General features: G+C 67.6%; 111 protein-coding genes, 1 tRNA gene and 1 pseudogene (1 of these 113 cut by a window edge). 59 read left to right on the plus strand and 54 right to left on the minus strand.

Annotation, left to right across the window (positions count from 1 at the left end):
* Window positions 1-62: 62 nt before the first annotated feature.
* Window positions 63-809, plus strand: a complete 747-nt coding sequence (locus AC5FRV_RS08290; RefSeq protein WP_493560873.1) for a DUF5806 family protein — start codon at window positions 63-65, stop codon at window positions 807-809.
* 51 nt (window positions 810-860) lie between these two features.
* Here AC5FRV_RS08290 and AC5FRV_RS08295 read toward each other — a convergent pair whose 3' ends face one another.
* Window positions 861-1,067: a DUF2061 domain-containing protein gene (locus AC5FRV_RS08295; RefSeq protein ID WP_493560623.1), complete on the minus strand. Its 207-nt coding sequence runs from the start codon at window positions 1,065-1,067 to the stop codon at window positions 861-863.
* Between the two features lie 186 nt (window positions 1,068-1,253).
* On the opposite strand from AC5FRV_RS08295, the gene AC5FRV_RS08300 reads away from it, so the two are divergent.
* On the plus strand, window positions 1,254-1,631 hold the full coding sequence (locus AC5FRV_RS08300; protein ID WP_493560624.1) for a hypothetical protein: 378 nt from the start codon (window positions 1,254-1,256) through the stop codon (window positions 1,629-1,631).
* A 34-nt stretch (window positions 1,632-1,665) separates the two neighbouring features.
* Here AC5FRV_RS08300 and AC5FRV_RS08305 read toward each other — a convergent pair whose 3' ends face one another.
* The 3 genes from AC5FRV_RS08305 to AC5FRV_RS08315 form a co-directional block, all read right to left on the minus strand.
* Window positions 1,666-1,914 carry a DUF7127 family protein gene (locus AC5FRV_RS08305; RefSeq protein ID WP_493560625.1) on the minus strand — a complete coding sequence of 83 codons (249 nt, stop codon included), beginning with the start codon at window positions 1,912-1,914 and terminating at the stop codon, window positions 1,666-1,668.
* A 126-nt stretch (window positions 1,915-2,040) separates the two neighbouring features.
* Window positions 2,041-2,646 carry a DUF998 domain-containing protein gene (locus tag AC5FRV_RS08310; protein WP_493560626.1) on the minus strand — a complete coding sequence of 202 codons (606 nt, stop codon included), beginning with the start codon at window positions 2,644-2,646 and terminating at the stop codon, window positions 2,041-2,043.
* 69 nt (window positions 2,647-2,715) lie between these two features.
* Window positions 2,716-4,011, minus strand: a complete 1,296-nt coding sequence (locus AC5FRV_RS08315; RefSeq protein ID WP_493560627.1) for an eIF2B alpha/beta/delta subunit family protein — start codon at window positions 4,009-4,011, stop codon at window positions 2,716-2,718.
* Window positions 4,012-4,699: 688 nt separating this feature from the next.
* On the opposite strand from AC5FRV_RS08315, the gene AC5FRV_RS08320 reads away from it, so the two are divergent.
* The 3 genes from AC5FRV_RS08320 to AC5FRV_RS08330 all read left to right on the plus strand — a co-directional run bounded on the left by AC5FRV_RS08320 (window position 4,700) and on the right by AC5FRV_RS08330 (window position 7,126).
* Window positions 4,700-5,188, plus strand: a complete 489-nt coding sequence (locus tag AC5FRV_RS08320; protein WP_493560628.1) for a metallophosphoesterase family protein — start codon at window positions 4,700-4,702, stop codon at window positions 5,186-5,188.
* Between the two features lie 120 nt (window positions 5,189-5,308).
* Window positions 5,309-6,154, plus strand: a complete 846-nt coding sequence (locus AC5FRV_RS08325; RefSeq protein ID WP_493560629.1) for a coenzyme F420-0:L-glutamate ligase — start codon at window positions 5,309-5,311, stop codon at window positions 6,152-6,154.
* A gap of 3 nt (window positions 6,155-6,157) precedes the next feature.
* Entirely contained in the window at window positions 6,158-7,126 is a 969-nt protein-coding gene (locus AC5FRV_RS08330; protein ID WP_493560630.1) for a 5,10-methylenetetrahydromethanopterin reductase, read from the plus strand.
* Here the strand turns inward: AC5FRV_RS08330 and AC5FRV_RS08335 are convergent.
* Window positions 7,092-7,313: a DUF8024 family protein gene (locus tag AC5FRV_RS08335; protein WP_493560631.1), complete on the minus strand. Its 222-nt coding sequence runs from the start codon at window positions 7,311-7,313 to the stop codon at window positions 7,092-7,094. The two genes, AC5FRV_RS08330 and AC5FRV_RS08335, sit on opposite strands and share 35 nt — an antisense overlap.
* Before the next feature lie 76 nt (window positions 7,314-7,389).
* Here AC5FRV_RS08335 and AC5FRV_RS08340 point away from each other — a divergent pair, with 76 nt between their 5' ends.
* From AC5FRV_RS08340 to AC5FRV_RS08365, 6 genes are all read left to right on the plus strand, one after another.
* Window positions 7,390-7,731 carry a DUF7573 domain-containing protein gene (locus AC5FRV_RS08340; RefSeq protein WP_493560632.1) on the plus strand — a complete coding sequence of 114 codons (342 nt, stop codon included), beginning with the start codon at window positions 7,390-7,392 and terminating at the stop codon, window positions 7,729-7,731.
* Window positions 7,732-7,923: 192 nt separating this feature from the next.
* On the plus strand, window positions 7,924-8,883 hold the full coding sequence (locus AC5FRV_RS08345; protein WP_493560874.1) for an AAA family ATPase: 960 nt from the start codon (window positions 7,924-7,926) through the stop codon (window positions 8,881-8,883).
* Window positions 8,880-9,869, plus strand: a complete 990-nt coding sequence (locus AC5FRV_RS08350) for a DUF58 domain-containing protein (RefSeq protein ID WP_493560633.1) — start codon at window positions 8,880-8,882, stop codon at window positions 9,867-9,869. The genes AC5FRV_RS08345 and AC5FRV_RS08350 overlap by 4 nt, the downstream gene beginning before the upstream one ends.
* On the plus strand, window positions 9,866-12,073 hold the full coding sequence (locus AC5FRV_RS08355) for a transglutaminase TgpA family protein (RefSeq protein WP_493560634.1): 2,208 nt from the start codon (window positions 9,866-9,868) through the stop codon (window positions 12,071-12,073). Before AC5FRV_RS08350 ends, AC5FRV_RS08355 begins: the two co-directional genes overlap by 4 nt.
* 165 nt (window positions 12,074-12,238) lie before the next feature.
* Window positions 12,239-12,532, plus strand: coding sequence for a stress response translation initiation inhibitor YciH (gene yciH / locus AC5FRV_RS08360; RefSeq protein ID WP_089819433.1), 294 nt, complete (start codon window positions 12,239-12,241; stop codon window positions 12,530-12,532).
* Between the two features lie 168 nt (window positions 12,533-12,700).
* Window positions 12,701-14,470 (plus strand): asparagine synthase-related protein, encoded by a 1,770-nt coding sequence (locus AC5FRV_RS08365; protein ID WP_493560635.1) that lies wholly within the window; start codon window positions 12,701-12,703, stop codon window positions 14,468-14,470.
* Between the two features lie 170 nt (window positions 14,471-14,640).
* On the opposite strand, the gene engB is transcribed toward AC5FRV_RS08365, so the two are convergent.
* Window positions 14,641-15,258 carry a GTP-binding protein EngB gene (gene engB, locus AC5FRV_RS08370; protein ID WP_493560636.1) on the minus strand — a complete coding sequence of 206 codons (618 nt, stop codon included), beginning with the start codon at window positions 15,256-15,258 and terminating at the stop codon, window positions 14,641-14,643.
* 168 nt (window positions 15,259-15,426) lie between these two features.
* Here engB and AC5FRV_RS08375 point away from each other — a divergent pair, with 168 nt between their 5' ends.
* Window positions 15,427-16,572 carry a Gfo/Idh/MocA family protein gene (locus AC5FRV_RS08375; protein WP_493560637.1) on the plus strand — a complete coding sequence of 382 codons (1,146 nt, stop codon included), beginning with the start codon at window positions 15,427-15,429 and terminating at the stop codon, window positions 16,570-16,572.
* Between the two features lie 88 nt (window positions 16,573-16,660).
* The gene (locus AC5FRV_RS08380) at window positions 16,661-17,941 is read left to right on the plus strand and encodes a TIGR00341 family protein (protein ID WP_493560638.1); all 1,281 of its coding nucleotides are present in this window, start codon (window positions 16,661-16,663) and stop codon (window positions 17,939-17,941) included.
* Between the two features lie 19 nt (window positions 17,942-17,960).
* On the opposite strand, the gene AC5FRV_RS08385 is transcribed toward AC5FRV_RS08380, so the two are convergent.
* Together AC5FRV_RS08385 and AC5FRV_RS08390 are read right to left on the minus strand one after the other, a co-directional pair.
* Entirely contained in the window at window positions 17,961-18,152 is a 192-nt protein-coding gene (locus AC5FRV_RS08385) for a DUF8066 domain-containing protein (RefSeq protein ID WP_493560639.1), read from the minus strand.
* A 123-nt stretch (window positions 18,153-18,275) separates the two neighbouring features.
* Window positions 18,276-19,262: an NOG1 family protein gene (locus AC5FRV_RS08390; RefSeq protein ID WP_493560640.1), complete on the minus strand. Its 987-nt coding sequence runs from the start codon at window positions 19,260-19,262 to the stop codon at window positions 18,276-18,278.
* Window positions 19,263-19,436: 174 nt separating this feature from the next.
* Between AC5FRV_RS08390 and AC5FRV_RS08395 the strand changes: the two genes are divergently transcribed.
* Entirely contained in the window at window positions 19,437-19,754 is a 318-nt protein-coding gene (locus AC5FRV_RS08395; protein ID WP_493560641.1) for an ASCH domain-containing protein, read from the plus strand.
* A 95-nt stretch (window positions 19,755-19,849) separates the two neighbouring features.
* The gene (locus AC5FRV_RS08400; protein WP_493560642.1) at window positions 19,850-20,251 is read left to right on the plus strand and encodes a DUF5518 domain-containing protein; all 402 of its coding nucleotides are present in this window, start codon (window positions 19,850-19,852) and stop codon (window positions 20,249-20,251) included.
* 32 nt (window positions 20,252-20,283) lie between these two features.
* On the opposite strand, the gene AC5FRV_RS08405 is transcribed toward AC5FRV_RS08400, so the two are convergent.
* The 4 genes from AC5FRV_RS08405 to pdxT form a co-directional block, all read right to left on the minus strand.
* Window positions 20,284-20,517 carry a hypothetical protein gene (locus tag AC5FRV_RS08405; protein WP_493560643.1) on the minus strand — a complete coding sequence of 78 codons (234 nt, stop codon included), beginning with the start codon at window positions 20,515-20,517 and terminating at the stop codon, window positions 20,284-20,286.
* Window positions 20,518-20,559: 42 nt separating this feature from the next.
* Window positions 20,560-20,847 carry a phosphoribosyl-ATP diphosphatase gene (gene hisE / locus AC5FRV_RS08410; RefSeq protein WP_493560644.1) on the minus strand — a complete coding sequence of 96 codons (288 nt, stop codon included), beginning with the start codon at window positions 20,845-20,847 and terminating at the stop codon, window positions 20,560-20,562.
* A gap of 64 nt (window positions 20,848-20,911) precedes the next feature.
* Window positions 20,912-21,037 carry a hypothetical protein gene (locus AC5FRV_RS08415; protein ID WP_493560645.1) on the minus strand — a complete coding sequence of 42 codons (126 nt, stop codon included), beginning with the start codon at window positions 21,035-21,037 and terminating at the stop codon, window positions 20,912-20,914.
* The gene (gene pdxT / locus AC5FRV_RS08420; protein WP_493560646.1) at window positions 21,034-21,627 is read right to left on the minus strand and encodes a pyridoxal 5'-phosphate synthase glutaminase subunit PdxT; all 594 of its coding nucleotides are present in this window, start codon (window positions 21,625-21,627) and stop codon (window positions 21,034-21,036) included. Before pdxT ends, AC5FRV_RS08415 begins: the two co-directional genes overlap by 4 nt.
* 774 nt (window positions 21,628-22,401) lie before the next feature.
* On the opposite strand from pdxT, the gene AC5FRV_RS08425 reads away from it, so the two are divergent.
* Entirely contained in the window at window positions 22,402-23,427 is a 1,026-nt protein-coding gene (locus tag AC5FRV_RS08425; protein WP_493560647.1) for a PrsW family intramembrane metalloprotease, read from the plus strand.
* On the opposite strand, the gene AC5FRV_RS08430 is transcribed toward AC5FRV_RS08425, so the two are convergent.
* Window positions 23,424-24,050: a riboflavin synthase gene (locus AC5FRV_RS08430; protein ID WP_493560648.1), complete on the minus strand. Its 627-nt coding sequence runs from the start codon at window positions 24,048-24,050 to the stop codon at window positions 23,424-23,426. The genes AC5FRV_RS08425 and AC5FRV_RS08430 overlap by 4 nt on opposite strands.
* 101 nt (window positions 24,051-24,151) lie before the next feature.
* On the opposite strand from AC5FRV_RS08430, the gene AC5FRV_RS08435 reads away from it, so the two are divergent.
* Window positions 24,152-24,391 carry a DUF7533 family protein gene (locus tag AC5FRV_RS08435; protein ID WP_493560649.1) on the plus strand — a complete coding sequence of 80 codons (240 nt, stop codon included), beginning with the start codon at window positions 24,152-24,154 and terminating at the stop codon, window positions 24,389-24,391.
* 22 nt (window positions 24,392-24,413) lie between these two features.
* On the opposite strand, the gene AC5FRV_RS08440 is transcribed toward AC5FRV_RS08435, so the two are convergent.
* From AC5FRV_RS08440 to AC5FRV_RS08455, 4 genes are all read right to left on the minus strand, one after another.
* On the minus strand, window positions 24,414-26,255 hold the full coding sequence (locus AC5FRV_RS08440) for a UvrD-helicase domain-containing protein (RefSeq protein WP_493560650.1): 1,842 nt from the start codon (window positions 26,253-26,255) through the stop codon (window positions 24,414-24,416).
* Window positions 26,256-26,400: 145 nt separating this feature from the next.
* Window positions 26,401-26,559: a DUF7563 family protein gene (locus AC5FRV_RS08445; RefSeq protein ID WP_449271698.1), complete on the minus strand. Its 159-nt coding sequence runs from the start codon at window positions 26,557-26,559 to the stop codon at window positions 26,401-26,403.
* Window positions 26,560-26,639: 80 nt separating this feature from the next.
* Complete coding sequence (locus AC5FRV_RS08450) at window positions 26,640-26,939, minus strand: DUF7521 family protein (protein WP_089819462.1); 300 nt, start codon at window positions 26,937-26,939, stop codon at window positions 26,640-26,642.
* Between the two features lie 269 nt (window positions 26,940-27,208).
* On the minus strand, window positions 27,209-27,559 hold the full coding sequence (locus AC5FRV_RS08455; protein ID WP_089819464.1) for an ArsR/SmtB family transcription factor: 351 nt from the start codon (window positions 27,557-27,559) through the stop codon (window positions 27,209-27,211).
* A 197-nt stretch (window positions 27,560-27,756) separates the two neighbouring features.
* Here AC5FRV_RS08455 and AC5FRV_RS08460 point away from each other — a divergent pair, with 197 nt between their 5' ends.
* Window positions 27,757-28,191, plus strand: a complete 435-nt coding sequence (locus AC5FRV_RS08460) for a PadR family transcriptional regulator (protein ID WP_493560651.1) — start codon at window positions 27,757-27,759, stop codon at window positions 28,189-28,191.
* 239 nt (window positions 28,192-28,430) lie between these two features.
* On the opposite strand, the gene AC5FRV_RS08465 is transcribed toward AC5FRV_RS08460, so the two are convergent.
* Both AC5FRV_RS08465 and AC5FRV_RS08470 read right to left on the minus strand, forming a co-directional pair.
* Entirely contained in the window at window positions 28,431-28,610 is a 180-nt protein-coding gene (locus AC5FRV_RS08465) for an HVO_0416 family zinc finger protein (RefSeq protein ID WP_089815626.1), read from the minus strand.
* Window positions 28,611-29,093: 483 nt separating this feature from the next.
* Complete coding sequence (locus AC5FRV_RS08470) at window positions 29,094-29,579, minus strand: hypothetical protein (RefSeq protein ID WP_493560652.1); 486 nt, start codon at window positions 29,577-29,579, stop codon at window positions 29,094-29,096.
* Window positions 29,580-29,807: 228 nt separating this feature from the next.
* Between AC5FRV_RS08470 and AC5FRV_RS08475 the strand changes: the two genes are divergently transcribed.
* Complete coding sequence (locus tag AC5FRV_RS08475; protein ID WP_493560653.1) at window positions 29,808-30,275, plus strand: NUDIX hydrolase; 468 nt, start codon at window positions 29,808-29,810, stop codon at window positions 30,273-30,275.
* A gap of 65 nt (window positions 30,276-30,340) precedes the next feature.
* Here the strand turns inward: AC5FRV_RS08475 and AC5FRV_RS08480 are convergent, their stop codons facing one another.
* Entirely contained in the window at window positions 30,341-31,096 is a 756-nt protein-coding gene (locus AC5FRV_RS08480) for a DUF7847 domain-containing protein (RefSeq protein WP_493560654.1), read from the minus strand.
* Window positions 31,097-31,238: 142 nt separating this feature from the next.
* Complete coding sequence (locus AC5FRV_RS08485) at window positions 31,239-31,616, minus strand: DUF7522 family protein (RefSeq protein ID WP_493560655.1); 378 nt, start codon at window positions 31,614-31,616, stop codon at window positions 31,239-31,241.
* Window positions 31,617-31,721: 105 nt separating this feature from the next.
* Between AC5FRV_RS08485 and AC5FRV_RS08490 the strand changes: the two genes are divergently transcribed.
* Window positions 31,722-32,414, plus strand: coding sequence for an SOS response-associated peptidase (locus AC5FRV_RS08490; RefSeq protein WP_493560656.1), 693 nt, complete (start codon window positions 31,722-31,724; stop codon window positions 32,412-32,414).
* Window positions 32,415-32,698: 284 nt separating this feature from the next.
* Here AC5FRV_RS08490 and AC5FRV_RS08495 read toward each other — a convergent pair whose 3' ends face one another.
* The 3 genes from AC5FRV_RS08495 to AC5FRV_RS08505 form a co-directional block, all read right to left on the minus strand.
* Window positions 32,699-33,154, minus strand: coding sequence for a response regulator (locus AC5FRV_RS08495; RefSeq protein ID WP_493560657.1), 456 nt, complete (start codon window positions 33,152-33,154; stop codon window positions 32,699-32,701).
* Between the two features lie 119 nt (window positions 33,155-33,273).
* Window positions 33,274-33,891: a hypothetical protein gene (locus AC5FRV_RS08500; RefSeq protein WP_493560658.1), complete on the minus strand. Its 618-nt coding sequence runs from the start codon at window positions 33,889-33,891 to the stop codon at window positions 33,274-33,276.
* Between the two features lie 102 nt (window positions 33,892-33,993).
* Window positions 33,994-34,737, minus strand: a complete 744-nt coding sequence (locus AC5FRV_RS08505; RefSeq protein ID WP_493560659.1) for a PspA/IM30 family protein — start codon at window positions 34,735-34,737, stop codon at window positions 33,994-33,996.
* Between the two features lie 199 nt (window positions 34,738-34,936).
* Between AC5FRV_RS08505 and AC5FRV_RS08510 the strand changes: the two genes are divergently transcribed.
* From AC5FRV_RS08510 to bioD, 8 genes are all read left to right on the plus strand, one after another.
* A complete protein-coding gene (locus tag AC5FRV_RS08510) occupies window positions 34,937-35,689 on the plus strand; it encodes a DUF5781 family protein (RefSeq protein WP_493560660.1) in 753 nt (250 codons plus the stop codon).
* Window positions 35,690-35,830: 141 nt separating this feature from the next.
* Window positions 35,831-36,211 carry a hypothetical protein gene (locus AC5FRV_RS08515; RefSeq protein ID WP_493560661.1) on the plus strand — a complete coding sequence of 127 codons (381 nt, stop codon included), beginning with the start codon at window positions 35,831-35,833 and terminating at the stop codon, window positions 36,209-36,211.
* 81 nt (window positions 36,212-36,292) lie between these two features.
* A complete protein-coding gene (locus AC5FRV_RS08520; protein WP_493560662.1) occupies window positions 36,293-37,813 on the plus strand; it encodes a molybdopterin-dependent oxidoreductase in 1,521 nt (506 codons plus the stop codon).
* An 80-nt stretch (window positions 37,814-37,893) separates the two neighbouring features.
* A complete protein-coding gene (locus tag AC5FRV_RS08525) occupies window positions 37,894-38,169 on the plus strand; it encodes an ArsR/SmtB family transcription factor (RefSeq protein ID WP_493560663.1) in 276 nt (91 codons plus the stop codon).
* A gap of 1 nt (window position 38,170) precedes the next feature.
* Window positions 38,171-38,467, plus strand: a complete 297-nt coding sequence (locus AC5FRV_RS08530) for a DUF8036 family membrane protein (protein WP_493560664.1) — start codon at window positions 38,171-38,173, stop codon at window positions 38,465-38,467.
* Between the two features lie 330 nt (window positions 38,468-38,797).
* Window positions 38,798-39,895 carry a (S)-8-amino-7-oxononanoate synthase BioU gene (gene bioU / locus AC5FRV_RS08535; RefSeq protein ID WP_493560665.1) on the plus strand — a complete coding sequence of 366 codons (1,098 nt, stop codon included), beginning with the start codon at window positions 38,798-38,800 and terminating at the stop codon, window positions 39,893-39,895.
* A 1-nt stretch (window position 39,896) separates the two neighbouring features.
* Window positions 39,897-41,183, plus strand: coding sequence for an aminotransferase class I/II-fold pyridoxal phosphate-dependent enzyme (locus AC5FRV_RS08540; RefSeq protein WP_493560666.1), 1,287 nt, complete (start codon window positions 39,897-39,899; stop codon window positions 41,181-41,183).
* Window positions 41,180-41,851: a dethiobiotin synthase gene (gene bioD / locus AC5FRV_RS08545; protein WP_493560667.1), complete on the plus strand. Its 672-nt coding sequence runs from the start codon at window positions 41,180-41,182 to the stop codon at window positions 41,849-41,851. The genes AC5FRV_RS08540 and bioD overlap by 4 nt, the downstream gene beginning before the upstream one ends.
* A 23-nt stretch (window positions 41,852-41,874) precedes the next feature.
* Here the strand turns inward: bioD and AC5FRV_RS08550 are convergent, their stop codons facing one another.
* The 5 genes from AC5FRV_RS08550 to AC5FRV_RS08570 form a co-directional block, all read right to left on the minus strand.
* Window positions 41,875-42,591, minus strand: coding sequence for an energy-coupling factor transporter transmembrane component T family protein (locus tag AC5FRV_RS08550; RefSeq protein WP_493560668.1), 717 nt, complete (start codon window positions 42,589-42,591; stop codon window positions 41,875-41,877).
* Window positions 42,585-43,289: an energy-coupling factor ABC transporter ATP-binding protein gene (locus AC5FRV_RS08555; protein ID WP_493560669.1), complete on the minus strand. Its 705-nt coding sequence runs from the start codon at window positions 43,287-43,289 to the stop codon at window positions 42,585-42,587. Before AC5FRV_RS08555 ends, AC5FRV_RS08550 begins: the two co-directional genes overlap by 7 nt.
* Window positions 43,286-43,885: a biotin transporter BioY gene (locus tag AC5FRV_RS08560; RefSeq protein WP_493560670.1), complete on the minus strand. Its 600-nt coding sequence runs from the start codon at window positions 43,883-43,885 to the stop codon at window positions 43,286-43,288. Before AC5FRV_RS08560 ends, AC5FRV_RS08555 begins: the two co-directional genes overlap by 4 nt.
* Window positions 43,886-44,002: 117 nt before the next feature.
* Window positions 44,003-44,629, minus strand: a complete 627-nt coding sequence (locus AC5FRV_RS08565) for a 30S ribosomal protein S7 (protein ID WP_493560671.1) — start codon at window positions 44,627-44,629, stop codon at window positions 44,003-44,005.
* Between the two features lie 3 nt (window positions 44,630-44,632).
* Window positions 44,633-45,061, minus strand: coding sequence for a 30S ribosomal protein S12 (locus AC5FRV_RS08570; RefSeq protein ID WP_089815653.1), 429 nt, complete (start codon window positions 45,059-45,061; stop codon window positions 44,633-44,635).
* Window positions 45,062-45,259: 198 nt separating this feature from the next.
* Here AC5FRV_RS08570 and AC5FRV_RS08575 point away from each other — a divergent pair, with 198 nt between their 5' ends.
* A complete protein-coding gene (locus AC5FRV_RS08575) occupies window positions 45,260-48,193 on the plus strand; it encodes a methyl-accepting chemotaxis protein (RefSeq protein WP_493560672.1) in 2,934 nt (977 codons plus the stop codon).
* A gap of 78 nt (window positions 48,194-48,271) precedes the next feature.
* Here the strand turns inward: AC5FRV_RS08575 and AC5FRV_RS08580 are convergent, their stop codons facing one another.
* The 6 genes from AC5FRV_RS08580 to AC5FRV_RS08605 are packed head-to-tail and all read right to left on the minus strand — an operon-like array spanning window position 48,272 to window position 56,428.
* Complete coding sequence (locus tag AC5FRV_RS08580; RefSeq protein WP_493560673.1) at window positions 48,272-48,697, minus strand: NusA-like transcription termination signal-binding factor; 426 nt, start codon at window positions 48,695-48,697, stop codon at window positions 48,272-48,274.
* Window positions 48,697-49,884 carry a DNA-directed RNA polymerase subunit A'' gene (gene rpoA2 / locus AC5FRV_RS08585; RefSeq protein ID WP_493560674.1) on the minus strand — a complete coding sequence of 396 codons (1,188 nt, stop codon included), beginning with the start codon at window positions 49,882-49,884 and terminating at the stop codon, window positions 48,697-48,699. Before rpoA2 ends, AC5FRV_RS08580 begins: the two co-directional genes overlap by 1 nt.
* A complete protein-coding gene (locus AC5FRV_RS08590) occupies window positions 49,884-52,802 on the minus strand; it encodes a DNA-directed RNA polymerase subunit A' (protein WP_493560675.1) in 2,919 nt (972 codons plus the stop codon). The genes rpoA2 and AC5FRV_RS08590 overlap by 1 nt, the downstream gene beginning before the upstream one ends.
* Before the next feature lies 1 nt (window position 52,803).
* The gene (gene rpoB / locus AC5FRV_RS08595; protein WP_493560676.1) at window positions 52,804-54,630 is read right to left on the minus strand and encodes a DNA-directed RNA polymerase subunit B; all 1,827 of its coding nucleotides are present in this window, start codon (window positions 54,628-54,630) and stop codon (window positions 52,804-52,806) included.
* Window positions 54,631-54,633: 3 nt separating this feature from the next.
* Window positions 54,634-56,199 carry a DNA-directed RNA polymerase subunit B'' gene (locus tag AC5FRV_RS08600; RefSeq protein ID WP_493560677.1) on the minus strand — a complete coding sequence of 522 codons (1,566 nt, stop codon included), beginning with the start codon at window positions 56,197-56,199 and terminating at the stop codon, window positions 54,634-54,636.
* 1 nt (window position 56,200) lies between these two features.
* Window positions 56,201-56,428 (minus strand): DNA-directed RNA polymerase subunit H, encoded by a 228-nt coding sequence (locus tag AC5FRV_RS08605; protein ID WP_493560678.1) that lies wholly within the window; start codon window positions 56,426-56,428, stop codon window positions 56,201-56,203.
* Window positions 56,429-56,884: 456 nt separating this feature from the next.
* On the opposite strand from AC5FRV_RS08605, the gene AC5FRV_RS08610 reads away from it, so the two are divergent.
* The 4 genes from AC5FRV_RS08610 to AC5FRV_RS08625 all read left to right on the plus strand — a co-directional run bounded on the left by AC5FRV_RS08610 (window position 56,885) and on the right by AC5FRV_RS08625 (window position 59,483).
* Window positions 56,885-56,957, plus strand: a tRNA-Asp gene (locus tag AC5FRV_RS08610).
* Window positions 56,958-57,205: 248 nt separating this feature from the next.
* Complete coding sequence (locus AC5FRV_RS08615) at window positions 57,206-58,105, plus strand: sensor histidine kinase (protein WP_493560679.1); 900 nt, start codon at window positions 57,206-57,208, stop codon at window positions 58,103-58,105.
* 291 nt (window positions 58,106-58,396) lie between these two features.
* A complete protein-coding gene (locus AC5FRV_RS08620) occupies window positions 58,397-59,050 on the plus strand; it encodes a hypothetical protein (RefSeq protein ID WP_089815672.1) in 654 nt (217 codons plus the stop codon).
* Window positions 59,051-59,180: 130 nt separating this feature from the next.
* Window positions 59,181-59,483 carry a helix-turn-helix domain-containing protein gene (locus tag AC5FRV_RS08625; protein ID WP_493560680.1) on the plus strand — a complete coding sequence of 101 codons (303 nt, stop codon included), beginning with the start codon at window positions 59,181-59,183 and terminating at the stop codon, window positions 59,481-59,483.
* 831 nt (window positions 59,484-60,314) lie between these two features.
* On the opposite strand, the gene crcB is transcribed toward AC5FRV_RS08625, so the two are convergent.
* Entirely contained in the window at window positions 60,315-60,701 is a 387-nt protein-coding gene (gene crcB / locus AC5FRV_RS08630) for a fluoride efflux transporter CrcB (RefSeq protein ID WP_493560681.1), read from the minus strand.
* Window positions 60,698-61,096 (minus strand): fluoride efflux transporter FluC, encoded by a 399-nt coding sequence (locus AC5FRV_RS08635; RefSeq protein WP_493560682.1) that lies wholly within the window; start codon window positions 61,094-61,096, stop codon window positions 60,698-60,700. The genes crcB and AC5FRV_RS08635 overlap by 4 nt, the downstream gene beginning before the upstream one ends.
* 141 nt (window positions 61,097-61,237) lie before the next feature.
* Between AC5FRV_RS08635 and AC5FRV_RS08640 the strand changes: the two genes are divergently transcribed.
* Window positions 61,238-61,918, plus strand: a complete 681-nt coding sequence (locus AC5FRV_RS08640) for a class I SAM-dependent methyltransferase (protein WP_493560683.1) — start codon at window positions 61,238-61,240, stop codon at window positions 61,916-61,918.
* A 5-nt stretch (window positions 61,919-61,923) separates the two neighbouring features.
* Here AC5FRV_RS08640 and AC5FRV_RS08645 read toward each other — a convergent pair whose 3' ends face one another.
* The gene (locus tag AC5FRV_RS08645) at window positions 61,924-63,153 is read right to left on the minus strand and encodes an iron-containing alcohol dehydrogenase family protein (RefSeq protein WP_493560684.1); all 1,230 of its coding nucleotides are present in this window, start codon (window positions 63,151-63,153) and stop codon (window positions 61,924-61,926) included.
* Window positions 63,154-63,281: 128 nt separating this feature from the next.
* On the opposite strand from AC5FRV_RS08645, the gene AC5FRV_RS08650 reads away from it, so the two are divergent.
* Both AC5FRV_RS08650 and AC5FRV_RS08655 read left to right on the plus strand, forming a co-directional pair.
* A complete protein-coding gene (locus tag AC5FRV_RS08650) occupies window positions 63,282-63,515 on the plus strand; it encodes a hypothetical protein (RefSeq protein ID WP_493560685.1) in 234 nt (77 codons plus the stop codon).
* On the plus strand, window positions 63,512-64,354 hold the full coding sequence (locus tag AC5FRV_RS08655) for a beta-keto acid cleavage family enzyme (protein ID WP_493560686.1): 843 nt from the start codon (window positions 63,512-63,514) through the stop codon (window positions 64,352-64,354). Before AC5FRV_RS08650 ends, AC5FRV_RS08655 begins: the two co-directional genes overlap by 4 nt.
* Before the next feature lie 28 nt (window positions 64,355-64,382).
* Here AC5FRV_RS08655 and AC5FRV_RS08660 read toward each other — a convergent pair whose 3' ends face one another.
* From AC5FRV_RS08660 to AC5FRV_RS08670, 3 genes are all read right to left on the minus strand, one after another.
* The gene (locus AC5FRV_RS08660) at window positions 64,383-65,333 is read right to left on the minus strand and encodes a VOC family protein (RefSeq protein WP_493560687.1); all 951 of its coding nucleotides are present in this window, start codon (window positions 65,331-65,333) and stop codon (window positions 64,383-64,385) included.
* On the minus strand, window positions 65,330-66,013 hold the full coding sequence (locus AC5FRV_RS08665) for an alpha/beta hydrolase (RefSeq protein ID WP_493560688.1): 684 nt from the start codon (window positions 66,011-66,013) through the stop codon (window positions 65,330-65,332). Before AC5FRV_RS08665 ends, AC5FRV_RS08660 begins: the two co-directional genes overlap by 4 nt.
* A 77-nt stretch (window positions 66,014-66,090) precedes the next feature.
* Window positions 66,091-67,161, minus strand: a complete 1,071-nt coding sequence (locus AC5FRV_RS08670; RefSeq protein WP_493560689.1) for an ATP-binding protein — start codon at window positions 67,159-67,161, stop codon at window positions 66,091-66,093.
* Window positions 67,162-67,236: 75 nt separating this feature from the next.
* Between AC5FRV_RS08670 and AC5FRV_RS08675 the strand changes: the two genes are divergently transcribed.
* Window positions 67,237-67,683 (plus strand): DUF7382 domain-containing protein, encoded by a 447-nt coding sequence (locus AC5FRV_RS08675; RefSeq protein WP_493560690.1) that lies wholly within the window; start codon window positions 67,237-67,239, stop codon window positions 67,681-67,683.
* 291 nt (window positions 67,684-67,974) lie between these two features.
* The gene (locus AC5FRV_RS08680) at window positions 67,975-69,162 is read left to right on the plus strand and encodes a tubulin/FtsZ family protein (RefSeq protein WP_493560691.1); all 1,188 of its coding nucleotides are present in this window, start codon (window positions 67,975-67,977) and stop codon (window positions 69,160-69,162) included.
* Between the two features lie 766 nt (window positions 69,163-69,928).
* Here the strand turns inward: AC5FRV_RS08680 and AC5FRV_RS08685 are convergent.
* A complete protein-coding gene (locus AC5FRV_RS08685; protein WP_493560692.1) occupies window positions 69,929-70,669 on the minus strand; it encodes a protein-L-isoaspartate O-methyltransferase family protein in 741 nt (246 codons plus the stop codon).
* 190 nt (window positions 70,670-70,859) lie between these two features.
* Between AC5FRV_RS08685 and AC5FRV_RS08690 the strand changes: the two genes are divergently transcribed.
* Entirely contained in the window at window positions 70,860-71,375 is a 516-nt protein-coding gene (locus AC5FRV_RS08690; RefSeq protein ID WP_493560693.1) for a hypothetical protein, read from the plus strand.
* Between the two features lie 89 nt (window positions 71,376-71,464).
* Window positions 71,465-71,977: a hypothetical protein gene (locus tag AC5FRV_RS08695; protein ID WP_493560694.1), complete on the plus strand. Its 513-nt coding sequence runs from the start codon at window positions 71,465-71,467 to the stop codon at window positions 71,975-71,977.
* A 4-nt stretch (window positions 71,978-71,981) separates the two neighbouring features.
* Here the strand turns inward: AC5FRV_RS08695 and AC5FRV_RS08700 are convergent, their stop codons facing one another.
* The 4 genes from AC5FRV_RS08700 to AC5FRV_RS08715 form a co-directional block, all read right to left on the minus strand.
* Window positions 71,982-72,611: a protein-L-isoaspartate(D-aspartate) O-methyltransferase gene (locus tag AC5FRV_RS08700; protein ID WP_493560695.1), complete on the minus strand. Its 630-nt coding sequence runs from the start codon at window positions 72,609-72,611 to the stop codon at window positions 71,982-71,984.
* Window positions 72,612-72,707: 96 nt separating this feature from the next.
* Window positions 72,708-73,364 carry an HVO_0476 family zinc finger protein gene (locus AC5FRV_RS08705; protein WP_493560696.1) on the minus strand — a complete coding sequence of 219 codons (657 nt, stop codon included), beginning with the start codon at window positions 73,362-73,364 and terminating at the stop codon, window positions 72,708-72,710.
* An 86-nt stretch (window positions 73,365-73,450) separates the two neighbouring features.
* The gene (locus AC5FRV_RS08710) at window positions 73,451-75,487 is read right to left on the minus strand and encodes a PKD domain-containing protein (RefSeq protein ID WP_493560697.1); all 2,037 of its coding nucleotides are present in this window, start codon (window positions 75,485-75,487) and stop codon (window positions 73,451-73,453) included.
* Window positions 75,488-75,884: 397 nt separating this feature from the next.
* Entirely contained in the window at window positions 75,885-76,835 is a 951-nt protein-coding gene (locus AC5FRV_RS08715; RefSeq protein WP_493560698.1) for an aminopeptidase, read from the minus strand.
* 174 nt (window positions 76,836-77,009) lie between these two features.
* Between AC5FRV_RS08715 and AC5FRV_RS08720 the strand changes: the two genes are divergently transcribed.
* Window positions 77,010-78,083, plus strand: a complete 1,074-nt coding sequence (locus AC5FRV_RS08720; protein ID WP_493560699.1) for a type II glyceraldehyde-3-phosphate dehydrogenase — start codon at window positions 77,010-77,012, stop codon at window positions 78,081-78,083.
* A 43-nt stretch (window positions 78,084-78,126) separates the two neighbouring features.
* On the opposite strand, the gene AC5FRV_RS08725 is transcribed toward AC5FRV_RS08720, so the two are convergent.
* Complete coding sequence (locus AC5FRV_RS08725) at window positions 78,127-78,618, minus strand: metallophosphoesterase (protein WP_493560700.1); 492 nt, start codon at window positions 78,616-78,618, stop codon at window positions 78,127-78,129.
* Window positions 78,619-78,727: 109 nt separating this feature from the next.
* On the opposite strand from AC5FRV_RS08725, the gene AC5FRV_RS08730 reads away from it, so the two are divergent.
* The 11 genes from AC5FRV_RS08730 to AC5FRV_RS08780 all read left to right on the plus strand — a co-directional run bounded on the left by AC5FRV_RS08730 (window position 78,728) and on the right by AC5FRV_RS08780 (window position 91,738).
* The gene (locus tag AC5FRV_RS08730) at window positions 78,728-80,623 is read left to right on the plus strand and encodes an ABC transporter ATP-binding protein (protein WP_493560701.1); all 1,896 of its coding nucleotides are present in this window, start codon (window positions 78,728-78,730) and stop codon (window positions 80,621-80,623) included.
* Entirely contained in the window at window positions 80,620-82,611 is a 1,992-nt protein-coding gene (locus AC5FRV_RS08735) for an ABC transporter ATP-binding protein (RefSeq protein WP_493560702.1), read from the plus strand. Before AC5FRV_RS08730 ends, AC5FRV_RS08735 begins: the two co-directional genes overlap by 4 nt.
* A 95-nt stretch (window positions 82,612-82,706) precedes the next feature.
* Window positions 82,707-83,549: an NAD-dependent epimerase/dehydratase family protein gene (locus AC5FRV_RS08740; protein WP_493560703.1), complete on the plus strand. Its 843-nt coding sequence runs from the start codon at window positions 82,707-82,709 to the stop codon at window positions 83,547-83,549.
* A 115-nt stretch (window positions 83,550-83,664) separates the two neighbouring features.
* On the plus strand, window positions 83,665-84,954 hold the full coding sequence (locus AC5FRV_RS08745; protein WP_493560875.1) for an MFS transporter: 1,290 nt from the start codon (window positions 83,665-83,667) through the stop codon (window positions 84,952-84,954).
* Window positions 84,955-85,063: 109 nt separating this feature from the next.
* Window positions 85,064-85,243 carry a hypothetical protein gene (locus AC5FRV_RS08750; protein ID WP_493560704.1) on the plus strand — a complete coding sequence of 60 codons (180 nt, stop codon included), beginning with the start codon at window positions 85,064-85,066 and terminating at the stop codon, window positions 85,241-85,243.
* Between the two features lie 192 nt (window positions 85,244-85,435).
* On the plus strand, window positions 85,436-85,564 hold the full coding sequence (locus tag AC5FRV_RS08755) for a hypothetical protein (RefSeq protein WP_493560705.1): 129 nt from the start codon (window positions 85,436-85,438) through the stop codon (window positions 85,562-85,564).
* A gap of 460 nt (window positions 85,565-86,024) precedes the next feature.
* Complete coding sequence (locus tag AC5FRV_RS08760) at window positions 86,025-87,386, plus strand: DUF6895 family protein (RefSeq protein ID WP_493560706.1); 1,362 nt, start codon at window positions 86,025-86,027, stop codon at window positions 87,384-87,386.
* A 23-nt stretch (window positions 87,387-87,409) separates the two neighbouring features.
* Window positions 87,410-88,285 carry an ABC transporter ATP-binding protein gene (locus AC5FRV_RS08765; RefSeq protein ID WP_493560707.1) on the plus strand — a complete coding sequence of 292 codons (876 nt, stop codon included), beginning with the start codon at window positions 87,410-87,412 and terminating at the stop codon, window positions 88,283-88,285.
* Window positions 88,272-89,861: an ABC transporter permease gene (locus AC5FRV_RS08770; RefSeq protein WP_493560708.1), complete on the plus strand. Its 1,590-nt coding sequence runs from the start codon at window positions 88,272-88,274 to the stop codon at window positions 89,859-89,861. The genes AC5FRV_RS08765 and AC5FRV_RS08770 overlap by 14 nt, the downstream gene beginning before the upstream one ends.
* A gap of 90 nt (window positions 89,862-89,951) precedes the next feature.
* Window positions 89,952-90,968 carry an ABC transporter ATP-binding protein gene (locus AC5FRV_RS08775; protein WP_493560709.1) on the plus strand — a complete coding sequence of 339 codons (1,017 nt, stop codon included), beginning with the start codon at window positions 89,952-89,954 and terminating at the stop codon, window positions 90,966-90,968.
* On the plus strand, window positions 90,965-91,738 hold the full coding sequence (locus AC5FRV_RS08780; protein ID WP_493560710.1) for an ABC transporter permease: 774 nt from the start codon (window positions 90,965-90,967) through the stop codon (window positions 91,736-91,738). Before AC5FRV_RS08775 ends, AC5FRV_RS08780 begins: the two co-directional genes overlap by 4 nt.
* 3 nt (window positions 91,739-91,741) lie before the next feature.
* On the opposite strand, the gene AC5FRV_RS08785 is transcribed toward AC5FRV_RS08780, so the two are convergent.
* On the minus strand, window positions 91,742-92,953 hold the full coding sequence (locus AC5FRV_RS08785) for a phosphoglycerate kinase (protein ID WP_493560711.1): 1,212 nt from the start codon (window positions 92,951-92,953) through the stop codon (window positions 91,742-91,744).
* A 385-nt stretch (window positions 92,954-93,338) separates the two neighbouring features.
* On the opposite strand from AC5FRV_RS08785, the gene AC5FRV_RS08790 reads away from it, so the two are divergent.
* Window positions 93,339-94,013 carry a hypothetical protein gene (locus AC5FRV_RS08790; protein ID WP_493560712.1) on the plus strand — a complete coding sequence of 225 codons (675 nt, stop codon included), beginning with the start codon at window positions 93,339-93,341 and terminating at the stop codon, window positions 94,011-94,013.
* 128 nt (window positions 94,014-94,141) lie between these two features.
* Window positions 94,142-95,391, plus strand: a pseudogene (locus tag AC5FRV_RS08795) (hypothetical protein).
* A 608-nt stretch (window positions 95,392-95,999) separates the two neighbouring features.
* Here AC5FRV_RS08795 and gap read toward each other — a convergent pair.
* Window positions 96,000-97,010, minus strand: coding sequence for a type I glyceraldehyde-3-phosphate dehydrogenase (gene gap / locus AC5FRV_RS08800; protein ID WP_493560713.1), 1,011 nt, complete (start codon window positions 97,008-97,010; stop codon window positions 96,000-96,002).
* Window positions 97,011-97,300: 290 nt separating this feature from the next.
* Between gap and AC5FRV_RS08805 the strand changes: the two genes are divergently transcribed.
* Together AC5FRV_RS08805 and AC5FRV_RS08810 are read left to right on the plus strand one after the other, a co-directional pair.
* Entirely contained in the window at window positions 97,301-97,690 is a 390-nt protein-coding gene (locus AC5FRV_RS08805) for an Hsp20/alpha crystallin family protein (protein ID WP_493560714.1), read from the plus strand.
* A 272-nt stretch (window positions 97,691-97,962) separates the two neighbouring features.
* On the plus strand, window positions 97,963-99,345 hold the full coding sequence (locus AC5FRV_RS08810; RefSeq protein ID WP_493560715.1) for a hemolysin family protein: 1,383 nt from the start codon (window positions 97,963-97,965) through the stop codon (window positions 99,343-99,345).
* Between the two features lie 485 nt (window positions 99,346-99,830).
* Here the strand turns inward: AC5FRV_RS08810 and AC5FRV_RS08815 are convergent, their stop codons facing one another.
* The 3 genes from AC5FRV_RS08815 to AC5FRV_RS08825 are packed head-to-tail and all read right to left on the minus strand — an operon-like array spanning window position 99,831 to window position 103,168.
* Window positions 99,831-100,913: a sugar ABC transporter permease gene (locus AC5FRV_RS08815; protein WP_493560716.1), complete on the minus strand. Its 1,083-nt coding sequence runs from the start codon at window positions 100,911-100,913 to the stop codon at window positions 99,831-99,833.
* Window positions 100,910-101,875, minus strand: coding sequence for a carbohydrate ABC transporter permease (locus AC5FRV_RS08820; RefSeq protein ID WP_493560717.1), 966 nt, complete (start codon window positions 101,873-101,875; stop codon window positions 100,910-100,912). The genes AC5FRV_RS08815 and AC5FRV_RS08820 overlap by 4 nt, the downstream gene beginning before the upstream one ends.
* Before the next feature lie 9 nt (window positions 101,876-101,884).
* Entirely contained in the window at window positions 101,885-103,168 is a 1,284-nt protein-coding gene (locus AC5FRV_RS08825; RefSeq protein WP_493560718.1) for an extracellular solute-binding protein, read from the minus strand.
* A gap of 243 nt (window positions 103,169-103,411) precedes the next feature.
* Between AC5FRV_RS08825 and AC5FRV_RS08830 the strand changes: the two genes are divergently transcribed.
* Window positions 103,412-104,560, plus strand: a complete 1,149-nt coding sequence (locus AC5FRV_RS08830) for an ABC transporter ATP-binding protein (protein ID WP_493560719.1) — start codon at window positions 103,412-103,414, stop codon at window positions 104,558-104,560.
* A gap of 58 nt (window positions 104,561-104,618) precedes the next feature.
* Here the strand turns inward: AC5FRV_RS08830 and AC5FRV_RS08835 are convergent, their stop codons facing one another.
* Together AC5FRV_RS08835 and AC5FRV_RS08840 are read right to left on the minus strand one after the other, a co-directional pair.
* A complete protein-coding gene (locus AC5FRV_RS08835) occupies window positions 104,619-105,020 on the minus strand; it encodes a carboxymuconolactone decarboxylase family protein (protein ID WP_493560720.1) in 402 nt (133 codons plus the stop codon).
* Window positions 105,021-105,229: 209 nt separating this feature from the next.
* Entirely contained in the window at window positions 105,230-107,254 is a 2,025-nt protein-coding gene (locus tag AC5FRV_RS08840) for a DUF7997 domain-containing protein (RefSeq protein ID WP_493560721.1), read from the minus strand.
* Window positions 107,255-107,357: 103 nt separating this feature from the next.
* On the opposite strand from AC5FRV_RS08840, the gene AC5FRV_RS08845 reads away from it, so the two are divergent.
* Both AC5FRV_RS08845 and AC5FRV_RS08850 read left to right on the plus strand, forming a co-directional pair.
* Window positions 107,358-109,415 (plus strand): alpha-amylase family glycosyl hydrolase, encoded by a 2,058-nt coding sequence (locus AC5FRV_RS08845; protein ID WP_493560722.1) that lies wholly within the window; start codon window positions 107,358-107,360, stop codon window positions 109,413-109,415.
* A gap of 272 nt (window positions 109,416-109,687) precedes the next feature.
* Window positions 109,688-110,311 carry the 5' portion of a TrmB family transcriptional regulator gene (locus tag AC5FRV_RS08850; RefSeq protein ID WP_493560723.1) on the plus strand. The gene runs 429 nt beyond the window's last position, so 624 of the gene's 1,053 nt are visible here — the first part of the coding sequence; the start codon lies at window positions 109,688-109,690; its stop codon lies off the right edge, out of view.

Below are 110,311 nucleotides of genomic sequence, written 5' to 3' on the forward strand. Positions count from 1 at the left end.
GCGACGGTGACGACGCCGGTCCGGCGCCCGGCGACGGCGACAGCTTCCGTCGCGACGAACCGTTGTCGGTCGACGACGACCAGGCCGAGGACGACGGGGTCGACGAGTCGGCCGCCGTCCAGGCCGCCCAGGAACTCGTCGAGAGCGAGCGGGCCGGCGAGACGGCCGACGATCAGGAAACGGCGGACGCCACCGACGAGGCCGGCGACGCAGATTCGAGCGAAGCCGAGGCGGCCCAGGAACCGGGCGACGCCGACGGGGTCGAGGAGATGGCCGAGGACGTCCCGGCGGACGTCAGGAAGTACGACCGGTTCAAGAAGATCGACGGCGGGACCTACGACCGGGCCAACGAGTTCCTGCGGGACCGCACGTACATCACCGCGCGCGAGTGGGCCATGGCGCGCCTCTGTGCGGACTTCCGGACCGAGACGGGGGTCGAGATGACCAAGATCGGCGAGAACCTCCCGGAACTGGTGCCGTTCATGACGGACACCTACACGCCCCAGGCGGTCAACCAGGCCCGGGCCGCCTTCGAGGAAAAGGTGCGAAAGGCCGGCGCCACCTTCCTCTACGGCGCGATGTGCGACTTCTTCACCGCCGAGGAACTCGACGACGTGATGTACGAGGCCACGGAGGTCGCGAAGTTCCTGCTGGAGGTCGAGGGCGTCGAACTGAGCGTCGAGGAGGAACTCGCCGCCGAGGACCACATCTCCGAGGTCATGCGCGACGTCCGCGAGCACTCCGCCGCGCTCCGCCACGACGAGGTCACCTGTCCCGAGTGCGGCCACGAGATCCACGCCGACGACTAGACTGGCGATTTGATCGTCGACGTCGTCGTTCCTCCGACGGACTGCGGTCCGTTACTGTTCTTGCAATCCCCACTGGACGTTGCTCCACACCCGCTCCCAGACGTAGTACAGCGCCGTCTTCGCGACCGCGGCGGAGAGTCCGATCTTCGCGGACGACCCCAGCTGGCCCGTGTACGCGAAGGCGATCAGGAACACCACGGAGGTGGCGAACAGTCGGTAGGACGCGGCCTTGACTATCGACCGTCGATGGGTCTCCACGGGGGATCACCTCGAACCTCGCTGCGGGTTCGGGTCGGTCGCGGAGCCGTCCGATACCATGGGTGGGCGGCGACGAGGTGACATTCGACGAACACTACTGCCGGGTGCGTGAAAAATCCAATTACATTTAATTAGGCCATGGTGGGTAACGCCACGGTTATGGGCCGACCGGCCGAGCACGCGGCTATGGACGCCGAACGAAAGGCGGTCGTCGTCGACGTCGGCCTCGGTGTGCTGTGCGTCGCGATGGGACTACTGTACGCGAGCCGAGGGGCGCTGCCGTACTGGTGGCTCACGGCCGTCATCGCGCTCCTGACTGCGGCGCTCGCGTGGGCCGACGACCACGGCGTCGTCGGCGGGTGGACGACGGTGGCCGTCGTCGCCGCCTTCGGCGTCGCCGTCCTCGCGCTCGGACTCGTCGCCGGGCCGGCGGTCGTCTCGGCCGTCCTCCCGGCGGTACTCGCTGGCATCGGCGCTGGCATCGTCCCCTACCGGCTCTACTACGGCGTCGTCAGACCGCTGCCGGCGGGACGCGTCGCTGACGTGGGCGAACGCGCGCTGTGAAGGAGGGGTGGGCCTCGCGGCCCGAACTCTCGCCCTATCGATCGGACCGGATGATCAGCATTCCGTCGTTCGTCGTGACCTCCGTCGCTTCCTCGGGCACGTCGAACTCGTACTGCTGGTCGTCGGCCACGACGATGGCGGTGTCGCCGACGACGTCGACGCTGGCGTGGGCGTCGGCGCCGAAGTCGACCGTGAGTTCCGCCGTCTCCTCGAACTCGCGGTGGGTGATCGACACGTCGTCGTGCTCGGCGGCCGCCGTCCGTAGCTGGTGGGGCGCGTCCATCTGGACGGTTGGGACGGCGCGTGCCTAAGTGCTGTGCCGCGACCGGATCGTTGCACCGAATCGTCCCCCGTCGGTCGCTCGCCTTGCCGGTCGATCACCCCGCCGGTCAATCACCTCGCCGGTCGGTTACGGCTCGTGTTCGCCCGTCCCCAGGAGGTACCCGCCGAAGGCCGTCACCCAGAGCTGCGTCGGATAGGTGATCCAGCGTTCGAGGCCACCGATGCCGAGCGCGGTCGACCCGCCGAGCGCGACGAACAGGGCGAGGGCGATCAGGGCGACGACGCCCAGGCCGGCCGAGAGGTAGCTGAACGGCCGTCGAACGACGAGCGCGGCCGCGATGGCCGACAGTCCGCCGCCGGCGAAGGCGAGGAAGGCGGCGGCGAAGTGCGGTGCTGGCTGATCCGCCGGGAAGATCCCGACGCCGGCGACGCCGAGGCCGGTGAGGGCGACGATGGCGGTTAGCCAGCGGCGGTCGTACACCCGGTCGATTCCGTCGGCGGCGACCAGCGTGAGCAGCCCCGAGAGGATCATGGCGCCGTTGAAAATCGTGGCCGACGGCTGGACGAGTCCCGCCGGTCCGATCGACGCCCCGAGCGCGCTGATGGTCTCTTCGGCGGTGCTGTACCCCGGATAGAGCGCCTCGGCGGTGACGATCCCCAGCGTCGAGACGATGCCCACGCCCACGAGCGACAGACCCGCTATCGTCCGGCCACGGTCGACGTCCCCGTTCATCGGTCTCCATGGAGGTTCCGCGGCCACCCACAAATAGCGACGGGAAGACCGAACACCGGGGCCTGCGCCTCACCCCCAGTCCGCGCACTCGCGGTGGCGCTCCGCGACCCGGGCGACGGCCTCGGCGTCGAGGGCGCCGTCCTCGGTGATCACCGCCTCGACTACGTCGGCGGGCGTCACGTCGAACGTGGGGTTCGCCACCGCCAGGGCCGCGTCACCGTCGTACACCTCGGCGGCGTCCCGTTCCTCCAGGTCGACGGCGTCGTCGGTCGCCACCTTGTCGCTCGCGGCGACGACGTAGGAGGGGCAATGGTCGGGCGCGGCGAGCACCGCTGCCCGGGTGCCCACCTTGTTGACGACGCGGCCGTCGGGGAGCACGCGGTCCGCGCCGACGACGAGCGCCTCGGCGTTCCAGGCGTCGAGTTCGAAGGGGAACGCGGCGTCCGTCGTGAGCGTCACCTCGCAGTCGCCGGCCAGCGCCTCGGCGACCCCGACGCCCTCGCGGCCCGGTCGCGACTCCGCCAGGAGCACGGCGTCGGGCTCCGCCGCTCGAATCGCCGTGAGGACGGTGCCCGAGCGGGAGAGCGTGGCGACGCGGTCCGGGAGGCGGTCGGCGGCGTTCGCGGCGGCCGCCTCGTCGGCCGACAGCGCCCGGTCGATGCCGTCGCTCGCTGCCGCCTCGACCGCCGCCGGGGTCCGGTCCTCGCTCGCGGCCGCCATCGCCCGGTTCACGCGGTTGGCGACGACCGCCATCGACGGGCGTGCGTCGCAAAGTCGACGCGCAAGGTCGGCGACCCCCTCCCAGTCGTCGCCGTCGGCCTCCCGGCGCTCGTGTTCACCAGGGGGTCGGCCAGTCGCTGCTATGGCAGCCTCGTCCCGGAGCACCTCCAGCGCCCGTATCGAGAGCGAGGCCGACCCGTGCTCGCGGTCGTCGCGCACGGTCGCGACGCGCGGTCGTACCCGGTCGTACGAGGTCCAGAGAGCGGGAACGGTCTCTCGACGGAGAATCGCGGTCGGCGACGTCCACTCGTACTCGGCCGTCTCCTCGTTCGTCTCGACGGCCCGCGACCCGCAGTCGAACAGGAACGGGTGGACGAGCCAGCTGTCGTCGCGGTCCGGGTCGTCGACGGGGAACGGGTCGCCAGCGCGGACGAGGGAGACGTCCTCGGCCGCGATACCGGTTTCCTCCGCTATCTCGTCGCGGGCGGCCGTCTCGGGGGAGCGGTCTCGCCCCTCGTCGTCGGCGACGTGGCCGGCGACGCCGCCCCACCGCCCCTGATAGGACCCGACCGCGTCGCTCCGCCGGAAGAGGAGCACGTCGCCGTCGTTCCGGAGGAAGACGGTGACGACGGGCGTTTCGGACATGGTTCTGTGTTCGGCGTGTCCGGCAATGAATCTCCGGGACGTGATTCGATGGTGGTGTTCAGTCCTTCCGTTGTCGATGCGTACAACTGTGAGTTGAACGGGTGATTCTTCTGGCTGGCGCTGGAAGAACCGAGACTCCCAACAGCCAGAAAGCCCTCGGCGCGCTCGGGTCGCGGGGACCACCCTGCGCTCCTCACTCCGTTCCGGTGCTTTGGGGTCCCGGCTTCCCCGACCGCGCCTCGCCCTTTCAGTCCTCCAGGACGGCACCCCCGCCCTGCCCTTCCCCTGGTCGGCCGACGAGACGGCCTCCCGGCCGACCGCCGCGCGGTTGCGGAGCGGTCAGGACGCGTGATTCGGCGCGGACGCGCCGAATCCGGGGAGGAGTGGGGAGTCAATCGCGAGCGCGTTTCATCGCGCGAGCGAGGCTGGGCCTGGAGGACTGAAAGGGCGAGGCGCGCTCGGGGAAGCACGGACCCGCAAGCACCCACGGCGCGCAGCGTGGTCCGCGCGAGTTGAGCGCGCCGAGGGCTTTCGAGTTCTTTGACTTCGTGCTATGTGCGACGATTTCGACTCCCCCAGATCGCTACGTAGTTGATCTGTACCGATCACTCGCCGAGAAACCGATAGCCGTCCGAATATCCGTTCAGGAGTGCAGGCCCTTTTATCGACACGACCGATACAGTGTCCCATGAACGTCGCCATCGTCAGCGACACGCACGTCCCCTCCAGAGCCCAGCGGATCCCCGACGAATTTCGCGAACTGATCGATGAGGCGGACCACGTCATCCACGCCGGCGACTTCGACGCGGAGAGTACAATCGCCGACGTCCGGGAGATGGCCACCGCACTCACTGCAGTGCGGGGGAACACGGACCCACACGTGGGGCTCCCGGCCGTCGCGTCGGTCGAACTCGGTGGGGTGGCGTTCGTCGTCACCCACGGCACCGGGTCGGTGCGCGGCTACGAGGACCGCGTCGCGAACGCGGCCAGACAACACGGCGACGATGGCGCCATCGCCGTTTCGGGGCACACTCACGAGGTGACGGACGCGACCCACCGGGGCGTCCGCATCCTGAACCCCGGGAGCGCGACGGGCGCCTCACCCGCGACGCGGGCGACGATGATGACTGCCGACGTCGCAGACGGCGCCATCGACGTGACTGTCCACGAACTATAGGCGGCCGGTTTTTCGCCTGGCCTGCCCACACCTCGTCGCCACTGTCGGCAGGCGTTGCCACCGCTGGCGTCGCTTTCCCCTATCGGGGCCCTTTTTCCCGCCGCATCCCGGAAGAGGCGTATGGAACTGTTCGCGGTCGAGGGGTTACCCGAGGTCCGCCCCGGCGACGACCTGGCGGCCATGATCGGCGAGCGGGTCGACCTGCGGCCCGACGACGTCGTCTGCGTGGCCAGCACGGTCGTCTCCAAGGCCGAGGGCCGCCAGGCCGACCTGGCCGACTTCCCGGCCGGCGAGCGAGCGGAGGAGATCGCGGCCCGCATCGCCGACCTCGCCGGCGAGGAGAAGGACCCCCGGTTCGCCCAGGCCGTCCTCGAAGAGAGCGAGGAACTGGTGCTCGACTCCCCCTTCCTGCTGGCCGTCACGCGCTTCGGCCACACGACCGTCAACGCGGGCATCGACCGCTCGAACGTCCCCGACGCCGACCTGCTGTTGCTCCCCGAAGACCCCACGGCGAGCGCCGAGCGAATCCGAGCGGGACTCGCCGACGCGGTCGACGTCACCGACGACGCGCTCGGCGTCGCCGCCGACGGGAGCGACGAGGGCGACGACAATCCCGCGGACGACTCACCCGCCGTCGTCGTCACCGACACCTCGGGGCGCCCGTTCCGCCAGGGCCAGCGCGGCGTCGCGCTGGGCTGGGCCGGCATCCCAGCCGCTCGTGACTGGCGCGGCGAGCACGACAGGGACGGCCGCGAGATGGGCGTCACCGTCCAGGCGGTCGTCGACGAACTCGCCGGCGCCGCGAACCTCGTGACCGGCGAAGGGGACGGCGGCACCCCGGTCGCCGTCGTGCGAGACTTCGCGTTCGGCGACCACGCGGGCCACGACGACCTCTACCGCGACCCCGACCAGGACCTGGTGCGCCAGGCGTTGCGCGAGTGGACCTACGAAGCTAACAATACCTGACCAATGTACGCCATCGAACTCACCCCCGAACGTCCAGTCCCGGCGCTGACCGACGACGCCGTCGCCGCCGAGGCCGCCGGCTTCGACGCGGTCTTCGCCGCCCACCACTACAACAATCGCGACCAGTTTATGGCGCTGTCGTCGATGGCGCAAGCGACCGAGTCCATCGCCGTCGGGCCGGGCATCGCCAATCCGTACGAGACCCACCCGGTGACGCTGGCCTCGCGAGTCGCGACGCTGGACGAAGTGTCCGACGGTCGCGCCATCTTCGGCGTCGGTCCGGGAGACGCCTCGACGCTGCGGAACCTGGGCTACGACCACGACCGGCCGCTCCGGCGCGTGCTGGAGACCTTCGAGGTCGCCCGGCGACTGTGGCGGGGCGAGCGCGTCGACCACGACGGCACCTTCGAGGCACACGACGCCGGCCTGAACTACGAGGTCGGCGAGATTCCGGTGTACGTCGGCGCCCAGGGTCCCCACATGACGCGGATGGGCGCCAAGCGGGCCGACGGCGTCCTGTACAACGGCGCCCACCCGAAGGACCTGGAATGGGCCGAAGCGCAGGTGGAAAAGGGAGTAGAAGCAGGCGACGGGGACCGGAGCGCGGTCGACCTGGCGGCCTACGCCAGCGTGTCGGTCGCCGAGGAAGAGTCGGCGGCCCGCGACGCCGCCCGGATGCCAGTCGCGTTCATCACTGCCGGCGCGCCGGGGCCGGTGCTGGACCGGCACGGCCTGGATCAGGACCTGGCCGACGCCATCGGGCAGTCCATCTCCGCCGGCGAGTTCCGCGAGGCGGGCGGGCAGGTGAGTGACGCGATGATAGACGCGTTCTGTATCGCCGGCACGCCGGAAACAGTGGCCGAGCGCACCGCGGCGCTCCTGGAGTACGCGGACAGCGTCGTCTTCGCGTCGCCGCTGGGCCCGGACGTGAGCGAGGCTATCGACCTGCTTGCGGCGGCCCGCCAGCGCTGACGTCGGGAACGACCGCGTCGACGGCCGCACCCAGCGCCAGGTAGCCGAAGACGCCGAACGTGGCGAGGAACAGGACCGACCCGACGGCCATGAGCACGGCCGAGAGCGGGTCGTGCATGGCGACTTCCGCGAACGCGTCCGGCATCGCCAGGATGCTGTCGATCAGGTCCGTGAGCAGTGATTGCATAGTCGGGGGTTCGGAAGACGGGCACTTGGCTTTCTCGGTCGCTATCCTGAAGGGGAACGAGCGTCGACCAGTGACCATGCCCGACGACGCCTCGCTGGAGGACTTTCTCGACGCCGACGACCAGGAGGCCGAATCGAACGACGACCGCGAGACGGCAACTTCGGACGTCTCAGCGCCCGATGCCGTGGAGAGTGTTGACGGCGCGGATAGTCCGGACGGCGAGAGCGATGCTACCGAGAGCGACGACGAGGCGGTTCCTGCGGTAGACGACGAAGCGACCGAACAGCCCACCGACCCGGCGGTCGCGACCTACGACTGGACGCCCGGCGGCGCCGCCTGTGCGGCCTGCGGCGAGACCGCCGAGCGCCGCTGGCGCGACGAGCCTGGCTTCGTCTGCGAGGATTGCAAGGAGTGGTGACTCGTTCGGCGACATCACACGTAGCGCTCGTGTGACGTCCGCACACGACCGTGGGTGGCGGTAGCACCCAGCAGAGTTACATGCACGCACGCCCTAGGACCCCCCACGTTTGGTCGTACGCGCAGGCCGAGACGGGTGGTGCCAGGGAACCGACGGTGGCACGGCCCGGGCGCGTCCCGCCCGATGGCAACCATGACAGACACGGACACCTCTCAGGGCCGGCAGACGGAGCCGGCCCTCCGCGAAGCCAACCGCGTCGTGACGCAGGTAATCGAGAACGTCGAGGAGGTCATCGTCGGCCACCACGCGGAGATCGAGCACGTCCTCACGGCGATGCTCGGTCGGGGCCACGTCCTGCTGGAGGACGTCCCCGGCGTCGGGAAGACGATGCTCGCCCGGGCCATCGCCGCCTCCTTCGAGGGGACGTTCAAGCGCGTCCAGTTCACCCCCGACCTGCTCCCGACGGACGTCACGGGCGTCAACGTCTACAACCAGCAGTCCGAGACCTTCGAGTTCCAGCCCGGGCCCATCTTCGGCAACGTCGTCCTGGGCGACGAGATCAACCGTGCGCCGCCGAAGACCCAGTCGGCGCTGCTCGAAGCGATGGAGGAGGGGCAGGTCACCGTCGACGGGACGACCCGGGCGGTACCGAAGCCGTTCACCGTCATCGCCACGCAGAACACGGTCGAGCAGAACCGGACCTACGACCTGCCGATGGCGGAACTCGACCGCTTCACCAAGAAGATCCACCTGGGCTACCCCGACCAGGTCGAGGAGGCGGAGATGCTCGGCCGCGTCGTCGGCCGTCACCCCATCGAGGACCTGACGTCGGTGACCACGCTCGAGGAGTTCCAGCGCGCCCGCGACACCGTCGCCGACTTCGACGTCGAACAGCCCCTGCGCGACTACGCCACCAGGCTCGCCCGCTACACGCGCGAGCACGCCCAGCTGGGCGTCAGTCCCCGGGGGTCGCTCGCGTTGCTCCGGGCCTCGCAGGGGCGGGCGCTGCTCGACGGCCGGGACTACGTCGTCCCCGACGACCTCCGCACGGAGGCGGCGTCGGTGCTGGCCCACCGGGTCCGGCCGGACAGCGCGGAGCAGACGGGCCGTGACGTCGTTCGCGCGGCGCTCGATTCGGTTCCGGTCGAATGAGACCGACGCGCCGCGGGTACGCCGCACTCGCCGTCGTCGTCGTCACCTTCTTCTTCGCGTGGGCGGGCGACCCTGACCGGGCCCGCGCGCTCAACGCCATCGCGGCGCCGGTGCTGGCCGCCGTCGTCGCTGGCGCCGTCACCGTCCACCGGGCGGGGACGCCGACCGTCGAACGGGCCGAGCCGGCCCCCGGGTTCCCCGGCGAGACCAGGACCGTCGAACTCACCGTCGACGGCGGCGCCGTCGCCACGATCACCGACTGCATCGGCGAGGGCCTCTCCGGGGCGGCCAGCTTCGACCGGACGCTCCCGGCGACCGTCGAGTACGAGGTGACCTTCGACCAGCGCGGGGTCCACCGGCTGGGGCGGACCGTCGTCCAGGTCCGCGACGTCCTCGGGCTGGTCGAGACGACCCACCGGATCAACGAGACGACGTCGGTGCTGGTGTACCCGCGCGTGTACGCCGTCGGCGACCCCGGTTCCTTCCTCCGGACGCTCGGCCCGGAGAGTGACGAACGTACCGAGTTCGACCGCCTGCGCGAGTACGTCCCCGGCGACTCGCTGCGGGACGTCCACTGGAAGTCCAGCGCCAAGCACGACGACCTGCTGGTCACGGAGTTCACCGACCCGGCGGACGAGGAGGCCGTCAGCATCGCCGCGTCGGCCGACTCCCGGTACGCCGACGACATGGCCACCGCCGCGGCGACGCTGTTCGTCGCGGCCGTTTCGGTCGGTCTCACCGTCGACCTCACGGTACCCGGCGGCTCGCTCCCGGAGGGCCACGGTGAGACCCACAAGCGACACGCGCTGGAACTGCTCGCGCGCACGGGAAGCGGGACCGTCCCCGACCACGCCTGGGAGCGCGCCGACGTCCGGATCCGCGCAGACGGGTCGGGCGTGACCGTCGCCGTCGACGAGCGGGTCTACTCGCTGGAGGACCTCACCGCGGCGCGGGAGAACCCGGCCCGAGCGGAGGTGTCGCCGTGACGCTCGTCGAACGCGTCCGCCGGAACCGGGCGGTCGCGGCTGTCGACTGGCCGCGAGCGACGGCGCTGTTCGCCGTCCTCGTCACGCTCGGGGCCGCGCTGCAGGTGATGTACCACTTCATCGACGTCGTCGGCCTCCCGCTCGCGTTCCTCGCCATCGTCGCCGTCTCGCTGGTCGCGGCGACGGCCCTGGCGCGCGTGCTGCCGGCGTGGACGGCCGTCGTCGCCGCCGTCGTCATGCTGGCGCTCGGCCTCGGCTGGTACCTGACCCAGATCACCGGCAACCCGCCGTGGGTCGCGCTGTTCGCCGACGCCCTCTCGCTGCTCGGCGGCCGGTCGCTCCTGCGCATCTCGAACGTCCGCGCGTGGGTGCTGGGCGTGACGCCCGGGCCGGTGTTCCTGACCTGGTACTTCGCGCTCCGGCGGTGGTACACCCCCGCGGTCGCCGTCGCCGGCGGGACGCTCACGTTCTTCGTGCTGACTGGCGACGCGGACGTGGTGACGACGCTGACCGGCGTCGTCGCCGGCGCGGCCGCGCTGGGGCTGGGCGACTTCGAGCGCCGCGACGAACCCATCGCGCGAGCGGAGACGGTACTCGTGGTCGCCGCGGTGATGATCGTCGTCCCCTCGGCCATCTCCGTGGTCCCGGCCACCGCGGGCGCGGCGGGTCCGCTGGCGCCGGGACTCGACCGTGCCGCGACGGTCGAGGCCAACCTGATGGACGCCGAGGAGGACCTGGCGGTCCAGGGCGCCATCAGCCTCTCGCCGCAGGTCCGCTTCACCGTGAGCAGCGACGAGGGCGACTACTGGCGCGTCGGGAGCTACGACCGCTACACCGGTGACGGCTGGGTCCGGACCGGCGGGACCAGCGAGTACCGCCACGGCCGACTCGACTCGCCGCCCGGCCCGTCGCGGACCGTCGACCAGACGTTCCGCGTCGAGACGCGCAGTAACGTCGCACCGGCCGCGTGGAAGCCGGTCCGGGTCGCCGGGCTTCCGGGCGCGAGCGTGCGGAACGACGGCAGCGTCGTCCCCGGCGAGACGCTCGAAGAAGGCGACAGCTACCGGGTCCGCAGCGAGGTGTCCGACGCCTCGCCCCGGCAACTCGACCAGGCCGGGACGAACTACCCCGGCGCCATCGAGTCACGGTACACGCAGCTACCCGACAGCACGCCCGACCGCGTCGGTGACCGGGCCGCACGGCTGACTGCCGACGCCGAGACGCCCTACCAGCGGGCCCGCGTCGTCGAACAGTGGCTCCAGAACAACAGGAACTACTCGCTGAACGTCGACCGGCCGCGCGGTGACGTCGCCGACGCGTTCCTCTTCGAGATGGACGCCGGCTACTGCACCTACTACGCGACGACGATGGTGACGATGCTGCGGAGCCAGGACGTCCCCGCCCGGTTCGTCACCGGCTACACGGCCGGCGAGCGCGTCGACGAGGACCGCCGGGTGGTCCGCGGGCTCAACGCCCACGCCTGGGTCGAGGTGTACTTCCCGAGGTACGGCTGGGTGACGTTCGACCCGACGCCGGGTGGCCCCCGCGAGGCGGTCCGTGAACGGACCGTCCAGCAGGCCCGCGAAAACGAGGTGACGGCCGTCGACACGACCGACACGGGCGGCACCGAGGAGTGGACGCCTACGGACACCCAGACGCCCGAACCGCTGACGACGGCAGCCGAGGGGTCCTCGAACGTCTCGGCGGACGCCGACAGCGATACGATCGAGTCGCCGACGCTCCCGGCGGGGATCATCACGCAGGACCTCGACGGCGTGAACGCGACGGGGGTGAACGCGACCGGGACGGGTGCAGGCGCGGGCGACGACGGCCCCCTTCCGCGGATGCCTACCCGCCAGCAGTTCGCGCTCGTCCTCGTCGCTGCCCTGGGCGCCGCCGTCGGGGTTCGCCGCAGCGGCGTTCCCGAGCGGGCCTATCGCGCCCTCTGGCTCCGCTACCAGCCCCGTTCCGACCCCGCGACCGACGTCGAACGGGCGTTCCAGCGGCTCCAGTACTACCTCGGCGAGCACCACTACCGCCCCCGATGGGACGACGAGACCGTCCGCGAGTACGTCGACGCCATCGACGCCGACCCGCGGGCCCGGCGCGTCGCGGCCATCCGCGAACGGGCGCGGTACCGGGGCGACGTGAGCGAGGCAGACGCCGACGAGGCGGTGCGCCTGGTGAACGAACTCGTCAGGTGACCGCTCCTGCCGACCACGGTGGGGAGTACCGACGACCTACCGGCGGACCGCCGTCGTAAACTCGCTCGTTCGATGGACCGACGCCCGCTACAGGCCCCGAAACTGGGCGCGCGGCGGGCAACACCAGTAAGTGTTTAATAGGTTGATTTCGTAAGGCGACCTGTAATGTCGGAAGTCTGCTCGACGTGCGGGCTCCCTGATGAACTCTGCGTCTGCGAAGACGTGGCCAAGGAGTCTCAGGAGATCACCATCCGCATCGACGAGCGCCGTTACGGGAAGGAGGTAACGATCATCGAAGGGTTCGATCCGAAAGACGTGGACATGGACAGCCTGTCCTCGGACCTCAAATCGAAGTTCGCCTGCGGCGGGACCGTCGAGGACGGCTCCATCGAGCTGCAGGGCAATCACACCGGCCGCGTGGAGGACTTCCTCCGCGACAAAGGATTCAACGTCGCCTGACCTTCCCCGAGCGGCTTTTCTGGCTGGCAGTTTCTCGCGCGTCGAGCGACGCGTCGTCACCCGCAACTGACCCACGAACCAGCGGCAGCCGCGTCCGCCCCAGGAACTACCCCGTCGTCCCGCAGTTAGCAGCTGGATAGTATTGACCCCGTCGGCCGGACCGACCGTATGGCACGGGTTGTCCGACTCCTCTTCGCGGACCCGCGGGTCGAGGTACTCGAACGCGGCTCCGACCTGTGGGTCGTCTCCGGCGTCGACCCGGACCGGCTCGCGTCGCTCGTCGACGACGCGCCGTCGGTCGCGGCCGTCCGCGAGTCTATCGACGACGTCGCCGAGGACGCCGTCGTCGTCCACGTCGCGATGGACGAGGCCGGCCCCGCGGCTGTCGACGCCTACCGGAGCGTCGTCTCCAACCGGAACTGCTACCACTGTCGAGCCGGCGACGGGACGCTGGTCCTGACCGACCAGTACCGCAACGCCATCTCGCAGGTGCCCGCCGCCGACCGGACCGTCGCCGAGACGGCCGTCGCGGACCACCTGCTGTTCCGCGCGCCGGTCGCGCCGACGACCTACCTCGACGAGATCCGGGCGCTCGAACACGGCACCTGGGTCCACTGGGATCTGGCCAGCGGCAGGCGAAAACAGGCTCGCGTCGGCACGCTCGCCGGCGACCGCGACGTCGGCGCGGACCGGCCGGCGGCACTCGGCGAGACGCTCGACGCCGTCCTCGGCAGGGGGAGCGATGGGCCGTCCGCCGTCACCAACATGCTCTCGGGCGGCGTCGACTCGACGCTGGCCGGCACCTACCTCGACGACGCCCCCGCGGTCGTGATCGAGTCGGACGCGCCCGAACTCGCCTTCGAGTGCCAGTACGCCAGCGAGGCCGTCGCGTTGCTGGACGTCGACGCCCGGACCGTCCCGCTCCGGGAGGCCGACTACCTCGACCAGCTCGCGACGAGCATGGAGCGGCTGGGCTTTCCCTCCCACTACAGTGCGACGGCCGCGATGGACGCCGTCTTCGGAACCGACGACGGCCGGCGCTACGTCAACGGCGAGGGCGCCGACGCGCTGTTCGGCCTCACCGGCGCCAAGGGGTTCCGGGCGGCGGCGCGCTTCGACGACCTGGTCCCCCGGCCCGTCGCCACGGCCCTCACCTCGCTACCTGGGTCGCTCGGCGAGTACGCCGTGACCTTCGCCCGCCAGGCCGAGCGGGCGCGACGCCGGCCCGCTCACCCGCGGTCGTTCGCCCAGCAGTTCGCCTTCTTCACCGACCCGGCGGTGGTCGCCGACTTCGTGGGCGAGGACGCCGTGAGAGAGCGCGCCCGACGCCAGTTCGAGTACGTCGTCGACCGAGTGGACGGGCTGGCCGACGACCCCTGGGACGCACAGCTCGAACTGGGCCACCTCCTGAGTTTCTTCGCCCACAACACCGTCACCCAGTGGCGCCAGCTCGCCTACGCCCACGGCAAGAGCCTGTTCGCGCCGTTCAACACCCGCTCGGTCGCCACCCTCTCCCAGTCGATTCCCGCCAGCGAACGCTACGCCGACGACAGCCTCCTCCCTCACCGGTCGACGACCAAACACGTCCCCAAACGATTGCTCGACCGCCGCCTCCCGGCCTACGACACGGACAAACCCAAGGGAGGCGGCGTCTTCCCCCGCGAACGGTTCTTCGAGTCGGGCTGTCTCGAAGACGTCTTCGACCGGTACGAGCCCCCGTCGTTCGTCCCGGACTCGATGTACGGGGACCACGTCGAGTCGTGGGGCCCGCTCACCTGGAACCTCGTGACCTGGGCCATCTGGCGCGACCACGTCCTCGAAAACGACGACCTGGGCGTGCTCGAGGGGACGACCGACGTCTGGTGCGACGGAGATGTGCAGGTCGACCGCGTGGGCGACTCCGGCGCGGAAATCCGAACGGAAGTACAGTCCGACTGAGCGGATTTACCGGAAGCGAGGCTGGTCCGTCGGCCGCGGCAAGCATACGCCGCCGAAGGCGGCGTTTCCCCCGAGTCCGAACGCAGTGAGGACTCGGCCTTTTTCGCCGACGTTTTTCAAGGAGTGGTTCGCGAGCGGAGCGAGCGAACCCGACGCAGAAAAAGGTCGTCTCAGAAGAACTTGAACAGGTCGTCGCGCTCCTGTTCGTGGAGGTGGTGGCGAATCGCCTCGTACAGCGGGTCGACGTTGCCGCGCTTGGCGCTGATGGGGGCGATGGTCTCCTGCCACTGCTGCCACGGCGGGTAGAGGCCGAGGCGTTCACAGAGGTCGTTCAGGCGCTCGTCCTCGTCGTCGATTTTGTCCATCTTGTTGACGGCGACCACCGTCGGAATATCCAGTTCACGGAGGAAGTGGAACATCTCGACGTCGTGAGGGACCTCGTCGGGGCCGGAGTGGCGGTCGATGATGTCGATGACGGCCTTGCCGTCGACGACGAGGACGCCCACCAGGATGTTGTCGGCGTAGCGCTCGACGTACTGGACGACGTCGGTCTTGATCTGCTCGCGGACCGCTTCCGGGACGCCTTTCATGAACCCGAAGCCGGGCAGATCCGTGATCACGAAGTCCTCGGCGGTCCAGTCGAAGTGGTTGGGCTTCTTCGTGACGCCGGGGCGCTGGCCGGTGTTGAACGTGTGACCGGTCACCTCGCGCATCAGCGTCGACTTGCCGACGTTCGACCGGCCGACGAAGACGACCTCGCCGTCCCGGTCCGGTCGCGTCTCGAACATACCGGGGAGAGGTGGCGAGCGCCCAAAGCCTCGGTGGTTCGCGAAGGTGGCGGCGTTAACAGCGCCCGTTGTACCCATCGGTGGCTTTAACTCGCTGATCGTGATCCATTCACGTACTCTCCGTTTCATGGCGGGTGCGGATTCGCGCCCGCGCGGGAGCACCTACCTATGGACGAAGTCACTATCGGGGTTATCGGCGCGGGCAACCGCGGCGAGACCCACAGCGAGGCGTACGCGGAGGTACCGGGCGCGACGGTGGCGGCCGTCGCCGACGTCGACGAGGACGCGGCCCAGCGGCTGGCCGAGCGCTACGACGTCCCGCAGGTCTACACCGACTTCCGGGAGATGCTCGACGACTCGGGCGTCGACGCGGTCGACGTCTGTGTCCACAACAACCTCCACCGGCCGATGGCCGTCGCCGCCTTCGAGGCCGGCAAGCACGTCTTCTGCGAGAAGCCGCTGGCCGGGAGCTACGCCGACGCGAAGGCCATCGCAGACGCCGCCGAGGCCGCTGGCAAGCACCTCGGCGTCCAGAACGAGACGCTGCTCGCGCCGGAGACCCGCGGCGCGAAGACGTTCGTCGACGAGGGGAACCTCGGCGAAATCTCCTACGCACGGTCGGTGTACTCCCGCCGCCGCGGCCGGCCGTACGTCGACGGCTACGGGACGCCGGCGTTCGTCTCGAAGGAGTCGGCCGGCGGCGGCCCGGTCGTCGACATCGGTACCTACGAGATCGGTCGGATGCTCTACCTGCTCGACAACCCCGACGTCGAGCGGGTCAACGGCAAGACCTTCGAGTTCTACCGGGACAGCTACGACGAGTCGCTCGTCGGCCCGAACACCGACGTCTACGAGGAACGGCTGGACGACTCCGGGTTCGACGTCGAGGACGCTGGCACCGGTGCGGCACGCCTCGCCGACGGCACGCGCCTGGAGATCCGCGCCGCCTGGCACATGTACCAGTCCGACGAGCGCGGCGCCGTGGTGGGGTCCACCGGCGGTATCGAACTCGACCCGCTGGAGTTCCACACCACGACGAACGACTACGAGACGACCGCCCGAATCGACGTCGACGAGTACGAGACCCGCCAGGGCCGGCTCGCGAGCGAGAGGGGCTACACGTCCGAGCGCCCGACGCAGTTCGACCACTGGATCGAGACGGTTCGTGGCGACGTCGACCCGATACCCACCGGCGACATCGCGCTGAACTCCATGCTCGTCATGGAGGGGATCTACCTCTCCGACGAACTCGGCCGCGAGGTGAGCGCCGACGAGGTCGTCGACCATTCGGAGTCGCGCTCCGTCGACCTGTAGGCTCGTCACGCGGTCGAGGATTCGCTATCTTTCCGCCCGTCTGGCCCTATCCCGGGCTTATTTCTCGTTGCCACTCTCATCCATCGGTGTGCGGCTCATCCAGGTCACGATCCCGACCGGCAAGCGGGAGGCCATCCTCGGCGCGCTCGACGACGAGGAGATCGACTACGTCGTCTCCGACGAGACGAGCGGCCGGGACTACACGGCCATCGCGTACGTCCCCTTGCCCCAGAGCGCCGTCGAACCAGTCCTCGACCGCCTCCGCGACGAGGGAATCGACGAGGAGGGGTACACGGTCGTCCTGGACGCCAACACGGTCGTCTCGCGACGCTTCCAGGAGCTCCAGGAGCGCTACGAGGAGGACGAGAGCGACGACCGGATCGCCCGGGAGGAACTCGTCGTCCGGGCGCGGGCGATGGCCCCGCCGCTGTCGGTGTACGTCATCATGACCGTCGTCAGCGCGCTCATCGCGACCGCGGGCCTGCTGTTGAACTCGCCGGCCGTCGTCGTCGGGTCGATGGTCATCGCGCCGCTGGTCGGCCCCGCGCTGTCGGCCAGCATCGGGACGGTCGTCGACGAGACCGACCTCTTCCGGCGCGGCGTCAAACTCCAGGTGCTGGGCGTGGTGCTCTCGATCCTCAGCGCCGCCGTCTTCGCCTACCTCGTCAGGTCGATCCACCTGATCCCGCCTATCAGCGACGTCACCACGATCCCGCAGGTTCGCGAGCGCATCGCCCCCGACTTCCTCTCGCTGGCCGTCGCCCTCGGCGCCGGCGTCGCCGGTGCTATCAGCCTCTCGACGGGCGTCTCGACGGCGCTGGTCGGCGTGATGATCGCGGTGGCGCTCATCCCGCCGGCCGCGACCATCGGCATCGGCATCGCCTGGGTCCAGCCCTATACCGCGCTCGGTGCCAGCGTCCTCACGCTCGTGAACATCCTCTCGATCAACCTCGCGGCGCTCGTCAGCCTCTGGTACATGGGCTACCGGCCCCACCGCTGGTTCCGCGCTGACGAGGCGCGCACCGCGACGCTCAAGCGCATCGGCGTTCTCGCCGTCTCGATCCTGGTCCTCTCGGCGTTCCTCGGCGGCGTCACGCTGGATTCCTTCCAGCAGGCCCAGACCACCAACGACGTCGAGGACGCGGCCGAACGGGTGGTTTCGAACTCTGGCGGTACGTACCTCTCGACCGACGTGGAGTTCGTGAACACGCCCGTCTTTCAGGAACCTTCGCGCGTGGTGGTCAGAGTCGGTATCGGACCTGGCCAGGAGCCCCTTCGTCTCGCATCTCGACTCGATGCGCTGTTCGACCACATCACCGGCCAGGACGTGACGACGGAGGTCCGCTACGTCACTATCGAGGGCGGGTAATCAGGGTCGACCCGTCTGATCAGTTCTCTCTGTCGTGTTCTTGCTGGTCAGCGATCCGTTGCAGGCCGTCGGCGATGGCCTCGAACGCGAGGAGAAATCGCCAGCCCAGATACAGCGCCGCGAAGGCGATGAGGGGCAGCGATCCGAGGAGTATCTGCTGAATGATGATCAGTGTGTAGAGGAGCCAGGCCATCCACAGGACGATGCCCACAGTTACCTACAGACTGGGCAGATGGGAGGGGGACCGTTCGGACATACCCGTCGCTATCTGTTCACTGCGTCAAAAGTGTATCCGGTGAGGCTACTTCCCGCTCGTCGCTTCGCTCAGCCCAACCTACTCGTCAAATGGCAGCTCTATCTCGTACCCGACGGCCTCGATAGCAGCCGCCAGCACGCCGTCGACGTTGTCCGCTTCGGTGACGCTCATGTAGTGGTCGGCCTCGACGTCGGTGGTGAGGTCGGACTTGTTGGCGATGGTGAGGACCGGGACGTCGAAGCGGGCCTCGATGGCGTCGCGGAGTTCCAGCTGGACGTCCAGGGGGTAGCCGCAGTTGCCGCTGGGGTCGAGGAAGACGAGGACGGCGTCGGCGAGGTGCTCGACGGCGCTGACGGCCTGGGACTCGATGTCGTTGCGCTCCGCCTCGGGGCGGTCGAGCAGCCCTGGCGTGTCGACGAGCTGGTAGCGGATGCGGTCGCGTTCGAGGTGCCCGACGCGGATCTGCGTCGTGGTGAAGGGGTAGCTCGCCGTCTCGTTGCGGGCGTTGGTGACGTGGTTGACGAAGGAGGACTTGCCGACGTTGGGGTAGCCGGCGACGACGATGGTCGGCTCGTCGGGGCGGATGTCGGGCAGGGTCTTCAGCGTGTCCCGGGCTTCGGAGATGGCTGCCAGGTCGTCCGAGACCTCCTCGACGACGTCGGCGATCCGGGCGAAGGCCTGCTTGCGGAGCTTTCGGGCGGTGTCGGCGTCGCTGGTCATCCGGCCCTGGTACTCGCGGTGGATGTCCTTTGCCTTGCGCGAGGCCCACTGGACCTCCGAGAGGTGTTGCTTGATGGCGTCGATGCCGCCCTCGCCATCGGTGCGGCTGACGATGATGGCGTCGGCGAGTTCGACGTAGAAGGGGTCGAGCGTCTCGATGTCCGGCCACGAGGTGACCACGTTCTGGAGGTTGTCGGAGACGATGTTCGACGCCGTCTGGAGCATCGACTGCTGGCCCTCGATGCCCGACTTCGCCTTGCCGGCGCGGGCGGCCCGGGAGAAGGCCTTGTCGATGACTTCCTCGGACGTCGGCGTCGTCGGAAGGTCCTCGAATGGATGGCTCATTACACCGCGATAGCGTCCCTGCGGGTAAAAGCGCGTCCGTTTGGGCGCTGGGGCGTTCGCGGGGTGGAACTCGCCTCGAACCGGGCGGCAACAGTAGGGCCTCGGGATGGTCGTCGGCGAGTCCAGCGCACCGTCCCGCCCACAGTTTTCAGGCTGGGGACGATAGCTCCGGGTATGAGCGAGTTCGACGCGAGCGTCCTGTTCCCCGGCGACCGCCTCAAACAGATGGTCCTCGACGGGGAGATGACCCAGATCCACAGGGGCGACGCCTACGCCGAGGAGGGGGACACCTTCGAGATCGACGGCCGGACCTTCCAGATCACGGACGTCACCCAGCGGACGCTGGGCGACCTGACCGAGGCGGACGCCCGCGCACAGGGCGCCGAGGACCTCGACGCCTACCGCGAGCGGCTGAAACGCGCCCACCAGGACTTCGAGTGGGACGACGACAGCGAAACGGTGCGCCATTCCTTCGAACCCGTCGACGGCTGAGTTCGGCGTGAACGCGAGAGCGGTGGCCGACACCGTTGCCGGCGGTCACTTCTCCAGCCGGAACCTCTTTCGCCGACGAGGGTCAATACGCTAACATGACAGACTGGCGCGCCGTCCTCTGGGGCTTCGTCGCGGGCATCGTCTTCGGACTGCTGGCGTTCGCCATCCCCGTGATCGGCCACGTGGGTGCCGGCCTGGTCGCTGGCGGCGTCGCCGGCTACCTCGCCGGCGGGGGCCTCGCCAGCGGCGCCTGGCACGGCCTGCTCGCTGGCGCGCTCGACGGCATCGTCCTCGCGCTGCTGGTCGCGCCCGTCGCGGCACTCCTCGGGGGCCTCGGCGGCGGCCCCGTCGGGAGCCTGGTCGGTGGGCTCGGCGTGATCGTCGTCGGCGTCCTCGTCGCCGCCGTCTTCGCTATCGACAGCGCAATCGGCGGTGCCCTCGGTGGACTGTTCGGCCCCGAAGAGAATCAGGCGGGCCGTGGTAGTCTTCAGGACTAGGAGGCGTAACAGACGGTTCGTAACGTGTAGTGTTACTCTGTGGCGAGTTCCACACGCAGATACTCGACCACCGTGAGTGCAGCGTAGAAGCCGATACCGAGAACCAGGGAGTGAATGATGACCTCGGTGACCAGGTCGATGAGCGAGATCGCGAATTCGAAGATGGCGATCAGGATCCCCAGGCCTGCAGCGAGTCGAAACCGTTCGTCGGTGGTGAACCACGCGTCGACCTTGGTCCGGCCAGTCGACTCCGGATTCTCAGCCATGGTCGGATATCTGACGGTGGGCCGATAAATACGCCGGTCGACTCACCGCCGTTCACGCAACGCCGCCCGCAGGTCTTCCAGATCCATGTCCTTCATCGACAGCAATACGAGCAGGTGGTAGACGATGTCGGCGCCCTCGTGGGCGATCTCCTCGCGGTCGTCGTCCTTCGCCGCGAGGATCAGTTCGGTCGACTCCTCGCCGAGCTTTTCGAGGACGGCGTTCTCGCCCTTCTCGTGGGTGAACAGCGAGGCCGTGTAGGAGTCCTCCGGCAGGTCGTCCTTGCGCTGCTCGATGACCTCGAACAGTTCGTCGAGGATCGCGTCTGTCATACTCCCGATGGTGGGCCGACGGGCCTTGAGCGCATCGCTCCGGCGGGCGCTCGTGCTGTGGGGATCAATACTCCGGGACGTCGCCGAGTTCGTCGTTGGCTTCCAGGGAGACCGTCGCCATCTCCTCGGCGATAGCGGCGTCCCGCTCGGCGCGCTTTTGGTATCCTTCGGCCATCCGTTCGCGATTCATGCGAGCACCTCCTCGAAAAAGGCCAGGTCGTGGATCCGCGGGTCGTCGGTCAGTTCGGGGTGGAAGGATGTGCCGACGATCGGGCCGTCCCTGACCGCGACGGCGCGGTCGTCCCACGTCGCCAGCACCTCGACGTCGTCGCCCACCTCGCTGATCAGCGGCGCGCGGATGAACACCGCCGGGAACGGGTCGTCCAGTCCGGTGACGTCCAGGGGGGCTTCGAAGCTGTCCTTCTGCCGGCCGAAGGCGTTGCGCTCGACGGTGACGTCCACCAGGTCGAGCGTCTCGACGCGGTCGTCCTGGGCGTCGGTCGAGGCGACGATGAGCCCCGCGCAGGTGGCCAGGACTGGCTTGCCGGCGTCGACGTGGTCGACGATTTCCCCGGCGATGCCCTCCTGATGGAGCAGTCGCGAGATGGTCGTCGACTCCCCGCCGGGCATGAGGAGGACATCGCAGTCGGGGACGATCCCCGCGTCGCGGATCTCACGAACCTCGCTGTCTTCGCCGTGGGCCGCCGCGGCGCGCTCGATGGCGTCGGCGTGCTCGGAGACGTCACCCTGGACGGCGACGACGCCCGCGGTCAGTGTCATGGACCGAGTTTGGCTACCGGCGACGAAAAAGGGCACGTTTGGCGACCTTGTTGCGTGAGTGGTCCGCATTTCGGCGACGGGACGCTTTCTGGCGCGATGACTTTCCGATCAGTGTAGGGAGTGTCTGTAACGATTTGGTGTCTCAGTGAGACTGGTGCCAATGACGACGCGAACACGTCGAAAGCCCTCGGCGCGCTCCGGTCCCGCGGACCGACTGCGCTCCTCGCTCCGCTGCGGTGCTTATCGGTCCGGGGTTCCCGGAGCCCGCCTCGCCCTTTCATTCCTCCAGGGCAGCCTCGCTCGTGCGATGAAACGCACTCACGATTGACTCCGCCACCCCTCCCCGGTCGCTCGCCGTCCGGCGAGCGACACGCGTCCTGACCGCCCCGCAACCGCTTGGCCGGGAGGCCGTCTCGTCGGCCGACCAGGGGAAGGGCAGGGCTGCGGTGCGGGCCTGGTGGATGAAAGGGCGAGGCGGGGTGGAGGAAGCACGGACCCGCAAGCACGCGAGGAACGAGCGCGCGCAGGGGGTCCGCGCGACTCCAGCGCGCCGAGGGCTTTCTAGTTGTTGTCCCTACAGTTCTGTCCAGCACTAAAATCACAGAACTACCCGTTACAGAAGCAAGGTGAGTCTAACGGAGCGTCCATCGGGACGATTCTGGGGCAAGAGCCCCCGTCTGTACTACCAGTCCAAGCTTCCACAGCTCGATCCCATCCAGCGCGTACAGCACGCAGAGACCAACCCTTAGGTAGGCCGGCGCGAAAGAGCGGCCAATGGCACGGGACGAGCGGGACCCGGTGGCGGCCCGCAGCGCGGACTCCGAGGACCTCTACGGCATCGCCGACTGGGAGGTCCGAACGGTCTTCGACCGGCTGGTCTACTGGCTCTACTACGGCTTCTACCTGACCGTCAGGGTGGGCGTCGTCCTCGCGGCGGTCGCCATCCTCGCCGCGCAGCTCGTCCTCGGCGGCCTCGGGGCGGTGGCGGACCCCGTGCTGGGCGCCCTCACGATTCTCTCGGCGGTCCCGGCGCTGGCGCTGGCGGTCTACGTCTGGCACGCCGACGTCACGACGCAGGAGCCACTCCATCTCCTGGTCGTGACGTTCGTCCTGGGCGTGCTGTTCGCCAGCTTCGCTGGCGTGCTGAACGGCGAGATCGGGGACCCGGTCCGGAACCTCGCCTCCTTCGGCGGCGCGGTCCCATTCCTCGGCTCGGTCGTGTTCTTCTACCTCGTCGTGGGTCCGGTCGAGGAGACGGTCAAGCTACTGGCAGTTCGACTGTTCGCCTTCCGGAGCGACCGGTTCGACGCCGTCGTCGACGGCGCGGTGTACGGCGCCGTCGCGGGGCTGGGCTTCGCCACCATCGAGAACGCGCTGTACATCACACAGGACGCCGACGCGGGTCTCCAGGCGGCCAGAGCGGTCACGGAGGCCGGCGGCGTCGCCGTCGTCCGGGGGCTCGCGGGCCCGGGCCACGTCATCTACTCCGCGTTCGCCGGCTACTACCTCGGCCTGGCGAAGTTCAACCGCGAGCACGCCGGCCCCATCGTCCTGAAGGGTCTCGTCATCGCGGCCGTCGTCCACGCCACCTACAACACGCTGGTCGGCATCGTCCCCGGTGCCGTGACCGCTCTGACCGGCGTCAATACGATGGTTGCGTTCTTCGGCTTCGTCGTCGTCTACGACAGCGTCTTCGGCCTGCTGTTGATCCGGAAGATCAGGGCCTACGCCCGGGCCTACCGGGCGGCGAACCCGGCACCGACGAGCTACGCGTCCGAGCGGACGGAGTTCGAATCTTAAACCATCCGCTCGACGTACTTCGCGATAACGTCGACTTCGAGGTGGACCGGGTCGCCGGGGGCCTTCGCCGAGAGCGTCGTCAGGTCGTACGTCGCGGGGATGATCGCCACCGAGAACGTCGACTCGTCCCGGTCGGCGACGGTCAGGCTAATCCCGTCGACGGTGATCGACCCCTTCTCGACGAGGTACTGGGTGAGTTCTTCCGGCAGCGAGAACGTGAACGTCCAGTCACCGTCGGACTCGTCCGACGAGGTCTCACTCGCGTCGCTCGCGAGACCTTCCCCCACCGACTCCACGGCGACCACTTCCGCCGTCGCGTCGACGTGACCCTGGACGACGTGGCCGTCGAAGCGACCGTCGGCCGGCATCGCCCGTTCGAGGTTGACGGCGTCGCCCGTCTCCAGCGAGTCGAAGAACGTCCGATCGACCGTCTCGGCGGCGAGGAAGACCGAGAACCACTCGCCCGGTTCGTACTCCTCGACGGTGAGGCAGGCGCCGCTGACGCTGATCGATTGGCCGTGAGAGAGGTCCTCGAACCCGGTCGAAATCCGGACGCGCCGCCCGCTCGCGTCGTCCTCGACGGCGAGCACCTCGCCGGTGTCCTCGACGATGCCGGTGAACATGCCCGAGCGTTGGCCGAGCCGTCACAAGAGGGTTATGGATGTCAATTCTGGGATGGTACGTGGCACACTGCTTTTGCCGCGGCGGGTTCTACCTCGCCCCAATGGCTGGTGGCATCCTCGACACGATCGGACTCGCCGGCACCGTGCTGTTCGCCGCGCCGGTCGCGCTGTACGGCGCCGACCTCCTCTTTGGGGGCGACGGCACTCAGGGGCTGATATTTCTCGGCATCGCGGCGTTGATGGTCGTCGTTCCGCGGTACCTCCGCACGCCGAAGGACGTCGCTACCGACGCGGTGTCGGGCACGGCGGGACGGCTCGTCGAGACCGAGGACGAGGAGTAGGTGGCGAAAAACAGCGGCCGTCTCAGGGCGCCGGGAGCGGCTCCTGGGCCTCGATCAGCAGGTCGTCGGGCGACTCGTCGATGGGCTCGTTCTCCAGCAGCACGTCGATGGGCAGGGTCGGCGCGCCGTCGACGAGGTTCTCCATGAGGACGAGGCGCTCACGGGCGCGGCTCATCCCGACGTAGAAGACGCGGCGTTCGTTGTCCGTCAGCGTCGGTACGGGGTCGGTGTGCTTGGTGAAATCCTCGTCGCCGGGGACCTCCTGGCCGGTCTGCTCGACGGTGGCGGCCATCTGCTCGACGACCTTCTCGGTGAGGTCGGTACCGACGAAGACGTGGTCGGCCTCGCGACCCTTGGCGGAGTGGATGGTGCCCAGGCGGACCTGGTCGGTCGCCATGCCCTCGTAGTCGCCGTGGAAGTACGCCTCGACGGAGCGCTCCTGGAAGTTCGTCACCTTCCGGAGCATGTCGGCCGCGGAGGCGGTGTTGGGCGCGAAGGGGGCGTGCTCGCGGATCACGTCGGGGGCGACCTCGATCTTCGCGAGGTCCTCCTCCGCGTGATTCTCGGCGATCTCGTCGAGTTCGTCGAAGAGGTCGTCGCGCTCGCCCGTACCGAACGCGGAGTCGGCGAGCATGTCCGCCAGGCGCCGGCCCTGCAGCGCCGTGAGGTGTTCGTCCGCCTCCAGGGCCTCGATGGCGCGGACGTACTCGGTGAGTCGGTCGGTCCACATCCGCTGGTCGGTGAGGCAGGTGAAGGGGATCCCATGGCCGATGAACTCGTCGATGAACTGGAACATCTGGTAGCGCGCGCGGAACAGCACCATGACGGTCCCCTCGTCGTCGTCGACGGTGCGACAGACCTCGCGAACGAGGTCGAGCATCGACGGACCGAGCATGGGGAGGACCTCGCCGCCCTCCTTGCGCGGGTCCAGATCCTTCTCCTGGCGCTTCTCGATGTGGCGCACTTCCCTGTTCACGACGTTGAGGATCGAGGAGGGCAGGCGGTAGGAGTTGGGGAGGATCTCGTCGACGTCGACCTCCTCTTCGAGCAGGAGGTCGGGGTCGGCGCCCTGCCAGGCGTAGACGACCTGGTCGTCGTCGCCGGCGATGAGGATCTTCTTCATGTGGGGTTTCCACTCCTCGTAGACGCCGTACTGCAGCGTCGTGATGTCCTGGAACTCGTCGATGATGAGGTAGTCGACGCTGGGGAGCAGCGAGCGCTGCCTGACCCGTTCGAGCATGTCGGCGAACCCGGTGAGGTCGTTCGTCCCCTTGTAGTTGCGCCAGCCGCGGATGGCCTCGGGGACGTCGATGCGGTCGTCGTCGCTGGGCCACGTCGGCGTGTACTTGTTCCCCGTCTGGGCGTTGTCGTCGATATCCGGCGGGAGCCGAACTTCCTCGTCGTTCCACTGGAAGGGGACGTCGTACCAGTCGGCGACGTCGCGGTTGGTCCGCTGGAGCCACTGGCTGGTGGCGATGATCTTGTTCCCGATGGTGGTCGAGCGCGCCGAGCGCCGTCGTGACCCCTCGTACTCGTCCTCGTAGTCGATACCGAACTCCTCGCAGAAGTCCTCCTTGTCGGACTCGCCGACGACGTCTCCACGCGAGAGGTTCAGGAGTTCGTAGGCCTTCGCGTGCATCGTGGAGACGTTCCCCTTCAGCGAGCGCGGCGAGATGTCGAGGCGCTCGGCGAGGCGTTCGCGAATCTCGGCCGCGGCCGCACGCGTGTACGAGACGACGAGGACGTCCCGGACGTCGACGTCCTCCTCGGTCAACAGTTCTTCGACGCGGTCGAGGAGGGCCGTCGTCTTCCCGCTCCCCGGTCCACCGAACAGGCGAACCACTTCGGGGCTCGTGTCAGTCATTGCGGACATAAACGGGGCGCTCTCCCATAAACGACGTGCTTTGCAAAAGTTGTTGACGCCGTCGGTCGTCACCCGTTTCGGATATCGGCACCACCGGACTGGCGACGTCCGGTTCGACGTTCCGACCGACGGTGTTGGGGCGATGCTACGGATGCCGCGGGGACCGAGCTTCGCGGACGTCCGCCCCGTCGCGAATCATGTCTTCACAGCGGGGACACACGCGCGGTTCGTCGACCTCTTGCGGCGTAAACACACGGACGTAGTCCTTCGTGACGAAGGATTCACAGTTTTGGCAATGGGGCATTCCCTCTCCCCGCGTGCACCCAACACCCCCTGGGTAATAAAATGTTTCCCAGAATTACACTCTACCTCGATGACCTGTTCTCACCGGTACAGCGAGACGTACAGCATGCTGAAGCCGATGATGAACGGGATGGTCTCGGAGAACTGGAAGAGGACGCGTACGATCTCCGTGGCCTCGCCCGCGCTCAACTGGGTGATGACGCTCGAGACGGCCACACCCATGCTGATGAACGCGAAACCGAGGAAGGCGTACTGGAGCCGCTCCGAGGGCCGCTTGCGGTAGGCCTGGAAGCTGATCAGCGTAATCCCGAGTGTGAGCCCGAACACAACCATCCGTAACAGGACGAGGATCCCCCGTGCCAGCTCGACGCCATCCACCATGTCGTTACGTGGTGAGTGATGTGAGTACCGTCTTAAGCCCACCGACTACTCCCGGATCGATTCACTCCCCGCGCGCGTTCAAGATAGGCGCGCGGTGGGCGGATACATATTCCCGCTCCCGGGAGACGGTCGAACGTCTAGTGGGGTTAGGCGACGCGCACTCGCTGTTCGATGTCTGAGGGCCTCGCTCCGCTCGCCACTCCGTCCTCACGGGTCGCTCTGCTCCCCGTTCGGTATCAAGATGGTTCCTCCCGTTGGTCGGAACCATCCTATTCGGGATTCAGTTCGTCCCAGAGCTGGCTGAACCGGTCGGGCAGATTCTCCTCGCGGTAGATCCGGACGCGGTACTCGTCGTCTTCGAGCGAGATGACGGTCGACTCGAAGTTCGACTCGTAGACCTTGTAGTGGTTACCGTCGTCGGCCACCAGCGTCCGGTCGGTGACGAGTTCGTACTCGTCGAGCATCTCGATGCGCCGGTACACCGTGGGGAGGGACAGGTCGCACTCCTCGGCCAGTTCCTTGGCGGACTTGGGCTCGCGGCTGATCGTCGCGAGCACGCGTCGGGCGTGCTGGTCGCCGATGGTGTCGAGGATTTCCTCGATGCTCTTCTCGTCGTCCACTACTGGCCACTTTTTCTCTCATCACATAAGCGTTTTCGAGCGGGGTTGTTTCACGGCGAGAAAACACTGCTGGGGCCTTATGGGGTTACCCTCTATAGGAACAATTGCGGATCGAATCCAAGTGAGTACACATGTCCGGGGATAACCTACGTCGCGTGGCTGCGGGAGATACAGCGGGACAGAGTCCCGACGAGCGCTTGACCCCCCTCGTCAGTGGACACGTCCCCGATCGTACGTCGACCCCAGCCGACCGCGGCGGAGAGTGGGACGAACTGCTCTCCTCGGCCGGCGAGGCCGCGGCCGACGGCGGCGCTGCCGTCGACAACGGCCTCGTCACGGAAAGCCTGGACGAGATCCTTCTCGCGATGATAGCGTCGTCGAGCACCGAGACCCACGGTACAGGACTGATGGAGGAGCTGGAACGTCAGTTCGACGTCCAGTTGAGTCCGGGAACCGTCTACCCGCGGCTACACGAACTCGAAGACGACGGCACCCTCGCCGTCCACGAGCTCGTGCAGACCAAGCAGTACTCGGTCAGCGACCGCTCCGCCGCGAAGTCGCGGATCGAGCGCGCGGTGCAACAGCACCTCGCGATGGGTATGTTCCTGCAAACCGCGCTCGACGCGATGTGACCTCACACACTGACCAACCCCCCTAGACGCTATCCCCCCCTTTCGACCCCCCTTATCGAAAGACCCCCCTTTCGACCCCCCTTATCGAAAGACCCCCCTTTCGACCCTATCTTTTCGACTGGCACGGAGTGACTAGTCGACGGTAACTGCCAGCGGCGACGCTGCGCCTCGTTCTGGAGCCGATCACGCGATCGCGTCGCTATCGACGCGGTATCGAGAAAAGTGACGACGGGTGTCGTTCAGTTGCCTGGTGCCCAGCCGCAGACCGAGCATTCGGTGGCCGCCCCCTCGTGGAGACCACCGCAGTCCGGACACTGTTTCTTGTTGTAGCTTTCCTGCCAGCCGACCGACTCGGTTTCGTGCCCGCGCTGTGAGAGGAACTCGTCTATCATGTCGTCAGTGCTCGGGGCGGTCGCCATACATGATATGGTATAGCACACCAGCATATAGGTCTACTGGTCGTGTCAATTGACACCAGGCAGCAGTCCTGCGAGGGACTGACGAGTACTGGCACGTACCTGACGCTACTCGTGATCGAGCCGGATCCAGGTCGGGATCACGGCGTGCCGACCGCACGCGTCGCGGTACGGAGTTCGGACGTCGCTACGGAGTATTCGAGCGTCTCGCGTCGCCGGACGGCGTCGCCACTATCAGGAGTAGTACCAAAAAGGAATGGTGGGTGGTGGGTGGTGGGAAGGTGGATAATGGCACCGGTGGGGCGCCATTATCGGGATAAATGCGAGGGGCGGTAATAAGAATTGGGGGTCCGAGTATCAGTGTTGATACCAGTGCCGCTGGTCGAGCGCCTGGTTCCCGTCCGGGCCGACGCTCGCGGTTCCTGGGCGATGCGACTGCCGAGACATCGGACGGCAGCGGCGCGAACGCTGGCGGAGCGACGCCGTCTACGCGTGTTTTTCGGTGTACTGTTCCAGCGCGAGTTCGATCGCTGCCGGACGCTTGCTGACGCGGCCGTCGGCCACGCGCATCAGACCGCCCGGGTTGTAGCCGTCCGCGTAGTCGAAGATGCGGTTCACGGCCGCCCGGGGGACGGTGACCGGCGTGAACTCGTCGACGGTGAAGATGCGCGAGGCGGGAGTGTCGTGCCAGACGGTGGTGGCCGCCCACGACTCGTCGTCGGTGAACGTGGTTCCGATGCGGCCGGTCCCGACGTACGTGTCGCCCTGGTAGAACAGCACGAGGTCGCCGGTGTCCATCTTCTCGAAGTAGGTCTGGTTGCTGTCGCCGTCCTGGACGCCCCAGAACCGGACCTCGTCTCCCGATGAGAGCGCGTCCGGGTGGTCGGGGTAGTCGGCGAGCGAGACCGCGGACCGGACCGTCCGGTCGAAGTCGTCCGGGTCGCAGGGAGCCACGAAGACGTTCGAACTCATACCGGTCGTTCGGACAGTCTCGTGATAAAACACCGGTTTGCGGCCGTCCGTGGGAGGCCCACCTCGTTCGGCACGCGGACGAACGCGACCCGCCTCCCACTCTGGATCACACCGGCTCCGGATCACACCGGGACCACGACGGAGTCACTCGATCCCCCTGATCCTCCTCCAATACCTAGAGGGGCATTAGTGGTCACAGTTATACGCTGGACCTCGTAATCAGTTGATATGACCGGACAGGGCGTCACCTACGTCGAGAAGGCCTGCGCCTACGTCACCAGGAACGGGTCGGAGTTGCTGGTGTTCGAGGGGCCGGAACACGACGGGCTCCAGATCCCGAAAGGGACGATCGAACCGGACGAGGGCCCGCGCGAAGCGCTGTGTCGCGAAGTCATCGAGGAGAGCGGTCTCGCCACCTTCGAGGGGATACAGCACCTGGTCACCGACGTCTGGAGCCGCCGGGCGTTCCCGCCCAAGCGGTACGTCCGCAACTTCTTCCACGTCCCCGTGCTGGGTGCCAAGGATGCGTGGACCCACACCGTCACTGGAGCGGGCGCGGAGCGCGGGAATCGCTTCGAGTTCTTCTGGGTCGACCTCCCGACGGACGCCGCGTTCGCGCTCGACCTCGACGATTACCTCCACGCGCTCGACGGCGTCGACGTCGGGGACCCGGGCGGCGGCGTCACTGCCGACTGAACGCCCGCTCGGCGTCGTTTCTGTCCGAATGCGGTCCACGTCGGCTGTCTCCGTCCACGGTCGACCTACAGTTGTTCGGTGGTTCCGGTGGTCCCGGCCTGGCCGTCGCGGAGCTGCGTGAACGCGTCTGCCAGGATCCCGAGGGTGAGGATCGAGAACGGGAGTGCGACGGTGCCCGAGACCAGCGTCCCCAGTGCCTGCCCGGCGGCGGCGCCCACGTAGAGCGACGAGACCACGGAGAGGACGCCCGAGATGGCCCCGATCACGACGACGACGATGGCGAGGAGGACGAACAGCCAGAACCAGTTCCCGCGCGTCAGATGCCAGCTGTTCCCGAGCGCGGCGACGAAGTTCTCGTCCTCGGCCGCGACGTACAGCGGCGTGAAGACGAACGCGACGTAGGCGATGATACCCGGGACGATCACGGCGAGCGTTCCGACGAAGACGATGATGCCGAAGGCGATTCCGGCCAGGACGGAGTTGATCAGGACGACGACGGCGTTCCGTGTGTAGTATTCGGCGGGGATCGAACGCGCGTGGCCACCGACGAACGTCCGGATCGCGACGATGGTGAGGTACTGGAGCGCGACCAGCGAGAGGACCGCGACGGCGGCGGCGACGCCGAGCGGGAGACCGACCGTCGGCAGGGGTATCTCCGCCGACGGCGTCCCGGACTGGCTGATCAGTTCGACGAAAGCGCTGTAGAACGCGACCTGCCACACGATGCCGAGGGCCAGGTACGCGAGGGCCAGTACTGCGCCGTTTCGATTCGCGACTCGTCGGAATCCGCCGGTCAGGGCGGAACCTACGTTCAGGGTCACACAATCCGATTCCGGTGACGTCCGTGTAGCCCTGTCGCCGAGTTTCTGGGTCAGAAGTCGAGGCGACCTGCTAACCGTGGTGGCCCGCTCCCGTGGATCCGGCGGCTTCGGTCGGCTCGCGTCGACCAGTCGCACCTGTCCGTCAGAAGTGCCGCTCGCAGATCCGGATGAACTCCTCGACGTCGATGCCCTCGCCGCGGTCGTACGTGACGAAGACGCCTTCGAACCCGTTTTTCACGAAGTGTAGCATCATCGCCTCGTCGAAGCCGTAGACGCTACACTCCAGTTCGCCGGCGTTGAACAGGTCCTGGAGGCGGTCCCGGCCCCAGCCTTCGAGGCGAAGGTCGTCGAAGATGGCGTCACGCTCCTGGTGCGAGTAGACGACGTCGACGTTCTCTCGCATGTACAGCATCTCGTAGTCCGTCTCGCAGTAGACCGCGACCGACCGGAGTGCTCCGTCCGCCGCCGTCAGGAGGTCGCCGACGAGGTCTTGCTCGTCCGGGGAGCTGCTGGTCGTCATGCCTCGGGGGTTTCGACACGACTCACTTAGTATCGCAGCCTAACTGATTACCGTCCGTTCGCCGCCGGCGGTACCCTTAGTGTCGCCGACAGCGTACCAGACGACATGTGCGGACGTACCTCGCTGTTCCTCGAACGGGCGGACCTGGAGGACCGTTTCGGCGCCGAACTCGTCACCGACGGCGGGGTGGACTACCGGCCGCGGTACAACGTCGCCCCCGGGAGCGACCTCGAGGTCGTCACGAACGAGGCCCCGGCGACCATCGACCAGTTCCAGTGGGGGCTCGTCCCGTCGTGGGCCGAGGAGCCGACCCGTGGGCTGATCAACGCCCGCTCGGAGACGGCCGCGGAGAAGCGCTCGTTCCGCGAGGCCTGGGAACGCCGGCCGTGTCTCGTCCCCTCGACGGGCTTCTACGAGTGGCAGGAACGCGACGTCGGCGGGAAGCGGCCCTACCGCATCTACCGCGACGGCGACGACCCTGCGTTCGCGATGGCCGGGCTCTGGGAGCGCTGGGAGGGCGCGGACGGGACGCTGGCGACGGTGACGATACTCACGACCGAACCGAACGATGTCGTCGCCCCCATCCACGACCGGATGCCGGTGATCCTGCCGGCAGAGGCCGAGCGGACGTGGCTCGAGGCCGGGCCCGACGAGCGGCGGGGGCTGTGCCGCCCGTATCCGGACGACGACCTCGCCGCCTACCCGGTCTCGACCGTGGTCAACGACCCGGCCAACGACCGCCCGGGCGTCGTCGAGGAGGACGCGTCTGAACAGGCCGGTCTCGGCGATTTCGGCTGACCGCTCGCTCCGAGGGCATCGACCGCCGGTCGCTGGCGCGACGACGTGTGGACGCCGGCCCTCATCAGTTTGGCTCGTTACTTATTCCGCTTCCCCGCCGAGTACAACTGCCGGTTGACCATGCGATACCACCGGCACTTCCACCCACCCCCACACGAGTCCAGCCGTCGAGCCCCCCGCTCACGGCTGGCACTTCTCTCTTCGCGACGACCGATAGCGTCGTCTCCAGTGCCGTCGGTGCCCGGAATTGCCGTCGGTGCCCGGACTGCCGGCGGGGCCACGGGTTACTTCGGCGGAAGGTGCGCGACGCCGAGCCAGAAATCCTCGATGGCACGGGCCATCGTCACGAACGCTTCCGACGTCGTCGGCTTCTCGAGATAGGCGTTCGCGTTGAGTTCGTACGATCGCGTGACGTCCGCCGCTTCGTCTGACGCGGTGAGAACGAGCACGGGGATCCGGCGCAACTCGGGCCGACTATCGAGTTCGGCGAGGATCTCGTTCCCGCTCGTTCCCGGAACGTGGAGGTCGAGGAGGATGATGTCGGGACGCGGGGCGTCCGTGTAGCCGTCGCGCTGGTGGAGGAAATCGAGCGCGTCGGCGCCGTCCCCGACGACCGAGACGGTCTCCGTGGCGTCGGTCGCCTCGAACGAATCGACGAACTGCGAGGCCGCTTCGGGATCGCTTTCGACGAGCAGGACGTCGAACGGACCGCTGTTTCCGCGTGAATTAGTTCGAGCCACGATCGCTGTACCAGTACGTGTGAATGGCTATCTATCGACGTAACTCGTTTCCCAATTATGTTAGGTCGGCGTCCGGCGGACGGCCGGCTCACAGAGATGCAAGGAGGAAGCCCACGACTTCAGTCGTGGGTTGATGACTCGCCGACGAACCCGACGAACACCATGTCGTCGGTCTTCAGTTCGTACTCGACGCCGGCGGACAGCCGGGTGTAGTCGAACGGCTCGGTGACGACGTGGAACCCGTTGGGCGTCTCTCGGCGGAGCAGGACCGTCGTGGAATCGGCGAGCGAGTCGGCGAACGCGTCGGCCTCGTCCGCCGAGACGTCGTCGAGGTCGAAGAGGAAGTTCGTCTCGTCTGCGCACGCGTCCGACTGGAGCACCGATACGAACTCGCTGTCGACCCGCTTGAACTTCCGGAGGACGTCCGTGTCGCCGTGGAAACGCATCTCCAGCCAGTCGTCGGTCCGCTCGCGGAGCCGGAAGAGCGCCGACGTGGTGTCCCGCGCGTTGACGCTGAGGTAGAGCCGGTAGCGCTCCTCGAACCGTGAGACCGCGTGGTCGAGTCGCGCGACCGTCTCGGGGAGTTCCTCGGCCTCCGCGACGATTTCACGGATCACCGGCTCCGAACTCGCGGTGAGGCCCTCGTTGTCCTTGGACCGGGCGATGGCTAGCAGGAGGTACACCCGTTCCGGGCCGAACTCGCAGTACTCCTGGAAGTCATCGATCTCGATGGGCATGGCGGGTCGACGAGTAGGCAGAATAAAGGACTCACGGGGGAGTGAGGGACGGTCTCACTGACGACCGAGTCACCGTCGTCGGCCCGTCTCTCAGCACGTTTCTCACCCCGTCGCCTCCTCGGACTCGAGTGCGCTGGATCGGTCCGGCTCCCGGCCGAGGCGGGTCTTCAGCTCGGATAGCTCCCGGTCGATCCGCTGTTCGGACGAACGGCGGTTCAGTTCGCGGTCGATGTCGTCGCCTTCGGCGAGGACGTCGTCGAGCGCGCCGCTCTCCTCCAGTTCTTCCAGAGCGGCCGCGCGGGCCTCCATCTGCTCGGTCCGCTCGGCGGCGCGCTCGACGGCGCGGTTCACGTCGGTCATCCGGCCTCCGACGCCGGAGAACGCCTCGGCGACCCGCGCCGACGCCTGGGCCGCCTCGTGACGGGCTTTCAGCGACTCCTTGCGCGTTCGGAACCCCTCGATCCGACCCCGAAGCGCGATCTGGCGCTCGACCAGCCTGTCCTGGGTCGCCTGCAGGCGCTCGATCTGTTCGCCGAGGTCGGCGATCTGTTCGCTGGAGGCGTGTTTCTTCTCGAGGGCGCGCCTGGCCAGGTCGTCGCGGTCCTGCCGGACCGCCTCGCGGACCTGCTCGTCGTGTTTCTCGACGGCACGTTGCAGGCGCTCGCGGTGCATCTCCAGGCGTTTCTTCTGGGTCGTGAGGTCGGCGATGCCGCGGTTGATCCCCTGGAGTTCGTCGCGCAACTGCTCGTAGGAGTAGTCGAGTTCCGCGGCGGGGTCCGCTGCCCGGTTCAGCAGGGCATTCAGCCACGACTGGACGGTAAAGGAGAGCCGCTGAAAGAGGGTCATCGCGACCTCTTCCGGTCGTCCGCGTCGTCTCGCCGGCCGGGGCGGTGTCGGGACATACGCACGCTACGGGCGAGACCCGGTTAATTGTGTTGCTGAGACTGAACGTCTGGGCCGGCACGGGATCCGACGGCCGGCGGTCCCTCGCACCGTGGTACACCCCCGCAAGAGTAATACGCGCACAGACCCTCCCACTAACAGAATGGACGTCCACGTGCAGGGTGGGCCCGCCGAACCCTTTCTCGGGGCTCGCGACGTCTTCGAGACCGAACAGGACCTGGAGCGCCGGGTAACCGTTCGCGTCCGCGAAGACCCCGACGAGCGAACCCGCGTGAGCCACGACGCGGAGAGCCACCTGCTCACCATCTCCCGACAGGCGGCGACGAGCGCGATGGCCAGGGAACTCGCCCTTCACGAGTTCGCACACATGGCCCGCTACGAGCAGGGACACCCCTCACACACGCAGTCGACGGAGGAGGCCATCTACCTCGCGCTGGCCGGCCGGAGCGTCGAACGCCGGAAGCTCTCGCACTGTTATCAGATCGCCAACCACATGAAGGACATCTACGCCGACGACGTCTGGCTGGGCGTCGCGCCGGCCGACAAACTGGTCACCTTCCTGGAGTCACAGCTGGCGACCGCCATCGCCGACGTGCCCCACGACCCGCCCGCCGGCCAGCGGCTCACGCCGACGTCGGACCCGGATATCACCGCCGTCAACGCCGCCTTCGCGCTGGCACTGGTCGAGCGTCACGACCTCGTCGACGACGACCACCCGATGTACGACATCGCCCGCGTCGCGGCCGACGACGCGCCCCACGTCGGCCTGTCCACGTTCAAGCGCCACTTCGCCACGCTGGCCCGGGACACCGACGAGAGCACCTACCGCAAGGCGCTCGTCGACGTGACCCGCGAGTACGCGACGGCCAGGCGCGGCGAGCAGGCGGCCGATTGACCCGTCGACGGACGCCCGGGGCGGGCCGAACTCGGAACGAATTCTAGAGACTCTCTGACCGGACTCGGGACGGTTGTTGACTCGTTCCTGAACCGTTGTTGAAAAATCTACTTTCTACCCCCGTCTCTGGGTCCGAGCGTGATGTCCGACGACACGACGCGCCGACGGTTCCTCGTCGCAACGGGTAGTACGACAGCCGCCGCGCTCGCCGGGTGCACTGGCGACGACGGCGACACAGCCACCGACGATTCGATGGACGACGATTCGATGGACGATTCGTCGAACGGGAGCGACACGATGGGAGACGGTTCGATGACCGAGGATTCGATGGAGAATGAATCCATGGAGGACGGTTCGATGACCGAGGATTCGATGGAGAATGAATCCATGGAGGACAGTTCGATGACCGAGGATTCGATGGAGACTGAATCGATGGACGACGAGTCGATGGAGACTGAATCGATGGACGACGAGTCGATGGAGACTGAACCGATGGACGACGAGTCGATGGGGGACGGATAGATGGTGCCCGAACGACCACGCACCGTTCTCACACGTTCGCCGGGCGAAGACAGTTGGCCGGCGAGCCCTGACTGAGACGCGATGGTCGACTCACCACCGCCGGAGGACCTGACGCTCGCGACGCTGGCCGGCGTGGCGGCCGTCTCTGGCTCGTACGCCGTCGCGGGCTACACCCCCGCGTTCGTCGCGGCCCCGATCGACGCGCTCGTCGTGGCCCTGACGCCGGGGAGCCTCGTCACGTTCGTGATCGAGACCGTCGGCGACGAGGGGCACCTCCTGCACGTCGGGCTCTCGCTGTTGCTCGCCGTCGGAACGTTCGCCGCTTCTTCGCTCGCCGGTCTGGCCTTCGCCGAACGAGCCGGGTCGCAGGCCGGGGGTGCTGGCGTCGGGGGGGCCCTGGCCTGGGTCTTCGCGGTTGCGATCACCCGCGAACCCGTTCTGGCGGCCGGGGCAGCGCTGCCCGTCGCCGTCGTCACCGTCGCCGGGCCGGGGCGGGGTGCGTCGGAGCCGGACCGCTCCCGTCGCCGGACGCTCGCCGCTGTCGCGGGGACGTTCGGATTCGTCGGCGCGGCCGTCGGCGTCCGACGGCTCGCGTCGGCCGACGAACAGATCGAACGCGCGCCCGGCACTGCCGACGTCGACCAGCAGTTACAGGCGGCGGAGGACCGCTCGCTCGACGTCGCGAACGACTCTCTGCCGGGCCTCGTTAGCTCCATCGACGAGTTTTACAACGTCGACATCGCCGAGTTCGACCCGACGCTCTCCGCCGAGGACTGGTCGCTGACGATCACCGGTGAACTCGCCGGGGAGGCCCGGACGATCACCTACGACGACCTCCAGGAGCTACCCGTCGAGCACCGGTTCGTGACGCTGCGATGCGTCGGCGAACAGCTCAACGGCCGGAAACTCGACACCGCGCTGTGGACCGGGACGCCGATCGAACCGCTCCTCCGCGACGTGGACCCCGACGGCGACTGCGGCTGCGCGATGCTCCGGGGGGAGGACGGCTACTTCGTCCAGTTTCCCACCGAGGTCCTGGCAGACGGGTTCCTCGCCTGGGGGATGAACGGGAAGCGATTACCCGAGGCACACGGCTATCCCGTCCGCATCCTGATCCCCGGGCACTGGGGTGAGACGAACGTGAAGTGGCTCACCGAGATCGAGGTGCTCGACGAAGAGATGGACGGCTACTGGGAGCAGCGCGGCTGGGCGGGGACCGGACCGGTGAACACGGTCGCGAAGCTCTGGGACGAAGGCGTGACGATGCTCGAGGACGGCCGGATCGAACTGGCCGGTCACGCCTACGCCGGCACTCGCGGGATCGAACGGGTCGACGTCTCGACTGACGGCGGCGAGACGTGGACGGCTGCGGAACTCTCCGCACCGCTCCGCGGCGATGCCGTCGAACAACGCTCGAAGAGCGGCCAGACGCGGTCTGGCAACGACGTCTGGCGCCAGTGGCGCCACGCGTTCGAACCGGCCGGCGCCCACGACGTGGTCGTCCGGGCTGTCGACGGGACCGGGGAGGTCCAGCCCCGCGAGGAGTCGGACCTGTCCCCGTCGGGCGCCTCTGGCTGGGTGCGACGCACCGTCGAGGCGTGACCGCGGTGGTTCGGGCCCGTGCTACCGCTCACCCGACACGAAACGACTTTACTCACACGGCTAACATCACCCGACAGCCAATGGAGAAGGCCCTGTGGTACCTGTTCGCCGGCAGTCGCGGCGGTACAAACAGGGTCCGGATCGTCCGGGAACTCGACGACAGACCCCGGAACGCGAACGAACTCGCCAAACTGCTCGACGTAGACTACAACACGGTCACCCACCACCTGGACATGCTCGAAGACCACGACGTCGTCGAACCCGGCGGGAGCGACTACGGACAACTGTACTTCATCACCGATCGGTTCGAACGCCACCGGGAGACGTTCGAGCGCATCCTGGAGGAGGTGAACTGAGATGGCGATGGGAACGACGCTCGTCGCCGCCATCGCCGTCGCCGGCGTCAACGCCGCGCTGTTGCTCGTCCTGTCCGGCGTGTGGGTCCGGAACTACCGGACGTTCCAGTCGCCCATGACGCTGGCCCTCCTGGCGTTCGGCCTCGTCCTGCTGGTGGAGAACCTCATGGCCGTCTACTTCTTCTTCAGCATGGGGTCGCTGTACGCCGACAGCCCCCTCGTTGGCGAAGCGGTGCTCGTATTGCGCGCGCTCCAGTTCCTCGCGCTGGTCTTCCTGTCCTACGTGACGATGCAGTGACCGGGACCTCGTACAGTCTGTGTCGTATCGCGGGGAGTGTCGATCGTTCGCGCCCGTCGTCGACGGGCAGTGGAGGGTGTCTGGCGTGGCCTCGGAGGAGTACTTTCGCGACCGGGGCAGCAGCGGGAACCAGGCCAGCGAAGGCACCGGGTAGCCGGGCCGAGGACGGGTGAGAACGGACCACCGGGACCCGAATCACTAAGGCACTGTCAACCGCGATCCGAAATGGGGTTTACGAGGCCGGGATCCGGTCGATCGCCCTCCGCGAATGGACCGACTGCGCCGGTTGCCGGACCGGACACGAACGACCGACACACCGATTCGACGACGATGGACGAGACCAACTTCGCCGTACTGGGAACCGGAGGTATCGGCAGACGAGCGCTCGACGTCTCGCGGGACAAACCGGACCTGACGCCGGTGGCGGCCTGTGACCGCCACGGCGTCGCCGTCGACCACGACGGCCTCGACGTCGCGGAACTGCTGGCCGCGACCGAGGGCAACGTCGCCAGCGACCCCGAGAACCGTGACGTGGCGAGCGACGGCGGTGCGGTCGCCGGCGCGGACGGAGAGCGCACCGCACCCGGAGTGACCGACGGCGTCAAGCAAACCGGCCGGGAGGCGGGCGTCGTCGCCTCCGACCAGGCCGAGGCGACGGAGTCGCCGATCGACGACGTCATTGCCGCGAGCGACCGCATCGACGGCGTCCTGATCGCGCTCCCGAACTTCGAGCACGACTTCATCCCGCGCGTGACCGACCGGTTCGCCGACGCCGGCTACTCGGGCGTGCTCGTGGACGTACTCAAACGCTCGCGAGTGATCGGAATGCTGGACGACAGGGAAGCGACCTTCGAGGACGAGGGGATGACGTTCGTCTGTGGCGCCGGCGCGACGCCGGGCTTCCTGACCGGCGCGGCCGCCATTGCTGCCCAGTCGTTCGTCGAGGTGGAGGAAGTCGAGATCTGGTGGGGCGTCGGTCTCAGGTCCGGCTACGAGGACAACCGCGGCACCGTCCGTGAGGACGTCGCGCACCTGCCGGGGTACGACATCGACGACGCGCGTGCGATGAGCGACGACGAGATCGAGGCGGTCATCGACGAGCACGACGGCGTCATCGAGTTCGAGGACATGGAACACGCCGACGACGTGCTCCTGGAGCGGGCCGGCGTCTGCGACGCCGCGGACGTGACGGTGGGTGGCATCCTCGACGTCACCTCGGACGAGAAACCGACGACCACGACCGTCAGCGTGACCGGACGGACCTTCGACGGCGAGACGGGCACGAACACGTTCCAGCTCGACGATTCGACGAGCATGGCGGCCAACGTCAACGGCCCGGCGCTGGGCTACCTGAAGGCTGGCGTCCGGCGCAACCGCGCCGGCGAGTACGGCGTCTTCGGCCCGGCCGACCTCATGCCCAGATTCTGAGATGCGGGAGGACGACAGCGGTCGCCGGGCCGGACTCGGGCCACGGGACAACTGGTCGACAGAGCGCGGGTTCGACCCCGCCGCCCGGCTCGCCGGGCGGGAGCGGCGCGGCCGGCGGCGCGACCTCGCCCCCGTCGACCGGGTCGACGCCCGGTGCCGGCTCGCGACCGATCCGAAGGGCTCCGTCCCCGAGTTCGGCGACGAGGAGTACCTGGTGTTCGCCGCGAACGACTACCTCGGGCTCTCGGGCGACGACCGCGTGCAGGCGGCCGCGGCAGAGGCGGCCAGCGACGTCGGCACCGGAACCGGGGCGAGTCGACTCGTCACGGGGGACACGCCGGTCCACCGCGCGCTCGAACGCGACGTCGCCGACTCGAAGGGGACCGAGCGGGCCCTCGTCTTCTCCTCGGGCTACGCGACCAACGTCGGTACCATCGCCGCGCTCGACCCGGACCTGATCTTCTCCGACGAATTGAACCACGCCAGCATCGTGGACGGCTGCCGGCAGGCCGACGGGGAGGTCGTCGTGTACGACCACTGCGACCCCGAGGACCTCGCGGCGAAGATGGACGCTCGCGCACGCGAGGTCGGTGACGGTGGCGACCCGAGCGACGGGACCGACGCCCCGTCCTGGCTGGTCGTCACCGACACGGTGTTCAGCATGGACGGCGACGTCGCGCCCCTCCGGGACGTCTGCGACGTCGTCGAGCGCTTCGGCGCGTGGCTGATGGTCGACGAAGCCCACGCCACCGGGCTGTACGACGACGGGGGCGGTATCGTCCAGCGAGAGGCCCTCGGCGACCGGGTCCACGTGCAGATGGGAACGCTTTCGAAGGCGCTGGCGAGCCAGGGCGGCTACGTCGCCGGCAGCGAGGCACTGGTCGAGTACCTGTGCAACGCCGCCCGGCCGTTCGTCTTCTCGACGGGGCTGGCCCCGCCCGCAGCTGGCGCGGCGCGGGAGGCCCTCCGCATCGCCCGGGAGGAGGACCGGCAGGCGGTACTGTGGGAGAACGTCGGCCGACTGCGAGACGGACTCTCGAACGCGGGCTTCGAGGTCCGCGGCGAGACCCAGATCCTGCCGGTCGTCGTCGGCGACAGCGCGGACGCGATGGCCCTCGACGCGGAACTCCGCGAACGCGGAATACTCACCCCTGGCATCAGGCCGCCGACCGTCCCCGAGGGGACCAGCCGCGTCCGCGTGGCCCCGACGGCGAGCCACACCGCGGCGGAGATAGACCGGTGCCTCGCGGCGTTCCGCGAGGCAGGAGAGGAACTCAACCTGCTATGACCCGGGATCTCGCCGTCGTCGGGACCGATACCGGCGTCGGCAAGACCGCCGTCACTGCTGGTCTGGTGGCGACGCTCCGGGCAGACAGCGTCGACGCCCGCGCGATCAAACCCTGCCAGACGGGATATCCTCCGGACGACGACGCGGCGTTCGTCGCCGACGCCTGCGGAACCGAGGAGGCGGCGACCTGTCTGCGCCGGCTGGAGCCACCGCTGGCCCCCGAAGTGGCTGCCCGGGAAGCGGACGCGGACCTCTCCTACGGGTCGATACTGCAGGACTGCCGGGCGGTCCTGTGCGAGACGGACCGGGGCGTCGTGGAGGGCATCGGCGGGTTACGGGTTCCCCTCGCCGACGGCCGTGAGGTTATCGACCTCGTGGCGGACCTCGGCTTGCCCGCCGTGGTCGTCGCCCGCTCGGGACTCGGCACCCTCAACCACACGGCGCTGACCGTCGAGGCGCTCCGCCGGCGCGGGATTCCGGTTCTCGGCGTCGTCATGAACGAGTACAAGGGGGCGTCCGTGGCAGAGCGGACGAATCCCGACGTCATCCGGGAGATGGCCGACTGCCAGGTGGCGACGCTCCCGCCGATCGATCTGTCCGACCCGTCTGCCGCCGTCGACGCCGTCGCGGAACACCTCCCGCGCTCGCTCGTCGACGACATCACATAGCGGCGCTGGCGGCCACCTGCGATTCAGAGAAACCGTTTCGCGATCGGCGCTGCCGCCAGGGCCAGGCCGGCGACGAGTACCGGGTAGTCGGCCCGGCCGAACGCCAGCGCGGGCAACGTCGGGTTCCAGGCGAAACAGCGCGCCTGCAGGGCGACAGCGAGGCGGTCTGCGCGTTCGAACGCTCGTGTCAGACCGAGCATCCCCATCCGCCGTGCCCGGTCGACAATCGACCGGTTCGACCCGGCACGGGCCTGCATGGCCTCTCGCACCGCGACGAGATCCCGGCGTAGGACCGGGACGAAGCGGAACGTCAGCGCGACGCCGACGCCGAGCAGTTGTCCGGTCCGACCCGGCACGTGTCGCTGGATGGCCGCTCGCGTCTCGCGGACCGGCGTCGACTGGACGTAGGCCGCGCCGACGAAGAAGACGAGCGCGACTCTCGCGACCTGCATCGCCGGACCGACGGCGGCCTCGGGAGTGAGCCGGAACGGCAAGACGGACACCGTCGCGAGTACGGGCCCGCCGGCCAGGATCAGGAAGACGAACCAGTAACTCCGGACGACGGCGACCGGCGAGACCCTGGCGGTGACGAGGACGACCGACGCGACGACCGAGAGCGCGAGCAGCCACCCCGGGTCCACGCTGGCGAACGCGGCGACCGCGAACCCGACCTGGAAGACCATCTTCGACCGCGGGTCCAATCGGTGGGCCAGCGTCTCGCCGGGCTCGTAGGTCAGCATGGCGGGAGGTCGACGTCCACGGCTTCGACGGCGTCGCGTACCGCCTCCGGGGGGCCGTCGGCGACGACCCGTCCCTCGTCGAGGGCGACGATCCGGTCTGCCCGGTCGAACAGGTCGCGCAGGTCGTGGGTGACGACGACGACGCTGGTCCCGTCGCTGTTGAGTGCGTCGAGGTGGTGGAGCACCGACTCGCGGGCCCTGCGGTCCAGTCCGGCGAAGGGTTCGTCGAGCACGAGGTGGGTGGGTTCCATCGCGAGCGCCCCCGCGATGGCCAGGCGAGACTGCTCGCCCCCGGAGAGTGCGTCGATCCGCTCGTCTTCACGGCCCGCCAGTTCGACCGCTTCGAGCGCCTCGCGGACGCGCCGATCGATCTCAGACCGGTCGAGACCGAGGTTCTCCGGGCCGAAGGCGACGTCTGCGCCGACCGTCGCCGCGACGAACTGGTCGCGGGGGTGCTGGAACACCATGCCGACGCTCGTCCGCGCCGCGACGGGGTTCTCGGTCACGTCGACGCCGTCGACGGTGACTCGGCCCTCGTCGGGTTCGAGGAGCGCGTTGCAGTGACGGACGAGCGTCGTCTTCCCGCTCCCGTTGGGGCCGACCACGAGGACGAACTCGCCGTCGTCGACCGTCACCGACACCGAATCGAGCGCGAGAGCGTCACCGAACCGGTGGGTCACTCCTTCGATGCCGATCATGCGGTGACGTCGGCCTGCTCCCTGGCCAGGACACCCGCCCGCACGAGGCCCAGCGTCGCGACTATCTTGATCAGGTCCCCGGGGAGGAAGATGGCTGCGCCGACAGTCGCCGCGTGGACGAGTTCGTATCCCGCGCTCACTGCCAACCAGGGAACACCGATGGCGTAGATGACGGCCAGGCCCGCGACCAGTGCGACGGCCTGGGTCCCGAGTGACACCGTCGAGAGCGGTCTGGGGTCGAGCCCCCGGTGGACGATCAGGCCGATGACCACCGCCGCGACGACCCAGGACACGATGTAGCCCCCGGTCGGACCGAGCAGGTAGGCGAGTCCGGCGCCGCCGTTAGAGAACACCGGTGCGCCGGCGACGCCGACGAGCACGTACAGCACCATCGAGAACGCGCCCCAGCGCGCGCCCAGCAGGAGTCCGGCGAAGAAGACGCCGAACACCTGGAAGGAGATGGGTGCCGGCAGGCCCGGGAGCGGGATGGAGACGTAGGCGAAGGCGGCGGTCAGCGCGGCGAGCACCGACGCCAGCGCGACGTGTTTGACCGTCGCGTCACCGACGAGATCGACCGACTCGTGTTCCTGTGACATGGCTCTCACTGGGCCGTAAACCGACAAATAACTGCTGGTTTACGGAGTTCGCAGCGCTACCGAACGACGGTGCAGGCGCTCACGAACCGGAGAACAGAGAGAAAACGCAGAGAGACGCTATCGCGCGGCGGCTGCGACGCGTTCCTTCTCGACCTTCTGGTTGACGGCGTAGGTCTGGACGTCGCCGTCGGCGGCGCCGATGAGTTGCTGGGCGAGCGCGTCCTCGGCGTCGGTCGTCGTCTTGAACGAGTCGCCGTAGACGCCCTCGGCGAGGAACTTGAGGCCCTGGTCGACGCGGCGCTGGGGCGCGACGTCGACGGCCTTGGGCACACTGATCCCACCGTACTTCAGGCGGACGGTCTCCTCGCGCGGTGCGCTGTTCTCGACGGCGGTGACGAGCACCTGGACCGGGTTCTCGTCGGTCTGGTCGGCGATAATCTCGAAGGCGTCCTCGACGATAGTCGTCGCGAGCTGCTTCTTGCCCGTGTTCTCGTCGGTCTGCATCAGGCGGTTGATGAGCCGCTCGACGATGGAGATCTCGGACTTCTGGAACTGCTTGTTGGCGTGCCGGCCCATCGTGTGGGCGATCGGCGTGACCGTGATGTAGCGCTCGGTCGAGGGGTCCTGGTAGTCGACGTTGGTGACGTCCCACTCGCCGAACAGCTTGGCGACGGCGGTCTCCTGCTCTTGTGCTTCGTCGGCGCCGGCCTCGTCGTCGGCCGGCTCGGATTCTGATTCGCTCATCTGTTATCGCACCGGCTTCTCCGCGTTCCCGCGGACGAGTTCGAGCATGGCGACGCCGTTGACCTTGTCGACCTTGTAGTTGACGCCGGAGAGGTCCCCCATCGCACGACCCTTCGCCCCGCCGATGCCGGCGATGGTGACTTCGTCGTGTTCGTCGATGAAGGAGATGGCGCCGTCACCGGGACAGAACGCGGTGACCTGCTTGCCGTTCTTGATCAGCTGGACCCGGACGCACTTCCGGATCGCGGAGTTGGGCTGTTTCGCTTCGATACCGACCTTCTCGAGCACGATCCCTCGACCCTGGGGGGCGCCCTCGAGCGGGTCCGAGGCCTTGCCCAGACCGCGCTCGCGGCGCGCGTAGTCAGAGTCGGACCACCGGTGGTTCTGGCGGTCCTTCTTGAGTTTGCGTGCGGCATATTTGCCGTTCGCCATAGTAGGCTTCGGTAACCCGCCGAGGTACTTAAGACTCCTCTTTCGACCCCGCCACGGTGCGGTGACACAGCCCACGTTCTGCCCCCGTTCTGCCCGGGAGAGTTTCTCTCCTGATAATCGGGGGCGAGGACTTTTACTGCCCGAATCGAGTCGTATCCGTACCCAACAGGCTGTTGCCGATCGCCTTTACTTTCACGAATGAGATTACAATCCCATCTCCCGGACGCTATCAGGAAGAGCTACCTGCGGAAGTTCGCCCTCGTCGTACTCGTCGTGCTCGTCGCGGTGTCGAGCCTCGGCGTGTACACCCAGCAGGCCGTCTCGGCCGAACTGACCGACCAGCGCGACGTCCAGCTCGAAACGAGTACGGTGCAGCAGGCCGACTCGATCGCGTCCTGGACCGCACGCCAGGAGGACACCACCCGGATGCTGTCGAACCACGAAGTGGTGCGAACCGGTAAGGAACCCGCCATCGCAGACGTTCTCGACAGGGAAGTGGAACGGCTCCCGGCCGACATCATCGACATCCACTACATAGACCCCTCGAAGGGAACTATCGAGCGGAGCACTGGTACCTCGATGATGGGTGCGTCCATCGAGAGCACCGGCGCCGAGTGGGAGGGCGGCGAACTGACGTTCGACGGCCCGGACGACGTCGCCACGTCGAGCGCGTACCGCCACTTCGCACTGAACCGCCTGGCCTTCGCGAGTCCGGTACCCGGCCGAGACACCGCGATCATGCTCGTCGTCGACACGGGCGCGACCGCTGCCGGGTTCCAGAACGCCATCGAGGGCGGGGAGACGCGCGTCCTCGACGGCGACGGGACGGTCACCTTCTCTCGAAACGGCAGCGAGGTTCACGAGACGGGGCCCTACGGCGACCACGCCGTGACGACGGACGCCGAGGACGGCAACGCCACCGTCCAGCGCGTCGGTGACTCCCTGGTCGCGGCCGCGGGCGTCCCCGGCACCGACTGGGTCGTCGTCAAGGAGGCACCGACGTCGTCGGCCTACGCGCTCCGCCAGCAGATCCAGACTGACCTGATCGCGCTCATCGGCGTCGCGATGGGCGGGTTCGTCGTTCTCGGCGTCATCGTCGGTCGCGACCTCACCGGCGCCCTGCCGCGACTCGCGACGCAGGCCCGCTCGCTGGCCGAAGGGGACCTGACGGCGTCGATGGACGAGACCGACCGGATCGACGAGATCGGCGACGTCAACGCCGCCTTCCGAGAGATACAGCTCTACCTCCAGACGGTTGGCTCCCAGGCGGAGGCGCTCGCCTCCCAGGAGTTCGACGCCCCCGTCCTGGACCAGGACGTCCCCGGTGCGCTGGGTGACTCCCTCGACCGGATGCGCCGGGACCTGGAGGGATTCGTCGCCGACATCGAGCAGGCCCGCGCCGACTCCGAACGGGCGCGCGAAGAGGCCGAACAGCTCGCTTCGACACTCGAAACGCAGGCCGAGTCGTTCAGCCGGACGATGGAGCGGGCCGCCGACGGCGACCTCACCCAGCGCCTCGATTCGGACCTGGACAACGAGGCCATGGCCGCCATCGCGACGGCGTTCAACGACATGCTCTCCGAACTCCAGCACACGGTCGACCAGATAGACGACTTCGCCGCGGAGGTCGACGCCTCCAGCGAGACCATCTCGGCCAGCGCCGCCGAGGTCGAGGAGGCCAGTTCGCAGGTCAGCGACACGGTCCAGGAGATCGCCGCCGACGCCGAGCGCCAGGACCGCAACGTCTCCCAGGCCGCCGGGGAGATGACCGACCTGTCGGCGACCATCGAGGAGGTCGCCTCCTCGGCCACCGAGGTCGCCAACCGGTCCCAGCGGGCCGCCGCGGCCGGCGAGGACGGCAGCGAGGCCGCCACCGCGACCGTCGCCGAGATGAACGCCATCGAGGAGACGGCCGCCGAGACCGCCGAGCAGATGGAACGCCTCGACGAGGAGATGGCCGACATCGAGGAAGTCGTCGCCTTCATCGACCAGATCGCCGACCAGACGAACATGCTCGCGCTCAACGCCTCCATCGAGGCCGCCCGCGCGGGCGAGGCCGGCCAGGGATTCGCCGTCGTCGCCGACGAGATCAAGTCCCTGGCCCAGGAGACCACCGAGGCCACCGACGACATCGCGGCGATGATCGACGAGGTCCAGGACGCCACGACCGAGGCCGTCGACGACGTCCGCGAGATGGGCGACCGCGTCGAGTCCGGCGTCGACTCCGTCGAGGAGACCGTCGACACGCTCGAAGAGATCGTCGACCAGGTCGAGGACGCCGACGCCGGCGTCCAGTCCATCGCCGACGCCACGGACGACCAGGCCGCCTCCACCGAGGAGGTCGTCGCCATGGTCGACCAGGTCGGCGACGTCAGCGAACAGACCCTCGCGCGCGCCCAGAACGCCGCCGCAGCGACCGAGCAACAGACCGCCTCCATCACCGAGGTGACCCGGAACATCCGGTCGCTCTCCGGGCGGGCGAGCGACCTGCGCGACCTCGTCGACCAGTTCGAGGTCGAGGGCGAGGCCACCGCCGCGTCGGTGGCGGACCCGGCGACCGACGGGGACGCGGGTCCAGACCCGGCGAACGAGGACTCGGCGGACGAGGACGCCCCGGCAGACGGGGGCGAGGCGGCCGAGGAAGACGACGGGTTCCCGGAGACCGAGGAAGACGAGTGGACGCCGATCGCCGAGGACGACGGTCGGCACGCGGACGACGAGTCCCCGGCGGACGCCGGTGACGACGGCGCCCCGACCGCCGAGGTCGAAGCACCGGTGGACGATGCGGTCGACGCATCGGTGGAGTCTCCGGACGACGCCGACGGCGCCACAGACGGTTCCAGCCTCGGCCGAGTCACGGACGGCGCCGCCGGCCTCGTGAGCGACGCGACTGACCGAGTTCGCCTGCCCGACCGGGCCGGAGTCTCCGACCGGATGGACGGGCTGAGGAGTCGATTGCGTGGCGCGACGGACCGCGTGGCCGGGGCGGTCGGCGGACTGACGACCCGGCGTTCCGAGCACGAGGACCCGCTGGACGACCCGCTGGCGACAGAAGGAGACGGAGCAGCGGCCGACGACGACCAGACCGTCGCGGACTTCGACGACCCGGCGCCCGCCTCGGACGACGACTAGCGCGGGTCGCTCTCTTTTCGCCGTTCGGGCTACCGAGTCGTCACTGGGGGGCTGTCGAACGCCGAAAAGAGCGACCGCCTACGTCAGTTCGATGCCGTCGACGTCGCAGTGGCGCTCGGCCAGGCGACGCGCGGCGTCGATGTTCTTCCCGCCGGTGCCGATGGCGACGCCGCGGTCCTCACTGGCCACCTCGACGTAGGCGACGGTGTCCTGGTTCCGCGAGATGGTGACGTTGTTCACCGTGGCGGGCGCCAGCGCGTTGGCGACGACCCCAGCGGCGGAAGGGGCGTCCTCGACGAGTTTGACGTCCCGGTCGAGTTCGCGCTCGACGCGCTCGACGTTGCGACCGCCGGGGCCGATGGCGTCGGCCATCTCGCCGGCCTCGACGAGGAAGACGACCAGGTCGTGGTCCTCGACGACGACGCAGTCCCGGACGCCGACGCCGGCCTCGTCCTCGAACAGCGCGAGGTGCCGGCGGGCCTCGTCCGAGCGTTCGACGACCATCAGTCCTGTTTGGCACCCATCCGCAGGTCGACGTCGCCGGTGCCGAGCTTGATCGGCTTCCCGACGATGACGTTCTCCGTGACGCCGTCGAGGGCGTCGATCTCGCCGTGGATCGCGGCGTCGAGCAGGTGGTTGACCGTCACCTCGAACGCCGCCCGCGCGAGCACGGACTGCTTGTTGCCGGAGATGCCGTGGCGACCGATGGACTCGATCTCGCCGCGGTTCGTCATGATGTCGGCGACCAGCATCAGGTGGCGGATGTTCACGTCGTCGAGCCCCTGCTCTTCGAGGGTGTGCATCGTCTCGTTGATCAGGGTCTCGCGGGCCGCCTCGATGCCGAGTTCGCTCTTGATCTCGTGGATGTTGTTACACGTCGTCCGCGAGGCGTCGACGCCCTCGATGCCGAGCACGTCGCCGAACGCGGAGCCCTCGGTGTAGAGGACGAACTCCTCGCCGTCGTCGGTCTCCTCTTTGCGGATGACGACGCGGTTGATCTCCTCGATCCCCTTGAAGACGATCTCCCGGAGTTCCTCTACCAGCTGGAGCAGGTCCCGGTAGGACGGCTCCTCGGGTCCGAACTCGATGACCGTCCCCGATCGTCGGGTTTTCACGCCGAGGTTCGACTCGATTGTCTCGGCGATCTCGTCGGCGACGTCCTCCGTGCGGGAGACCGTCGGCCACCGCTCCATCAGCGTCTCGTCGTTCAGGTCGATCTGGACGAGCATGTCGGCGACGTTCGTCGAGATGTCACCCAGCGCGAGGATGCGCGTCGCCTCGATGTTCCAGACGACCTCGTGGGCCTTCTCCCGGTCGGTCGCGTACTCGTCGTCGAGGTGGACCGTCATCATCGGGGTGTCCGGGGTCTTCCGGGCGTCCACCAGCTCGATGAGCCGGGGCAGCCCCTGCGTGACGTCGATCTCGGCGACGCCCGCGTAGTGGAACGTGTTCATCGTCATCTGCGTCCCAGGCTCCCCGATGGACTGGGCCGAGACGGTTCCCACGGGGTCGAGCGGGTCGACCCGGGTGTCGAGGTACCGTGACTCGACGGCCCTGGCGACGTCGTCGGCCTCGTCGACGGTGAGACCCCGCTGTTCGACCGTGTCGTACACCTCGTCCTTGAGGCGTCGCGGGAGGTCGGTGTCCTCCACGACGGCCTCGACGTCGTCGGATACGTCTGCTCGTGTCATCAGTCGTCACCCTCCGCCATCCACCAGTCGTCCGCGTGTTCGGACAGGTTCGTCGGCTCGGCGCGCTCGCCGAGGAACTCCTGTTTCTGTTCGGCCGACTGGAACTCCTCGTCGAGGACGCGGTCGGCGATGCCCTCGACGTCGACGCTGTTCTCCTCGTCGGAGGAGACTCGCACCGGCGAGGTACCGTCCTCGCCGAACTCGAACTGGACGATGGTGTCCGAGGTGTCCCGGACGGTGCCGTCGTACTGGGTCTCCAGTTCCGAGAGCGCGTTGATGAGCCGGCGCTGCAGGTAGCCGGACTTGGAGGTCCGGACTGCCGTGTCGACCAGCCCCTCGCGGCCACCCATCGCGTGGAAGAAGAACTCCTTGGGGTCGAGGCCGCTGCGGTAGGAGGCCTCGACGAAGCCGTGGGCGTCCGCGGAGAGGTCGTCCTGCTTGAAGTGACTCAGGGTACGATCCTCGTACCCGCGGTTGATCCGCTCGCCCCGAACCGCCTGCTGGCCGACGCAGCCGGCCATCTGGGTGAGGTTCAACAGCGATCCACGGGCGCCGGACTCGGCCATGACGACGGCCGGGTTGTCGTCCGCGAAGTGGTCCTCCGCGATGTCACCGGCGGAGTCACGTGCCTTCCCGAGCGTCTGCATGATCTTCATCTCCAGGGTCTCGTCGACGGTGCGGCCCGGGAGCGACTCGAGTTCGCCCCGGTCGTAGGTCTCGATGAGCTCCTGGACGCGCTCGTAGGCGTTGTCGATCGCTTCCTGGATGTGCTCCTCCGCGGCCTCCGGGATGGACTCGTCGTCGATCCCGATCGAGAACCCGAAGTGCATGATCGAGCGCATCGCCAGCGAGGCGACCTCGTTGATCAGGATGCGCGCCCTGGTCTTCGAGTACATCTTCGCCGTGGTGTCGACGATCTCGCCGCCGAAGCCGCCGACGGCGCTGTCGTCGATAGTCCCTTCGAGCAACTGACCGTCCTCGATGACGACGTCGTCGCCGGCCTCGCTCGTGAACTCCAGGTTCATGTCGTCGGGGAGGAGCTCCGAGAACAGGTCGCGGCCGGTCCAGTACGGCGTGCCGTCCTCGGTACCCGAGGGCTCCGGCAGTTCGTCGATCCGCGTGGCGCGAAGCAGGTCCAGGGCCTGCGTCTCGTTGAAGTGCGGGTTCTCGTGGGTGAGTAGGTACGTCCCGCTGATGTGGTCCTGGATGGCGCCGATGATGTTCTCACCGAAGCGCGGGCTGAGGATCTGCTCCTGGACGCGCATGAGGACGCGGGCCTCCGCACGGGCCTCCTCGTTCTGCAGCGCGTGCATGTTCATCTCGTCGCCGTCGAAGTCGGCGTTGTACGGCGGACAGACGACGGTGTTGAGCCGGAACGTCTTGTACGGCATCACGACCACTTCGTGGGCCATGATGGACATCCGGTGGAGCGACGGCTGGCGGTTGAAGATGATGATGTCGCCGTCGATGAGGTGCCGGCTGACCTCCCAGCCGGGCTCGACCTTCTCCGAGAGTTCCTCGCAGTTCTTCTCGGTCACCTTGAGCCGGCGGCCGTCGGGCCGCTTGACGTAGTTGGCACCGGGGTGGGCCTCGGGCCCGTTCGCCACGTAGCGCTGGGCCTCCTCGAGGTTGCGCTCGTTGACGTTCATCGTCTGGGTCATCTCGCTGGCGACCCGGTCCGGCACCCCGACCTCGTTCAGCGAGAGCGTCGGGTCCGGCGAGATGACGGTTCGCGCCGAGAAGTTGACGCGCTTCCCGGACAGCGAGCCACGGAAGCGACCTTCCTTGCCCTTCAGGCGCTGGGAGAGCGTCTTGAGCGGGCGGCCGGAGCGGTGTCGCGCCGGCGGCGTGCCCGAGATCTCGTTGTCCATGAACGTGGTGACGTGGTACTGGAGCAGTTCCCAGAGGTCCTCGATGATCAGCTGGGGCGCACCGGCCTCGCGGTTCTCCATGAACCGCTGGTTGATGCGGATGATGTCGACCAGCTTGTGGGTCAGGTCGTCCTCGGAGCGCTGGCCGTTGTCCAGCGTGATGGAGGGACGGGCGGTGACCGGCGGCACCGGCAGCACCGTCAGGATCATCCACTCGGGCCGGGAGCGTTCGGCGACCATCCCGAGCACTTCGATGTCCTCGTCCGGGATGTCCTCGAACCAGTCCCGGATGTCGCTGGGCATCAGCTTGTTCATGTCCTCCTCGGTCAGGTCGACGTCGAGGACCTTCTCGATGGCCTTGCGGTCCTCCTCGCGGGGACGGAACTCCCCGGAGATTATCTCCTGGACGCGCGAGGCGGCGATGCCGGTCTTGTCCGACAGTTCCTGGGGGGAGACCGGCTGGGAGTCCTCCTCCTCCTCGTCGCCCTCCATGGCGGCGACGATGCGCTGGGAGAACTCCGAGGACAGCACCTGCTGGACCTCGTAGTACGTGGTCGGCTTCTCGTGTTGGATGTCGTACTGGACCTCGCCGCAGAACGGACAGGTGTCCTTCTTTCGGGCCTGCCGGATGGCGGCCTTGGTGACGTCGTTGAGGTCCTCCTGCAGTTCGCGCGTGCGGGTGAGACGGTCGCGGAACTCGTCGCGCTCGTGCTCGTCAAGCACCAGGCGCGAGCAGTTGCGACAGGTGCCCCGGAGCAGGCGTCGGATGAGCTTGTTGAAGCCGACGTGGATGACCGGCGCCGCGAGTTCGATGTGGCCGAAGTGGCCGTTACACGACCCGGAGTGCTTGCCGCAGGTCTTGCACTCCAGCCCCGGGTCGATGACGCCCAGGCGCGGGTCCATCAGCCCCATGTCGATGGGGAAGCCGTCGTCGTCGTACGTGTCGGCCGTGATGACCTTCGTCGCGCTCATCTCCCGGTACTCCTCGGGGTCCATCAGGCCGAAGTTGAGGGACCCGATCGTTTTGGGTGTCTGTTGTGAACTCATCTTAGACTGCGTCCTCCAGTTCGATGCGCGGGGCGATGCCGAGCGCCTTCATCTCGTCGAGCAGGAGCTTGAACGCGTAGGACATCTCCACCTCGTGGACGTCCGTCTCCTCGTCGCAGTTCGGACAGTAGATGCGGCGTTGCTCGACGTTCTCGACGGCGGACATGCCACACTGGCCACAGACGTTGATCCACTCGCGGTCGGACTCGTCGAGGAGCCGTTCCTTGAGCGCCATCGCCGCGCCGTGACCGATGAGCACGTCCCGTTCCATCTCGCCCACGCGCAGGCCGCCCTCGCGGGCACGCCCCTCGGTGGGCTGGCGGGTCAGCACCTGCACGGGCCCGCGCGAGCGGGCGTGCAGCTTGTTCGAGACCATGTGGTAGAGCTTCTGGTAGAAAATGCTCCCCACGAAGATCTCCGCTTCGATCTTCTCGCCGGTGACGCCGGAGTACATGACTTCCTTCCCGGAGGAGTCGAAGCCGTGGTCGACCAGCGCACCGCGCAGTTCCTCCTCGTCCTCGCCGGTGAAAGCCGTCCCGTCGACGCGGCGGCCTTCGAGCGAACCGACCTTGCCGCCCAGCATCTCCAGAACGTGGCCGACCGTCATGCGCGATGGGAGCGCGTGCGGGTTCAGGACCAGGTCGGGGACGACGCCCTGTTCGGTGAAGGGCATGTCCTCCTGGGGCGCCAGGTGACCGACGACGCCTTTCTGGCCGTGCCGGCTGGCGAACTTGTCGCCGAGTTCCGGAATCCGCTCGTCACGGACGCTGACCTTGGAGAGCTTCGAGCCGTCCTCGCCCTCCATCAGCGTGACCGTGTCGACCACGCCAGATTCACCGGAGCGCATCGTCACGGACGTCTCCCGGCGCTTCTGTGGCGAGAGACCGCCCATGTCGTCGGGCTCTTCGAGGAATCGCGGCGGCGACGTCTTGCCGAGCAGGACGTCGTTCTCGCCGACGCGGGTCTCGGGGTTGACGAGGCCGTCCTCGTCGAGGTGGGTGTACGCTTCCTCGCCGCGCGCGCCTCGGACCTCGTCGTCGGGCTTCTCGAAGCGGTCCTCCTGGCCGCCGGGGTAGCGCCGTTCCTCGCCCTCGTACGTTCGGAAGAAGTGCGAGCGAGCGAGCGCGCGCTCGACGGAGCCGCGGTTCATGACGAGCGCGTCCTCGATGTTGAACCCCTCGTAGCTCATCACGGCGACGACGAAATTCTGGGCGGCCGGGCGGTCGTCGTAGCCGATCTGTTCGGTGGTCTGGGTCTTGACCATCGAGAGCTGCGGGTAGTGCAACAGGTGCTGGCGCGTGTCCGGGCGAATGCGGTAGTTCGCGGAGGGCAGCCCCAGCGACTGCTTGATCATCCCCGACCCCATCGTGATGCGGGGCGAGGCGTTGTGCTCGGGGTAGGGGATCATCCCGGCACCGATGCCGAAGATGAGCTGCGGGTCCACTTCGAGGTGGGTGTGGTCCTCGGTGAGGTCCTCTTCCTCGACGCCCACGAGGATGTCCTCTTCCTCCTCGGCGTCGATGAACTCGACCTTGCCGCGGTCGACAAGTTCCTCGAACTCCAGATCGCCGTCCTTCAGCGCCGTGACCTCCTCCTCGTCGATGAGGGGCTCGCCGTTCTCGACGACCAGGAGCGGTCGGCGGGCGCGGCCGGCGTCGGCGTTGACGATGACCTCGTCGGTGCGGTCGCGCACGGAGACGTTGACCATCTCCGAGACGTCGCCCCGGCGTCGGGCTTGCCGGATCTGTTCTGCGAGCTGTTCGGGGCTGGGATGGGTCCCAACCAGACTGCCGTTGACGTACACTTTGGCGTCGCGTCCCTGACTCATGATTTAGTCGTCTGCTGGCTGCTGTTCGATGCGGTCGATTCCGGGGATGCCCGAAACGCCCATCTCGGCGAGTTCCTGCTTCAGTTCCTGGTCGTCCTCGATGTTCTGGGAGAGCTCCATCGCCTGGGCGAAGTTCTTCACCAGTCCGCAGTTGGGCCCCTCGGGGGTCTCCGAGGGTCCGATGCGACCCCACTGGGTCGCGTGCAGGTCACGCGCCTCGAAGTGGGGCTGGCTGCGCGACAGCGGCGAGCGCAGCCGGCGCAGGTGCGAGAGGACGCCCATGTAGTTCGTCCGGTCGACGAGCTGTGAAACCCCAGAACGGCCACCGACCCAGTTCCCCGTCGCGATGGGGTGTTCGAGTCGCTCGGTCAGCACGTCCGAGCGAACCACGGTGGAGACGGAGAGCTGCCGGTTCCGCATGTTCGCGCGTTCGAGCTGGTACTTCACGTCCCGGGCCAGCTTGTTCAGCGCCGTCCGGAACAGGTCGCGCATGAGGTCGCCGCTGACCTTGAGGCGCTTGTTGGCGTAGTGGTCCTTGTCGTCGGACTCGCGGCGGTTGAGGGCGAGTTCGAAACACGCCTCGGCCATCCGGCAGAGGTAGAAGGCCTTGTTGATGCGGACGTCCTCCTCGTCGACGCCGTCCTCGTGGAGGTGCGGGAGGAGGTACCGGTCGATGACGTAGTTGGCCCGCTTGAGCTGGTAGTTCTTGCCCTGCCCGGAGGCGACGCGCTTCCCGAGGGTCTCGATGGCCTCCTCGGTGGTCTGGACGTCGGCGGCCTCCAGGTTCTCCAGCATGAACTTCACGATCTCGGGGTCGTCGCTGACGCGGTGGACGATCTCCTCGTCGGATTCGAGGCCGAGCGCGCGCACGAGCGTGACGAAGTTGATGGAACCGGAGACGCTGGGGAAGGAGACTTCGAGGATGCCGTCGCGGGTCCGCTCACAGAGCACGAGGGCGCGGTAGCCACGGCGCTGGGAGAAGGTCTTGGCGACCTGGACCTCGTCGCCGTACTTGGTGTCGTACTCCGCGAGGATCTTGTTCGGTGCCAGGTCCTCGCTGGTCATCAGGACGCGCTCGGAGCCGTTGACACAGAAGTAGCCGCCGGGGTCGGCCGGGTCCTCGCCGATGTCGATCAGCTCTTCCTCGGTGAAGCCGGCGATGTTACACTTGTCCGAGCCGACCATGATCGGCATCCGACCGATCTTGGTCTCGGTCTGGTCGACGACGCGTTCCTCTTCCTCCTCCCCGCCCTTGATGATCGCCATCTCCATGAAGACGGGCGCGGAGTAGGTGATGTTCCGCAGGCGTGCCTCCTGGGGGTAGAGCAGTTCTTCGCTCCCGTCGGCTTCTCGCACGCGCGGGGTGACGACGCGGACGTCGCCGAGTTCGACGTAGACGGGCTCCTGGCCCTCCTTGTCGCCGATGTCGGTGTCGATGGTCTCCTTCTCGTCGACGACCTCCTGCATGCCGCGGTTGAGGAAGGCGTTGAACGAGCGGAAGTGGTGTTCGGCGAGTCGTTCCCGGGAGAAGTACTCGCGCGAGATCGCGCGGTGGTCGGCGGTGTCCATCTCAGTCCACCACCAGTCGATAGACGACTGCCTGGTCGGTCGTCCGCGAGTCCCGGGTCACTCTGACGACGTCGCCCACGCTGGCCTCGTCGGGGGCCGCGGGGTCGAGTCGCTGTAGCTTCGGGAGGTCTGTTTTCTTGATGTCGTACTCCTCGAGCACGTCTTCGATCTCCTCGTCGTCGACGACGGTGTGGTCTGGGACGAGTTCGTGTTGGCTTACATCTACCATGGTTTGTGTGGCCGGTGAGTGGAGAAGGTTGCAGTCACGAGATACTACAGGTCGCTATTGACCACACCCATGTAACGCTTACGAAGTAAGTCTGCCGTGGCTATCCGACCCCGGTGGTCGGCCGAGCGTCTTACCCAGCCATAGGACTATCTCACTCATAGTAGTTTGGGTTACCCAGATTCGAGGAATTTGTGGTCCATGGCGCGTCTCTGGACTGATTTCCGCCGATACCTCCGTTCCCGCGCCGGTCGCGGGGGTGCCGACTGGACGACAGGAATCCCGATTCGACCGAGCCAGCGGCCACTGCCGATCTGCCAGGACTCTGCGGCCCGTCTGTGGTGCAGACTCTGCGACCTATCGGTCCGCCGGGCGTGTTTTCATTCCCCACGACACCGCCCCACAATGGCGCCGTTTTTGAGAAGCCTTAAGTATAACACCGGGATACCTGTGAGTGTAGCCCGGATGGTGTAGTGGCCCATCATACGACCCTGTCACGGTCGTGACGCGGGTTCAAATCCCGCTCCGGGCGTTTTCTCGAACCAAATTCGTGAGCGACCAGCTTTGCTGTGTCGCGAGTCACCGAAATTGGAGAGCGGTTGCTGTGAGCCCCCGTACGTCACAGCCCGTGCACTCGCCCACTGCTTCGTTATCACTCGATTCGAGGAATGGTTGGCATTCTAATCTATGGGAAATCGACGGACACCTGTCTAATTCCACGTGTAATTGGCATGCAACGGACGGCAAGCTTTTCAACAGTGAATATGCAATCCTGACGTAATGGGCAACCAGGGGTGGGGAACGTCGCACGGTGCCGTGAGGATCACGGCCGCGTACGTACTCCTGAGCGGGGCCTGGATACTCTTCTCTGACTGGGTGATAGGTGTGCTCTTTCAGGACGCCGCGAACCTGCGCTTCGGCCAGACGGTGAAGGGACTGGTGTTCGTCGCGCTGTCGGGACTCCTCATCTTCTGGCTCGTCCGTCGCGAGCAGCGACGACTCGCCGCGACGAACGAGAGCCTCGAACGGACGGTGGCGCACGCGACAGTGCTCCATCGGCTGTTACGGCACAATCTGCGGAACAGCTGTGACGTGATCCAGAACAACGTCGACCTGCTGCAGTCTGGACGGGGGGACCCCGCGGAGAACCACGAACGCATCCAGCGGCAGGCGGTGACCCTGTCCAACATCGCCGCGAAGTCCCAGCACCTCCGGGACGTGGTGTTCGACGACCGGACCGAATCGATGGAACAGGACCTGACGGCGGTCGTCGAGGAGGCGGTCGCGGCGGCGCGCGAGGAGTTTCCAGCGGCGACGTTCGAACTCGAGCCGTCGCCGTCCCAGCGAGTCGTCGCCCACCCACGGCTCGCCATCGCCGTCGAGGAGTTGCTCGGCAACGCCGTCGTCCACCAGGAGGACCGCGACCCGAACGTGACGGTGTCGCTGGATCGCGAGGGCGACGAAGCGGTCGTCCGCATCACCGACGACGGGCCGGGGATCCCAGACATCGAACGCGCGGTGCTGGAGGACGGCGTCGAGGACGCGCTGACGCACTCCCGCGGTATCGGCCTCTGGGTCGTGCGGTTCATCGTCACCGCGAGCGGCGGCTCGCTGTCGGTCCCGCTGTCCAACAGCGACGGGACGGTCGTCTCGATCCGGTTGCCAGTCGCCGGAGCGTGACCACTTGCCGGGGCGTGAGCGCTAGTCGGACACTCCCGATACCTGTCGAGTACTCGTCGAAGAACGGCACGTGCGGGGGAACTCCCCGCGCCCTGTCAGTGGCGTCCGTCCCACCGCGGGAGGCGGACAGGGAGTACGAGTCGGCTCCGCGGTAAAGGCTTTGTGGGAACCCGTGGCACGGGGTCGTGGGTGCCATCGCGGCGACTCCGGTCTCCGATGGCGAGACGGTGACCGGGCAGCGACCGCCTGCCCCCTGAAAACAGTTAACTGCGCCGGCACGCATTCGGTGCTATGGACGACGTGGACGGCGATTCGATGCCGCGGACCATCGTCGAGGCGTTTCTGGAGCGCGAACGCGGGACGCGCGCGCTCCTCGACGAACTGGAGAAGCTCTCCATCGAGGGCCGCCACGACGAGGTCCACGAGCGAGTTCGCAACCTGGCCGAACACGACGAAGCGGTGTTCTACACCGTCGCGTTCAGTCTCTCTGGCTCGAAGCAGTTCTTCGGCGACGTCGAGGCACAGCTCGACGTGACGGCCGCGGACCGGCTGCGCGACCTCTCGGAGACGTACGGCTCGTTGACCGACGCTTTCGCCATCGTGCGCACCGAGGTGTCCGAGGACCGCCGGAACCCCGTGACGGACCTGAGCTACACGGTCTCGTACCACCGGGGGGTCGAGTCGCCCATCGTCGGCTACCAGCCACGCTCCGGCGAACGGGAGCTGTTCGAGTCTCGCGGGACGCCCTCGGAAGTGCTGCACCTCTCGACGGACCTGGTGGAGGCGACCACGGATGCGCTCGACGTCGCGCTGGAGGAGGGGTACTCGGTCAACACCGAGGAGCTGAGCGCGCTCATCGACCGGCGGGAGGAACTCGAGTCGGCGCTGTCGCGACTCCGCGACGACCTCGACGAACTCCGCCGCAAGCCGCTCGGCGACGAGTGAGCCGGGAACAGCTGTCCGACGCTCGCTCTCGTCGCCGGCCCGCGGGCAGGGTGGTCACTCGCTCGGCGGTGATCCAACTGGGGCGTTTAAGGTGTGTCGGCCGATATCCACGATAGAGGCGCACATGGGTATGGATCGACTGGCCGACCAGGTCGAGAAAGAACGCCGGGACGTGGCGATCTTCCGGGCCGTCATCGAACACGGGCCCATCGACATCGTCAGCCTCGCAGAGGAGACGAATATCCCGGAGCACAAGGTGCGCCAGTCGGTGCGGATGCTGGAGAACGACGGGGTGGTGGAGCCGAGCCAGCAGGGCGCCGTCCCGCCGGCCGACGTCGAGGACCAGGTCGCGGCGATCAACGAGGGGGTCGACCACCTCGTCGAACGCGTCGAGGAACTGCGCTCGGTCTTTTCCGAGGACGTCGAGGACTGAGACGGCCTGGTCGGTGTATAGTCGTGTGTACAGACCAGTTGGTTCGTCGTGATCTCGATGGAAGAAACGATATCAACAACAGCCAGAAAGCCCTCGGCGCGCTCCGGTCCCGGGGCTCGCTGTCGTTCGAGAGAGCTTCGCTCTCTCGTGATGACGAAAGGCGCTGCGCGCCTTTCGAACCACGCTCCTCACTGCGTTGCGGTGCCCTCAGCGGAGCTGAGGACTACGCGAGAGCGGAGCTCTCGCGGTCGCTTACTGCGCCCGGGTTCCCGGACCACGCCTCGCCCTTTCAGTCCACCGTCAGAGCAAGCTCTGACGAGCCCTGCCTCGCTACGCTCGGCAGGACCCCAGGCCAGCACAGCACCGCAGCCTGCCCTTCCCCTTCCACGGGAGCGAAGCGAGTGTGGGCTCGAAAGACGAGGTGTGCCGAGTCTTTCGGTGGGTCGCGCGATGAAACGCGCTCCCGGCCGTGCGGTTGCGGAGCGGGCAGGAAGCGTGATTCGGCGCGTCCGCGCCGAATCCGGGGAGGGGTGGCGGTCTAATCGCGAGTGCCTCCGTGCACGAGCGGTGCTGATTCCTGGCGGACTGAAAGGGCGAGGCGGGGTCGACGAAGTCCGAACCCGCAAGCACGCGAGGAACGAGCGCGCGCAGCGGGTTCGCACGAGTCGAGCGCGCCGAGGGCTTTCGAGGTGTTTGACGTCGTGCTAACAGCGACAATCCTGGAAGCCACCGATCGCTAACTCCTTGATCTGTACGTTCCGAACCAGAATCGATGGGCGGCGGACGGCACTGGTCGACGACGCGCTCACGGCGGCCGCAAGGGGCCACGGCTTACCAGACCGCTGCGACAGCGGCGCCACCAGCTGTGACCGCGAGGAGCGCCGCGACGAGGGTCCCGACGGCGTTGACGATGGCGCGGCGGGGCCGTCCCGTCTCGGCGAGTCGGACGGTCTCGACCGCGAACGAGGAAAAGGTCGTGAAGGCGCCACAGAAGCCGACGCCGACGGCGAGCGACGTCGGACCGATCGGGTCGAGCGACGGCACCGCGACGAGCGCGCCGAGGACGAAACTTCCCAGCACGTTCACCGCGAGCGTGTCGACGGTGGTCCGCTCGACGTACGTGCCGACGAGGTAGCGAGCGACCGCGCCCCCGGCGCCGCCCAGCCCCACGAGGAAGAACGGAGTGAAGGCGAACGTGCCGAGGACGGACGGGGTCACGAGGACCACCTCGCGACGACCTGGCCCACCACGACTGCGAGGAAACCGAGGGCGTAGTTGCCGGCGACGTTGACGACGGCCAGTCGCGGCGACAGCGAGGCGGTCTCGACGGCGAACGTGCTGTAGGTCGTGAAGGAGGCGAGGAAGCCGGTCCCGACGACGAGGCGCGTCTCGGCAGAGAGCGCCGTCGCCAGGCGGGCCTCGGACAGCACCACCCCGAGCGCGAAACTGCCCACGACGTTCACCACGAGCGTGCCGAGGACGGCACTCGGCACCGAGATGGCGGCAGTCGGTAGCGAGACGGTGACGGCGTGGCGGGCGACGGCACCGAGAATGCCGCCGCCGGCGACGAGCGCGACCGGCCGGACCTGTGCCCGGACCTGCGCCTGGTTCATCGTCCCCTGCGACGAGACGCCCCTACTCGGTGGTTTCGATGTGCCGGCGCGTGTCGCACTCCACGAGGGGCGGCCGTCCGCGTGCATCCACAGCCCTATCCCGGACTGGGGAGTAGCCCGGGCCGACTGGAGGACGATTTCGTGACTCGACAGCAGCGAGACGACGAGACGGTCAAGAAGACCGTTCAACAGCACTGGAACGGGCGCGCGGAGACGTTCGACGACGTCAGCCACCACGGCGTCCACACGGCCGACCAGCGCGAGCGCTGGCTGGACGTGCTCCGCGAGTGGACGGGCTCGGACCCCCGACGAGCCCTCGACGTGGGCTGTGGGACGGGCGTCGTCACCCTATTGCTCGCGGAACTCGGCCACGACGTGGCAGGCGTCGACGTCGCGCCCGCCATGCTCGACCGGGCTCGTCAGAAAGCGTGGAGGGCTGGCCGCGCGGTCGATTTCTTCCGCGGCGACGCCGAACGTCTCCCGTTCCCGGACGACAGCTTCGAACTGGTCACCGCCCGCCACCTCGTCTGGACGCTCCCCGACCCGGAATCGGCACTCCGCGAGTGGCAACGCATCGTCGAACCCGGCGGCCAGATCGTCCTGATCGAGGGATACTGGGACCACGAGGAGCCGTGGGACGAGTACGAGGAAATCCACGGCGACCTGCCGCTGTACGACGGTCGACCGCCCGGCGAACTCCGGGAGTTCCTGGCTGGGACCGGGCTCGACGACCTCGCGCACGACCCGCTGCAGGATCCGACGCTCTGGGGGCGAGAACCGCACCACGACTACTACGTCGTGCGCGGGACCGTCCCCCGCTGACTTCCTCACCACGCCTCGTCCAGCACGCGCTCGATCTCCCCGGCCGTCGGGTCGAGGTCGGGCGGCCCGTTGGGCACGAACGAGTCGGCCAGCACGTCCTCGGCGACGTCCGGAAACTCCTCCCGGTCGGGACCGTCGACGTCCCGCAGGCGCGTCGGCAGGTCCAGCGCGTCCCGGACGGCTGCGACCTGATCGACGACCGCGGCGGCCGCGTCGTCGTCGTCTTCCGCGCCCAGTGCGTCGGCAAGCAGGTCACGCCGGCCCTCGACCTGCTCGAAGAGATAGCGGAGAACGTGGGGCGCGACGACGGCGTGAGCGTCCCCTTGTTGGACAGCGTACGTGCGCGTGAGCCCGTGCCCGAAGGCGTGGATCAGCGACAGGGTCCCGTCGCCGGGCCGGGAGATGCCGTACTGGACGAGTACGAGCCCCTTCAGGACGGGTTTCAGCACGTCGGCGTCGACGCCATCCTCGCCGAGGCGGAGCAGTCCCTCCTGCATCAATCCCAGTCCGCGGGCCGCCGTCGCGTCCGTGACCGGCGTCGCGTTGGCGGTGTACAGCGTCTCGATCCCCTTGTCGAAGCCGTTCATCGCCGAGCCCGCGAGTACCTCCCTGGGTGTGGTCGCGACCAGTGCGGGGTCGTAGACGACCGCTCGCGGCATCAGCCGCCTATCGCCGATACCGCCGCTGACCTGCTTCTCGATGAGTCTCCTGTCCTCCTCCGGTGAGGCCGTCACGCCGGCGACCATCGACAGGTCCGCACCGGCCAGCGTCGTCGGGACGGCGACGATGGGCGCGAGCGACCCGTCGGGGATCGAGACGGTCCCCGTCTCGGCGAGTTCCCGGCCGACTGCCTCCGGGTCGCGATCGTCGACGGCGAGGACGCTCGTCACCTTCGCCACGTCCAGACTGCTCCCGCCGCCGAGGCTGACGAGAACGTCGGCGTCCGCCGCTTCCATCGCTTCCATCGCGTCGTAGGCCGTCGAGAGCGTCTTCGACGGCGTCGTCTCGGCGAAGACGCCGCCCAGTCGGTCGCCCAGTCCGTCTCTCACTGGGTCGATGACTGCCGGCGTGTCTCCGACGGTCGACCCGCAGACCACCAGCGCGCGCTCGAACCCCTGGGCGTCGAGTTCCTCGCCCAATTCGGCGACCGCGTCGACGCCGTACCGCAGGACTGCGGGGTCGTACTCGAACCGGAACGAGTCGTCGCCGTCGCGATGGCTGTCGGCCGGTGACATTCTCGTCCGGCGCTACGCGCCCCAGTCACGTATGTCTACATGGACGCCCACGCAACCAGGTTACCTCTCGAAACTTGCTGTCGGCGACGCCGCCGAATCGTTAACCCGCGTCCACGCGAACTGTCCCCATGACCTGTCCGTTCCTGGACTACCGCGATTCCGCTGGCGACCGGACGTTCGACACCGACCGAGCGTACTGCACCGCCGCCGAGCGGTTCGTCCAGCCGATGCGGGCCGACGTCTGCAACGACCGGTACGACCTCGACCACGCGAGCGACTGCGAGATATTCCTCGCCCACGAGGACGAACTCGACGAAGCCGAAATCGGCAGCGAGGTGCCCACGGAGGGGCCCGACGCGTGACCTACGACGACTTCCTCGCGGGCGACCCGCTGATTATCACTGCGGCGCTGACCGGGGGCGTCCACGGGAAGGAGGCCAACCCCAACCTCCCCGAGACGCCGGCGGAAATCGGGAGGGCAGCGGCCGCCGCGGAGGACGCGGGCGCCGCCGTCGTCCACCTCCACGCCCGCCGACCGAACGGCGAGCGCTCGTTCGCTACCGAGCGATTTCAGGAGATAGACGACGCCGTCCGCCGGCACGCCGACGACGTGATCGTTCAACATTCGACCGGTGGGACGGGCGCCCCCGCCGAAAAGCGGCACCTGCCCCTTCGGACGGATCCCGCCCCAGAGATGGCCTCCCTCGACATGGGGCCGCTCAACCGCTACGACCACCTGACGAGCGAGAACACCCGCGGGATGGTCGACGCGCTCCACGCGGAGATGGTCGAGCGCGGGATCAAGCCCGAACTGGAGGTGTTCAACGACGGCCACCTCAACGAGGTCCACGGCCTGCTGGAGCGACGCGAACTCGCCGACCCGGTGTACGTGACGCTCATCTTCGGCGGCGGCACGCTGACGCCGCCCCGGCCCCGGAACCTGCGCAACGCCGTCGACAACCTCCCGGAGGGCGCGCTGTTCAACACCCTCGGCTTCGGGCGCCACCAGCTTCCCTTCGCGACGATGGGAATCCTCTTCGGGGGCCACGTCCGCGTCGGCCTGGAGGACAACGTCTACTACCGGCAGGGGGAACTCGCCGAGAGCAACGCGCAACTCGTCGAGCGCGTCGTCCGGGTGGCCGAGGAACTCGGGCGCGAGGTCGCCAGCCCCGCGCAGGCCCGCGACATTCTGGGCCTGTAGGTCACCGGCGAAGGGATTCGCCGACGACTCAGTCTCGGCCGACCGCGATATCGGGCAGCTGCGATTCGAGCATCTCGCGGTCTTCCTCGTACTGGCTCGGCAGCTGGAGCGACGACCCGAGTTCGTCCACGTCTTCGTCGACGGTGAACCCTGGCTCGGTGGTCGCCACCTCGAAGAGGATGCCGCCGGGGTCGCGCGCGTAGACGGACTGGAAGTAGCGCCGGTCCTTGATCCGGGTCGGTTCGAGCCCGGCGTCGGACAGACGCTCGCGCCACTCTGCCAGCGGGACGTCGCCCGCGCCGAAGGCGACGTGGTGGATGGTGCCGATTCCCTCCTTGCCGTACTCGGACTCGACGTCGAGGATATCGACGACGGCTGGGTCCGCGCCGTCGTCGCCGCCATCACCGGGCGCCTCGTATCGGACTCGGTCGCCCTCCTGGTCGACCAGGTCGAACCCGAACACCTCCAGCGTCGCAGCGGTGTGGTAGACGCTGCTCGACCGGAGCGTCACGCTGTGGAGGCCGCGGACCGCGTACTCGGCGGGAATCGCGTCCGTCGCCGGCGGCCGCGACGAGTCGCTCTCCACGAGTTCGACAGGGACGCCGTCGTGGTCGCGGAACCGGACGACGGCGTCGCCGAATCGGTCCGCCGGTTCGTCGACGGCCACCTCGAAGTCCGCGGACGAGAGCCGGTCGTACCAGTATTCGGCACTTCCTTCGGGGACGGTCAGTGCCACCGCACTCGGCTGGGGCTGGCCGACGCGACCCACCTCACCCCGCTGGTAGGGGAAGAAAGTCAGGAGCGTCCCCGGGTCGGCGCTTTCCGACCCGTAGTAGAGGTGGTACATGAACTCGTAGTCGAAGTTCACGGTCCGCTTGACGAACCGCAGTCCCAGAACGTCGGTGTAGCAGTCGACGTTTTCCTGGGGGTCGCCGGCGATGGCCGAGACGTGGTGGAGGCCGGAGACCGGGTCTCTCATCGGTTCGCCGACCCCCGTTCGGGCGCTCCCCGTTCTGGTGCCCCTTCGAGGAGTTCGGCGACCATCTCGCCGGCGCTCGCCAGGTCCGCGTCGCTGGCTCCGTGACCGTCCCCATCGTCGATGCGCTCGGTGACGTCGCCGCCGAGTCGCTCGAAGACGGCGGCGGTCTCGTTGAGGCGTTCGGCCGGGACCTGGGGGTCCTCCTCGGTCCCGCTGACGAGGACCGGCGTGCTGTCGAGGGTCCCGTCGTACCGGTCGCCGTCCAGTTCCGGCCCGATCAGTCCGCCGCTCGCCGCGACTACGCCGCCGTATCGCGTCGGATTTCTGGCGGCGAACTCGCTGACGAGGCAGGCCCCCTGGGAGATGCCGAACAGCAGGACCCGGTCTGTGGAAATCCCCGCGTCGTTCGCCTCGGCGACGGCGTCTGCTACGGCCTGGAGGGCCGACGACAGCCAGGGCTCGTTCGATTCGACGGGTGCGAGAAACGAGTTCGGATACCACCGGTTCCGCTCGGCCTGCGGCGCGAGAAGTGCCAGGCCGTGCCGGTAGAACTCCTCGGCGAGCCGGACGACGCCGTCGGCGGTCGCTCCGCGTCCGTGGACGAGTACCGCGGCGGCGTCGGCCGCACAAGGCGGTGCACCGGCCGTTACGAGCGGCTGGTCCTGGTGTGGCCCAGTCACGAGCGCTCGCCTCCCCGAACCGGCGATGGTGTCTGTGGAAACACGTTCGATGCTGTCCTCTAGAGCGGGCAGCACCTTCAGTCACAGCCTCCGTCGGTGATGCACTCGTTCCCCGCAGTGCGTTCCAGTTCCGACGCTCGCGGACTCTCACCGCCGTGGGGCGTCTTGCGCTCGCGAACCGTCAGCGCGTGGACGGACTCCGTCGCGTCGTCGACCACGAGGGCTTCGCCCGGTTCGGTCGGCATGCGTTCGACGAACGTCCCGTCCATGTACGCGGGGCGCGACGCCGCCAGTGCCTCCCGATCGGCCCGGTTCGTCAGCCGGTGGGCGACCAGCAGGTCGGCCTGCGAGTGGGCCACGTCGGGGAGCGCGCTCGGCCGCTGGGTCGCGGCGACGAGGCTGACGCCGGGCTGTCGTCCCCGGGTGAGGAGCTGTCTGAGCGACGGCGCCGCCACCCCGTCGAACAGGACGTGAGCCTCGTCGACCAGCAACCAGGGGAGGACGTCGAGCGTGCCCGCGACGCGCGCCCGGTAGAGTGACTCGGCGACCGCGGCGACGACGGCGTTCGTCGGTGCGCGGCCGAGTCCGGCGCAGTCCAGGACTGTCGGGCGGTCGGTAAGGTCCTGGGGCGCGAGCGCGTCGCCGCCGAAGACTCGCCACTGGGCGGCCGTGCGGAGGTGGTTCGCGGCCGCCCGACACGTCGCGGCCGCTGCGTCCGCGTCGTCGACGTACTCTTGCATCCCTGCGAGCGTCTCCCGTTCCGCGGCGGCCCGCCAGACGAGCGATCCGGGGCCGCTCTCCGGGTCCAGCCCCACCAGTCGACACCACGCGCGCGGTGCGAGCGCGTCCGCAGCGACGCGCGGTTCGACGACGCGGGCCGAGACGGGCGGCCGGTCCAGCGTCCGGAACGCTCCCATCGGGTCGACCACGACCGGTGCGACTGTCTCGGCCCGTGCAAGCGCCTCCGCGAGCACGCCGAGCGTGTAGGACTTGCCCGACCCGCGCTTGCCGACGACCAGGCCGACGTGGGGTCGGTCCAGGTCCAGTTCGACGCGCGCACCGTGGCTCCCGTCGCGGGCCCGGTAGTGCCCCAGTACGCCAGTCGGTCTGCCGTCCTCGTCTCCCCCGCCGCGTCCGATGACGACCATGGCGGGGCTGGCCCCGGCTTCCTACTTGAACCCTGGTCCGGGCCTTTATCAGTCGGGACGGGACCAGACCGGTCCATGTTCGAAGAACTGTGGCGCGACGACCGCGCCATCGAGGGACTGCCGATCCGGCTCGTGATCGCACTCGTCGTCGGCGTCGCCAGCCTGAGCGTGATGATGAACACCATCGGCGGGCTGGACGCCATGACCGTCACCGAACTCGACGTCGCGCCCGAGCCGGAGGTGATCGAGGCCGAGGAGACCGACCTCACGCTGACCGTCGTCGACCCGGACGGCGAGCCGGTCGCCGACGCCACCGTCGTCGTCTCCGGCGGCACGGCCACGCTGGACGGGGTGGTGACCGACAGAACGGGCGACGACGGGTCGGTGGACGTGGACGTCGACCCGTCGCTCGGTCCCAACCAGGACGAGGGAACCGTCGAGATAGACGTCAAACCGCCCGCGAGCGGCGGATACACCGACCGCCGGGCCAACACCGACGTCCTGGTCGTCCGGGACGACTGACCGGGCCGTGGATCCGGTAGGTCGGTCGTCGGCGTCTGACGAGCTTCGTTGCTCGCCGTCGCCGCGGTACCGAGCCGTCGCTGTTCGGTAAGCGCCGCCTGCGGGCGGGCGCGACACGTCGTGTCCACGCAGTGGTCCGCTTCGGCCGGTTCCGACCGGGGCGCTCTGGCACCGACCTTCGCGAGAACCGGCAGTGTTCGGTCGGCTAAGGTCCCGATAACGGTCGTGACAGCGCGCGTGACGGGAGGTAAGTAGCCTATAATTAATCGGCCCCCTGCCGGAGTCGCGTGCATGAATCTCGCAGTGATCGGCTTCGGCAACGCGGGCGGCAAGATCGCCGACAGGTTGCTGGCCTTCGAGCGCGAGACCGGACGCTCGCTCAGCGCCTTCGCCATGGCCGTCAACGCGGCGGCAATCGATCTCGAGAGACTGGAGGTGATTCCGGAGGAAAAGCGCCTGCTCATCGGCCAGACACACGAGCAGGTCAAGGGCCGCGGCGCCGGTGCGGACCCCGAACTCGGCGCCGAGGTGACGCGCCAGGACCTCAACGAGATCGAGCGTGCCCTCGACGGCGTCCCGCTCCACGCCGTCGACGGCTTCCTCGTCGTCGCGGGGCTCGGCGGCGGCACGGGCTCCGGTGGCGCGCCGGTCCTGGCCGAGCGTCTCGGCGAGACCTACGAGGAACCGGTGTACGGCCTCGGCGTGATGCCTGGCTCGGCCGAGGGCGGCCGGGCGTCGCTCAACGCCGCCCGCTCGCTGCAGTCGTTCACCAACGCGACGGACAACCTCATGCTGTTCGACAACGACGCCTGGCGGTCGACCGACGACTCCATCGAGGGCGGTTACCAGCGCACCAACCAGGAACTGGCCCGACGGTTCGTCACGCTGCTGGCCGCCGGGGAAATCGACGGCTCGCAGGTCTCCGAGAGCGCGATGGACTCCAGCGACATCCGCCGCACGCTGTCGACGGGCGGGGTCAGCACCATCGCCTACAGCGAGGCCACCGTCGAACAGGAGACCCGCAAGAACCAGGGCCTCCTCGGCCGCCTCTCGACCAACGGCCACGACGAGAACGAGAGCGAGAACAGCGACCTCCCGATGAAGATCCACGGCCTCGTCCGCAAGGCCGTCCAGTCCCGACTCACCTGCCCGGCGGACGTCTCCTCGGCCGAACGCGCACTCATCGTCATCTCCGGGCCGCCACGGGAGTTCTCCCAGAAGGGGATCCAGCGCGCCCGCCAGTGGCTCGAACAGGAGACCGAGTCCGTCGAGGTCCTGGCCGGCGACGACCCTCGGCAGGACGCCGACCACCTTTCGGCCTGCGTGCTCCTGTCCAACGTCACCGACGTCCCCCGCGTCGACCAGCTCCAGGAACAGGCCGTCGGCGCCCAGGACTCCATCGACGACCAGGCGGCGACCCGCGAAGACGAGATCGACGACCTGATCACCGACGACCAGAACCGCATCGACCCTGTGTAGTAGTTCGATACGTCGCTATTTGCTTCGAGTGTACTTCGAGAAGTGGCTCTTTGAGCACTGAATCCGCGTTCCTCCGTCCGCTCGCTGCTCCTGCCGATACCGCAAACAACCAGAAAGCCCTCGGCGCGCTCCAGTCCCGGGGCTTGCTGCGCACCTCACTTCGTTGCGGTGCCCTCAGCGGAGCTGAGGACTACGCGAGAGCGGAGCTCTCGCGGTCGCTTACTGCGCCCGGGTTCCCGGAGCGCGCCTCGCCCTTTCAGTCCACCGGAAGACTCACTTCGTTCGTCTTCCGAGCCCTGCTTTGCTTCGCTCAGCAGGACACCAGGTCAGCACAGCACCGCGGCCCTGCCCTTCCCCTTCCACGCGAGCGAAGCGAGTGTGGGCTCGAAAGACGAGGTGTGCCGAGTCTTTCGGTGGGTCGCGCGATAAAACGCGCTCCCGGCCGGGCGGTTGCTGAAGGAAGCGTGTCGCGCCGCCAGGCGCGACCGGGGAGGTTTGGTGGTTATAATCGCGAGCGTCCTCGTGGCGCGAGCAACGCTGTTCCTGGAGGACTGAAAGGGCGAGGCCCGCTCGACGAAGTCCGACGACGTAAGCACCGCAACGGAGTGAGGAGCGCAGCGAGTCGCACGAGTCGAGCGGGCCGAGGGCTTTCCGTTGTTTGGAGTAACGTTGTCGGCTGCTGTCAAGCGCGCCGAGGGCTTTCCTTTGGTACCGCTGTCGAGGTCGAGATCGCGACGACGAACCACAGCAGAATTAGAGAGAACTCCTAGTAGCTGTCCCAGTCGATCCACTCCTGCTCCCAGCCGGTGCGGGACTCGGCCGACCGACGGGCGCGCTCGCGGTCCTCCCGGCGGGTCCGGTTGCGCTCGGGCGTGTCGGCCTGTTCGCCTTCCAGCAGCATGGGCTGGAAGGCGACGCCGCCGAGGCGGGTGTCGACCTCGCCCGAGGAATCCACGGTCACCAGCGACTGCTCGCCGGCGCCCAGCGGCATCACCAGTCGACCGTCGTCGGCCAGCTGGCGGACGAGCGCCCGGGGCGGTTCGATGGCGGCCGCCTCCAGGAGAATTCGGTCGAAGGGGGCGTACTCGGGCAGGCCGTCGGCGCCGTCGCGGCGGTCGACGAGGACGCCGCCGTAGCCCGCCTTCGAGAGGTTCGAGCGCGCGTCCAGCACCAGTCGGCGAGCGATGTCGATGGCGTGGACGTTGGCCTCGCCGACGAGTTCGGCGACGACGGCAGCGGTGTAGCCGACGCCGACGCCGATGACGAGGACGTCGTCGCCCTCGGCGGGGTCCAGCGCCTCGACTATGCGGGCGACGGTACTCGGCGAGAGGACGCGCGTGCCGAAGCGTTCGAACGGGCGGTCGGCGTAGGCGCCGCGCTCGTCGTCGACGAACACCTCCCGCGGCACCGTCCGCATGGCCTGGGAGACGTTCGGGGAGTGGACGCAGCCCTTGCTCTCGTGTTGCAGGCTGTCGACCATGTCGTCCCGCACGACCGCGAGGTCCATACGCCGCAGTGAGAGCCCGATGCTATTCAATGAACTGGTCGGGGCGAACCCGTCGGCGTCTTTCGATCACCACCGGCAAAACCGCCGTAGAATGACCGTCGGTATCGTCGCGAGCCGGTCCCTCGTTCGAGCGGTCACGAACGACCATCGTCGCGGAAGATTGACAACTGGTTGTCCTGAATGCGCGTCTATGCAGATGACGCCGGACCCGCTGCTCGGAAGCCTGTCGGCGAATCTGGTCGGTGCGCTCGGGCTGGCCCTGGTCCTCGTCGTCGGGCCACTCGTCGCCCGGCGGAAAGCCGAAACCGCACGTCTCGCGGCGGCGAGCGGCGTCCTCGCGATGGCGGTCGGACTCGCCGTCTGGCTGGCCCCGCGGGTCGCTGCGGGAACGTTCCAGCGGTACGCCTGGTCCGGCCCAGGAATCGTGCTCGGTGTCGTCCTCTACGCCCTCGGCGCGGGCGTGCTCGCACTCCAGGTCGCCGGACCGGTCTACGGGTTCCTGCGATACGGCTTCATCCTGCCACTGGGGGCGGCCGTCGCCGCGACCGCACTGTCGACGTTTCTCTTCTTTCAGGTCGGTGGCGAAATCGGCTCGTTCGTCCTCTACGTCGTTCTCAGTCCGATGGCCGTCGGCGCGATATGCGGGGCTTTCACGCTCGAATTCGTCGCGCGGCGACTGAACGGTTCGCGGCCGCTGTCCGTCTAGAGCGGCGGGACTGACGGCCCGACGTCTCACCTTCCGGACGGTCTCTCCCGGGCGGAACGTTGACGGGAGCAGCCTGCGAACGCGACGGTATGCAGGGCTTGCCGGACCCGCTGCTCGGGAGCAGGCTCGCGAACCTGGGGGTCGCCGTCGCGGTGGCGCTCGCGCTCGTGGCCCTGCCGCTCCGATATCGCCGGTCCGACACGCCCTTCCGAATCGCGGCGTCGAGCGGGATTCTCGCCGCCGCCGTCGGGCTTACACTCTGGGCGGTCCCTCGGCTCGCTGCCGGGACGTTCCAGCAGTTCACCTGGACGAATCCCGCCGTCGCCGTGGCTCTCTACGCGGTCGGAACGGTCGTCCTCGGTGTTCAGGTCGCCGGGCCGGTGTACGGCTATCTGGAGTACGGGCTCGTCTCGCCGCTGGCCGTGGGGGTCGCTGCGACGACGCTATCGACGTTCCTCCACTTTCAGCTCGGCGGCGAGACGGAGTCGTTCGGTCTCTACGCCCTGTTCACGCCGTGGATACTCGCTGTGATTCTCGTGGTCGCGTTGCTGGAGGCGGGCGCCCGCCGGTTCGTCGTCCCTCACGTCGCCAGGGCGGAGTAGCGGGTCACTGCAACTCGACGAAGCGAACGCCGCCGTGGCGCTCCTGCTCCAGGGACCCGTCGGCGCGCTTGTGGGCGCGGACCAGCGTCTGTCGTCCCCTTCCGATGGGGGCCAGCAGGAGGCCCTCGGGCCGGACCTGATCGACGACCGCATCGGGAAACTCCGGCGCTGCGCAGGTCAGGTACGCGCGGTCGTAGGGGGCGTGGTCGGCCCACCCCTGCTTGCCGTCGCCGGCGCGGACCGAGACGCCCTGGTACCCCAGGTCGGCGAGTCGCCCGCGAGCATCATCGGCAAGGTTCTCGTGGTACTCGACGCTGTAGACGTTCTCCGCACCCACGATCTCGGCGGTGACGGCGGCGTGGTAGCCACAGCCCGTCCCGATTTCGAGGATCGTGTCACCTGGCCGCAGGTCCAGCAGGTCGGCCATGATGGCGACCATGTGGGGCGCACTGATGGTCTGGCCCTCGCCGATGGGGAGTGGGCGGTCGGCGTAGGCGTCGGCGCGCTCGTGGTCGGGGACGAAGGCGTGGCGCGGGACGGCCCCCATCGCGTCGAGCACACGCTCGTCGTCGACCGCCTCGCGCCCCGCGAGCCGGTCGACCAGGCGCCGGCGGCGCTCGGCCCAGTCAGTCATGGGTGCCGCTAGCACGGCCGAGGACAAGAGCGCGTCGGCGAGAAGCGACCGACGGCAGTGGGTCTCCCCGCCGTCAGGGTCGAGCAGCCGGTGGCGCTACCAGGCCGACCACGCCGTCGTGGACTCGTCGCGGACGTAGAGGCGCTTGACGTCCTTGGCCACCACGGAGTCCCCGCCCTGGTCGTAGCGGTCGCGGTCGTAGCCGTGGGCGTCGTCGCGGACGTGGAACCCCTCGACGGTGAACTCGTTGTCGCCGTACTCGGAGCTGCGGCCGACGATGAACTCCTCGTCGCCGGGGATGTGGAGCTTGAAGCTCTCGGTCTCGTCGTGGCGGCCGTCTTTGGGATGCATCGTCACGTTGACCGAGACGTTGCCGACGGCGCGCGTCCAGATGGTCCGGACGTCCTCGGCAGTGGCCTCGTCGACGCGCTGCTCGCCGTCGAGTTCGAGGCTGGTGATCCGCACGGTCATGATCGCCTCCTCGGTCTCCAGCAGGAACTCCTCCCCGGTCGCCAGTTCCTCCTCGGCGGGGACGTCGACCTGCGCGGAGAAGGACTCGCCCTCCTGGGAGACGACGACCTTGCGCTGGATCTCGCTGGCTTCGGGAAGCTGTGTCTTGTGGACGTGGTCACACTCGGTACAGCGAACCGTCACCTGCCCGCCCGGCTTGAGCACCTCGTGGACCGTCTCCAGGTCCGGCGAACAGGCCGGACACGGCAGGGCGACGCGTTCGCCCGGTGTAGCGTCTGTCATGCGAAGGGCTACTGGGTCCGAGCGTAAATGCGCGTCGTACTCGGCGTGCACCCCGCGCTGCTGCCGACGGTGATCAGCCGAGGGCGTCAGCCGCGAAGCAGTCGCAGGCCACCGAGTACCAACACTGTGACGCCGGCCCCGATCCCGACAGACGTGGGCACGCCGCCGTTATCGTCGGCCGCCGCCTCGGCAGCGGTAGTCACGGCTGCACGTTCGGTCGCCGAGGCGCGATTCGAGGCCGAAGTCGAGGCCGACGCGTCCTGTGTGGCGGCCACGTCCACCTCCGAGGTGGTCGTCCGAACGACTCCTCGGTCGTCCCGCACGCTGAGTGTGACCGTGTACGTGCCCGGTGACGCGAACCGGTGGGTGACGCGTTCGCCCGTCGCGTTCGTCCCGTCGCCGAACTCCCATCCGTACGCCTGTACCTGCCCGTCGGCATCTGCCGACCCCGAGGCGTCGAACTCCACCTGCGTGCCGGCCTCCGGGCTCGCGTCCGAGGCGTCGAACGCCGCCGTGGGCGGCTGGTTCGGCGTGCGGACGGTGAGTGTTCTGGTCACCGTCGCCACGTTTCCAGCCGCGTCGGTGACGGTGAGCGTGACATCGTACGACCCGGCGGTGGTGTAACTGTGCGTGGCACTCGCACCGGTGCCGACGCTTCCGTCGCCGAAGTCCCACTCGTGGCTCGCAATCTGTCCCTCTGGGTCGACGGACCCGGACCCGTCGAACGTCACTTGCTGCCCAGGTTCGACCTTGCCGCGAGAGGTGGCGAACACCGCTCTCGGGTCCCTGTCTTCGACCGTGAGCCGTGTCCGAACCGTGTCACTGAACCCGTCCGTGTCCTCGACCGTGAGCGCAACATCGTACGTCCCCGGCGTCGCGTAGCTGTGGGTGACCCGCTGCCCGCTGGCGGTCGTGCCGTCCCCGAACGACCACGTGTAGCTGTCGATGGCCCCGAACAGCGAGTACGAGTCAAGCCCGTCGAAGGCGATCGTCTGTGCCGAGCGTGGCCTATCGGGGACGGCAGTCACGTTCGCGTGAATCGCCGTATCGAGCACCGAGGTGGTGTCGACGATGCCCGGAAGGGATCCGGGGACCGCGACGGTCGGATCGCCCGTGGCCGTCGACGACTCGATGCTACCCACGTCGAAGACCTGCGTTCCGTTCTGTGACGTGCTCGACTCGTTCGTACTCGTGCCGTTGACGAACGTGAACTCTGTCCCGCCGACACCGGACAGTCGCGTGTTCACCGACACCAGCGAGGCGTTGATGCTCCGCGGTGCCGAAACGTTGGTGAACGTCTGGGTGAAATAGCCGTCTCTCTCGACGCGGACGGTACGGGACTGGTCGACCCAGAACTCGCCGACCCACGGCGTCTGTCCGACCGCCTGTCCGTCGACGTAGACGGTCGCATCGTCCGGCGTCGAGACGACGATGACCGGCTTGGTCCGTCGCTCCATCGAGAGTCGAACCGTCGACCTGTTCAGTGCGACACGCTCGCTCGCCGTCCGATAGCCGTCGGCGCGAACCTCGACGGTCGCCTCGCCGTATCGCCTCGTGTGGTCGACCGCGAACGACCCCGTCCACGGCGTCTCCCCCCGGCGTTCGCCGTCGAGATACACGTCCGCGCCGTCGACGTTCGCGGTCACCGTCACGTCCCTGCGCGTGTCATTCGCGGGCGTCTCGATTTTGAGCGGATCGTCTACGAACACGTAGTCGAGGCTCGTGACGGATTCCGACGAGAGTACGTCCGCATCGAGCAGCCGAACCGTCAGGACCGAGAACGTCGGGTCGACCGCTATCGGGTCGGTGTCGCCGCCGCCCTGTGCGAACACCTCGTCGCCCGTTATCTCGAAGATGAACGTCCCGTCCCGGTCCCGCCCGACCGGAACGCTCCGCACGGTCGACGTCCCGCCGGCGTCGAGCGCCAGCACGACCTCCATCTCGGGATTGCCGGCCCCCAATCCACCGACCTCGGGGAACTCCGTGTCCGCGTCGACCGTCACCTGGAACGACGACACGTACCCGTCGCCGTCCACGTCTACCCTATCTGAGATGGTTATCTCCGTTATCTGTGCCTCCGGGTCGTCTGCCGAGGCGATTCCGACGCTAGCGCTGACGGCCACCAGTACGACTAGGACACAGACGCCGAATGCACGCGGCGTCGACCTCATCTCCCTCCCGAAAACGGTTGGTTCGTATTTCATCATTCACACCTGACCGGTCTCGGAACCGGTCTCAGCCGGCCCCTCACCGCTCGTTCTCCACCGACACCAGTCAGCGGAGCGCTTACAGAACTCGTCTCATGCCCACCGTTGAATAACGAGACACTAGCTGTGTAGTGTCGGCGTATCCGCGTGCTAATACTTGTCCGTTGGCTGTTTCGATACCGCCATTTTCACGAGAACGCGGCGGCGAGCGGCCGTGATACGCCGATAAATAGCAACGTGGAACCGAGTGGGTTTCACGATACCCGGGACCGTCCACTTCACCCCCGCGTTCGCGTGTCGCTCGCGCTCCCACTCACTCCCGCCGCGGAAGATCGATCTCCTCACCATCTGCGAACACCGTCGGTTCCGTCAGGATGCCGTCGAGGTGGATCGGTGCGTCGGTGTCGCCGCCGATGGCGTGGTCGTCGCCGATGGCGATGTGGACGGTGCCGCCGGCCTTCTCGTCGAGCAGCACCGACCCCACGAGCTCCTCGACGGCGACGTTGGTGCCGATGCCGAGTTCGGCGAGGTTGTACGCGGCGTCGCCCACCTCCTCGGCCGCGTCCTCGATTTCTTCGCGAACCCGGTCGTCCGAGATATCAGTGACGTAGCCGTCTTCAACCTCGAACCGGAGTTCCTTGCCCTCCAGCGCGCCGTAGGGCATCATGGTCCCGTCGACGACGAACGTGCCGTTGGCGTTCTCGGGGCTGAGGAACACCTCGCCAGCGGGGAGGTTAGACATCGACCCGGCCTCGTGGACGATGCCGGTGTCGAGGCGCCACTCGCGGGCACCCGGTTCGAAGGTGATGTCCGTGCCCTGTGGCGACGTCACCCGGATCTCGTCGGCGTCCTCGACCTGGGCCAGGACGTCCCGGCAGTGCTGGGCGATGGCCTCGTAGTCGGCGTCCAGGCCCATCAGGAAGACGGCGTCGGTGATTCCTGGTAGGGTTGCGACGCGGGCGCCGGCATCCGTCGCGTCACTCCGGGCGCGCGTGTGAGTCACGCTCTTCGTGGTGGGCGCCAGCACGACGTCGGCGCTGGCCATCGCGGCGGCGACGGGTTCCGGCGGTTCCTCGCCGTGTTGCTCGCCCGGCGGGTAGCGAAGCAGGATGGCGTCGTCCGTTATCTCGCTGGCGACGGCGTACAGCGCCTCGCCGATGGCCTGGCGCTTGTCGTCGGTGACGACGGCGCAGGACTCACCGGGCTGGAGGTCCATGCACTGCTCGACGGCGGTCTCCGCGGGCTTCCTGAGCGACGAGTTCATGCCGAGGACTGGGTTCGGCGGGGGATTAGGTCTTGCGTCCGCGGTCCGAGAGGCCGCCCCATCGTCCACCTACTGTCCGGGGACGATCGGTTGTTTCCGATATACTCCGAAGCGAGTTAAATTGTTGCATCGGAGACGACAAGAAATATACCCGCTGGCCGAGAATCACGGGACATGCTCCGCGTGGGCATCAATGGATTCGGTACTATCGGGAAGCGCGTCGCCGACGCAGTCCGGGCCCAGCCGGACATGCGGGTCGCCGGCGTCGCGAAGCGGTCCCCGAACTACGAAGCCGAGGTCGCCCTGGACCGCGGCTACGCACTATACAGCGCCGCCGACGACGGCGCCACGCCGTTCGAGGACGCGGGCCTGCCCGTCGAGGGCGGCGTCCACGACCTCGTCGTCGAGAGCGACATCGTCGTCGACGCCACGCCCTCCGGCGTCGGCGCCCAGAACAAGGGCATCTACGAGGCCCACGACACCCCGGCCATCTTCCAGGGTGGCGAGTCCGCCGACGTGGCCGAGGTGAGCTTCAACGCCCGCGCGAACTACGACGATGCGGTCGGCGCCGACTCCGTCCGCGTCGTCTCCTGCAACACCACGGGGCTCTCCCGCGTCCTCGCTCCACTGGAGGAGTCCTACGGCGTGGAGAACGTCCGCGTGACCCTCGTACGGCGGGGCGGCGACCCCTCCGACACCGGCCGCGGGCCGATCAACGACACGCTGCCCGATCCGATCGGGATCCCCTCCCACCACGGCCCCGACGTCCAGACCATCTTCCCAGACGTGAACATCACGACGATGGGCCTGAAGGTCCCCTCGACGCTGATGCACACGCACGCGCTCAACGTCACCCTCGACGCCGAGCCCTCGACAGAGGAGGTGCGCGACCTGTTCGCCGGTGAATCGCGCCTCTTCCTCCTCCCCGAGCGCCTCGGCATCGACGGCGCCGGCAAGCTCAAGGAGTACACCAGCGACGCCGGCCGGCCTCGCGGCGACGTCTGGGAGAACTGCATCTGGGACGAGTCGCTGACGATGGACGGCGCCGACCTGTACCTCTTCCAGGCCATCCACCAGGAGGCCGACGTCGTCCCCGAGAACGTCGACGCCGTCCGGGCCATCGTCGACGCCGCCACCAAGGAGGAGAGCGTCGAGCGGACGAACGAGGCGCTGGGCGTCGGTTCCGGCCTCACCGACCACGCCGTCGACCACACCGACCCCATCTCCGACGCCGCCAGCGACGACTGACGGCGCTCTCGCTGTTTCTCCGTTTTTCGTCTTTCTCCACGACCTACGCCAGTTCTTCGAACTCGACCTCGCCCGTCTCGGTATCGAGGACCGCCACCGAGAACGGTTCGGGCGCGCCCGCGAACGCGATACCGCCGGGATTGATCTGGACGGTGCCCTCGAACACTTCGTAGGTCTGCTCGTGGGTGTGCCCGTGGAGGACGTAGTCGTAGTTGGCCGAGGCTACTAGCGCCTCGACGATGGCTTCGCTCGTGCCGTGGTAGACGCCGAGGTCGGTGCCGTCGAGGGTCAGTTCGGCCATCTCGCCGTGGTAGGTGCCGAACTCGTCGATGGCCGACTGGAGCGCCCACTCGCCGTCGTTGTTGCCGCGGACGGCGTGGAACGCGAAGTCCGAATCGAACGGTGTCGCCGAGAACGGCGCGACGATATCCCCGCAGTGGACCACCGTCTCGACGTCGCGTTCTTCGAACGTTTCGACCGCTGCTTCGACCAGATCCAGGTTGTCGTGCGTGTCCGCGACGATGCCGACGAGCATACGCGTCGTTCGCCCGGCCAGGGCAAGAAGGCTGGCGTCACTGGCGATTGTGGCCCTGTCACAGGGTACCGAATGATATTTACCGGGGTCGTCGGTACGACGAAAAGACATGTCGTCGACGGAAATCGTCGGGGATGGGGCGACGGAACGGGGAAATCCCCTCTGGTGGCTGTTCCGGCGCCACGGGGTCCCCCGGTGGCGCCAGTTCGCCGTCGGGATGACGCTGTCCGCCCTCGGGCGCTTCCCACAGCAGGCACCGGCGTTCCTCATCGGGATGGCGATCAACGCCATTCTCGCCGGGACGGAGGCGTTTCGGCTGCCGCTCGTTCCCAGCGAGTTGGTCCCGACGGACCAGGGGGGCCAGTTGCTCCTGACCGGCGGTCTGCTCGTCGCGGCCTACGGTCTGGAGACGCTGTTCGACTTCGTCGCACGCCACCAGATGGGTCGATTCGGCACGTACTTCCAGCACGACGTCCGCATGGACGTCTTCGACACCGTCCAGCGGCTGGAACTGGGCTTTTTCGACGACCGCGACACCGGCGACGTGATGAGCGTGCTCAACGACGACGTGGACGAACTGAACGCGTTCGTCTACGGCACGGTCAGCCGGGGTGCGGCGATGGTGTCGCTGGCCGTCGCGGCGTTCGTCTACATGCTGTGGCTGCAGTGGCAACTCGCGGTCGTCCTGCTCGTCGTGCCGGCGGTCCTGTTCGCGTTGAGCTACTGGTTCTCGGCCCACATCGAGCCCAAGCACGAGGCCATCCGCGAGCGCGTCGGCGAACTCAACGGCCGGCTGAACAACAACGTCGAGGGCGTCTCCGTCATCAAGGCCTTCGGCACCGAACGCGCCGAGCGCGAGCGCGTCGAGCGCGCCTCGCGGAACCACCTCGACGCCCAGTGGGATGCTCACCGGTCGCAGGCGACCGTCGACCCGGTGATGCGCGTCGTCTCGGACACCGGTCGCGTGCTCACGCTCGTCCTCGGCGGCTACTGGGTGATCTCCGGACAGGCTCCGCTCTTTTTCACCGGGGACCTGGCCGCCGGGACGCTCGTCTCCTTCCTCATGTACGCCGGCGCGCTCGTCACGCCGATGCAGGGGATCACCGACGTCGTCGACTCCTACCAGAACAGCAAGTCGGCGGCAACGCGGCTCCGCAAGGCCGTCGAGAACGACGCCGTCGCCGAACGCGAGGGTGCCAACGACCTCGCCGACCCCGAGGGCGCCGTCGATTACGAGGACGTCACCTTTCGGTACCCCGGCCGCGAGGAACCGACCATCGACGACGTGAGCTTCACGGTCGAACCGGGCGAGACCGTCGGCGTCGTCGGGCCGACGGGGGCAGGCAAGTCGACCCTGCTCTCGTTCCTGCTGCGATTCTACGACCCCGACGAGGGGACGATTCGCGTCGACGGGATCGACGTCCGGGACCTCACCGTCGAGAGCCTCCGGGAGTCGGTCGGGTACGTCTCACAGGACCCGTTCCTGTTCGATGGCAGCGTGCGCGAGAACGTCGCCTACGCCGAGACCGACCGCACCGACGACGCGGTCGTCGAGGCCGCGAAGCTGGCCGGCGCCCACGAGTTCGTCACCGACCTGCCCGAGGGGTACGACACCGAAGTTGGTGAACGCGGCGTCAAGCTCTCGGGCGGCCAGCGCCAGCGCATCGCCATCGCGCGGGCCATCGTCCGCGACCCCGCAATCCTGATCTTCGACGAGGCGACCAGCCACGTCGACAACGAGACCGAGGTGCTGATCCAGCGGACGCTCGATAACCTGGCCGCCGACCGGACGACGTTCCTCGTCGCCCACCGCCTCTCGACGGTCCGCGACGCCGACCGGATCCTCGTGCTCGACGACGGGCGGCTGGTCGAATCCGGTACGCACGACGACCTGCTCGCCGGCGACGGGCTGTACGCGGACCTCTGGCGCGTCCAGGTCGGCGACGTCGCGGCGCTACCGGAGTCGTTCCTCGAACGCGTTCGCCGGGAGGAGGACGTGGCATGAGCGACGAGTCCGAAGAAGTCGACGAGTCCGACGACACCGAGGAGGCCGACGAAGCGAACGAGACCCGGGAATCGAGCTACCGGGCCGATACCGACTGGCCGGTGCTGGCACTGATGCACGACCACGGCCGCCCCTACCTCCACCTCGCGGTGGCAGGTCTGCTGATCCGGCTGGTGTGGATCGTTCCCGGCCAGGCCAGCACGGCCATCCTGGGGTACGCCTACGACACGCTGTTCAGCGACGCCCGCGAGTTCGCGCCGCCGCTGGTGCCGCAGGCCTGGATACAGGAACCGATCGACCAGCTGTGGCTCGTCGCCGGTGCCATGCTCGGACTGACCGTTCTGGGGAAGGTGTTCCAGGTGCTCCGGACGCTCTCCTGGGGCGCGTTCGCGTTCAACCTCCAGCACGACGTGCGCACCGGCACCTACGACACCGTCCAGCGCCTGGAGATGGGGTTCTTCGACGACCACCAGACGGGCGAGGTGATGTCCATCCTCAACAACGACGTCAACGAGATGGAGGCGTTCTTCACGGACACCATCGACGACGCGATGACCGCCGTCTCCTTCCTCCTCGGCGTCGGCTTCTTCATGGTCCTGCTGAACTGGCAGTTCACGCTGGTGGCGCTGGCCGTCGCGCCCGTCATCGTCGCCGCCAACTACTGGTTCTCGGGCCGGATCGGCGCCGCGTACGGCGCGATCCGCGAGACGACCGGCAAGCTGAACGCCCAGCTCCAGAACAGCGTCAGCGGGATCTCCGTCGTCAAGGCCTACACCGCGGAACCCTTCGAGTACGACCGCGTCGGGAACGCCTCCCGGGCCGTCGTCGACGCCGGCCTCGAGCTGGTCGACATCAGGGCGAGACACTACCCGTCGATGCGCGCGCTCACGGGCGTCGGCGTCGTCCTGACCTTCGGTATCGGGGCGTTCTGGGTCGTCGACGGCCCGCCGGGTCCGTTCACGCTCACGTTGACGGCCGGGACCCTGCTCACGTTCCTCCTGTACACCCAGCGCATCTCCTGGCCGATGATAGAGGTGGCCGGCGTCATCGACAGCTACCAGAGTGCGAAGGCCTCGGCCGACCGGATCCTCGGCGTCCAGCGGGCGGCGGAGTCGGTCACCGAGCGACCGGACGCGACCGAACTCGACGCGGTCGACGGCGGCGTCAGCTACGACGACGTCACGTTCGCCTACCCCGAGAGCGACCGCGGCGACCCGACGAACGGCGACGGCGGCGAGAACGGCCCGGTCCTCACAGACGTCTCCTTCGACGTCGACCCGGGCGAGACGGTCGGTATCGTCGGCCCGACCGGCGCGGGGAAGTCGACGCTGCTCAAACTACTCATGCGGTTCTACGACGTGGACGAGGGGAGCGTCCAACTCGACGGCCACGACGTTCGGGACCTGACCGTCGACAGCGTCCGGGACGCCGTCGGCTACATCAGCCAGGACCCGTTCCTCTTCTCGGGGACGGTCCGGGCGAACGTGACGTACGGCACCCCGCAGACCGACGAAGCGGCGGTCTGGACTGCCCTGGAGCGAGCGGAGGCCGACGCCTTCGTCGCGGACCTGCCCGACGGCCTCGACACGACCATCGGCGAGCGCGGCGTCAGGCTCTCCGGTGGCCAGCGCCAGCGCCTCTGTCTCGCCCGGACGATGCTCCACGACCCGGACGTCCTGATCCTCGACGAGGCGACGAGCCACGTCGACAACGAGACGGAGGCGCTCATCCAGCGCAGCATCGCCTCGCTCGTCGCCGAACGCACCACCCTCGTCGTGGCCCACCGGCTCTCGACGGTCAGGGACGCCGACCGCATCGTCGTCCTCGACGACGGCGAGGTGGCGGAGGTGGGAACCCACGACGAGTTGCTCGACGCCGACGGTCTGTACGCGTCGCTCTGGCACGTCCAGGTCGGCGACGTCCAGTCGCTCCCCGCCGAGTTCGTCGACCGGGTCGAACAGCGGGCCGACGCCATCACTACCGACTGAGTGGCGTCGCCGCCGGCTGACGGGTTATCGACGCGAGCGTTCCTCACCCGTTTCGCGGCCCCACGAGTCAAGGTGGTCAGCCCCGAACAGTCTCTATGAACGTGCTCCTGACCGGCGGCGCTGGCACCGTCGGCACCGCCATCACCGATCACCTCGCCGACCGCGAGGAGTACCAGCTGACGAGCGTCGACCCGGAGCCCCATCCCGACCCGAACGTCGAGTCCGTCGAAGCCGACGTCGGCGACTACGAGGCTATCCGGCCCCACTTCGCGGACCAGGACGCCGTCGTCCACCTGGCCCACGCCCCTATCGAGGGCGGCGGCCCGTCGGACCGGTCGATCCACGCCTTCGACGGCCACCTCGCCAACCTGGAGATCCACGCCAATGCCTACGAGGCGGCCGTCGACGCTGGCGTCGACACCTTCGTCTACGCCTCCTCGAACCACGCCGTCGGGCTGTACGAGGTGGCGCACGCGCCCGAGGTCTACTACCCGGACTACGACCTCACCGTCGACCACACCGTCCAGCCACGGCCGGACTCGATGTACGGCGTCGAGAAGGTGTACGCCGAGGGGCTGGGGAGACTGGCCGCCGAGGCCCACGATATGCAGGTGTACGCGCTCCGGATCTGTGCGGTCCGGGACCCCGAGTACGACCACCCCTACGGCGACGCCGAGGCGGGGGTCGACCGCGGCGAGTTCGAGCGCGACAGCGACGCCTACGCGACCCAGGCCGCCCGGATGAAGGGGATGTGGCAGTCCCGCCGCGACCACGCCCAGATGGTCGAGCGCTGTTTCACCGACGATTCCGTCGAGTTCGACGTGTTCTACGGCGTCAGCGACAACGACCGCCGGTGGTTCGACATCGACCACGCCAGGGACGTGCTGGGGTACGAACCGGAAGACAACGGTGAAAAGTGGGATACGCCGCCAGAATAACATCGACGTCTGGTCGGAGTTGGACGCCACTGTCCCGGGACCGACGAAATAAGGTGGAGGCGACGAGAGAAGGCACACAGTGAACGCCAACGACCGCTCGATTACGGCGCTCGTCATGGTCGCCCACGCGGCGGTCCACACCTACGAGATGGCCGTCCCGCTGTTCGTCGTCGTCTGGCTGACGGAGTTCGACGTCATCTCGCTCGGCGTCGCCCAGTTCGACGTGACGACGGCGACGCTGGGCGTCGTCGTGACGCTGGGCTACGGGCTCTTCGGCCTCGGCGCGCTGCCCGGCGGGATTCTCGTCGACCGCGTCGGTTCCCGTCGGCTCATCAGCGCCTGTCTCCTGGGGATGGGGCTGTCCTACGTCCTGCTCGGCCTGGCGCCGAGCATGCTCGTCGTCGCCCTGGCCCTGATCCTCTGGGGCGTGGCGGCCAGCGTCTACCACCCGGCGGGCCTCTCGCTTATCAGCAAGGGCGTCGAGGAACGCGGGACCGGGCTGGCTTACCACGGCATCGCGGGCAACCTCGGCATCGGCCTCGGACCGCTCCTGGCCGCGATATTGCTCCTGTTCGTGGACTGGCGGACGGTCGCGCTGATCCTGGGGGTGCCCGCGCTGCTCGCGGCGGCCTACGCCGCTCGTGCGAACTTCGACGAGACGGCGGCCGTCGAGGGGGGACCCGAGGGAACGGCGGCCGACGGCGGCAGTTCGAAGGCCGACGCCGGCGTCGACTCGCTGGGTGAGTTCCTCACCGAGTCGCGACGGCTCCTGGCCGGCGGGTTCCTCCTCGTGTTCGTCGTCGTGATGTGCTCGGGGCTGTACTACCGCGGCATCCTCACCTTCCTGCCGGAACTGCTCCGCGGGCTGCCCGGGTTCGCGCCGATTCCCGTCACCGAACTGCTGCCGCCGAGCGTCGGGTCCGCGCTGGGCGTCGAAGCGGGCGACGCCCAGACCCTCTCACCGCAGGACTACTTCTACGCCGGCCTGCTGCTCGTCGGCGTCGTGGGCCAGTACGCCGGCGGGAAGCTGACCGACCGGTTCCCCGTCGAGTACGGCATCGCCGGCGCCTTCGCCGTCCTCGCGGTCCTGGCGCTGGCGTTCGTTCCCGTCGCCGGGATGGGCATCGGCCCCCTGATGGCGCTCGGTGCCGTCCTGGGAATCTTCCTCTTCGTCGTCCAGCCGCTGTACCAGGCGACCGTCGCCGAGTACACGCCCGCCGGCACGCGCGGGCTCTCCTACGGCTTCACCTACCTCGGCGTGTTCGGCGTCGGCGCGCTCGGGGGCACCATCGCCGGGGCCATCCTCGCGTTCGCCGACGTCACCGCGCTGTTCCTGGTGCTAGCGATAATCGCACTCGTCGCGTCCGGTGTGGGGCTCTTTCTCGCCCGTCGGGCGAACGGATAGCCACACGCCCGGTACGAGGTCGAACGGTGGGGAACGTGCCGGCGTACCCTCTCGACGATACGGCCGATCGTCCCATAAATTTATCACTCGAATATGATAAACTATCTTCATGGATTCGACCGAACGCGACGGCGACGGCGAGTCGGCTCCCGCGATGGGTGACCTGACCGAACGGCTGCACGTGAACATCCCGCTCACCGAGGCGTACGTCTTTCGCGGACCGAAGCTGACGCTGTTGATCAACAGACGGGCGACGTCGCCGGAATCGCGAATTCTCGACGAGGACTAGACCGTTCGTCGGCGTCGTCGCCGGTCTCCGTCGCCCACCGCAAGAACCGTCGTACCGACGACGAGCGCGCCGAATTCGAGGAACGCATTCGGATTCGGCGCGACACTCATAAATTCAATTACATCAATCAGTAATACTTATTGATTGTCATTGTTACTCACTGCATGGGTGGGCGGTCCACCCGGATACGCCATGACGAACGAACTCACCATCGGCGAACTGACGGAACTGAGCGAAGGCGGCATCGAGAAACGTGCCGATTACATCATCGGCTGGAGCAGTTTCATCATCGACTGCGAAGACGGCGTCTGCGAGAACTGATCGGCAACCGACCGCGGTGAGCGGTTCCGGCACAGTCGGCGGGCCGCTCGTCCGGTTTTCGGCCGGGAGAGGCGACGCGGCGCAAAAAAGTGACAATTGCAAATGTTTATTATATAGGACTTATATGCATTAGGCGAGTGGTAAATTCAACCACTCAGAGAAACGATGACGAGCGAACTCACCATCGGCGAACTGACGGAACTGACCGAAGACGGCACGGAGAAGCGCGCGGACTACATCGCTGGCTGGAGCGACTGGGTCCTCGCCGTCGACGAATAACTGAGCGATTCAGCGCAACGTGGGGCGCTCACGTCGAGTGAGCGACGACCCACGTTTGCGTGCGATCTGACGGTCGAATCGCTCGACGGGTCGAGGCCGCGACGCCGCCGGCAGATAAATCCAAACCGTTCGTGACAGATGAGAAGTTTTATTACTTAATTGGTATTTATTTCCGGCAGGAATGGACAGGAATATTCCGCGAATCGACCCGTTCCCCGACGAGCGCGCCGTCGAGGCGGCGCTCGCCGATCTCGTTGCGGACACGGACGCATGGCTCGACGACCACGCTGCGCAGTTCGACCCGCTCGTCTGGTCGGACGCGGAGGTCCGGTTCCTCCGTCGGAAAGCGTTCGCCGAAGCGGGGATGTACCTCCAGCGAGCGGCCTACTCGGAGACGGAACCGTCCGATCGGCTCCGGTCGCTGGTCCTCGACCACGTGAACGAAGCCGAGTACCGGCACCTCCTGGCGCGGTCGCCACAGCAAGTCGCGATGTTCGGCTATCCGGTGGCCTACGCCGACGACCAGGGCGCGTTGGACGAAGCGACCGCCGAGGCGTTCGAGCGAACGGTCTCGCGCCCGGACCTCTGGGCGAGCGAGGTGTTGCCGTTCCGGAAACTCGACCTGTTGCACCTGTGCCGGCTCTACGGGCAGGAGCCGCCGGTCGACGCCTCCCTCGAAGCCGCGGTCGGCTCGACGTGTGCGGCCAACCAGATCAATCCCGCGACGGTGTCGATGGAGGACACCTACGGACTGACCCACGTCCTGATGTACTACCAGAACTTTGGGAGCGGCCACGAACGGTTCCCGGACGAGCCGATTCCCTACCGCTATCCGGCCACGCTCCACGGCCTCCTGTTGCGGTACATGGCCGCTGACAACTGCGACCTGGTCGGCGAACTCCTGCTCTGCGGGGCCCTCGAGAAGCGCCTCCCGCGGGGCCTGGCGCGTTTCGCGCTGGCGTGGTACCTCGACCAGGTCTCCGCGGAGGGGTACGTTCCCCACCCCGGAGACAGCCTCCCCATCGGCGCCCGACGGGGCGACATCGGTGACGGCTCGCTCGACATCGACATCGGGTCGTGGGACGACGAGAGCGAGGCGTGGGCGAAACACTACCACCCAACCCTGATCGGCGCGACGCTCGGCCGGGTCCTGCTCGAACGCTGGCCCGAGATCGACGCGCTGGCGACCGACCGACAGCTCGACTACGAGTCGGAGGCGACGAACCTGCTCACGCTGGGGCGGGCGTTCGACCTGTTCGCCGACTACCAGCTCGAGGACGGGGCGAAGCTGATCCGGGAACTCGGCGGGACGGCGACCGCGGCGGTGTACGCCGACGTCGTGGACCTGGGCGTCCAGTTCATGGAGTGGCAGCGCCGGCCCGACGACCGGTTCGGCTTCTGGACCGACGAGAAGACGCTCTTCGTCGCGGCGGGCGACGACCGGGACGCCGAGCAGTTCCGGGCCGACCTCGTGGATCCGCTCTCTGAACTGTGTGAGGACGCCATCGCGGGCGTCGAACGAACGCGGGTAGAGGGCGAGTGACGCACGCCGCCACCTGACGACCAATGACTCTGACAGCCGAGAACCTCGGGAAGCGATGGAGCGGTGACGTGTGGGGTATCAGAAACGCGTCGCTCGACCTCGACGACGGTGTCGTCGGCCTCCTCGGACCGAACGGTGCGGGGAAATCCACGTTCATGCAGGTGATCGCGACGGTGACGAAGCCGACGGAGGGGCGGCTCTACTGGAACGGCGCGGACGTCGCGGCGTCGCCGAACGACGTCCGCTCGGTGCTCGGGTACTTGCCCCAGGACTTCGGCGTCTACCCGAACCTCACCGCGACGGAGTTCCTCGAGTACATGGCCGCGCTGAAGGGCCTGCCCGGTGGCGTCGCCCGCGACCGGATCGACGAACTGCTGGCGGTGACGAACCTCGAGGAGTATCGGGGGCGGAAACTGTCGGGGTACTCCGGCGGGATGCGCCAGCGCGTCGGCATCGCGCAGGCGCTGCTGAACGACCCGGACCTGCTGATCGTCGACGAACCGACCGTCGGCCTCGACCCCGCCGAACGCGTCCGCTTCCGGAACGTCATCGGCGACCTGACCGAAGACCGACTGGTCATCCTCTCGACGCACATCGTCACCGACGTCGAGTCGACAGCCACGGAACTCGTCGTGCTCGACGACGGTCGGTTGCTGACCCAGACCACGCCGGAGGCGCTGATCGACGAGGTGGACGGGATGACCTGGGAGTGGACGGTCTCCAGTGATCGCCTCACGGCGGTGAAACAGTCCCATCCGGTCACGAAGACCGTCAGGCGGGCGGGCGGCGTGCTCGTCCGGGCGGTGAGTCCCGACCGCCCCGACCCGGATGCGACGGCCGTGGAACCGACGCTCGAAGACGCATACCTGTGGACGATCGAACACGATGGCGGCGCGTAACGCCCTCCGTCAGTGCGTCGCCGTCGCCAGGGCGGACGTCCTCGACAGGGGCCGCGACAGGCGGTTCCTGGTCGTCTTGCTGGCCAGCGCCTACCTCGGTCACCTGGTCACTGTCGGCGACCTCGAGATGGCGCTCGGCGACAACGGGTTCCGTGGGGTCCACAACGCGGCCTGGCTGGGGACCAACATGGCGCTGGCCGGCAGCGCGGCCGTCGCGGTGTTCGGATTCTACTACACGAAAACCGCGATAGAACGGGACCGGCACGGCGGCCCCCGACAGCTGATCGCGTCGAGCCCCATCGGGACGGTCGCGTACCTCGTGGGCAAGTGGCTGAGCAACCTCGCGCTCCTGGCGGTCGTCCTCGGGGCGATGGGGGTCTCGGTCGTGCTCCTGTTCGCGCTTCGGGGCACGGGACCGTTCGACCCGGTCGCGTTGCTTGCCCCGCTCGCGCTGTTCGCGTTCCCCGTCGCGGCGCTGGTCGCGGCGGTCGCCCTCGCCTTCGAGGCGACCCCGGTCCTCCGGGGCTCGCTCGGGAACGTCCTCTACCTGGTCGCGCTCGTCGCGATTCCGGTCGTGCCGGCCGTCGACCCGCTCGGCGGGACGTTCATCGTCGAGAGCATGCAGCAGGCCATCGCGGCCCAGTATCCGGACTACACCGGCGGCGGATTCTCCTTCGGGTACATCGCCGGCGAGTACCAGCGCTTCGAGTGGCAGGGCCTGCCGGTCACGGCCGACCTCCTCCTCCACCGCGTCGCGTACTTCGCCGTCGCGCCGGTCATCGTCGTCTTCGCTGCGGTCCCGTTCGACCGGCTCTCCCCGGACGCGGGCTTCGGTCGCTCGCTGCCGTGGCCGTCCCGGAGCGGAGAGGAGTCGGTGTCCGACGGTGACGCGTCGGCTGACCCGATGGTCACCGTCGATCACGGCTCGGGGACGGCCGTCGAACCCGAACCGGTGACGCTCGGGACGGTCGACGCCGCGCGGACGTTCCGCCCCGTCAGACTGCTCGTGGCGGAGCTGAAACTCGCGCTGGCCGGGCGCTCTCGCCTGTGGTACGCGGGGTACGTCGGGCTGTTCGTCGGCGGCCTCGCGGCGCCGTCCGGGCCGGCGACGCGGGTCGTGCTGACGCTCGCGTGGGTCTGGCCGCTGTTCGTCTGGTCGCAGACCGGCGTTCGCGAGTACCGCCACGGCACGCACGAACTGGTGTTCACCTCGCTGCACCCGCTGGCGCAGTTACTGGCGACCTGGGCGGCGAGCGTCGTCTGCGTCGGCGTGCTCGTCGGCCCGGCGGCCGTCCGGTTCGGCCTCGCGGGCGATCTGGGCGTCGCGCTGGCGATGGCAGCCGGCGTTCTCATGGTGCCGTCGCTCGCGGCCGCCGCGGGCGTCACCACACGGACGGGCCGCGTCTTCGAGGTCGGCTACCTCCTCGTCTGGTACGTCGCCATCGTGAACCAGACGCCTGCGCTGGATTACGGGGGCGTGACCGGAGCGCCCTCGGCCAGCGCCGCGCTCTTCGCTGCCGTCGCCGTCGCGTCGATGGCCGTCGCCGTCGTCGGCCGCTGGCGGCTGCTCCGGTGACGGACCAGCCCGGTGGGCGTGGACACACCGGACACAATTCTGAAAATTAACTGTTACATTTTATTATTCTCCAGTTTAATTTACACTCAAATGGAGGGTAACGACTTCGGGTCGGCTTCGGCCCCGGCAGTTCGGGTGACGGACCTGACCAAGGTGTACGACGCCGAAGACGGCGAGGTAACGGCTCTCGACGGCATCTCGCTCGAGATCGAGCGTGGGACGGTCGTCGGTATCCTCGGCCCCAACGGGGCGGGCAAGACGACGCTCATCAAGTCGATACTCGACCTCGTGCGCCCGACCGACGGAGACGTGGCGGTGCTCGGAGCCGACGTCACCGCCGCTGGCGGGGAGCTGTATCGCCACGTCTCGGCCATGCTGGAGGGGGCACGGAACGTCTACTGGCGGCTCTCGCTCCGGGAGAACCTCCGGTACTTTACCAGCCTCCAGGGGATCGACCCGGACGAGGTCGCCGAAGAGAACCTCGCGTTCGTCGAGTCGCTCGGGCTGACCGACAAGCTCGACGAACCGGTCAACTCGCTCTCGCGCGGGATGAAACAGAAGGCGACGCTCGCGTGTACGCTCGCGCGTCGGACCGACCTCGTGTTCCTCGACGAGCCGACCCTGGGACTGGACGTCGAGGCGTCGGCCGCGCTCGTCGACACCCTCCGTGAGATGGTCGACCGCGACGAGAAGACCGTCGTCCTGAGCAGCCACGACATGGACGTGATAGAGGACCTGTGTGACCGCGTCGTCGTCCTGAACGCCGGACGCGTCGTCGTCGACGACTCCGTGTCCGCGCTCCTCGACGCGTTCCGGACCCAGTCACACCGGCTCCGGCTGGCGGCGCCGCTCGACGACGTCGACCGGGCGGCCGTCGCGGAGGTGGCCGAATCGGTCTCGTGGTCGGGGACGAGTGACGCAGTCGAACTGACGGTCACGCTCGAAGCGCCCGACGACTACTACCGGCTGATGCGGACGCTGGAGTCGGCGGGCGCGACCATCGAGCGCGCCGAGACGACGACGCCGGACCTCGAATCGGTGTTCCTGCGCGTGACCGATCGCGCCGACCCGCCGACTGACGAACTCGCGGTCGGGGGACAGCGATGAACGGCCACGCCATCCTGTTCAGGGCCACGTTCGAGAAGGCGGTCTGGCTCCTGAAGCGGTATCTGTTCAACACCGTCATGATGGTCGTCGGGATGTACCTCCTGTTCGCCCTGCTGTTTTTCGGCGGCCGGATGATGGCGCCGACGGTCGTCTCCGACTCCACCGAGGCCCTCGTCGTCGGTTACCTCGTGTGGATGATGGCGGTCAGGGCCTACCAGCAGACCTCGAGCGACGTCACCAGAGAGGCCCAGTGGGGGACGCTCGAACAACTGCACCTCTCGCCGTACGGGATCGGTCGGGTCGTTCTGTTCACCAGCGTCGTCAACGTCCTCGTGACGCTGCTCATCGGCGGGGTCATCCTCGGATCCATGGTCGTCACCACGCGCACCGCACTGGCGATCGATCTCGTGACGATCGTCCCGGTCGCAGTCCTGACGATCCTCCCGGTCGTCGGCGTCGGCCTGTGCTTCGGCGGCCTCGCCCTGCTGTACAAACGCGTCGGCCAGGCGGCGTCGCTCATGCAACTCGGGTTCATCGTCTTCCTCGCGATGCCCCTCGACGCACACCCCCTGCTCCGGTTCGTCCCGCTCTCGCTCGGAACGGCACTGCTCGAGGACGCGATGGCCACGGGGACGCGGCTGTGGGAATTTCCCGTTCCGGATCTGCTCACCCTCCTCGCTGTCGCCGTCCTCTACCTGGGCGGCGGCTACCTCGTGTTCAAGGCGCTGGCCACCCGCGCGCGCAAACGCGGCGTCCTCGGCCACTACTGACCGTTACTCTCGCGCCAGTACTTCGACGCCGATCAGTTCCTGGCCGGTCAGCGCCCGGATGTAGGCGCCGCCGGCGATGGAGACGTGGGAGAACTCCTCTTCCGTCATGCCGTACATACGAATCGCTCGCGAGGTGTCGCCGCCGCCGACGACGGAGAAACAGTCCGTCGCGGCGATGGCTTCGAGCGCGCCGACGGTCCCCACGGAGAAGCGCTCGTCCTCGAACAGGCCCAGCGCGCCCTTGACGAAGACGGCCTCGGAGTCCCGGATGATCGGCGAGTAGGTCATCACGGTCTCCGAGCCGACGTCGAGAAAGCCCTGTTTCTTCTCCTCGATCTCGTCGACGGCTATCTCGGCCCGATTTTCGTCGTCATCTTCGTAGGCCAGGTCCACCGCTAGCGAGATCTGGTCGCGGTGCTCGGCGAGCATCGACTCGATCTTTGCCTGGTTCGCCTCCCACTGCTCGTCGAACAGGTCCATGTCGCCGACGTCGTGGCCGACGGGGTAACCGTCCGCGCGGAGGAACAGTTCGCCGGCGATGCCGCCGAGGAGAAAGTCGTCGACCTTCTCGTCCAGCGCGCTCATCACGTCGATGACGTCCGTCGCCTTGGTGCCGCCGACGACCATCGTCACGTTGCCGTCGAACTCCTTCTCGGCGATGGCGGTGTTGGCCTCGTACTCGGTCTCCATGACGCGACCGGCGTAGGCCGGGAGGACGAGTGGGAAGCCGACGAGCGAGGCGTGCGAGCGGTGGGCCGCCGAGTAGGCGTCGTTGAGGTAGGCGTCGAAGTGGGGCGCGAGCGACTGGACGAACTCCGTCTCGGCCTTGACTTCGGGCGCTTCCTCGGGGAGTTCCTCGTCGCACATCCGCGTGTTCTCGAGGAGGAGCACCTCGCCCGAATCGAGGTCGTCGATGGCCGCGATGGCCTCGTCGCCGAACGTGTCCGCGACGAACTCGACGTCCCGGTCGATGTGCTCGGCGAGGATGTCGGCGTGCTGTTCGAGCGAGACGAAGGTGTCCCGGCCGGGCCGGCCCTGGTGGGCCATGAGTGCGGTCTCGAACCCGCGGTCGGCGAGTTCTTTCACGGTCTCCGCGTGGCGGTCGAACCGGCGGTTGTCCTGGACGGCGCCGTCCTCCACGGGGCTGTTGAGGTCGAGGCGGACGAGGACGCGCTGGCCGTCGTCGAGGTCGTCGAGCGTTTGGAAGTGAGTCATTGACTAATTCGTCTACAGGAATGTGTTTATTGGTTTCGTAGCTAGGTTTCGCCACAAGAACTGTGGCGAAGAAACCTTTATATACTATCAAACACAACTGTTGTGCAACAACAAATGCCCTTGTCTGAAAATTGGTCCACACGTACCATCACTCTACTCATTATCGGGTATTGCGATGGTGCAAACAAGAATCGACTTTCAACCCAACTCGTTGAGATGGGTATAGCTTATTCAAAATCAGATGTTCAAACAGCAGTTCGTTTACTCGAATTCAGCAACAGAGTTCACATTGACAACGGGGAATGTAAATTAACAGAAGCTGGTTCTAAGGAATTCAGGCAAGTCCGAGCGCTCTTGGAATCACAACCATTGTGTGGGGTTGCAGATGCCTAAGTTAAAAGATTACACTAAAAAAGAGAGGGTTGCGAATTGTTGGCTAATTGGGGAAAATGAGGACATTCCAGCTATTGCTGAAGCCGCAAATTGCTCATACGAGTATGCCAGGCGGCTGATCCGAGATATTGAATCTGGAGAGATTGATCCTGCTCAGTATTCTGATCAAGATCTACAATCTATTCTTTCAAGCAAGCCTCCCATCAAATCAGAAAATGCAACCCTCGGAGAGGTTTTCATAGGTGATGGCAATAAAAAGGAGCTCAAAGAAGATAATTCAGTTGATTTAAATGAGGATATTTCCGGAGAAGAATCTGAACTGGAAACTAGCGAAAGTGACCGAAATTATGTTTCCACGAGTGATCTGGAGGCAGTCGGTCAAAGGGTTGAGGAGTTACAAGCAGAAGGTGAATTTCATTTAAATCAAGGGAAAAAATGGGCAGCGGGTAAATATTATGTCTCTACTCGGTCTCTGGAATATATTGACTCGTTTATTGAGAAGTATGATGATGACATTCCACAGGAGGCTATCGAGATAGCCATAAACCGTGTGAATGAGCTGTATGAAGAAGCGAAGTTTGAAGCCGAGATGGATATTCAGGGAGCAGAGCAAAAACAGTACGCAGCGAATAGAGTTTTATCATTGTTCAGCGAACTCCTCTCGTAATAATCACATTTTCAATTTGAATCGGAATATGGCGTTTTGAATATTCACTAGATGAGATGTCACAAAACAAATTACTGACCGATCAGTTCCGTAGCTAACTTAATACTCACGGGCCGAAAACGGATTCCATGGCAAGCGCGGCGCTCTCGGAACCGCAGGTCCTGGCCCACGCCAAGGCCCGCCTGTTTCCCGACTCCGGCGAGGACGAGGCCTACGCCGTCGTCGACACCCAGTTCGCGATGGACGAGTGGCTCGCCGACCAGCGGGTCCCCGAGGCCGTCCGCGACCGTCTCGCGCCGTTCAACCACGTCCGGCTGGGCTCTGGCTACCCGGACCTCGTCGGCGTCCGGAAGCTGGAGGACGACCTGCTGGCCGTCGACCGCGTCGGCGACCAGCCCCCGCTGGTGGCCATCGAGGCCAAGGGGTACCGGGAGAACGAGGACGTCGACGTCGAGCGCGGCGTCGTCCAGGCCTACGACCGCCTGAACGAGGCCAACGCCGCCTACGTCGCCGCGCCGCAGGCGGCCATCTCGCAGTCCGCGCGGACGCTGGCCCGCGAGCTGAACGTCGGCGTGCTGGGGGTCGAGAGTGGTGGGGAGGTCCGCCCGGTGGAGGTTCCCCGCGTCGTCGGCAACCACACCTCCGACGACGCGACGGCCATCCGGTTCCAGGCCACTGCCCAGGGCGTCGCCGACAGATCCTTCTCCCTGAACCACCCGAAGAACTACCTCGCCTACCCGCTGGCGGTGTACCACCCCGAGTCGACGGAAACTGTTCTCGGCGAGCGCGTGGTCAACGCCGTCGACGGGGCGCGGACCGGTGCGGCGTTCCTCGGACTGGTCGAGGAAAAGCCTCACCGCGTCGACCTGACGCCGCTCGGCGAGGAAGTCGTCCGGTTCGCGCTGGACCGATATGGGTCGGCCGACGCGGCGCTGGCCGAGTTCGAACAGTGGCAGGGGTCCGTGCAGCGCTTCTACGACCTGGCCCCCGACTGGGGCCTCCTGACCCGGCGCGTCCTCTGGGAGTATCCGGCGACCAAGCTGATCGTCGAGGAACTCCAGACGATGCACGAGGACGACGAACCAGCCCCGTCGCTCGTCCAGTTCGTCGAGCGGCTTCATCGGCTTCACCCGACCTTCACCGTCGAACTGTTCCTCCGCGGCACCGACGACGTCCGCTCCCGGGTGCTCGACGGGGAGGGAGCGCTTCGGGTCGAGGAACTCGAGGACGGGAACGTGTATCACTCGCCCACGGTATTCCAGCTCAAGGCGATGCTCTACCACGCCGGCGTGCTGACTGAGCGCGGGTCGGAGCCGAACAAACTGGATCCTTCGGCGATACGTGGGCGCTCCGCGAACCGCTGGATTACGCTCCTTGAGAAGATTTTGACGACACGTCAGGCGCGCGCTGTCGCGGCCTCCGTGCCGCGACGGAACTGCGCGAGGGATGAGGAGCGCAGCGCAGCGAGCACCGCAATCGGCTGGGGAGGGTGTGGCTGTGGTGGTCGCGTTGGGCGGGACTGAAAGGGGCGAATCGTTCGACGAGCGAGACGACGCAAGGACCGCAACGGAGTGAGGACCGCAGCGAGTCGCAGCCGTCGAACGACTCGGGGCTTTCGGGTTGTTCATGCCGACAAGAAATAGAAAGCCCCCGGTCGCTGGCGGGCTGCGAACGCGCCTGCGCTCCTCGTTCCACTGCGGTGCCCTCAGACTACGTCTGAGGACTAACGGGACCTTCGGTCCCGTGTCGCTTGACGGTTCTCGCTCCGCCAGCGACCGGCCCCTTTCAGTCCCGCCCACACAGCAACCACACGCCTCCCCAGCCGATTGCGGTGCTCACTCCGTTGCGCTCCTCATCCCTCGCACAGTATCGTCTCGCGACCTCGCTCTCGCTCGGCCGCTCGACAGCGCGCGCCACCTGCTGCTACTCTGCTCGATTAGCCAGTAGGAAGCAACAAACTTCGAGAGACGAGAGAGCCAGCCAGTCCTAGTACTCGTGGACGTGCTGGGCGACGTCGAGCATGCGGTTCGAGAAGCCGTACTCGTTGTCGTACCAGGTGAGCACCTTCGTCATCCCGCCCACCACGTTCGTGTTCTGGAGGTCGACCAGCGTCGAGTAGGGCTGCTGGAGAATGTCGGAGGAGACGATGTCGTCGTTCGTCACGCCGAGTACGCCCTCCATCTCACCCTCGGCCGCGGCTTCGAAGGCGGCGTTGACGTCGCCCGCCGTCACGTCGGATTCGAGGTTGACGACGAACTCGGTGATGGAGCCGTTGGGGACGGGGACGCGCATGGCCATGCCGTCGAGTTTCCCCTCGAGTTCCGGGAGGACTTCGGTGGCGGCCTGGGCGGCGCCGGTGGTGGTGGGGATGATGTTCTCGGCGGCGGCGCGGCGGCGGCGCGGCTTGCTGTTGGGGCCGTCGACGAGGTTCTGGGTGCCGGTGTAGGCGTGGACCGTCGTCAGCTGTCCGACCTCGATGCCGAACTCCTGGTGGAGGACCTTGGCGACGGGGGTGATGGAATTGGTCGTACAGGAGGCGTTGGAGACCACGTCCTCGCCGTCGTACTCGTCCTGGTTGACGCCGTAGACGAGCTGTTTGACGGGCTCGTCGCCCTTCGGCGGGGCGGAGATGACGACCTTGTCCGCGCCGGCCTCCAGGTGCTGGCTGGCGTCCTCGTGCGAGCGGAAGATGCCCGTGGCCTCGAAGGCGACGTCGACGTCGAGTTCGCCCCAGGGGAGCTTGCTCGGGTCGGTCTCGTGGAAGACGCCGGCCTCGAAGTCGGTGCCGTCGACGGTCAGTGTGCCGTCGTCGAGCGAGGCACCGTCACATCGGCCCAGCACGGTGTCGTACTTCGCGAGGTACTCGAACTCCTCGTCCTCCATCACGTCGTTGATCCCGACGATGTCGACGGCGTCGCTCTCGAGCGCCGCTCGGAAGACGTTCCGACCGATGCGCCCGAAGCCGTTGAGACCGACGCGGACAGGCTCGTTGTTCATGACGAGTATAAATTGGGTTCAGAGCGAGTAAAGGGTTTTCGAAGTCGGGGACGAATCGCTCGTTCATCAACGTGGAACGGTCGCAACTGAACGATCGTGGGAAAGTCGTCGGACTGGCGGGCTCTCTCGAACGAGTCAAACGTCCTATGGGTTCCGTGAAGGATCCCGTCCATCCGCTCGCCATGTGGTGGTCGAATCATCCAACGAACTGTAGTGTCTCCTACAGGAGAGGGTCCAGCGCTGTGGACGGCCGAAGCTTTATTCCGTGGGTCGTCATAAGCGTTCACAGGATGAGACGCGACGACCGTGACGACCCCTTCGACGAGTTCTTCCGCGAGCTAGAGCGGATGATGAACGACGTGATGGGTGCCGGTGGGGACGTCCACATCGAACAGAGTGGCGCCGACTACGGGGCGGACCTCCACCTCGACGTTCACGAGACAGACGACGCAGTCCGGGTCGTGGCCGACGTGCCCGGCGTCGACAAGGAAGCCATCGACCTCAAGTGCGACGGCGAGGTCCTCACGATCAAGGCCGCGGCCGACCAGCGCGACTACGGCGAACGGGTGCGACTCCCGGCCCACGTCGACGAGCACTCCGCGAACGCGACGTACAACAACGGTATTCTCGAAGTAAGCTTCACGCGGAGCGAAGACGCCAGCGACATCAGCCTCGACTAGCGGTCCCGTCGTCGCGCTGGCTCTCCGCCGATTTTCGTCTCTCGTCGAGACTTCTCAGTTCCACCGCCAGCTCACCAGCCGTCCCCGGGCCCCGCGTATACACCTGAACACGACGAATACTCTCTCGTGGCGCTGCTCGATCTATACGTTCGCCCCGACGGAGCCGAACGGCTTCGTGGCGTCCGCCGACTCGCTGTCTGGCGATTCAGTCGATACGGCGGGCAAATCCGCCAGACACCATGATTTAATGACGTGCTGCCGTACGGCCTGCCATGGTAGATGTCGCACTATCGCTCGGCCGGCTGCTGGCCGCGTTCTTCCTCGTCTTCCTGAACGGCTTCTTCGTCGCGGCGGAGTTCGCGTACGTTCGCATCCGCTCGACGGCGGTAGACCAGATGGTCGAGGAAGGGAAACCCGGAGCAGAGACGCTGCAGGGAACGCTCGCACACCTCGACGACTATCTCGCGGTCACGCAACTGGGGATCACAATCGCCTCGCTCGGCCTGGGGTGGATCGGCGAACCGGCCGTCGCTGAGCTCATCCATCCCGTGCTGGCGTCACTCCTCCCCGAGAGCGCCGTCTCGCTCGTCGCCTTCGCCATCGGCTTCGGCTTCATCACGTTCCTCCACGTCGTCTTCGGGGAACTCGCCCCCAAGACCATCGCCATCGCCCAGGCCGAACGGATCGCGCTGTTCGTCGCGCCGCCGATGAAGATCTTCTACTACGTCTTCTACCCCGGTCTCGTCGTGTTCAACGGGACGGCGAACGCCTTCACGAGCCTGATCGGTATCCCGCCGGCCTCCGAGACCGAGGAGACCCTCTCCGAGGAGGAGATCCTGATGATACTGACTCGCTCGGGCACCGAGGGCCACGTCGACAGGCGCGAGGTCGAGATGATCGAGCAGGTCTTCGACCTCGACGACATCAGCGTCCGGGAGGTCATGGTCCCCCGTCCCGACGTCGTGAGCGCGTCCGTCGACGCCACCGTCGCCGACCTCCGTGCGCTCGTCGTCGAGGAGGGCCACACGCGCTACCCGGTTCTCGACGCAGACGACGGCGACCAGGTCGTCGGGTTCGTCGACGTCAAGGACCTCATCCGCGTCACCGAGTCCAGCGACGGCGAGCCTACCGCCACCGCGGCGGATCTGGTGCGCGACCTGCCCGTCATCCCCGAGACTGGCCAGGTCGACCAGCTCCTCCGCCAGTTCCAGGACGAGCAGAGCCAGATGGCCGCCGTCATCGACGAGTGGGGCTCCTTCGAGGGTATCGTCACCGTCGAGGACCTCGTCGAGGTCGTCGTCGGCGACATCAGGGACCAGTTCGACGTGGACGCGCGCGAACCGTCGATCGAGGGGAACGGCGACGGCACGTACGCCGTCGACGGCGGCGTCGCCGTCTCGGACGTGAACGACGAACTGGAGACGGCCTTCGAGACCGAGGAGTTCGGCACCATCGGCGGCCTCGTCCTCGACCGCCTCGGCCGCGCCCCCGAGGTCGGCGACCGCGTCACCGCCGACGGCCACCACCTCGACGTCGATGCGGTGGACGGCGCGCGCGTCGCTCGCGTGCTGATCTCGCCAGACGAGTCGACGGTCGACGAGAGCGAAGAGGGGCCGGATGACGACTCGAAGACGCTGGACGACTCCGACGAGTAATCAGCGGCGTGGAGCCGCTCGTGGGTGGCTCCTCTCCCGGGATTCGCGCTTTGCTCACGACCGGCGCCGCTCGCAGTGAGGTGGCGCTTACGCACCATCCTCCCGGAGTGAATCACGCTTCCTGACCGTACTGCAACCACCCGGCCGGGAGCGCGTGCCCGAACGAAGGTGAGGGTCGCGCGACCAGGGGGAGGGCAGGGCTGCGGTGCTGTGCTGGCCTGGCAGGATGAAAGGGCGAGGTGCGCTCGCGCTGGAAGGCAGTCGCTCAGCGGGCACTACCCGAACGCACGTGAGGGTATCCCGCTGAGCGACCGCGAGCGTGCCGAGGGCTTTCCTTTGTTGTTGGTTCCGGTGTCCACTCCAGAGAGCGCGCCGAGGGCTTTCTTCGTGGTTGCTGTCACCGGTACACCCAGCGCTAACTCCCCAGAACCACGCACGCAGAACACTACCAGATCACCCAGAAAGCGACGAAAAGCGACGGCAGATCAGCCTTCCATCCCGGAGAAGGAGAGGCCGCCCTCGATGTAGCGCTGGGCGAAGAGGTACACCAGCATGATGGGCGTCGCGAAGGTGAGCGCGAACGCGGAGAAGCGCGCCCACGGGATAGAGTACTCCGAGACGAGCCCGAACAGCCCGACGGGCAGCGTGTAGTTATCCGTCCCCAGCAGCGTCTGGGCGACGACGAACTCCGTCCAGCCGGTGAGGAAGGTGAAGATGAACACCGTCGCCAGCCCGGCGGCCGACAGCGGGAGGATCACTTCTGTCACCACGCGCCACGGCGGCGCGCCGTCGACGACGGCGGCCTCCTCGTAGGAGACGGGGATACCGTCCATGTAGGTCTTCAGCAGCCAGGTGTTGAACGGGACGGCCGTCGCGGCGTAGTACACCGACAGCGCGAGTTTGCTGTCGTTGAATCCCAGCTGGACGTAGACGGCGTAGAGGCCGATCAGCAGAGCGATGCCGAGGCCGCCGCCGACTTGCGTCATCAGCACGTAGACGAACAGGATCTTCCGGCGGAAGATGAACTCCCGGCGTGAGAGCGCGTAGGATGCCGGGACGATCAGGCACATCGAGATGACGACCGTCGGGATGGCGACGGTGAGGCTGTTCCACAGGAACTGCTTGAAGTCCGACGGGTTCTCGACGCCGTGTGCGGAGGCGTCGAGCACGGTGAGCTGGGGCGTGTCGAACACCACGGCCAGGTCCGTCAGCGGGACGTCGACCGTGACGCTGTAGGCCGGCAGTATCAGGTCGCCGACGACCCAGACGAACGGCTGGAGCGTCGGATCCTCGGGGAACAGTGAGATGCCGCCGGAGGTGTACAGCGACGCGCCCGACCCAGACAGCGCGGCCTGGAGGATCCAGTAGATGGGGAACATGAGCGCCGAGACCAGCAGGAGCGCGCCCAGCGTCGCGCCGACGGTCTTCAGCGGCTCGGTGACCGGGACTTCGCCGTCCCGGACCTGTCGTGCGGTGTAGACGGCGGCCCGGCCGCTCTCGACGGGCGCGTACGCGACGCGCCTCGCGTCCTCGGCGACCTTGCCGACGATCGCGCCGACGAAGCTCATTCGTCACTCACCCCGTCGGCGAGTTTGCCGCGCTTGACGTTCAGCCACATGAACGCGCCGATGAAGACGACCGCCACGATGCTGATGGCGGCGCCGCGACCGTACTCGGAGAACTGGAACGCCTCGCGGTAGCCGTAGACGATCAGCAGTTCGTTGGCCCGCGCCGGGCCGCCCTGGTTGAACACGAAGGGGATGAGGAACTGCTGGAACGAGGCGGCCGACGTGAGGATGGTCGCGAACAGCACCGGCCGCTTGATGGACGGCAGCGTCACGTGGAGCAGCCGCGCGAACGCGCCGGCGCCGTCGACGACGGCGGCCTCGTGGAGTTCCTCCGGGACGTCCTGGAGCGCGCTCACGGTGATGATGACCATGAACGGGTACGCGAGCCACATCTCGGTGACGTTGTACGCGACGAAGGCGGTCCAGCGCCCGGAGAGCCAGGCGACGGAACTGGCGCCGACCGTGGACAGGAGCTGGTTGACGAGCCCGAAGTCGGCCGAACTGAAGATGCCGCGCCACACCGTGATGGTGAAGATGGCGGGCAGGCCCATCGGGAGGATGATGAACGAGCGCATCAGGCGCTTGCCCCTGACGCGGTCGTTGGTGACGACGAGGGCGACGCCGATGCTCAGGAGCAGCTTCAGCGTCACGCTCGTGGCGACGAACAGCCAGGTGACGCCGAAGGAGTTCCAGAACTGCGGGTCGGTGAGAACGTCCACGTAGTTCGCGAGGCCGACGAACGTCGCCTCACCGAACGTCAGCACCGAGAACGCGCCCTCGCCGGCGTAGAGGTTCGCCGGTGCGGCGTCCGTAAACGAGATGCCCAGGAGGTAGATGACCGGGAACAGCATGAACGCCGAGAAGACGAACAGTCCCGGCAGGACGAACAGGAGTCCCAGGTCACGCTTGTCGAGGAACGGCACTGCCTCGACGCGGCGAGCGACGCGTGATGCCGTGCTCATTGGTGGTCCTTACTCCCAGTTCTCGCGGATATTGGTTGCGGCCGTGGTCAGTGCCTCCTCGGCCGTGGCGTCGCCGTTGAACGCGTCGATGAGCGCCGTCTCCATCGGTCCCCACACCTTGTTCATCTTCGGGTCTGTCGGCATCGGGATGCCCTGCCCGACCGTCTCGGAGTACGCCTGGACGTTCTCGGGCAGGTCGTCGCTGCCGACGAGGCTGTCGAGCACGGGGATGGCGCCGTGTTCCTCGGCGTTCTGGAGGTGTATCTCCTCGTTGGTGGCGTACCACTCGACGAACTCGCGGCCGGCGGTGGCGTCGGCGCCGCCGTCGCTCATCGCGTCCGCGAAGTACCACATCGAGATGCCGGTGTACGGGCGGAGTTCGCCGCCGTCGACGGCCGGCAGCGACGTCACCTCGTAGTTGACGCCCTTGTCGTTGAGCGTCGCGAGGTACCACGGGCCGTTGATGGCGAAGGCGGCGTTGCCCTCCGCGAACGCGGCGGCCTGGGGCTCGTACGTCGGGTCGTTCGGCATGTACGGCGTGAGGTTCTCCAGGGCGAACTCGAGGCCCTGGATGGTCTCGTCGAGGTCGACGCCCAGCTGTGGGTCGGCCGTCGGGTCGAAGTAGTAGCCGCCGAAGCCCTGGAGGAACGCGCTCGTGAAGTACGGGTCGAACGGGTAGCTCAGGCCGTACTGGCCGGCGTCGGGGTCGTGGTACGAGTCCATGACCGCGACCATGTCCGAGACCGACTCGGGGGCCTCGTCGACGACGTCCGTGTTGTAGACGAGCGTCACCGTCTCGGCCGAGTACGGGAGGCCGACGACGTTGCCCTCGTACTGGACGGCGTCGGCCGCCGCGTCGGTGAAGACGTCCAGGTCGACGGTCAGTTCGTCGCTCTGGTCGGTGACGAACCCGCGCTGGTAGTAGTCGCCGACCCAGTCGTGGGCCCAGTCGAACACCTGCGGCCCCTGGCCGGCCGGGACGGCGCTGGTCGTCTTCTGTTCGAGGTCGGAGATGTCTGACCCCTCGACCGTGTGCCGGCTCTCGCTGGTGAACGTCTCGATGGCCTTCTCGCGGCCGGGGAGTTCCGGCTCCGGGAGCGAGTACCACGCCGTGGCCTCGCCCGCGGGACCGGCTGTCTCGGTGTCCTGGTCCGCGCTGCCGTCACTGCTGCCGTCACCGCCGTCGTCGTTCGTAGCGGTCTCGGTGTCCTGTTCCTGTACGCCGACGCAACCCGCGAGCGCGCCGAACGCCGTCGCGGCGCTGATCTGCTCGAGGACGGTTCTGCGGTCCATGTGTGGATATTGGATGAAATAGTCGTTCACGACTTAAATCATTCGGAAAACTCACGAACGTTCATCACATTTCCCGGGTGCAGCGGCGCTCTCCGACCGAAAAGTGACGGGGTGGACCTGGCAGCGCATCCGGACCGCCACTCGGTACCACACGCCCCGGAGTAAAAAGTGCTACGAAATTGTACATCACAAATTACGAGATTTGAGAAAGACCTATGGTGGGCTAGACCGACACTCGACCACATGGCAACAGTCACGCTCGACCACCTCACGAAGGAGTTCGACAGCGGGCGTATCCTCGCCGTCGACGACGTCTCGCTGGACGTGACCGACGGCGAGTTCGTCACCGTCGTCGGCCCCTCGGGCTGTGGGAAGTCGACGACGCTGCGGATGCTCGCCGGTCTGGAACAACCCACATCCGGTCGCATCGCTATCGACGGCGAGGACGTGACGGACGTCCACGCGCGCAAGCGCGACGTCGCGATGGTGTTCCAGAACTACGCGCTCTACCCCCACAAGACCGTCCACCAGAACATGGCCTTCGGCCTCCGGATGAGCACGGACCTCTCGAAGGACGAGCGCCAGGCGAAGGTCGAAGAGACGGCCGAGATGATGGGCATCGCGGACCTGCTCGACGACAAGCCCAGCGAACTCTCCGGCGGGCAGAAACAGCGCGTCGCCCTCGGGCGCGCCATCGTCCGCGAACCCGACGTCTTCCTCTTCGACGAACCCCTCTCGAACCTCGACGCGAAGCTCCGGACGTCGATGCGGACCGAGATCCAGCGCCTGCAGGAGGAACTGGACATCACCGCCATCTACGTCACCCACGACCAGGAGGAGGCGATGACGATGGGCGACCGGCTGGCCATCCTCGACGACGGACAGCTCCAGCAGACCGGCCGGCCGAAAGACGTCTACGAGAACCCACGCAACGAGTTCGTCGGCGGCTTCGTCGGCTCCCCCGCGATGAACTTCATGGACCTCGACGTCTCCGTCGCGAGTGACGGCGACGCCGTGACGCTCACCGGCGACGACTTCTCCTACACGCTCCGCGGCGAGCGAGCCCGACGGATCGCCGACAGCGGCGCCCAGTCCGTCAGGCTCGGCGTCCGACCCGAGAACGTCACCGTCGGGACTGGCGAGGCAGGCGACAACACGAACGAGGCCGTCGTCGAGGTCGTCGAGCCTATCGGCAGCGACAACTACCTCTACCTGGACCTCGGCACCGAGGAGTTCGTCGCCCGCGTCGCGTCGGACGTCGAACCCTCGTGGGGCGACACCGTGACGGTCGCGTTCGACGAGGCTGCCGTGCACGTCTTCGACGCCGAGACCGGCGACTCGTTGCTGTTCGAGGAGGAGGAAGAAGAGCGAGACGCGGTCGCGGTTGCCTGAGGCGCTACTCGATCAGGGATGGGAACCGATCGGTGGACATCACGAAAAAGGGGAGTCGTTAGTCGTCCGCTGGCGTCGACGCCTGGCCCCTGATGTGGGCAACGATCTCGTCGGTCTCCGTGACGAAGTCGTCGTGGTCGACCTCGTTGCCGTGGAGCATCGTCGAGAAGTACGACGTCGACCCGGCGACGTTCACCGCCTCTTTGATCTCGTCGTCACTCACCTCCGCCAGCCGTGCTTCTTCCTTGTGGAAGTAGGTGCAGTAGGGACACTTCAGGACGGCTGCTGCGCCGACTCCCACGAGTGCTTTCTCCCGGCCAGTGAGTTCGGTGTCGCCGAGGAGAAGGTCCCGAAAGATCCCCCAGCTGTGGTCGCCGGCCGGTTCTGCGACGATCCCCATCCAGTCGGGGACCTGTCCCAGATACTCCTCCATCTCTCGCTGTGTTTGCGCTGATACCATGGGTGGCTCCGCCTCTCCGCGCGGCCCTCTTTCCTCGCGTTTCCCGTGAGAGGCAGTTCGATACGTTCGTCTGGAACGTACAAAGCCGTACTCCGAGCATAGTGGTCACTCCGTCGTGCTTGTTCACGCGATGAAGCGTCTTCTGTCGCTGGACAGGTACTTCGTTCGTACCCCTTCTTGTTTCGTTAGACGACGAGGCGCGACCGAAGCTAGTCGTCGGCCGCCACTGCCTCTGGTTCGAGCAGGTCGTACTCGTCCATCAGCGCCACCGTCGCCAGCCGGAGCGCGTGGGGCCACCCCAGCGGCGTGGCGCTGTCGGGGGTGCCGTCGTCGAACACCTGCTCGGGCAGGTAGCCCGTCGGCTCACAGAGCGCGCCGCCGGGGAGCACGAGCGCCAGCACGTCGCGAGCCGTCCCCGCTATTTCCTCTGCCCGCTCGTCGTCGCGGTCCGCGAGCAGCGCGGCTGTCGTCGCCGCGGCGTGGGCGCCCCACGCGGTCGAGACCGTCCAGATCTTCTCGCGACCCTGGTCGCGCTGGCGCCAGGCGTCTCCCTCGTAGCGAACCAGGCCGGCGACGTCGTCGGTCTCGTGATACAGCGACTCGACGACGTTCTCGACGTGGGAGACCAGCCTGTCCACGCGCTCGTCATCGACGTCACCCACCTCGGCGTAGGCGCGGTGGGCGTTGACCAGCGCGAGCGTTCCGGAGTCGGCCCGCGTGTCCAGTCCGGTCTCGTCGCTCTCGGGACCGTACTCGCGGAGTGCATACATCCCACGTTCGGGGACCCAGAGGTCGTCCAGCGCCTCGTACACCTCGTCGGCGCGCCCGGCGGCCCGGTCGCTGACGCCGTCGACGTCCGTCGCCGCCAGCGTCGCGTAGGCCTCCAGGAACGTCGCCGCGGTGTGGGTGAACCGGCCGACCATGTCCTCCCAGGCGTTCTGGCAGGTGACTGGCCGGCCGTCGTCGGCCAGCGACGCGTCGAGGGCGTCGAGGGCCCGCCCCAGCAACTCGCGGTCGTCGCCCCCGGCGCGGGCGAGGAACGCCGCGACGCTGCCCGTCTGGTCGGCCTGGTAGTTGACGTCGTCGCCCGCCTCCAGCCGGCCGTTGGCCCACCCCGGCGCCAGCGCCCCGTCGAAGGCCCAGACGCGGTGGGGCCAGGAGCCGTCCTCGAGCTGGGTGTCGCGGTAGGCCGCCGCGCTCCGGTCGTGCCAGTCGTCGATACCCAGGTCGAAGTGTTCGTCGGCCTCCAGCAGGAACCGCGAGATCTCCGAGTCGTCGCGGAACCAGGAGTAGCCGTACCCGCCGGAGTAGGCGTAGAAGGGGTCGAAGTCCGGCGCCGCGATGCGGAGGCCGCTTGCGCCGGTGAGCACGGAGACGACGCGGAGGTCGGTCGCGACGGCGTCGGCGTGGGGGAGGTCGTCGGCGACGGTCACGCCGACCTGGGCGCTCGCCACGCGTTCGAGGGCGTCCCGGTCGTACTCGCTGGCGGCGGCCCGGACCCGGTCGAGGGCGTCGCCGCGGGACGACTCGCTCCGGGTCGTGAGCAGCGTCGCCACCGTCGCGGTGCCGTCCTCGGTGGGCGCGACGCCGATGACGTCGCCGCTGAGCAGGTCCTCGTCGTAGGGGTTCTCCGGCCCCTCGCGCGGGTAGTCGGTGGCCTCGTCGTCGAGCAGCGACTCGAACCCCTCGAACGCGTCGCCCCGGACCGTCTCGAACCCCGTCGCGCTGGCGAGGTAGTCCGTCTCGCCGGCGTGGTACACCTCCACGGCGTCGCCGTGGTGGAGCTGGGCGACGCGGTCCTCGCGGCCGTCCGGCGCGAAGCCGACGCAGGCGACGACGTCGAGCGGTTCCGACGCCGCGCTGGCGTCGACGTGCGTGACGTGGCGGTCGTCGAGCGTCAGGTCGTACTGGCTGACGGTGCCGAAGGGCGTCTCGTGGTCGGTGACGACCAGCGTCGTGTCGCCGTGGTAGCGCTGCTCGCTCGCGGCGGCGTCGAACCACGCCGTCTCTGCGGTAGATTCGCCGGCGGGCCTGACGCCGAAGCGGGAGCGGGCGACGCCGGTCAACCCGACGAGCGGGTAGCTGAAGTCCCGGACGGCGCCGTCCGCGTCGACGTGGACGAGCCGGCCGTCGCGGCCGGAGAACAGCCCGGCCGTCGTGCGTCGTTCGCCGGGGAACCGGGAGTCGGCTCCCCGATGGCGCTTGTAGTCGTTCAGCGCGTCCCGTAGGTTCATTGCCTCTCTATCCGAACGGCTGTGTAATAACTTTGGTGTAATTCTATTTCACAAATTTTCCGAGACCGTAACAGCCAAGCGACGCCCGGCGCTCCCTGGGGATATGCACCACCCAGGCCCACCCCGGTTCGTCCACGTCGGCGAGTCGGTGGCACTCGCTCCCCGCGCACCGGATCCGGACGCATCCTTCGCCTGGCGACTCCGCGACGCGCCCGCCGACAGCGACGCGACCGTCGGTGACGGCGCCGTCGTCCACCTGGCGCCCGACGTCCCGGGCACCTATCGCCTCGAACTCGACGCCCCGGACGGGACCCACGACCAGACGGTCCGCGCGTTCCCGGACCCCCGGAAACCCGCCCGGTTCCGCGTGGACCCGGCCGACGTCGACGGGGACGTCTCCGCCGCCGAGACGGCGAGCGTCATCGGCCAGTTCAACGACTTCACGATGGGCGTCGACCGCGCGCGGTTCGACGACGGCGCGTGGGTCCTCGACGTCGAACTGCCGCCGGGCGACCACGAGGGCCTCTTCGCCTTCGACGACGCGTTCGACCCGTTCGCCAGTTCCGAGGTGACCGTCGAGGGGTCGGGCCGACCGAGAGTCCGACTCGACGGGCGACGCGACGGCGACGAGGTCGTCGTGACCGCCACCGCGACCGCCGCCCCGGACGGGAGCGACCCCGACGTCGAGTTCCACCTCGACGGCCGCGACGAAGTGAGCGAGGACGACGTCGTCGTCGACGGCGACGAACTGCGAGTCCCCGTCGACGCGCTCCCCGAACTGGCCCGGGTGCACGCCGTCGCCGTGGCCGAACAGCACAGCGTCGCCGACACACTCGAACTCTCGGTAGACGCTGAGACCGTCACCGTCGACCGGCCCGCCGACCCGCCGACGTGGCTCCGTGACGCGTCGATGTACGAGATATTCGTCCGCGAGTTCGCCGGCGAGACAGTCGACACCACCTTCGAGGAGATCGAGCGCCGCGTCCCGTACCTCGAACACCTCGGTATCGACGTCGTGTGGCTGACGCCGGTCCTGGAGAGCCCCACCCGTCATGGTTACCACATCACGGATATGTTCGACACCGCCGACGACCTCGGGACCCGCGCCGCGTTCGAATCCCTCGTCGACCGCCTCCACGCGGCCGGCATCCGCGTCGTCTTCGACCTGGTGATCAACCACACCTCGCGGGACCACCCCGCCTTCCAGCTCCACCGGGCCGGCGTCCCCGAGTACGCCGACCACTACGAGCGCATCCCGGCCGAACAGGACACCTCCGACGTGGACTGGGCGGGTGACGACGCGCCGGGCCACTACTTCACCTGGACCAGGATTCCCAACGTGAACTTCGACTCGCTGGCCGTCCGCGAGTGGATGCTCGACGTGGTCGCCGAGTGGGCGCCCGTCGTCGACGGGTTCCGCTGCGACGTCGCCTGGGGCGTCCCGCACGGCTTCTGGAAGGAGGTCCGCGAGCGCGTGAAATCCGAGGACGACGACTTTCTCCTGCTGGACGAGACGGTCCCCAAGCGCGACGCTGCCTTCCACGAGAACGAGTTCGACTTCCACTACGACGCCGACCTCTACTTAGCCCTGCGCGACATCGGAACCGGCGAGGCATCGGCCGACGCCATCTTCGACGCGCTGACCGATACCCAGCGCCACGGCTACCCTGACGAGGCGGTCCACATGCGCTACGTCGAGAACCACGACGAGGACCGCTACCTCGACGAGTGCGGCAGAGCGGCGCTCCCCGCCGCGGCCGCCGCGACGTTCACCCTCCCCGGCGTCCCGATGATCTACTACGGCCAGGAACGCGGCGTCAAGGACTCCCGCGGCACCATGAAGTGGTACGACGGCGACCAGGAACTGACCGACTTCCACCGCCGCCTCGTCTCGCTCCGCGACGACCACCCCGCGCTCCGCGCCGACGGCGTGGACCCAGTCGACGTCGACGTGACGGCCGGCGACCCCGACCGCGTCGTCGCCTACGAGCGAGCCAGCGACGGTGAGCGACTCGTTGTCGTCCTGAACTTCGGCGACGAACCCGCGACGGTTGCGCCTGCCGTCGCCGTCACGGACACGGACCTGCTCTCCGAAACCGACGTCGCGGATGGCGACTCGCTCAGCGTCGCGGACGCCGTCGTCGTCCGACGCGTGGACTGACGAACGAGCCGAGTCGGTGGGGAGCCGGCCGCCGTGGATCAGCCCGCTACACCATCACCGGGTGGGAATGAAAGGGGCCGGGCGGTCGACGACGGCGGACCCGACAAGCACTGGAGGCCGCAGGCCGAAGCGCGCAGTCCGGGTTCCCCGAGTCGAGCGACCGGGGGCTTTCTGGTTGTTCTTGCCAGTCACGTCGTCGCCTGTCCCACCGACCGACTTTCCAGGCGAATCCACCGAGTCATGTAAGTAGCCGCCTCGTACAACTACTCGCCATGGACGACGCGTCGCTCGAGGACCTGCTCCAGCGGTTCGGGTTCTCGGACAAGGAAGTGGACACGTATCTCACGATACTGGCACTGGGGGAGGCGAAGGCGAGCACCATCGCCGACGACGCGGGGGTGTCGAAGCGCTACGTGTACAGCATCGCCGAGACGCTCGAAGACCGGGGATTCGTCGAGGTCAACGACCACGCCGTGCCGACGACCATCCGGGCCAACCAGCCCGAGGACGTCGTCGAGGCGCTGACGGGGGACCTCCAGGAGATGCGGCCGGCCCTGGAGTCGCGCTTCTCCCGGACGGCGCCGCGGTCGGAGAGCTTCGAGGTGGTCAAATCGCGCGTCACCGTGCTCAAGCGCGTCGCGGAACTGGTCGACCGCGCCGAGGTGGAGGTGACGCTGGCCATCCCGTACCGGCTGCTCGACGAGGTGGCAGACGAGTTGCGCGCCGCCGTCGACCGGGGCGTGCTGGTCGTCCTGATCGTCACCGACGTCGACCCGGCGGCGGACCTGGCACTCGACGGGCTGGCGTCGGTCGCCCGCGCCTGGGAGCAGCCGATGCCGACGATGCTCACCGTCGACCAGCAGGCGGGCATCGTCGCCCCCGGCGAGATGCTCTCC

This window comes from Halomicrobium sp. HArcel3, from assembly GCF_058933135.1.

Excerpts from the sequence above, each read along its gene's own strand:
- AC5FRV_RS08300 (WP_493560624.1), top strand. The coding sequence starts at position 1,254 with ATGGACGCCGAACGAAAGGCGGTCGTCGTCGACGTCGGCCTCGGTGTG.
- AC5FRV_RS08305 (WP_493560625.1), bottom strand. The coding sequence starts at position 1,914 with ATGGACGCGCCCCACCAGCTACGGACGGCGGCCGCCGAGCACGACGAC.
- AC5FRV_RS08310 (WP_493560626.1), bottom strand. The coding sequence starts at position 2,646 with ATGAACGGGGACGTCGACCGTGGCCGGACGATAGCGGGTCTGTCGCTC.
- AC5FRV_RS08315 (WP_493560627.1), bottom strand. The coding sequence starts at position 4,011 with ATGTCCGAAACGCCCGTCGTCACCGTCTTCCTCCGGAACGACGGCGAC.
- AC5FRV_RS08320 (WP_493560628.1), top strand. The coding sequence starts at position 4,700 with ATGAACGTCGCCATCGTCAGCGACACGCACGTCCCCTCCAGAGCCCAG.
- AC5FRV_RS08325 (WP_493560629.1), top strand. The coding sequence starts at position 5,309 with ATGGAACTGTTCGCGGTCGAGGGGTTACCCGAGGTCCGCCCCGGCGAC.
- AC5FRV_RS08330 (WP_493560630.1), top strand. The coding sequence starts at position 6,158 with ATGTACGCCATCGAACTCACCCCCGAACGTCCAGTCCCGGCGCTGACC.
- AC5FRV_RS08335 (WP_493560631.1), bottom strand. The coding sequence starts at position 7,313 with ATGCAATCACTGCTCACGGACCTGATCGACAGCATCCTGGCGATGCCG.
- AC5FRV_RS08340 (WP_493560632.1), top strand. The coding sequence starts at position 7,390 with ATGCCCGACGACGCCTCGCTGGAGGACTTTCTCGACGCCGACGACCAG.
- AC5FRV_RS08345 (WP_493560874.1), top strand. The coding sequence starts at position 7,924 with ATGACAGACACGGACACCTCTCAGGGCCGGCAGACGGAGCCGGCCCTC.
- AC5FRV_RS08350 (WP_493560633.1), top strand. The coding sequence starts at position 8,880 with ATGAGACCGACGCGCCGCGGGTACGCCGCACTCGCCGTCGTCGTCGTC.
- yciH (WP_089819433.1), top strand. The coding sequence starts at position 12,239 with ATGTCGGAAGTCTGCTCGACGTGCGGGCTCCCTGATGAACTCTGCGTC.
- AC5FRV_RS08365 (WP_493560635.1), top strand. The coding sequence starts at position 12,701 with ATGGCACGGGTTGTCCGACTCCTCTTCGCGGACCCGCGGGTCGAGGTA.
- engB (WP_493560636.1), bottom strand. The coding sequence starts at position 15,258 with ATGTTCGAGACGCGACCGGACCGGGACGGCGAGGTCGTCTTCGTCGGC.
- AC5FRV_RS08375 (WP_493560637.1), top strand. The coding sequence starts at position 15,427 with ATGGACGAAGTCACTATCGGGGTTATCGGCGCGGGCAACCGCGGCGAG.
- AC5FRV_RS08390 (WP_493560640.1), bottom strand. The coding sequence starts at position 19,262 with ATGAGCCATCCATTCGAGGACCTTCCGACGACGCCGACGTCCGAGGAA.
- AC5FRV_RS08395 (WP_493560641.1), top strand. The coding sequence starts at position 19,437 with ATGAGCGAGTTCGACGCGAGCGTCCTGTTCCCCGGCGACCGCCTCAAA.
- AC5FRV_RS08400 (WP_493560642.1), top strand. The coding sequence starts at position 19,850 with ATGACAGACTGGCGCGCCGTCCTCTGGGGCTTCGTCGCGGGCATCGTC.
- AC5FRV_RS08405 (WP_493560643.1), bottom strand. The coding sequence starts at position 20,517 with ATGGCTGAGAATCCGGAGTCGACTGGCCGGACCAAGGTCGACGCGTGG.
- hisE (WP_493560644.1), bottom strand. The coding sequence starts at position 20,847 with ATGACAGACGCGATCCTCGACGAACTGTTCGAGGTCATCGAGCAGCGC.
- AC5FRV_RS08415 (WP_493560645.1), bottom strand. The coding sequence starts at position 21,037 with ATGAATCGCGAACGGATGGCCGAAGGATACCAAAAGCGCGCCGAGCGG.
- pdxT (WP_493560646.1), bottom strand. The coding sequence starts at position 21,627 with ATGACACTGACCGCGGGCGTCGTCGCCGTCCAGGGTGACGTCTCCGAG.
- AC5FRV_RS08425 (WP_493560647.1), top strand. The coding sequence starts at position 22,402 with ATGGCACGGGACGAGCGGGACCCGGTGGCGGCCCGCAGCGCGGACTCC.
- AC5FRV_RS08430 (WP_493560648.1), bottom strand. The coding sequence starts at position 24,050 with ATGTTCACCGGCATCGTCGAGGACACCGGCGAGGTGCTCGCCGTCGAG.
- AC5FRV_RS08435 (WP_493560649.1), top strand. The coding sequence starts at position 24,152 with ATGGCTGGTGGCATCCTCGACACGATCGGACTCGCCGGCACCGTGCTG.
- AC5FRV_RS08440 (WP_493560650.1), bottom strand. The coding sequence starts at position 26,255 with ATGACTGACACGAGCCCCGAAGTGGTTCGCCTGTTCGGTGGACCGGGG.
- AC5FRV_RS08445 (WP_449271698.1), bottom strand. The coding sequence starts at position 26,559 with ATGCCCCATTGCCAAAACTGTGAATCCTTCGTCACGAAGGACTACGTC.
- AC5FRV_RS08450 (WP_089819462.1), bottom strand. The coding sequence starts at position 26,939 with ATGGTGGATGGCGTCGAGCTGGCACGGGGGATCCTCGTCCTGTTACGG.
- AC5FRV_RS08465 (WP_089815626.1), bottom strand. The coding sequence starts at position 28,610 with ATGGCGACCGCCCCGAGCACTGACGACATGATAGACGAGTTCCTCTCA.
- AC5FRV_RS08470 (WP_493560652.1), bottom strand. The coding sequence starts at position 29,579 with ATGAGTTCGAACGTCTTCGTGGCTCCCTGCGACCCGGACGACTTCGAC.
- AC5FRV_RS08475 (WP_493560653.1), top strand. The coding sequence starts at position 29,808 with ATGACCGGACAGGGCGTCACCTACGTCGAGAAGGCCTGCGCCTACGTC.
- AC5FRV_RS08485 (WP_493560655.1), bottom strand. The coding sequence starts at position 31,616 with ATGACGACCAGCAGCTCCCCGGACGAGCAAGACCTCGTCGGCGACCTC.
- AC5FRV_RS08490 (WP_493560656.1), top strand. The coding sequence starts at position 31,722 with ATGTGCGGACGTACCTCGCTGTTCCTCGAACGGGCGGACCTGGAGGAC.
- AC5FRV_RS08500 (WP_493560658.1), bottom strand. The coding sequence starts at position 33,891 with ATGCCCATCGAGATCGATGACTTCCAGGAGTACTGCGAGTTCGGCCCG.
- AC5FRV_RS08505 (WP_493560659.1), bottom strand. The coding sequence starts at position 34,737 with ATGACCCTCTTTCAGCGGCTCTCCTTTACCGTCCAGTCGTGGCTGAAT.
- AC5FRV_RS08510 (WP_493560660.1), top strand. The coding sequence starts at position 34,937 with ATGGACGTCCACGTGCAGGGTGGGCCCGCCGAACCCTTTCTCGGGGCT.
- AC5FRV_RS08515 (WP_493560661.1), top strand. The coding sequence starts at position 35,831 with ATGTCCGACGACACGACGCGCCGACGGTTCCTCGTCGCAACGGGTAGT.
- AC5FRV_RS08520 (WP_493560662.1), top strand. The coding sequence starts at position 36,293 with ATGGTCGACTCACCACCGCCGGAGGACCTGACGCTCGCGACGCTGGCC.
- AC5FRV_RS08525 (WP_493560663.1), top strand. The coding sequence starts at position 37,894 with ATGGAGAAGGCCCTGTGGTACCTGTTCGCCGGCAGTCGCGGCGGTACA.
- AC5FRV_RS08530 (WP_493560664.1), top strand. The coding sequence starts at position 38,171 with ATGGCGATGGGAACGACGCTCGTCGCCGCCATCGCCGTCGCCGGCGTC.
- bioU (WP_493560665.1), top strand. The coding sequence starts at position 38,798 with ATGGACGAGACCAACTTCGCCGTACTGGGAACCGGAGGTATCGGCAGA.
- AC5FRV_RS08540 (WP_493560666.1), top strand. The coding sequence starts at position 39,897 with ATGCGGGAGGACGACAGCGGTCGCCGGGCCGGACTCGGGCCACGGGAC.
- bioD (WP_493560667.1), top strand. The coding sequence starts at position 41,180 with ATGACCCGGGATCTCGCCGTCGTCGGGACCGATACCGGCGTCGGCAAG.
- AC5FRV_RS08550 (WP_493560668.1), bottom strand. The coding sequence starts at position 42,591 with ATGCTGACCTACGAGCCCGGCGAGACGCTGGCCCACCGATTGGACCCG.
- AC5FRV_RS08555 (WP_493560669.1), bottom strand. The coding sequence starts at position 43,289 with ATGATCGGCATCGAAGGAGTGACCCACCGGTTCGGTGACGCTCTCGCG.
- AC5FRV_RS08560 (WP_493560670.1), bottom strand. The coding sequence starts at position 43,885 with ATGTCACAGGAACACGAGTCGGTCGATCTCGTCGGTGACGCGACGGTC.
- AC5FRV_RS08565 (WP_493560671.1), bottom strand. The coding sequence starts at position 44,629 with ATGAGCGAATCAGAATCCGAGCCGGCCGACGACGAGGCCGGCGCCGAC.
- AC5FRV_RS08570 (WP_089815653.1), bottom strand. The coding sequence starts at position 45,061 with ATGGCGAACGGCAAATATGCCGCACGCAAACTCAAGAAGGACCGCCAG.
- AC5FRV_RS08575 (WP_493560672.1), top strand. The coding sequence starts at position 45,260 with ATGAGATTACAATCCCATCTCCCGGACGCTATCAGGAAGAGCTACCTG.
- AC5FRV_RS08580 (WP_493560673.1), bottom strand. The coding sequence starts at position 48,697 with ATGGTCGTCGAACGCTCGGACGAGGCCCGCCGGCACCTCGCGCTGTTC.
- rpoA2 (WP_493560674.1), bottom strand. The coding sequence starts at position 49,884 with ATGACACGAGCAGACGTATCCGACGACGTCGAGGCCGTCGTGGAGGAC.
- AC5FRV_RS08590 (WP_493560675.1), bottom strand. The coding sequence starts at position 52,802 with ATGAGTTCACAACAGACACCCAAAACGATCGGGTCCCTCAACTTCGGC.
- rpoB (WP_493560676.1), bottom strand. The coding sequence starts at position 54,630 with ATGAGTCAGGGACGCGACGCCAAAGTGTACGTCAACGGCAGTCTGGTT.
- AC5FRV_RS08600 (WP_493560677.1), bottom strand. The coding sequence starts at position 56,199 with ATGGACACCGCCGACCACCGCGCGATCTCGCGCGAGTACTTCTCCCGG.
- AC5FRV_RS08605 (WP_493560678.1), bottom strand. The coding sequence starts at position 56,428 with ATGGTAGATGTAAGCCAACACGAACTCGTCCCAGACCACACCGTCGTC.
- AC5FRV_RS08615 (WP_493560679.1), top strand. The coding sequence starts at position 57,206 with ATGGGCAACCAGGGGTGGGGAACGTCGCACGGTGCCGTGAGGATCACG.
- AC5FRV_RS08620 (WP_089815672.1), top strand. The coding sequence starts at position 58,397 with ATGGACGACGTGGACGGCGATTCGATGCCGCGGACCATCGTCGAGGCG.
- AC5FRV_RS08625 (WP_493560680.1), top strand. The coding sequence starts at position 59,181 with ATGGATCGACTGGCCGACCAGGTCGAGAAAGAACGCCGGGACGTGGCG.
- AC5FRV_RS08635 (WP_493560682.1), bottom strand. The coding sequence starts at position 61,096 with ATGAACCAGGCGCAGGTCCGGGCACAGGTCCGGCCGGTCGCGCTCGTC.
- AC5FRV_RS08645 (WP_493560684.1), bottom strand. The coding sequence starts at position 63,153 with ATGTCACCGGCCGACAGCCATCGCGACGGCGACGACTCGTTCCGGTTC.
- AC5FRV_RS08650 (WP_493560685.1), top strand. The coding sequence starts at position 63,282 with ATGACCTGTCCGTTCCTGGACTACCGCGATTCCGCTGGCGACCGGACG.
- AC5FRV_RS08660 (WP_493560687.1), bottom strand. The coding sequence starts at position 65,333 with ATGAGAGACCCGGTCTCCGGCCTCCACCACGTCTCGGCCATCGCCGGC.
- AC5FRV_RS08670 (WP_493560689.1), bottom strand. The coding sequence starts at position 67,161 with ATGGTCGTCATCGGACGCGGCGGGGGAGACGAGGACGGCAGACCGACT.
- AC5FRV_RS08675 (WP_493560690.1), top strand. The coding sequence starts at position 67,237 with ATGTTCGAAGAACTGTGGCGCGACGACCGCGCCATCGAGGGACTGCCG.
- AC5FRV_RS08680 (WP_493560691.1), top strand. The coding sequence starts at position 67,975 with ATGAATCTCGCAGTGATCGGCTTCGGCAACGCGGGCGGCAAGATCGCC.
- AC5FRV_RS08685 (WP_493560692.1), bottom strand. The coding sequence starts at position 70,669 with ATGGACCTCGCGGTCGTGCGGGACGACATGGTCGACAGCCTGCAACAC.
- AC5FRV_RS08690 (WP_493560693.1), top strand. The coding sequence starts at position 70,860 with ATGCAGATGACGCCGGACCCGCTGCTCGGAAGCCTGTCGGCGAATCTG.
- AC5FRV_RS08695 (WP_493560694.1), top strand. The coding sequence starts at position 71,465 with ATGCAGGGCTTGCCGGACCCGCTGCTCGGGAGCAGGCTCGCGAACCTG.
- AC5FRV_RS08700 (WP_493560695.1), bottom strand. The coding sequence starts at position 72,611 with ATGACTGACTGGGCCGAGCGCCGCCGGCGCCTGGTCGACCGGCTCGCG.
- AC5FRV_RS08705 (WP_493560696.1), bottom strand. The coding sequence starts at position 73,364 with ATGACAGACGCTACACCGGGCGAACGCGTCGCCCTGCCGTGTCCGGCC.
- AC5FRV_RS08715 (WP_493560698.1), bottom strand. The coding sequence starts at position 76,835 with ATGAACTCGTCGCTCAGGAAGCCCGCGGAGACCGCCGTCGAGCAGTGC.
- AC5FRV_RS08720 (WP_493560699.1), top strand. The coding sequence starts at position 77,010 with ATGCTCCGCGTGGGCATCAATGGATTCGGTACTATCGGGAAGCGCGTC.
- AC5FRV_RS08725 (WP_493560700.1), bottom strand. The coding sequence starts at position 78,618 with ATGCTCGTCGGCATCGTCGCGGACACGCACGACAACCTGGATCTGGTC.
- AC5FRV_RS08730 (WP_493560701.1), top strand. The coding sequence starts at position 78,728 with ATGTCGTCGACGGAAATCGTCGGGGATGGGGCGACGGAACGGGGAAAT.
- AC5FRV_RS08735 (WP_493560702.1), top strand. The coding sequence starts at position 80,620 with ATGAGCGACGAGTCCGAAGAAGTCGACGAGTCCGACGACACCGAGGAG.
- AC5FRV_RS08740 (WP_493560703.1), top strand. The coding sequence starts at position 82,707 with ATGAACGTGCTCCTGACCGGCGGCGCTGGCACCGTCGGCACCGCCATC.
- AC5FRV_RS08745 (WP_493560875.1), top strand. The coding sequence starts at position 83,665 with ATGGTCGCCCACGCGGCGGTCCACACCTACGAGATGGCCGTCCCGCTG.
- AC5FRV_RS08750 (WP_493560704.1), top strand. The coding sequence starts at position 85,064 with ATGGATTCGACCGAACGCGACGGCGACGGCGAGTCGGCTCCCGCGATG.
- AC5FRV_RS08755 (WP_493560705.1), top strand. The coding sequence starts at position 85,436 with ATGACGAACGAACTCACCATCGGCGAACTGACGGAACTGAGCGAAGGC.
- AC5FRV_RS08760 (WP_493560706.1), top strand. The coding sequence starts at position 86,025 with ATGGACAGGAATATTCCGCGAATCGACCCGTTCCCCGACGAGCGCGCC.
- AC5FRV_RS08765 (WP_493560707.1), top strand. The coding sequence starts at position 87,410 with ATGACTCTGACAGCCGAGAACCTCGGGAAGCGATGGAGCGGTGACGTG.
- AC5FRV_RS08770 (WP_493560708.1), top strand. The coding sequence starts at position 88,272 with ATGGCGGCGCGTAACGCCCTCCGTCAGTGCGTCGCCGTCGCCAGGGCG.
- AC5FRV_RS08775 (WP_493560709.1), top strand. The coding sequence starts at position 89,952 with ATGGAGGGTAACGACTTCGGGTCGGCTTCGGCCCCGGCAGTTCGGGTG.
- AC5FRV_RS08780 (WP_493560710.1), top strand. The coding sequence starts at position 90,965 with ATGAACGGCCACGCCATCCTGTTCAGGGCCACGTTCGAGAAGGCGGTC.
- AC5FRV_RS08785 (WP_493560711.1), bottom strand. The coding sequence starts at position 92,953 with ATGACTCACTTCCAAACGCTCGACGACCTCGACGACGGCCAGCGCGTC.
- AC5FRV_RS08790 (WP_493560712.1), top strand. The coding sequence starts at position 93,339 with ATGCCTAAGTTAAAAGATTACACTAAAAAAGAGAGGGTTGCGAATTGT.
- gap (WP_493560713.1), bottom strand. The coding sequence starts at position 97,010 with ATGAACAACGAGCCTGTCCGCGTCGGTCTCAACGGCTTCGGGCGCATC.
- AC5FRV_RS08805 (WP_493560714.1), top strand. The coding sequence starts at position 97,301 with ATGAGACGCGACGACCGTGACGACCCCTTCGACGAGTTCTTCCGCGAG.
- AC5FRV_RS08810 (WP_493560715.1), top strand. The coding sequence starts at position 97,963 with ATGGTAGATGTCGCACTATCGCTCGGCCGGCTGCTGGCCGCGTTCTTC.
- AC5FRV_RS08815 (WP_493560716.1), bottom strand. The coding sequence starts at position 100,913 with ATGAGCTTCGTCGGCGCGATCGTCGGCAAGGTCGCCGAGGACGCGAGG.
- AC5FRV_RS08820 (WP_493560717.1), bottom strand. The coding sequence starts at position 101,875 with ATGAGCACGGCATCACGCGTCGCTCGCCGCGTCGAGGCAGTGCCGTTC.
- AC5FRV_RS08825 (WP_493560718.1), bottom strand. The coding sequence starts at position 103,168 with ATGGACCGCAGAACCGTCCTCGAGCAGATCAGCGCCGCGACGGCGTTC.
- AC5FRV_RS08830 (WP_493560719.1), top strand. The coding sequence starts at position 103,412 with ATGGCAACAGTCACGCTCGACCACCTCACGAAGGAGTTCGACAGCGGG.
- AC5FRV_RS08835 (WP_493560720.1), bottom strand. The coding sequence starts at position 105,020 with ATGGTATCAGCGCAAACACAGCGAGAGATGGAGGAGTATCTGGGACAG.
- AC5FRV_RS08840 (WP_493560721.1), bottom strand. The coding sequence starts at position 107,254 with ATGAACCTACGGGACGCGCTGAACGACTACAAGCGCCATCGGGGAGCC.
- AC5FRV_RS08845 (WP_493560722.1), top strand. The coding sequence starts at position 107,358 with ATGCACCACCCAGGCCCACCCCGGTTCGTCCACGTCGGCGAGTCGGTG.